Origin of the sequence: Sinorhizobium sp. P24N7, from assembly GCF_042436655.1 — a bacterium.
Classification (GTDB): domain Bacteria; phylum Pseudomonadota; class Alphaproteobacteria; order Rhizobiales; family Rhizobiaceae; genus Sinorhizobium; species Sinorhizobium meliloti_A.
This window is the reverse complement of record NZ_JBHMIW010000007.1, coordinates 56,874-169,955: the sequence shown is the minus strand read 5'-3', so window position 1 is coordinate 169,955 and position 113,082 is coordinate 56,874. Positions and strand designations below refer to the sequence as shown.

Annotated in this window: 107 protein-coding genes, 1 tRNA gene and 4 pseudogenes (2 of these 112 running past the window's edge); 43 read left to right on the top strand and 69 right to left on the bottom strand. The window is 62.6% G+C overall.

Annotated elements, in window-relative coordinates:
- Positions 1-333 carry the final stretch of a hypothetical protein gene (locus ACFHWW_RS14210; protein WP_379938810.1) on the top strand. 747 nt of this gene lie to the left of the window's left edge, so 333 of the gene's 1,080 nt are visible here — the last part of the coding sequence; its start codon lies beyond the left edge, outside the window; the stop codon is at positions 331-333.
- 67 nt (positions 334-400) lie between these two features.
- Here the strand turns inward: ACFHWW_RS14210 and ACFHWW_RS14205 are convergent, their stop codons facing one another.
- A complete protein-coding gene (locus tag ACFHWW_RS14205; protein WP_100669247.1) occupies positions 401-958 on the bottom strand; it encodes a glycosyl transferase in 558 nt (185 codons plus the stop codon).
- A gap of 177 nt (positions 959-1,135) precedes the next feature.
- Between ACFHWW_RS14205 and ACFHWW_RS14200 the strand changes: the two genes are divergently transcribed.
- Both ACFHWW_RS14200 and ACFHWW_RS14195 read left to right on the top strand, forming a co-directional pair.
- Positions 1,136-2,293 carry a PA0069 family radical SAM protein gene (locus ACFHWW_RS14200; RefSeq protein ID WP_100669249.1) on the top strand — a complete coding sequence of 386 codons (1,158 nt, stop codon included), beginning with the start codon at positions 1,136-1,138 and terminating at the stop codon, positions 2,291-2,293.
- A gap of 187 nt (positions 2,294-2,480) precedes the next feature.
- Positions 2,481-3,131 (top strand): ribonuclease HII, encoded by a 651-nt coding sequence (locus ACFHWW_RS14195; protein WP_100669251.1) that lies wholly within the window; start codon positions 2,481-2,483, stop codon positions 3,129-3,131.
- 238 nt (positions 3,132-3,369) lie between these two features.
- Here the strand turns inward: ACFHWW_RS14195 and ACFHWW_RS14190 are convergent, their stop codons facing one another.
- The 12 genes from ACFHWW_RS14190 to ACFHWW_RS14135 all read right to left on the bottom strand — a co-directional run bounded on the left by ACFHWW_RS14190 (position 3,370) and on the right by ACFHWW_RS14135 (position 15,544).
- The gene (locus ACFHWW_RS14190; protein ID WP_018094384.1) at positions 3,370-3,855 is read right to left on the bottom strand and encodes a F0F1 ATP synthase subunit B; all 486 of its coding nucleotides are present in this window, start codon (positions 3,853-3,855) and stop codon (positions 3,370-3,372) included.
- A 13-nt stretch (positions 3,856-3,868) separates the two neighbouring features.
- On the bottom strand, positions 3,869-4,483 hold the full coding sequence (locus ACFHWW_RS14185; protein ID WP_100669253.1) for a F0F1 ATP synthase subunit B: 615 nt from the start codon (positions 4,481-4,483) through the stop codon (positions 3,869-3,871).
- A 73-nt stretch (positions 4,484-4,556) separates the two neighbouring features.
- Positions 4,557-4,784, bottom strand: coding sequence for a F0F1 ATP synthase subunit C (locus ACFHWW_RS14180; protein ID WP_003533642.1), 228 nt, complete (start codon positions 4,782-4,784; stop codon positions 4,557-4,559).
- 84 nt (positions 4,785-4,868) lie between these two features.
- Complete coding sequence (locus ACFHWW_RS14175) at positions 4,869-5,621, bottom strand: F0F1 ATP synthase subunit A (protein ID WP_018094382.1); 753 nt, start codon at positions 5,619-5,621, stop codon at positions 4,869-4,871.
- A gap of 60 nt (positions 5,622-5,681) precedes the next feature.
- On the bottom strand, positions 5,682-6,044 hold the full coding sequence (locus ACFHWW_RS14170) for an AtpZ/AtpI family protein (protein ID WP_379938805.1): 363 nt from the start codon (positions 6,042-6,044) through the stop codon (positions 5,682-5,684).
- A gap of 289 nt (positions 6,045-6,333) precedes the next feature.
- The gene (locus ACFHWW_RS14165; protein ID WP_379938803.1) at positions 6,334-7,491 is read right to left on the bottom strand and encodes a cell wall hydrolase; all 1,158 of its coding nucleotides are present in this window, start codon (positions 7,489-7,491) and stop codon (positions 6,334-6,336) included.
- Positions 7,492-7,696: 205 nt separating this feature from the next.
- Positions 7,697-9,598: a potassium transporter Kup gene (locus tag ACFHWW_RS14160; RefSeq protein ID WP_033047212.1), complete on the bottom strand. Its 1,902-nt coding sequence runs from the start codon at positions 9,596-9,598 to the stop codon at positions 7,697-7,699.
- Between the two features lie 16 nt (positions 9,599-9,614).
- Entirely contained in the window at positions 9,615-10,595 is a 981-nt protein-coding gene (locus ACFHWW_RS14155) for a magnesium transporter CorA family protein (protein ID WP_275596671.1), read from the bottom strand.
- A gap of 320 nt (positions 10,596-10,915) precedes the next feature.
- Positions 10,916-12,067 carry an Mrp/NBP35 family ATP-binding protein gene (locus ACFHWW_RS14150; protein WP_379938801.1) on the bottom strand — a complete coding sequence of 384 codons (1,152 nt, stop codon included), beginning with the start codon at positions 12,065-12,067 and terminating at the stop codon, positions 10,916-10,918.
- Between the two features lie 644 nt (positions 12,068-12,711).
- The gene (nurR, locus tag ACFHWW_RS14145) at positions 12,712-13,545 is read right to left on the bottom strand and encodes a LuxR family transcriptional regulator NurR (protein ID WP_379938799.1); all 834 of its coding nucleotides are present in this window, start codon (positions 13,543-13,545) and stop codon (positions 12,712-12,714) included.
- Positions 13,546-13,718: 173 nt separating this feature from the next.
- Positions 13,719-14,459: a LuxR family transcriptional regulator gene (locus ACFHWW_RS14140; RefSeq protein WP_100669263.1), complete on the bottom strand. Its 741-nt coding sequence runs from the start codon at positions 14,457-14,459 to the stop codon at positions 13,719-13,721.
- Between the two features lie 218 nt (positions 14,460-14,677).
- Complete coding sequence (locus tag ACFHWW_RS14135; RefSeq protein ID WP_379939036.1) at positions 14,678-15,544, bottom strand: IclR family transcriptional regulator; 867 nt, start codon at positions 15,542-15,544, stop codon at positions 14,678-14,680.
- A gap of 120 nt (positions 15,545-15,664) precedes the next feature.
- On the opposite strand from ACFHWW_RS14135, the gene ACFHWW_RS14130 reads away from it, so the two are divergent.
- The 6 genes from ACFHWW_RS14130 to ACFHWW_RS14105 all read left to right on the top strand — a co-directional run bounded on the left by ACFHWW_RS14130 (position 15,665) and on the right by ACFHWW_RS14105 (position 21,682).
- Entirely contained in the window at positions 15,665-16,435 is a 771-nt protein-coding gene (locus tag ACFHWW_RS14130; protein ID WP_275596674.1) for an SDR family NAD(P)-dependent oxidoreductase, read from the top strand.
- Complete coding sequence (locus tag ACFHWW_RS14125) at positions 16,432-17,352, top strand: 2-dehydro-3-deoxygalactonokinase (protein ID WP_379938796.1); 921 nt, start codon at positions 16,432-16,434, stop codon at positions 17,350-17,352. Before ACFHWW_RS14130 ends, ACFHWW_RS14125 begins: the two co-directional genes overlap by 4 nt.
- 14 nt (positions 17,353-17,366) lie before the next feature.
- Complete coding sequence (locus tag ACFHWW_RS14120) at positions 17,367-18,005, top strand: 2-dehydro-3-deoxy-6-phosphogalactonate aldolase (protein WP_379938794.1); 639 nt, start codon at positions 17,367-17,369, stop codon at positions 18,003-18,005.
- A complete protein-coding gene (locus tag ACFHWW_RS14115; RefSeq protein ID WP_379938792.1) occupies positions 18,002-18,886 on the top strand; it encodes an SMP-30/gluconolactonase/LRE family protein in 885 nt (294 codons plus the stop codon). Before ACFHWW_RS14120 ends, ACFHWW_RS14115 begins: the two co-directional genes overlap by 4 nt.
- Positions 18,887-18,975: 89 nt before the next feature.
- A complete protein-coding gene (locus ACFHWW_RS14110) occupies positions 18,976-20,700 on the top strand; it encodes an IlvD/Edd family dehydratase (RefSeq protein ID WP_379938790.1) in 1,725 nt (574 codons plus the stop codon).
- A 349-nt stretch (positions 20,701-21,049) separates the two neighbouring features.
- A complete protein-coding gene (locus ACFHWW_RS14105; protein WP_100669277.1) occupies positions 21,050-21,682 on the top strand; it encodes a PRC-barrel domain-containing protein in 633 nt (210 codons plus the stop codon).
- Between the two features lie 81 nt (positions 21,683-21,763).
- Here ACFHWW_RS14105 and ACFHWW_RS14100 read toward each other — a convergent pair whose 3' ends face one another.
- Positions 21,764-23,308, bottom strand: a complete 1,545-nt coding sequence (locus ACFHWW_RS14100) for a trimethylamine methyltransferase family protein (RefSeq protein ID WP_275596678.1) — start codon at positions 23,306-23,308, stop codon at positions 21,764-21,766.
- Positions 23,309-23,398: 90 nt separating this feature from the next.
- Between ACFHWW_RS14100 and ACFHWW_RS14095 the strand changes: the two genes are divergently transcribed.
- Positions 23,399-24,373 (top strand): LysR substrate-binding domain-containing protein, encoded by a 975-nt coding sequence (locus ACFHWW_RS14095; protein ID WP_275602607.1) that lies wholly within the window; start codon positions 23,399-23,401, stop codon positions 24,371-24,373.
- Here ACFHWW_RS14095 and ACFHWW_RS14090 read toward each other — a convergent pair.
- Both ACFHWW_RS14090 and ACFHWW_RS14085 read right to left on the bottom strand, forming a co-directional pair.
- Positions 24,346-25,695, bottom strand: coding sequence for a bifunctional diguanylate cyclase/phosphodiesterase (locus tag ACFHWW_RS14090; RefSeq protein WP_275596679.1), 1,350 nt, complete (start codon positions 25,693-25,695; stop codon positions 24,346-24,348). The genes ACFHWW_RS14095 and ACFHWW_RS14090 overlap by 28 nt on opposite strands.
- A complete protein-coding gene (locus ACFHWW_RS14085) occupies positions 25,692-27,557 on the bottom strand; it encodes a response regulator (RefSeq protein WP_379938787.1) in 1,866 nt (621 codons plus the stop codon). The genes ACFHWW_RS14090 and ACFHWW_RS14085 overlap by 4 nt, the downstream gene beginning before the upstream one ends.
- A gap of 239 nt (positions 27,558-27,796) precedes the next feature.
- Here ACFHWW_RS14085 and mutL point away from each other — a divergent pair, with 239 nt between their 5' ends.
- Entirely contained in the window at positions 27,797-29,605 is a 1,809-nt protein-coding gene (mutL, locus tag ACFHWW_RS14080) for a DNA mismatch repair endonuclease MutL (RefSeq protein WP_379938785.1), read from the top strand.
- 93 nt (positions 29,606-29,698) lie between these two features.
- On the top strand, positions 29,699-29,932 hold the full coding sequence (locus tag ACFHWW_RS14075) for a DUF2093 domain-containing protein (RefSeq protein ID WP_379938783.1): 234 nt from the start codon (positions 29,699-29,701) through the stop codon (positions 29,930-29,932).
- A gap of 302 nt (positions 29,933-30,234) precedes the next feature.
- On the opposite strand, the pseudogene ACFHWW_RS14070 reads toward ACFHWW_RS14075, so the two are convergent.
- From ACFHWW_RS14070 to ACFHWW_RS14025, 10 genes and pseudogenes are all read right to left on the bottom strand, one after another.
- A pseudogene (locus tag ACFHWW_RS14070) lies at positions 30,235-30,543 on the bottom strand (winged helix-turn-helix domain-containing protein); the annotation flags it as partial.
- Between the two features lie 143 nt (positions 30,544-30,686).
- A complete protein-coding gene (locus ACFHWW_RS14065) occupies positions 30,687-31,157 on the bottom strand; it encodes a hypothetical protein (protein WP_379938781.1) in 471 nt (156 codons plus the stop codon).
- A gap of 2 nt (positions 31,158-31,159) precedes the next feature.
- Positions 31,160-31,600 (bottom strand): GIY-YIG nuclease family protein, encoded by a 441-nt coding sequence (locus ACFHWW_RS14060; RefSeq protein ID WP_379938779.1) that lies wholly within the window; start codon positions 31,598-31,600, stop codon positions 31,160-31,162.
- Positions 31,601-31,672: 72 nt separating this feature from the next.
- Positions 31,673-32,257, bottom strand: coding sequence for an invasion associated locus B family protein (locus tag ACFHWW_RS14055; RefSeq protein ID WP_379938777.1), 585 nt, complete (start codon positions 32,255-32,257; stop codon positions 31,673-31,675).
- Positions 32,258-32,602: 345 nt separating this feature from the next.
- On the bottom strand, positions 32,603-33,643 hold the full coding sequence (lpxK, locus tag ACFHWW_RS14050) for a tetraacyldisaccharide 4'-kinase (protein WP_100669289.1): 1,041 nt from the start codon (positions 33,641-33,643) through the stop codon (positions 32,603-32,605).
- A 141-nt stretch (positions 33,644-33,784) separates the two neighbouring features.
- A complete protein-coding gene (locus ACFHWW_RS14045; protein ID WP_379938775.1) occupies positions 33,785-34,495 on the bottom strand; it encodes an HAD family hydrolase in 711 nt (236 codons plus the stop codon).
- A 27-nt stretch (positions 34,496-34,522) separates the two neighbouring features.
- Positions 34,523-35,836, bottom strand: coding sequence for a lipid IV(A) 3-deoxy-D-manno-octulosonic acid transferase (gene waaA / locus ACFHWW_RS14040; protein WP_379938773.1), 1,314 nt, complete (start codon positions 35,834-35,836; stop codon positions 34,523-34,525).
- A gap of 37 nt (positions 35,837-35,873) precedes the next feature.
- A complete protein-coding gene (locus tag ACFHWW_RS14035) occupies positions 35,874-36,110 on the bottom strand; it encodes a DUF4170 domain-containing protein (RefSeq protein WP_275596682.1) in 237 nt (78 codons plus the stop codon).
- A gap of 60 nt (positions 36,111-36,170) precedes the next feature.
- Positions 36,171-36,989 (bottom strand): 3'(2'),5'-bisphosphate nucleotidase CysQ, encoded by an 819-nt coding sequence (locus ACFHWW_RS14030; protein WP_379938771.1) that lies wholly within the window; start codon positions 36,987-36,989, stop codon positions 36,171-36,173.
- Positions 36,990-37,034: 45 nt separating this feature from the next.
- On the bottom strand, positions 37,035-38,381 hold the full coding sequence (locus tag ACFHWW_RS14025) for a TldD/PmbA family protein (protein ID WP_379938769.1): 1,347 nt from the start codon (positions 38,379-38,381) through the stop codon (positions 37,035-37,037).
- Between the two features lie 150 nt (positions 38,382-38,531).
- Between ACFHWW_RS14025 and ACFHWW_RS14020 the strand changes: the two genes are divergently transcribed.
- Positions 38,532-40,358 carry a monovalent cation:proton antiporter-2 (CPA2) family protein gene (locus tag ACFHWW_RS14020; RefSeq protein WP_379938767.1) on the top strand — a complete coding sequence of 609 codons (1,827 nt, stop codon included), beginning with the start codon at positions 38,532-38,534 and terminating at the stop codon, positions 40,356-40,358.
- Between the two features lie 648 nt (positions 40,359-41,006).
- Entirely contained in the window at positions 41,007-41,264 is a 258-nt protein-coding gene (locus ACFHWW_RS14015; protein ID WP_379938765.1) for a type II toxin-antitoxin system VapB family antitoxin, read from the top strand.
- A 223-nt stretch (positions 41,265-41,487) separates the two neighbouring features.
- Here ACFHWW_RS14015 and ACFHWW_RS14010 read toward each other — a convergent pair whose 3' ends face one another.
- The 4 genes from ACFHWW_RS14010 to ACFHWW_RS13995 all read right to left on the bottom strand — a co-directional run bounded on the left by ACFHWW_RS14010 (position 41,488) and on the right by ACFHWW_RS13995 (position 45,068).
- The gene (locus ACFHWW_RS14010) at positions 41,488-41,769 is read right to left on the bottom strand and encodes a hypothetical protein (RefSeq protein ID WP_379938763.1); all 282 of its coding nucleotides are present in this window, start codon (positions 41,767-41,769) and stop codon (positions 41,488-41,490) included.
- A gap of 62 nt (positions 41,770-41,831) precedes the next feature.
- Entirely contained in the window at positions 41,832-42,731 is a 900-nt protein-coding gene (locus ACFHWW_RS14005) for a patatin-like phospholipase family protein (protein ID WP_100669305.1), read from the bottom strand.
- 72 nt (positions 42,732-42,803) lie between these two features.
- The gene (rsmD, locus tag ACFHWW_RS14000; RefSeq protein ID WP_100669307.1) at positions 42,804-43,364 is read right to left on the bottom strand and encodes a 16S rRNA (guanine(966)-N(2))-methyltransferase RsmD; all 561 of its coding nucleotides are present in this window, start codon (positions 43,362-43,364) and stop codon (positions 42,804-42,806) included.
- Between the two features lie 6 nt (positions 43,365-43,370).
- Positions 43,371-45,068 (bottom strand): pseudouridine synthase, encoded by a 1,698-nt coding sequence (locus ACFHWW_RS13995; RefSeq protein ID WP_379938761.1) that lies wholly within the window; start codon positions 45,066-45,068, stop codon positions 43,371-43,373.
- Positions 45,069-45,142: 74 nt separating this feature from the next.
- Between ACFHWW_RS13995 and ACFHWW_RS13990 the strand changes: the two genes are divergently transcribed.
- Positions 45,143-45,592, top strand: a complete 450-nt coding sequence (locus tag ACFHWW_RS13990; RefSeq protein WP_102761386.1) for a nucleoside deaminase — start codon at positions 45,143-45,145, stop codon at positions 45,590-45,592.
- A 51-nt stretch (positions 45,593-45,643) separates the two neighbouring features.
- Here ACFHWW_RS13990 and ACFHWW_RS13985 read toward each other — a convergent pair whose 3' ends face one another.
- From ACFHWW_RS13985 to ACFHWW_RS13960, 6 genes are all read right to left on the bottom strand, one after another.
- The gene (locus tag ACFHWW_RS13985) at positions 45,644-46,123 is read right to left on the bottom strand and encodes a GNAT family N-acetyltransferase (RefSeq protein WP_018094345.1); all 480 of its coding nucleotides are present in this window, start codon (positions 46,121-46,123) and stop codon (positions 45,644-45,646) included.
- A gap of 62 nt (positions 46,124-46,185) precedes the next feature.
- Positions 46,186-46,806: a hypothetical protein gene (locus ACFHWW_RS13980; protein ID WP_018094344.1), complete on the bottom strand. Its 621-nt coding sequence runs from the start codon at positions 46,804-46,806 to the stop codon at positions 46,186-46,188.
- A gap of 132 nt (positions 46,807-46,938) precedes the next feature.
- Positions 46,939-49,848 (bottom strand): isoleucine--tRNA ligase, encoded by a 2,910-nt coding sequence (gene ileS / locus ACFHWW_RS13975; RefSeq protein WP_379938758.1) that lies wholly within the window; start codon positions 49,846-49,848, stop codon positions 46,939-46,941.
- A 283-nt stretch (positions 49,849-50,131) separates the two neighbouring features.
- On the bottom strand, positions 50,132-51,115 hold the full coding sequence (locus ACFHWW_RS13970; RefSeq protein ID WP_100669315.1) for a bifunctional riboflavin kinase/FAD synthetase: 984 nt from the start codon (positions 51,113-51,115) through the stop codon (positions 50,132-50,134).
- 13 nt (positions 51,116-51,128) lie between these two features.
- Complete coding sequence (locus ACFHWW_RS13965; protein ID WP_100669317.1) at positions 51,129-51,977, bottom strand: TIGR01459 family HAD-type hydrolase; 849 nt, start codon at positions 51,975-51,977, stop codon at positions 51,129-51,131.
- A gap of 63 nt (positions 51,978-52,040) precedes the next feature.
- Complete coding sequence (locus tag ACFHWW_RS13960; protein ID WP_157813643.1) at positions 52,041-52,181, bottom strand: hypothetical protein; 141 nt, start codon at positions 52,179-52,181, stop codon at positions 52,041-52,043.
- A 247-nt stretch (positions 52,182-52,428) separates the two neighbouring features.
- Here ACFHWW_RS13960 and groES point away from each other — a divergent pair, with 247 nt between their 5' ends.
- Complete coding sequence (gene groES / locus ACFHWW_RS13955; RefSeq protein WP_011970827.1) at positions 52,429-52,725, top strand: co-chaperone GroES; 297 nt, start codon at positions 52,429-52,431, stop codon at positions 52,723-52,725.
- Positions 52,726-52,800: 75 nt separating this feature from the next.
- The gene (groL, locus tag ACFHWW_RS13950) at positions 52,801-54,438 is read left to right on the top strand and encodes a chaperonin GroEL (protein WP_010968823.1); all 1,638 of its coding nucleotides are present in this window, start codon (positions 52,801-52,803) and stop codon (positions 54,436-54,438) included.
- Between the two features lie 197 nt (positions 54,439-54,635).
- Here groL and ACFHWW_RS13945 read toward each other — a convergent pair whose 3' ends face one another.
- From ACFHWW_RS13945 to hisS, 5 genes are all read right to left on the bottom strand, one after another.
- A complete protein-coding gene (locus ACFHWW_RS13945; protein ID WP_379938753.1) occupies positions 54,636-55,862 on the bottom strand; it encodes an NAD(P)/FAD-dependent oxidoreductase in 1,227 nt (408 codons plus the stop codon).
- A 74-nt stretch (positions 55,863-55,936) separates the two neighbouring features.
- Positions 55,937-56,644: a glutathione binding-like protein gene (locus ACFHWW_RS13940; protein WP_324763000.1), complete on the bottom strand. Its 708-nt coding sequence runs from the start codon at positions 56,642-56,644 to the stop codon at positions 55,937-55,939.
- Positions 56,645-56,765: 121 nt separating this feature from the next.
- Entirely contained in the window at positions 56,766-57,461 is a 696-nt protein-coding gene (gene hisG, locus ACFHWW_RS13935) for an ATP phosphoribosyltransferase (protein ID WP_379938751.1), read from the bottom strand.
- Positions 57,458-58,597: an ATP phosphoribosyltransferase regulatory subunit gene (locus ACFHWW_RS13930; protein WP_379939034.1), complete on the bottom strand. Its 1,140-nt coding sequence runs from the start codon at positions 58,595-58,597 to the stop codon at positions 57,458-57,460. Before ACFHWW_RS13930 ends, hisG begins: the two co-directional genes overlap by 4 nt.
- Before the next feature lie 5 nt (positions 58,598-58,602).
- Positions 58,603-60,117: a histidine--tRNA ligase gene (hisS, locus tag ACFHWW_RS13925; RefSeq protein ID WP_379938749.1), complete on the bottom strand. Its 1,515-nt coding sequence runs from the start codon at positions 60,115-60,117 to the stop codon at positions 58,603-58,605.
- Positions 60,118-60,349: 232 nt separating this feature from the next.
- Between hisS and ACFHWW_RS13920 the strand changes: the two genes are divergently transcribed.
- The 3 genes from ACFHWW_RS13920 (at position 60,350) to ACFHWW_RS13910 (ending at position 63,116) form a co-directional block, all read left to right on the top strand.
- Positions 60,350-60,775 carry a hypothetical protein gene (locus tag ACFHWW_RS13920; protein ID WP_100669329.1) on the top strand — a complete coding sequence of 142 codons (426 nt, stop codon included), beginning with the start codon at positions 60,350-60,352 and terminating at the stop codon, positions 60,773-60,775.
- A 75-nt stretch (positions 60,776-60,850) separates the two neighbouring features.
- Complete coding sequence (locus ACFHWW_RS13915; protein ID WP_379939032.1) at positions 60,851-61,237, top strand: DUF305 domain-containing protein; 387 nt, start codon at positions 60,851-60,853, stop codon at positions 61,235-61,237.
- A 421-nt stretch (positions 61,238-61,658) separates the two neighbouring features.
- Entirely contained in the window at positions 61,659-63,116 is a 1,458-nt protein-coding gene (locus ACFHWW_RS13910; protein WP_018094332.1) for an NCS1 family nucleobase:cation symporter-1, read from the top strand.
- Between the two features lie 72 nt (positions 63,117-63,188).
- On the opposite strand, the gene ACFHWW_RS13905 is transcribed toward ACFHWW_RS13910, so the two are convergent.
- Complete coding sequence (locus ACFHWW_RS13905; protein ID WP_379938747.1) at positions 63,189-63,824, bottom strand: DNA-3-methyladenine glycosylase I; 636 nt, start codon at positions 63,822-63,824, stop codon at positions 63,189-63,191.
- Between the two features lie 288 nt (positions 63,825-64,112).
- Here ACFHWW_RS13905 and ACFHWW_RS13900 point away from each other — a divergent pair, with 288 nt between their 5' ends.
- Positions 64,113-64,853, top strand: coding sequence for a L,D-transpeptidase (locus tag ACFHWW_RS13900; protein ID WP_379938745.1), 741 nt, complete (start codon positions 64,113-64,115; stop codon positions 64,851-64,853).
- Positions 64,854-65,036: 183 nt separating this feature from the next.
- Positions 65,037-65,732, top strand: a complete 696-nt coding sequence (locus ACFHWW_RS13895; protein WP_100669341.1) for a L,D-transpeptidase — start codon at positions 65,037-65,039, stop codon at positions 65,730-65,732.
- Positions 65,733-65,884: 152 nt separating this feature from the next.
- Here ACFHWW_RS13895 and glcF read toward each other — a convergent pair whose 3' ends face one another.
- The 3 genes from glcF to ACFHWW_RS13880 all read right to left on the bottom strand — a co-directional run bounded on the left by glcF (position 65,885) and on the right by ACFHWW_RS13880 (position 69,964).
- Entirely contained in the window at positions 65,885-67,177 is a 1,293-nt protein-coding gene (glcF, locus tag ACFHWW_RS13890) for a glycolate oxidase subunit GlcF (RefSeq protein WP_100669343.1), read from the bottom strand.
- 133 nt (positions 67,178-67,310) lie between these two features.
- A complete protein-coding gene (gene glcE, locus ACFHWW_RS13885; RefSeq protein WP_379938743.1) occupies positions 67,311-68,528 on the bottom strand; it encodes a glycolate oxidase subunit GlcE in 1,218 nt (405 codons plus the stop codon).
- A complete protein-coding gene (locus tag ACFHWW_RS13880) occupies positions 68,525-69,964 on the bottom strand; it encodes an FAD-binding oxidoreductase (RefSeq protein ID WP_275596699.1) in 1,440 nt (479 codons plus the stop codon). Before ACFHWW_RS13880 ends, glcE begins: the two co-directional genes overlap by 4 nt.
- A gap of 199 nt (positions 69,965-70,163) precedes the next feature.
- Between ACFHWW_RS13880 and ACFHWW_RS13875 the strand changes: the two genes are divergently transcribed.
- Complete coding sequence (locus ACFHWW_RS13875) at positions 70,164-71,060, top strand: LysR family transcriptional regulator (protein WP_379938740.1); 897 nt, start codon at positions 70,164-70,166, stop codon at positions 71,058-71,060.
- A gap of 1 nt (position 71,061) precedes the next feature.
- Here ACFHWW_RS13875 and ACFHWW_RS13870 read toward each other — a convergent pair whose 3' ends face one another.
- The gene (locus tag ACFHWW_RS13870) at positions 71,062-72,330 is read right to left on the bottom strand and encodes a DUF3422 family protein (protein WP_379938738.1); all 1,269 of its coding nucleotides are present in this window, start codon (positions 72,328-72,330) and stop codon (positions 71,062-71,064) included.
- A gap of 214 nt (positions 72,331-72,544) precedes the next feature.
- Between ACFHWW_RS13870 and ACFHWW_RS13865 the strand changes: the two genes are divergently transcribed.
- The 6 genes from ACFHWW_RS13865 to ACFHWW_RS13840 all read left to right on the top strand — a co-directional run bounded on the left by ACFHWW_RS13865 (position 72,545) and on the right by ACFHWW_RS13840 (position 79,040).
- Positions 72,545-73,336 carry a FadR/GntR family transcriptional regulator gene (locus tag ACFHWW_RS13865; protein WP_324762993.1) on the top strand — a complete coding sequence of 264 codons (792 nt, stop codon included), beginning with the start codon at positions 72,545-72,547 and terminating at the stop codon, positions 73,334-73,336.
- Positions 73,337-73,609: 273 nt separating this feature from the next.
- Positions 73,610-74,116 (top strand): NUDIX hydrolase, encoded by a 507-nt coding sequence (locus ACFHWW_RS13860; RefSeq protein WP_275596701.1) that lies wholly within the window; start codon positions 73,610-73,612, stop codon positions 74,114-74,116.
- A 182-nt stretch (positions 74,117-74,298) separates the two neighbouring features.
- A complete protein-coding gene (locus tag ACFHWW_RS13855) occupies positions 74,299-75,804 on the top strand; it encodes an inorganic phosphate transporter (RefSeq protein ID WP_275596702.1) in 1,506 nt (501 codons plus the stop codon).
- A gap of 16 nt (positions 75,805-75,820) precedes the next feature.
- Positions 75,821-76,558 (top strand): 16S rRNA (uracil(1498)-N(3))-methyltransferase, encoded by a 738-nt coding sequence (locus ACFHWW_RS13850; RefSeq protein WP_324762990.1) that lies wholly within the window; start codon positions 75,821-75,823, stop codon positions 76,556-76,558.
- Between the two features lie 135 nt (positions 76,559-76,693).
- Entirely contained in the window at positions 76,694-78,067 is a 1,374-nt protein-coding gene (locus ACFHWW_RS13845; protein WP_379938735.1) for a glutamate--cysteine ligase, read from the top strand.
- Between the two features lie 139 nt (positions 78,068-78,206).
- A complete protein-coding gene (locus tag ACFHWW_RS13840; RefSeq protein WP_100669363.1) occupies positions 78,207-79,040 on the top strand; it encodes a DUF937 domain-containing protein in 834 nt (277 codons plus the stop codon).
- Positions 79,041-79,370: 330 nt separating this feature from the next.
- Here the strand turns inward: ACFHWW_RS13840 and ACFHWW_RS13835 are convergent, their stop codons facing one another.
- Positions 79,371-79,667, bottom strand: coding sequence for a DUF1127 domain-containing protein (locus tag ACFHWW_RS13835; protein ID WP_018094318.1), 297 nt, complete (start codon positions 79,665-79,667; stop codon positions 79,371-79,373).
- A gap of 210 nt (positions 79,668-79,877) precedes the next feature.
- Here ACFHWW_RS13835 and ACFHWW_RS13830 point away from each other — a divergent pair, with 210 nt between their 5' ends.
- Entirely contained in the window at positions 79,878-80,828 is a 951-nt protein-coding gene (locus ACFHWW_RS13830; RefSeq protein WP_018094317.1) for a LysR substrate-binding domain-containing protein, read from the top strand.
- Between the two features lie 81 nt (positions 80,829-80,909).
- On the opposite strand, the gene katA is transcribed toward ACFHWW_RS13830, so the two are convergent.
- Positions 80,910-82,394, bottom strand: coding sequence for a catalase KatA (gene katA, locus ACFHWW_RS13825; RefSeq protein WP_379938732.1), 1,485 nt, complete (start codon positions 82,392-82,394; stop codon positions 80,910-80,912).
- A 174-nt stretch (positions 82,395-82,568) separates the two neighbouring features.
- Between katA and oxyR the strand changes: the two genes are divergently transcribed.
- Complete coding sequence (oxyR, locus tag ACFHWW_RS13820) at positions 82,569-83,522, top strand: hydrogen peroxide-inducible genes activator OxyR (protein WP_198516571.1); 954 nt, start codon at positions 82,569-82,571, stop codon at positions 83,520-83,522.
- Here oxyR and ACFHWW_RS13815 read toward each other — a convergent pair whose 3' ends face one another.
- The 4 genes from ACFHWW_RS13815 to ACFHWW_RS13800 all read right to left on the bottom strand — a co-directional run bounded on the left by ACFHWW_RS13815 (position 83,523) and on the right by ACFHWW_RS13800 (position 87,662).
- Positions 83,523-84,398: a dienelactone hydrolase family protein gene (locus ACFHWW_RS13815; protein ID WP_100669367.1), complete on the bottom strand. Its 876-nt coding sequence runs from the start codon at positions 84,396-84,398 to the stop codon at positions 83,523-83,525. It lies immediately after the preceding gene.
- Positions 84,399-84,512: 114 nt separating this feature from the next.
- Entirely contained in the window at positions 84,513-84,929 is a 417-nt protein-coding gene (locus ACFHWW_RS13810; protein WP_379938729.1) for an MAPEG family protein, read from the bottom strand.
- A gap of 59 nt (positions 84,930-84,988) precedes the next feature.
- Complete coding sequence (gene guaB, locus ACFHWW_RS13805) at positions 84,989-86,491, bottom strand: IMP dehydrogenase (RefSeq protein ID WP_018094312.1); 1,503 nt, start codon at positions 86,489-86,491, stop codon at positions 84,989-84,991.
- Between the two features lie 190 nt (positions 86,492-86,681).
- Positions 86,682-87,662, bottom strand: a complete 981-nt coding sequence (locus ACFHWW_RS13800) for an MBL fold metallo-hydrolase (protein WP_379938727.1) — start codon at positions 87,660-87,662, stop codon at positions 86,682-86,684.
- Between the two features lie 253 nt (positions 87,663-87,915).
- Between ACFHWW_RS13800 and ACFHWW_RS13795 the strand changes: the two genes are divergently transcribed.
- Positions 87,916-89,328: a DHA2 family efflux MFS transporter permease subunit gene (locus ACFHWW_RS13795; RefSeq protein ID WP_379938725.1), complete on the top strand. Its 1,413-nt coding sequence runs from the start codon at positions 87,916-87,918 to the stop codon at positions 89,326-89,328.
- A gap of 80 nt (positions 89,329-89,408) precedes the next feature.
- Here the strand turns inward: ACFHWW_RS13795 and ACFHWW_RS13790 are convergent, their stop codons facing one another.
- The 3 genes from ACFHWW_RS13790 to ACFHWW_RS13780 are packed head-to-tail and all read right to left on the bottom strand — an operon-like array spanning position 89,409 to position 92,135.
- Positions 89,409-89,792, bottom strand: a complete 384-nt coding sequence (locus ACFHWW_RS13790) for a VOC family protein (RefSeq protein WP_018094309.1) — start codon at positions 89,790-89,792, stop codon at positions 89,409-89,411.
- Positions 89,793-89,796: 4 nt separating this feature from the next.
- On the bottom strand, positions 89,797-90,534 hold the full coding sequence (locus ACFHWW_RS13785; protein ID WP_324762982.1) for an RlmE family RNA methyltransferase: 738 nt from the start codon (positions 90,532-90,534) through the stop codon (positions 89,797-89,799).
- Positions 90,531-92,135 (bottom strand): Ppx/GppA phosphatase family protein, encoded by a 1,605-nt coding sequence (locus tag ACFHWW_RS13780; RefSeq protein ID WP_026168537.1) that lies wholly within the window; start codon positions 92,133-92,135, stop codon positions 90,531-90,533. The genes ACFHWW_RS13785 and ACFHWW_RS13780 overlap by 4 nt, the downstream gene beginning before the upstream one ends.
- A 317-nt stretch (positions 92,136-92,452) precedes the next feature.
- Between ACFHWW_RS13780 and ACFHWW_RS13775 the strand changes: the two genes are divergently transcribed.
- Both ACFHWW_RS13775 and ACFHWW_RS13770 read left to right on the top strand, forming a co-directional pair.
- Positions 92,453-92,526, top strand: a tRNA-Gln gene (locus ACFHWW_RS13775).
- Between the two features lie 286 nt (positions 92,527-92,812).
- On the top strand, positions 92,813-93,748 hold the full coding sequence (locus ACFHWW_RS13770) for an HNH endonuclease (protein WP_379938722.1): 936 nt from the start codon (positions 92,813-92,815) through the stop codon (positions 93,746-93,748).
- 30 nt (positions 93,749-93,778) lie between these two features.
- On the opposite strand, the pseudogene ACFHWW_RS13765 reads toward ACFHWW_RS13770, so the two are convergent.
- Together ACFHWW_RS13765 and ACFHWW_RS13760 are read right to left on the bottom strand one after the other, a co-directional pair.
- Positions 93,779-94,113, bottom strand: a pseudogene (locus ACFHWW_RS13765) (restriction endonuclease).
- A 78-nt stretch (positions 94,114-94,191) separates the two neighbouring features.
- Positions 94,192-94,629 carry a hypothetical protein gene (locus ACFHWW_RS13760; RefSeq protein ID WP_379938720.1) on the bottom strand — a complete coding sequence of 146 codons (438 nt, stop codon included), beginning with the start codon at positions 94,627-94,629 and terminating at the stop codon, positions 94,192-94,194.
- 1,202 nt (positions 94,630-95,831) lie between these two features.
- Between ACFHWW_RS13760 and ACFHWW_RS13755 the strand changes: the two genes are divergently transcribed.
- Both ACFHWW_RS13755 and ACFHWW_RS13750 read left to right on the top strand, forming a co-directional pair.
- The gene (locus tag ACFHWW_RS13755) at positions 95,832-97,484 is read left to right on the top strand and encodes an AAA family ATPase (protein ID WP_379938718.1); all 1,653 of its coding nucleotides are present in this window, start codon (positions 95,832-95,834) and stop codon (positions 97,482-97,484) included.
- Positions 97,485-97,548: 64 nt separating this feature from the next.
- Positions 97,549-98,910, top strand: coding sequence for a hypothetical protein (locus tag ACFHWW_RS13750; protein WP_379938716.1), 1,362 nt, complete (start codon positions 97,549-97,551; stop codon positions 98,908-98,910).
- A 273-nt stretch (positions 98,911-99,183) separates the two neighbouring features.
- Here the strand turns inward: ACFHWW_RS13750 and ACFHWW_RS13745 are convergent, their stop codons facing one another.
- Genes ACFHWW_RS13745 through ACFHWW_RS13730 form a run of 4 tightly spaced genes read right to left on the bottom strand, consistent with a single transcriptional unit; the run spans position 99,184 to position 100,976 of the window.
- Positions 99,184-99,693, bottom strand: a complete 510-nt coding sequence (locus tag ACFHWW_RS13745) for a hypothetical protein (protein ID WP_324762975.1) — start codon at positions 99,691-99,693, stop codon at positions 99,184-99,186.
- The gene (locus ACFHWW_RS13740) at positions 99,690-100,178 is read right to left on the bottom strand and encodes a TspO/MBR family protein (RefSeq protein ID WP_379938714.1); all 489 of its coding nucleotides are present in this window, start codon (positions 100,176-100,178) and stop codon (positions 99,690-99,692) included. The genes ACFHWW_RS13745 and ACFHWW_RS13740 overlap by 4 nt, the downstream gene beginning before the upstream one ends.
- 58 nt (positions 100,179-100,236) lie before the next feature.
- On the bottom strand, positions 100,237-100,461 hold the full coding sequence (locus ACFHWW_RS13735) for a DUF378 domain-containing protein (protein ID WP_379938712.1): 225 nt from the start codon (positions 100,459-100,461) through the stop codon (positions 100,237-100,239).
- A 29-nt stretch (positions 100,462-100,490) separates the two neighbouring features.
- Positions 100,491-100,976, bottom strand: a complete 486-nt coding sequence (locus ACFHWW_RS13730; protein WP_379938710.1) for a fasciclin domain-containing protein — start codon at positions 100,974-100,976, stop codon at positions 100,491-100,493.
- 159 nt (positions 100,977-101,135) lie between these two features.
- Between ACFHWW_RS13730 and ACFHWW_RS13725 the strand changes: the two genes are divergently transcribed.
- Positions 101,136-101,720 carry a helix-turn-helix domain-containing protein gene (locus ACFHWW_RS13725; RefSeq protein WP_379938708.1) on the top strand — a complete coding sequence of 195 codons (585 nt, stop codon included), beginning with the start codon at positions 101,136-101,138 and terminating at the stop codon, positions 101,718-101,720.
- Positions 101,721-101,910: 190 nt separating this feature from the next.
- Here the strand turns inward: ACFHWW_RS13725 and ACFHWW_RS13720 are convergent, their stop codons facing one another.
- The 3 genes and pseudogenes from ACFHWW_RS13720 to ACFHWW_RS13710 all read right to left on the bottom strand — a co-directional run.
- Positions 101,911-103,956: an ATP-binding protein gene (locus ACFHWW_RS13720; protein WP_379938706.1), complete on the bottom strand. Its 2,046-nt coding sequence runs from the start codon at positions 103,954-103,956 to the stop codon at positions 101,911-101,913.
- Positions 103,940-105,448 carry an ATPase domain-containing protein gene (locus ACFHWW_RS13715; protein ID WP_379938704.1) on the bottom strand — a complete coding sequence of 503 codons (1,509 nt, stop codon included), beginning with the start codon at positions 105,446-105,448 and terminating at the stop codon, positions 103,940-103,942. The genes ACFHWW_RS13720 and ACFHWW_RS13715 overlap by 17 nt, the downstream gene beginning before the upstream one ends.
- Before the next feature lie 204 nt (positions 105,449-105,652).
- Positions 105,653-105,754 (bottom strand): annotated as a pseudogene (locus tag ACFHWW_RS13710) (LysR family transcriptional regulator); the annotation flags it as partial.
- 4 nt (positions 105,755-105,758) lie between these two features.
- Here ACFHWW_RS13710 and ACFHWW_RS13705 point away from each other — a divergent pair.
- The 3 genes and pseudogenes from ACFHWW_RS13705 to ACFHWW_RS13695 all read left to right on the top strand — a co-directional run.
- Positions 105,759-105,950 (top strand): annotated as a pseudogene (locus tag ACFHWW_RS13705) (chromate resistance protein ChrB domain-containing protein); the annotation flags it as partial.
- A 1-nt stretch (position 105,951) separates the two neighbouring features.
- A complete protein-coding gene (chrA, locus tag ACFHWW_RS13700; protein ID WP_379938702.1) occupies positions 105,952-107,373 on the top strand; it encodes a chromate efflux transporter in 1,422 nt (473 codons plus the stop codon).
- 216 nt (positions 107,374-107,589) lie between these two features.
- A complete protein-coding gene (locus tag ACFHWW_RS13695; RefSeq protein ID WP_379938700.1) occupies positions 107,590-107,772 on the top strand; it encodes a hypothetical protein in 183 nt (60 codons plus the stop codon).
- Between the two features lie 12 nt (positions 107,773-107,784).
- Here ACFHWW_RS13695 and ACFHWW_RS13690 read toward each other — a convergent pair whose 3' ends face one another.
- The 3 genes from ACFHWW_RS13690 to ACFHWW_RS13680 form a co-directional block, all read right to left on the bottom strand.
- Positions 107,785-108,153 (bottom strand): DUF1236 domain-containing protein, encoded by a 369-nt coding sequence (locus ACFHWW_RS13690; RefSeq protein ID WP_379938698.1) that lies wholly within the window; start codon positions 108,151-108,153, stop codon positions 107,785-107,787.
- 270 nt (positions 108,154-108,423) lie between these two features.
- Positions 108,424-109,068 (bottom strand): glutamine cyclotransferase, encoded by a 645-nt coding sequence (locus ACFHWW_RS13685; protein WP_379938696.1) that lies wholly within the window; start codon positions 109,066-109,068, stop codon positions 108,424-108,426.
- A 34-nt stretch (positions 109,069-109,102) separates the two neighbouring features.
- Positions 109,103-110,326: a helix-turn-helix domain-containing protein gene (locus ACFHWW_RS13680; protein WP_379938694.1), complete on the bottom strand. Its 1,224-nt coding sequence runs from the start codon at positions 110,324-110,326 to the stop codon at positions 109,103-109,105.
- 121 nt (positions 110,327-110,447) lie between these two features.
- Between ACFHWW_RS13680 and ACFHWW_RS13675 the strand changes: the two genes are divergently transcribed.
- Both ACFHWW_RS13675 and ACFHWW_RS13670 read left to right on the top strand, forming a co-directional pair.
- Positions 110,448-111,260, top strand: a complete 813-nt coding sequence (locus ACFHWW_RS13675; RefSeq protein ID WP_275596720.1) for a thioredoxin family protein — start codon at positions 110,448-110,450, stop codon at positions 111,258-111,260.
- Between the two features lie 7 nt (positions 111,261-111,267).
- Positions 111,268-111,552 carry a hypothetical protein gene (locus ACFHWW_RS13670; RefSeq protein WP_379938692.1) on the top strand — a complete coding sequence of 95 codons (285 nt, stop codon included), beginning with the start codon at positions 111,268-111,270 and terminating at the stop codon, positions 111,550-111,552.
- Here ACFHWW_RS13670 and ACFHWW_RS13665 read toward each other — a convergent pair.
- On the bottom strand, positions 111,536-111,901 hold the full coding sequence (locus tag ACFHWW_RS13665) for a hypothetical protein (RefSeq protein WP_018094296.1): 366 nt from the start codon (positions 111,899-111,901) through the stop codon (positions 111,536-111,538). The two genes, ACFHWW_RS13670 and ACFHWW_RS13665, sit on opposite strands and share 17 nt — an antisense overlap.
- 199 nt (positions 111,902-112,100) lie before the next feature.
- Entirely contained in the window at positions 112,101-112,757 is a 657-nt protein-coding gene (locus tag ACFHWW_RS13660; RefSeq protein WP_379938690.1) for a hypothetical protein, read from the bottom strand.
- Between the two features lie 307 nt (positions 112,758-113,064).
- On the opposite strand from ACFHWW_RS13660, the gene ACFHWW_RS13655 reads away from it, so the two are divergent.
- Positions 113,065-113,082 carry the 5' end (the start) of a hypothetical protein gene (locus ACFHWW_RS13655; protein ID WP_379938688.1) on the top strand. It continues 414 nt past the right edge of the window, so only the first 18 of its 432 coding nucleotides appear in the window; its start codon is at positions 113,065-113,067; the stop codon falls past the right edge of the window.

The window sequence follows — 113,082 nt, the reverse complement described above, 5'->3', positions numbered from 1 at the left end:
TTTCACGCGACGACGCGCGGCCGCCTCGTGTTGGCTGTGTTCTGGAACTGGGAGGATGTCGAACCGGCGAACGAGGTGAGCGACCAGTGGTTCGCCTCGGGCCTCTACTGCAGCGGCGATGGCGAGAGCTTCCCCGGCACCTCAATCCAGGCCGTTCCTGGGGAACGAAGAATCATCAACCTCTTCACCGAGATGGCCTTCCCCGCTGGCCGCGAGCTCTGGATCTATGTCGGCGTGGCCGATCGCATCTGGGCACTCCTCAATGACGTCAGCATCGACATTTCGATCGACTCGGCCTGGCAATTGAACTCGCTTGCAGTCCGCTCGCTCTGACAACAACGATGCCATTCGGGTCCCCCGACACCTCGGTCGCGGGGCGAATGGACAACCTATCGCAAGCTCACATCTTGGAATCAGGCGTCCGATGCCGTTCACCGGTCGACCGGTTCTCCATTGCGACCCAGGCTGGGACGAGCTCGGTCGCAAGTTTGCGGGCAGCTCGTCCGCTCGTAAGGCCGCTGAGCGGCATGTTGCCGCGCGCAGCCGCGACTGCATCACCCTTCGGCATCAGAAATCCGGATTCCAGCGGCGGCGACCTGTGCGCCAGGCGCTTGAGAAGCGGGCGCTTATGCATTCGCGAGGGAGAAAACTGCGCCGGGCTCCTGTTCAGAGAGACGTATTCGGCCAATTCATCCACCCAGCGACCGATGGGGCGGGCACCAGGCTCCAGCAGCATCAGCCACTCGCCGCGGGCCGAACGAAGGACATCGCCGAGATCCCAGTCGAGGCAGAAGCGGCAGCCGGCCGCATCCGCGATCCTGGGAGAGCCGTCGGTCGATCCGTGGTCCAGGATTATGACATCGCTGACGAGCCCTTCCACCGCACCGGCAACGAGCGCCGAGAGCGTCTGTGCGAGCTCCGCTTCGTTGTCCTTCGTTTCCATGATGACCGTCAGCATAGCCGTTCCTACCGCATCGCAGCGCAGATTGCTACAAGCGCCGTTCCGCACAGGGTGCGGGATGATCACGGACCTTCCCCGGATCTGTGCTGAATATTTGTTCTTGATTTGTTCCCTCTTCTACGCTAGGAAAATAATCAACACCAAGCGAACCGAATATGGTTCCGGGAGATTTCGGTGAACGATCTGTCTCAACTCAAGCAGGGCGTCTATGCGCCAGGCAACAGCGCGGATGTGGCGGAAGCCCTCGTCGCCGGAACCGGCATCAGAATCGACGTCGATCGTCGGCGCGGCCGCGGTGCCGCCCTCAACATCTCCGGACGCTTCGAGCCGATGACGCGCGAAGTCTTCGATGACGGTTGGCAAACGCTCGAGGAGCTGCCGCCGTTCAAGACCGAGGTCCAGATAGAAAAGCCGAAGACCGCGATCACGCGCAACGATTCTCCCGATATATCTTTCGACCGATCGATCAATCCCTATCGTGGCTGCGAGCACGGCTGCATCTACTGCTTCGCGCGGCCTACGCACGCCTATATGGGGCTCTCGGCAGGGCTCGATTTCGAAGCCAAGCTCTTCGCCAAGCCGGACGCGCCACGTCTTCTCGAGCGCGAGCTGGCGAAGCCGGACTATAAGCTCCGTCCGATCGCGATCGGCACAAATACCGATCCCTATCAGCCGATAGAAAAGGAATGGCGGATCATGCGCCAGATCCTGGAGGTGCTCAAGGACGCCAATCATCCGGTCATGATCGTTACCAAATCGGCCATGGTGACGCGCGACATCGACCTGCTGGCGCCGATGGCGGAAAAGGGGCTTGCCCGGGTCGGGATTTCGGTGACCACGCTCGACCGGAAACTGGCGCGCAGCATGGAGCCGCGGGCGTCGACGCCCACCAAGCGGCTGGAGGCGCTACGCGCAATTTCCGAGGCCGGCATTCCCGCTGGCGTTCTGGTCGCGCCGATCATTCCGGCGCTGAACGACCACGAGATCGAGCGCGTGCTCGATTCGGCGAAGACGGCCGGCGCGTCGGATGCGAGCTACGTCCTCCTCCGGCTTCCGCTGGAGGTGAGCCCCCTGTTCCGTGATTGGCTTCTCAGAAACTATCCGGACCGCTACCGGCATGTCATGTCGCTCATCCGTTCCATGCGCGGCGGCAAGGATTACGATGCCGAGTTCGGTAAACGAATGAAGGGCAGCGGACCTTATGCCTGGCAGATCGGCCGTCGGTTCGAGCTTGCCGCCAAGCGGCTCGGCCTCAATCTGACGCGCCGGCAATTGCGCAGCGATCTCTTCGTGCCGCCGCTCGGGATGGGGGTTCAACTGTCGCTGCTTTGATGCAGACCTTTTCGACAGGCCATCGCACCGGAGATTGAAAAAACGTCACGATCTCGACCGCCGATGTGCCTTAAAACTTCCAGTGTCCGCCCTTTGCCTCGGGGGCGGTGCTGGTCTTCCCCGGCAACCGCCGCAAACCGAGCCGGGGGCTTGAAGGGAATCGGGCGAGTATGCCAATGTCGCCCGCATGACACGCAGCAAACAGCCCGATTCCCCTCTTTTCCCTCTTCCGCCGGCCGTTCCGGATTTCGCGTTCGAACGCGCGGCGCAGCGCGACGGTCTCTGGCCGGTGGCGGGCGCCGACGAGGCCGGGCGTGGTCCGCTCGCGGGCCCTGTCGTCGCTGCGGCTGTCATCCTCAATCCGGAGGCGATCCCGGCGGGCCTCAACGATAGCAAGCTCTTGAGCGCGGAGCAGCGCGAGGCATTGTTCGAGGAGATTCTGGCGACGGCGACGGTCTCGATCGCCTCGTCCTCGTCGGCCCGCATCGATACGACCGACATACTGAAAGCCAGCCTCGATGCGATGCGCCGCGCCGTTCATGGCCTGGAGGTGGCGGCTCGCATCGTTCTCGTCGACGGCCGCGACGTCCCTCCCGGGCTTACCTGTCACGCCAAGGCCATCGTCAAAGGCGACAGCCGCTCGGTGTCGATCGCCGCCGCATCGATCGTCGCCAAAGTCACCCGCGACCGGATGATGGCCCGGGCCGATGCAACCTTTCCCCTCTACGGCTTTGCCCATCACGCGGGCTATGCGACGGTGAAGCATCGCACCGCGATCGAAAGCCATGGCCCCTGCTCCCTGCACCGCATGAGCTTCCGCCCGTTCCGACAATTGTAGTCGACGTCGGCCCTGGCCCTTGATCGGGGGCGTAAACCGGAAGCTTTCTTCCGCGCCGCGCAAAGCGGCTCCGCCGCCCTGATCCAGGCTGTAGGCATGAGCGTCCCTCCCGGCAAGGGCTTGGTCGACACGATCACAACCGCTGAACCCGACCGGGGGATGTCGGAGACAACCTCCCATGCGCGCAACGAAAAAACCCCGCCGAAGCGGGGCCCTTGAATCTCGGTCGAACCGACGCTCAGTTCAGGCGTGACTTGACCTCGCCGAGCGCCTTCTTGAAGAGCGACTCCTGAGCGCCTGCGTCGGCCTTGCTCGCGATCACTTTCTCGGCTGCGCTGATTGCCAGGTCTACGGCAGCAGCACGAACCGCATTGATCGCATCGCTTTCGGCCTGCTTGATCTTCTGTTCGGAAAGTGCGGTGCGGCGCGCGACATATTCTTCGGTCTTCTGCCTTGCTTCCGCCGTCAGCATCTCTGCTTCGCGCTGGGCAGCGGCGACGATGCTCGCGGCTTCCGCCTCGGCATCCTTGCGCTTGCGCTGATATTCGGCAACGAGGCTCTGCGCTTCCTCGCGCAGACGCTTCGCTTCCGCCAGTTCGTTGCTGATCTTGTCGGCGCGGGCGTCGAGTGCCTTGCCGACCATGCCCGGAACCTTGAGATAGGCGATGAGGGCAAAGAAGAGAATAAGGCCTACGAGGGCATAGAAAGTCGCATCAAGAGCCATTGTTCTCTTATCCTCAGTTGCCGGCCGAAGCCTTGAACGCCGCAGCGATCTCGGACTTGGTGACGGTTCCGCCGATCAATTGCTTGACCACGGCCGTTGCAGTTTCCTCGGCGATGGCGCCGACATCGGCAAGCGCTTTTGACTTGATGTCGCCGATGCGCGCCTCTGCGGCGGCAATCTTCTTCGCGAGCTCGGCTTCGACACCGTCGCGATCGGCCTTGGCCTTCGTCTTGGCAGCTTCGCGTGCGGTGTCCGCAATCGAATGGCCTTTTGCCCTTGCGCCTGCCAGTTCCTGCTCGTAGGCGGCGATGGCCGCATCGGCCTCGCCCTTCAGACGAGATGCCTCGTCGAGGTCCTGAGCGATCCGGTCATGGCGCGTCTCGAGGATACCGCCGATCCGGGGGATGATGACTTTCGACATCAGGAGATAGAAAAGCCCGAACGTAATCGCGAGCCAAAGAAGCTGCGAAGCGAAATGGGTCGAATCGAAGGGCGGGAACACGCCGGAGCCATGCTCGCCTTCGTGGGCCACACCCGTTTCGGTGTGCACCTCACCGGCCGCAGCGGCATCGTGTGCTTCGGCGCCTTCGGTGGTGGATGACTGGGCGTATGCCTCGGTCACAAACATGCTCACCTCCAGGTGCACTCAAGAATATGCGCGGCCGCGGCCCGACGGGCCGCGGCCAAAACTTCTGCCGATATCAGACGGCGAAGAGGAGGAGGAGTGCAATGAGCAGCGAGAAGATGCCCAGAGCTTCCGTAACGGCGAAGCCGAATACGAGGCGGCCGAACTGGCCGTCAGCTGCCGACGGATTGCGCAGAGCGCCGGACAGGTAGCTGCCGAAGATGTTGCCGAGGCCGAGAGCCGTGCCGGCCATACCAAGGCATGCAAGACCTGCACCGATGTACTTTGCTGCTTCCGCTTCCATGATTGACTCCTTCGAAATGGTGTTGCGGCTTAGGATTTGCGCTTCCGGCGGCAAGCCGACCGGAAACCAGCGACTGTTTATTCCTTAGTGGCCTCCGGGGTGGACCGCATCGTTGAGGTACATGCAGGTCAGCACCGCAAAGACATAGGCCTGGAGGAAGGCCACAAGGAATTCAAGACCGGTGAGGGCGACGGTCATGATGAGCGGCAGGATCGCGCCGCCGATGCCGAGCGCTCCAAAAGCGCTGAGCGATGCGACGAAGCCTGCGAAGACCTTCAGCGTGATGTGGCCCGCCAGCATGTTGGCGAAAAGACGGACTGAGAGGCTGATCGGACGGGAAAGGAACGAGATGATTTCGATCGAGACGACAAGCGGCAGAAGCGCGCCCGGCACGCCTTGCGGCACGAACAGCTTGAGGAAGCCGAAGCCGTGCTTGTAGAAGCCGTAGAGAAGGACGGTGCCGATCACGAAGACCGCAAGCGCGAAGGTGACGATGATCTGGCTGGTGACGGTGAAGAAATAGGGGACCATGCCGAGCAGGTTCGCCGTCAGGATGAACATGAACAGCGAGAAGACCATCGGGAAGAATTTCATGCCGTGACTGCCGGCGCCCTCGCGAAGCATCGAGGCGATGAATTCGTAGGACATTTCCGAAACCGACTGCATGCGCGTCGGGATCAGCCCACGCTGCGACGTCGTCAGATAGAGGAAGCCCGCGGCCGCACCCACGGTCGCGACCATGAACAGCGACGCATTGGTGAAGGAAAAGTCAATTCCGCCAATCTCGATCGGGACAATCTTGTTGACCAGGAACTGGTGGGTCGGATCGTTTGACACCGCGCTTCTCTTTCGTTTTGCCCGCCCGCGAGCGGAAATCCTGTTCTTCCCGGCGACGTATCAGACGCCGCCGCCATCCTCTTTGTCCATGCCCGGCTCGCCCTTCCGCTCGTCGGGCTTCGCCACCAGACCGGCGGAACGCAGCACGTTCAACACGCCGGCACAGAAGCCGAGTAGCAGGAGGACGATCATGCCCCACGGCCCTGTACCCGCAAAGTGGTCCAAAAGATAGCCCAGAAACGCCCCGACCAGGATGCCGGCGATGAATTCGCTCGAAAGCTTCATCGCCGCCGCGTACCCCTTGCGGCTTTCATCGGCGCGCCCATCCGCCCCTTCCGAGACATCCGCCCGCTTCTTGGACTTGATGTCGTCGCCGAGACGCTTGAGCCGCGCTTCCAGACTTTCTTCCGGCTTCTCCGTCACATGGCTCCCCTTTGCACCCCCACGCGGTCGAACGCGATCTCGGTCATACAAACGGCCGCTGTTCAAGCCACGCTTCGGCCCCATTTGAAGTCGCGCGCAACATAGTTTTAGGCACCCGCATAGTCAAGGCATGGAGGCACCTTCGACGTGGACAATATTATTGTGTTAATTCAACGACTTAATGATAAATCCGGCAAGCTGCGACAAAGGTGCAGAGGGAATCGCCGCCAACGGCGGGGTCACGCCCGCGGCTCCGGCGGCTGGCAGGGGCGCGGAGGCGGCCACGCCGTCAGCTCCAGCCGCCGCCATAGGTTCTGTAGAAGATGTGCAGTCCGATCTTGCCGACCCGCTTCATCGTCTTCGCCCAGGCGGGATTCACATAGGTGGCGTGATAATGGGTCGCCGAGCCGACTTCCGACAGCCATATCCTTCCGGAGGTAACCGCCAGCGCGACTTCCTTGGCCGTCTTCCAGTGCGATCGCGAATAGATCAGGTCGCGGATCATGTCGCAGGCGAAAGAGAACTGGCAGCGGTTGCGCCAGGCCTTGTTCTGGTAGACGACGCCGCAGATCGTCTTCGGGTAGGTCGGATTGCGGACGCGATTGAGAATGACCTGCGCCACCGCGGCCTGACCCTTGACGGATTCGCTGCGTGCCTCGAAATAGATTCCCTCGGCCAGACAGGTCTGCTCTTCCTTGCTGAAGACGGTTGGCGGCAGCGGCGTTGCCGCCCAGGCATGATCGTCGGGCGCGATATCCGGAATGAAGCGCCCTGCATTTTCGTCGTTCCGCAGGATCGAATCGAAGGGTGATTCACGCGCATAGTCCGGCTCGGGCCGGACATAGGCAGTCGCAAGAATGTCGGGCTTGTCGTTGGTGACGAGCTTGGCCAGCATCGGCGAGAGGCCCGGTTCGGGCTTCGGCGGCGTCTTGCGGTAAAAGACCGTGGCGATCTCGATCTCCTTGCCTTTGATCTTCGGCTTGGCAAAGACCATCTTCTCGGGGCCGTCGACGGCCGGACCGATAAGCGAGCTCGTGCGCTGAAGGATGGATCCGGCGCTGAAGTCCTTGGGCGGGGTCACCGGCGTTACCGCGACGATTCGCCCCTTCTTCAGCTTCCGCGTCACGCGATCCTCGTCCGGCGTCCCCTGGTGTTTCGATTCGGCGGTCAGCGCCACGCGGCCGCCTTCCGGCAGGGTCATGCCGGCGCCGCCGTCGAGCGCACCGGTGGTGATCGGGTCCGTGAAGACCATCTCGACTTCGTGGAGAGAGCCGGCCGGCGAAGGAGTGAGATAGGTGCGCCAACGCTCGCCGCCGCGGTTGATACCGGACAAAAACGTCGCAATGTCCGAATAGGCGACCGCCGAGGGAAAGCCCAGGAATACGGCAAGGCCTAGGATCGCCGGAGCGCGCCAGGCCGAGAACGAAAACCGAAACTTGTCACGCAACTTCCAACTCTTACGCACCGGTCGGCTCCAGGAACTCTTTCTCAAGCACGCGCTCTCGCAAGCCGGCGATGAGCCAGCGACAAGATTCCATGCAGGACGCTAGGGTTTGGAAGCGGCCGGCCGGCTCGCCGGGACCGCTTCGCTTGAGCCTTGAAAATGCGGCATTAACCTTGATGTTTGGTTAATGCGGACGCAGTGAAACGGATCAGATGATCACGTGAGAGCCGAGTTCGACCACCCGGTTCGTCGGCAGGCGGAAATAATCGGAGGGATCGATCGCAGCATTGGCGAGTGCGATGAACAGACGGTCCTGCCAATGCGGCATGCCGGACTGGGCGTCGGGCACGAGTTTGCGGCGGCCGAGATAGAAAGAGGTGGACATGATGTCGAATTTCAGGCCCGATTTTCTGAAGAGGCCCAGCGCCTGGGAGACATTCTGCGTCTCCATGAAGCCGAACTTCATTTCCAGCAGAGTGAAACGCTCCGACAACCGCCGCGCGCTGACCCGCTCTTCCCTCGGCACCTTCGGCGTGTTTGCCGTCCGGATCGTCAGAATGAAGTTCTGCTGATGCAGAACGTGGTTGTGTTTGATGTTGTGCAACAGGGCGGCAGGAGTCGATTCCGGATCGCTGGTCAGGAATATCGCCGTGCCGGTCACCGACACCGGCGCGTGCTCGCTCTGGCGCTCGACCGATTTGATGAAGCTTGCCAGCGGAATGTCGATATGGCGGGTCTTGGCGTGCAGGATTGCTGTGCCGCGCTTCCAGGTCCACATGATGACGATGAAGGTCGCCGCAATGAGGATCGGCACGTAGCCCCCGTCGTGGATCTTCAGCATGTTGGCGCCCAGGAAGACGAATTCCAGCGCGAACAGGGGCAGCAGCGCACCCGCCGCCCACCAGCTCGGCCAGTTCCACCGCATACGCAGGAATTCGAAGGAAAGTACCGTGGTGACCACCATCGCGCCGGTGACGGAAATGCCATAGGCGGTCGCGAGCGCCTCGGAGGAGCCGAAGAGGAAGACGAGCGCCATGACGCCGAACATCAAAAGCGTGTTGACGTTCGGCAGGTAAATCTGGCCCGTATGGGTCTCGGACGTATGGAAAATCGCCATGCGCGGCAGGAAACCAAGGTGGATGGCCTGGCGCGTCAGCGAAAAGGCGCCGGTTATGACCGCCTGACTGGCGATGATGGTGGCCGCTGTCGCGAGAATGACGGCGGGCAGCAGCGCCCATTTCGGAAACATCAGGAAGAAGGGATCGGACATCGCCTCCGGGTTCTTCAGCACGAAGGCGCCCTGCCCCAGATAGTTCAGCGTGAGCGCCGGGAAGACCACGGTGAACCAGGCCCACTGGATCGGCCGCCTGCCGAAATGGCCGAGATCGGCGTAAAGCGCCTCGGCACCCGTGACCGTCAGGAAGACGGCGCCGAGTACGACGATACCGACATAGCCTTCGTTGAACAGGAAGGTGACGGAATAATACGGGTTGAAGGCTCTGAAAATCGACAGGTCGTCGGAAATATGCACGAAACCGATCGCGCCCATGACGACGAACCAAATGAGCGTTATCGGGCCGAAGAAATTGGAAACCGCGGCAGTACCCTTGGACTGAACGGCGAAGAGGAGCAGGAGGATGACCACGGCGATCGGAACGACGTAGTCCGAAAGGGCCGGGGTCACCAACTTCAAACCCTCGACGGCCGAGAGCACCGACAGTGCCGGTGTTATCATCGCGTCGCCGATGAAGAGTGCGGCGCCGGCAATGCCCATGAAGAACAGTATCGCCGTGTGACCATTGGCGGTCTTCATGAGCAGCGCAAGCAGGGAGAGCGTGCCGCCCTCGCCCTGGTTGTCCGCCCGCAGCAGGAAAAGCACGTATTTTATCGTGACAATGATCGTCAGCGCCCAGATCATCAGCGAGATCAGACCGATGATCTCGACGTCCGTCACACCGTCGTGCGCAACGGGGCGCAACGCCTCGCGGAAGGCATAGAGAGGGCTGGTGCCGATATCGCCATACACGACGCCGACGGAGCCAAGCGCCAGAACCAGCAGGCGGCGGATATTCTCCACCCCAGGTGTAGCGGGAGCAGACAATTGAGACATGTTGCTCAACAGGCCCTTAGAGCCAGCCTTTCCAGCGGAAGAAGAAAAAGGGGATCACGGCCGAAAGTACCATGGCCGCAAGCGCCCACGGATAGCCGAACTGCCATTCAAGCTCAGGCATGATGCGAAAGTTCATGCCGTAGACAGAAGCGACCAGCGTCGGCGGCAACAGAACGACCGAAGCGATCGAGAAGATCTTGATGATCGCATTCTGCTCGACATTGATCAGGCCGAGCGAGGCATCGAGCAGGAAGGTGATATTTCCAGAGATGAAAGCCGTGTGTTCCGAGAGCGACTGGATGTCCCGCGATACCGTACGGCAAAGTTCCCGGCTTTCCTTGTCTGCTTGAACGTCGGGAACCGTATAGACGAAGGTCAGCAGCCTGGAGAGCGAAGCGAGGCTGTCGCGCGTTTTCGCAACAAGCCGGTGATGGCCCGCGACGTCGCGCAGGCGTGCTTCGAGAAAATGCGGTGGCCGGTGCCGCCGGCCAGACGCCTTGTCGCCGAAGACCTGGAGCGCCAGGTCGTCGATCCTGTCGACGGCCTGCTCGAGAATTTCCGCCGTCCTGTCCACAATCGTCTCGAGCAGGCGCGTCAGAATCACCGCGCCGTTGCGGCAGCCGCCGGGGATACGATGCATGCCGGCCTTGAACAGGCCGAAGGCCCTCGGCTCGGCATAGCGGACGGTGACAAGGCGCTTGCCTGCCAGAATGAACCCGACATCCGTCAACCCCGGCATTTCCGTGTCGCTTCGATAGACGAGCGAAGCGGTCATGAAGACGGCACCGTCGTCCGTATAAAGCCTGCTCGAAGGTTCGATGTCCCTCAGATCGTCCCGCGTCGGAATGGGAATTCCGAGCAGTCCCTCGATCATCAGGTCTTCCGCCTTGGTTGGCTCGACAAGGTCTATCCAGACGAGATCGGGACGCAGGGCCGACGGCGGTTCGGCCGTGGAGAGAGCGACCGCTTCACCGTTGACACAATAGCCTGTGATCATGCGGCCGCCTTTTTCATGCAGCCGACGACGATGAACCTTGATGATTTCGCAGGATCAGCCGCCACACGATTTTCCACAAAGCAGATTCATCCGATGAAGGCTTTCAGCCGTTTCGACGCCGCATGACGGCAGTCGGGTGACCAAAGTCTCCGGCGATGGCAGTGGCTCGCTTTGACTTGCCTATGCGAGCCAAGGGGATATGACTCAACCCCGGCGCAAAATCAATGGCCTTCGGGGATCCGGTGCTTCCCTGCCGGATGTCTCGGTCGCGCCGCACTGAATTCCCCGGCATGTCGCTTGGGCATGACCGCGGCGAAGCGCTATTCGAAGACGATGTTCGGCATCGCACGGCTTTTGTCCTGACGGGCAGCAGTGACCTCTCCCCAGACCCGCGCCGCGATGTCGCGATAGACGCGCGCGACCTCGCCATCGGGCTCGGACGCCACGAGAGGGGTTCCCGCATCGGAGGTCTCCCGGATACCCATGGTCAGGGGCACCTCTCCAAGGAATGGTACGCCGATGCGCTCGGCTTCCTTGCGCGCGCCGCCATGACCGAAGATGTCATAGCGCCTGCCCGTATCGGGCGCCACGAAATAGCTCATGTTTTCGACGATCCCGAGAACCGGAACCTCGACCTTGCGGAACATGGCGAGACCCTTGCGGGCATCCACGAGCGCCAGGTCCTGCGGCGTCGACACGATGACGGCGCCTGCGAGCGGCACCTGCTGAGCCATCGTCAGCTGTGCGTCACCGGTGCCCGGCGGCATGTCCACGACCAGGACGTCGAGGTCCCCCCACGCCACCTCGCGCAACATCTGCAGGAGCGCCGACTGGATCATCGGGCCGCGCCAGATCATCGCGACCTCCTCGTCCACGAGGAAGCCCATCGACATGACTTTCAGGCCGTAGTTTTCCATCGGGCGGATAAGCCGCCCCTCGATCTGTTGCGGGCGGCCGGAAATCTTCAAAAGCCGCGGCATCGAAGGGCCGTAGATATCCGCATCGAGGAGCCCGACCTTCAGCCCGTTTGCCTGAAGCGCCAACGCCAGATTGACGGAGGTGGTGGACTTGCCGACTCCGCCTTTGCCGGAGGCGACGGCGATAATGGCGCCGACGCCGGGGATGCCCGCCTTTGGTGCCGCACCGCCCCCCCGCTGCGCCGGCGCATGGCCCGTCGGGGCCGGCCGGGGCCGCTCCACCGGGCCCTTCTGCGGCGCGGCCTTGCGGTCGGCAGTCAATGCCACCATGGCGGCCTTCACGCCGGGAATCTCGCGCACGACCCGTTCGGCGGCCGCCCGCATCGGTTCGAGCTCCTTCGCCCGATCCGCCGGCACGGTGATCGAGAAGTAGGCCTTGCCGTCGGAAATGAACACATCGGACACAAGGCCGAGGTCGACGATGTTTCCTTCCATATCCGGACCGCGGACGGTCCGTAGCTTCTCCAAAACCATTTCCCGGGTGACATCCGGCATGTCGGCCTCTTGCTCTTTCGTTGGCGCGCAACGCTTTCGACTGCTCTATCGCTAGCCCAAATCGCACCCGATTTAAGGAACTGGGTATTAGATAGTCGAGCCGGGGCACTTCGCCAATGCGACAGGCGGGAAAATGAGAGGGCCGCCAACCGATCATCGTGTCCGTACATCCGGGATCACGGGCGATCGGCGGCGGCCCTTGTCGCGACCTTCCTGGGCGCTGTCTTATTATGTCCCCTCTGGACACGGAATTGAATATGCACAATGCGTGCCAGTTGGAGCTTTCCGGAAAAAACCAGAGTTTCCAATGAGTTGCTCTTCATCTATGGCGGATGCGCAAGAGACTTCGCTGCTCATTTCCTGAGCAGGCGCGCCATTTGGACACGAAATGCTCGCAGGTGCGCCGGCTCCCAATCGCGGAAACTCTCCAACTCCTTATTTTGCCGCAAACTCCGGACGGAGAACCGCTAGGCACTTTTCTTGGACGTGCTTTGTTTGATTTCCTCATTCCTGTGCTTGTCACAGGAATCCAGCCAGACCAAGTCCTTGGGCTGAAAGAACGCTTCCCGCGCCGCAGACGCGGCGCTACCCTCATTCCTGTGACAAGCACAGAGATGATGGCAGAGGATGACTCTCAACAGGCCCTAGCTGATATAGCCCTTTTTCATCGCCTTCACGACCGCCTGCGTGCGGTTCACCGCGTCGAGCTTCTTCGTGACGTGGTTGAGGTAATGATTCACCGTGTGCTCCGACAGACCGAGGATACCGGCGATTTCCGAGCTGGTCTTGCCGGCAGCCGTCCAGCTCAGGCACTGGATCTCCCGTTCGGAAAGAACCGTGTTGGTGTTCTTCCAGACAGAGCCGATCTCGGAAAGCCGGTTATAGACGTGAATTGCGATCATCTGCAGTTCCATCGCCGCCGTCATCGGTAATTCCGCTTCCGGGCCCATGAGGATGACCGCGCCGCGGCCACCTTCGGCATCGTGGACCGGGAAGTAATTGGCTTGGAATATGCCGTTGTCGCGCAACATGGCGATGTAATCCGCGGCAGAGTCGGGCTTGCCTCCCTCCCTCTCCCAGTCTTCAAGCTTGATCTGAAACGGCGTCGTCGTCTCTCTCAACCGTCGCACCCCGGTGCTGAAGCGCAGCATCGAAAGGCTGTCATATTTGTTGAGGAGCTCGGCCGGCATGTTCGAGATCACCGTGGTGGCGGAGAGCCGCTCTACCTCGACTGCAGGGATCGAACAGATGAGAAACGTCTTGAAGCCGAAAATCGGCGTAATCCGCCGCATGTAGCGGATAATGTCGAACTGGGTCTCGAGCCTTGCTATCTCAGGCGCGAAATCGCCGCCCCGGGGCAGATCGATATCAGTCGTCCCCCTCGTGATCATCTCTTGCATCGGTGCGGTTCCATCGCAGTCATCGACTATCAAATAGCCCGAGCGGCCGAGCAATGCCAACAGGTGATTGACGATCATCACCTCTGACGCGCAAAACCCTGTGCATTTCGACCGTGCCGATGAACGCCGACGCCGCCTTCAGCCGCTCGCGCCGTAAGACGGCCGCGTACGGGTTCGCGTGCCTCCATTTCCCGTGCTTGTCACAGGAATGAGAGAGAAAAGGGCTCTGTTCATGTCCCGCCCGGCGTCGATCAATTGATCAAGCCCGCGCGTATCGCCTTGGCGACAGTTTGGACGCGATTGACCGAATCGAGCTTGCGCGTCGCACGGTTGAGATAGTGGTTCACCGTATATTCCGACAGTGCCATGATACGGGCCATCTCCACCGTCGTCTTGCCAGCCGCGGCCCAGCGCAAACACTCGATCTCGCGGCGGGAAAGGCTGCCCGGGCCGCGTCGGTCGCGCGTTCTGACTTCGCTCAGCCGGCTGTATAGAAGGCCGGCCCAGAGGTTCAGAGCCTGCATCTCGTCGTCGGACACGGCGGACCTGTCACCGCCGAAGGCGATGGCGGCGCGGTGACCCGCGGCATCATGGACCGGCAGATACACCCCACGCGGCATGTTCGCCTGTTCGAAAACGCATATGGCAGCTTCGCCCTTTCCGTCCACACGCCCGCGCGCCAGCAGATGAGCATCATAGGTGAAGGGAATTGTGCTGCGCCGCAACCGCTGGATCACGGGACTGCCGTCGATCAGGCGGGCACTGTCGTAGCGCCTGAGGAAATCCATCGGCCAGGTCGTCATGAGCGCCTGCGCAGTGAGGCTGTGGGACCCCGACTCGGGAATGGCGAGGACCATGAAGCCTCGAAAACCGAAACCTTCCGACACCCGGCCGAGCGCGCTCCGCACATCATCCTCGCTGTCGATCGACCCGCTGACAGCGTGACCGTCAGGGAGGACCAATGAGGATATATCCACGCTGAAATCGATCATCTTCCGCCCGCCTCTCACATCCGCGTTCCAGCTGGAGCATGACGCTCGCGCTGTCATACCCACGCCTTCGCTTCCACCAGAATTCCGCCCGATGCAACCAGCCGTGGCAGCAGACCGGCATTGAAGCTACTTATCTTGAACCTTTTCGTCCAGTCGAAACTTCTAATTTACCGTAAAGCGGTCCCGCGCACTTTTTCGTGGAAATCATGCTGTAATCCTTAACCGTCACGGCGACCTTGCTCGTCCGGCAGGTCACGCGGCGCCGCAGCCCCCTTTTCCCGCCCGGGGCCAAGCCGGATCCGGACCTCTTCCTCGATCTCTGCCGCCACCTCGCGCACGTCCTGCGCCCAAGCGGTCAGCTGCTGCAGGCTGACCCGATAGGAGGGACCGGTCACGGAGATCCCTCCGACCAGGTCGTGTTCCGGAACGCTGATCGGGGCGGCCACGCAGCAGATCTCCGCCTCGTGCTCCTCCCGGTCGAAGGCATGGCCGTCGTGCCGGATTTCCTCGATCTCGGCAAGGAGCGATTCTATCGAACGATGCGTTTGCGCCGTGAACGGGTGAAACGCCATTCCGGTCGATATCCGCTGCAACTCGCCTGCGGGAAGAACCGACAGAGCCGCCTTGCCGATCCCCGTACAATAGGCCGGCGACGCCTTGCCGATCTGCGAACTCATACGGACGGTCTGCCGGCTTTCCACCTTGTCGACATAGATGATCTCGGTCTCCCGCAGTACGCCCAGATGCACCGTCTCGCCGGTCAATTGGTGCAGGTGCAGGAGATAGGGGGCGGCAATCTCGCGAAACCGGTTCCCCGACCAGGAGCGATAAGCGAATTTCAACAGGCGAAGCCCGGGCTCGTAGGACAAGTCCCGGCGCTGCACCAGCAAGCCCTCTTCGACGAGATGGCCAAGCAGCCGGTGCAGGGTTCCGCGGGGCTGACGAACGGTCTGCAATATATCCGTGAAGCGCTGAGGGCGGTCGGCCATGGCTACTGCCTCCAGCACGGCCATTGCCTTGCCAAGCGTGCCGGTGCCGACGAGGTCACCTTCCATGTCGTCTTCTTTCTTCCGCTTCATTCTTATCCGCTTTCCGCTGCGCTATCTTGACAGGCTAAAAGCATTGGCGCGATAATTCCATATAATAAAACACAGTTCCGGATATTGGAACAACCAATCCCGCAGCCGCGGTATCAGGGAGAAGCCATGACCTTGCCGAGCAGCCAGTTTCCTGATCTGCGCGATCGCGGAGTTCTGGTCACCGGCGGCGGCTCCGGCATAGGAGCCGCACTGGTGGAGGCGTTCGCCCGGCAAGGCGCCCACGTCGCCTTCGTGGACATCGCAGCGGAAGCGAGCCTGGCGCTCTGCGAGAAGGTCGCGGCGCAGACCGGACAGGCGCCGCATTTCATCCAGGCAGACCTTCGCGATGTCGAGGCCGTACGGGCCGCAGCCGAGGAGGCGGCCGCCAAACTCGGCTCCGTCCGTGTGCTCGTCAACAACGCCGCGCGCGACGACCGGCAGGCGCTCGAAGCGGTGACCGAGCAGAGCTGGGACGAAAGCCTTTCCGTCAACCTCAGGCATATCTTCTTCATGTGCCAGGCGGTCGCGCCCCACATGCAGCGGCAAGGCGGCGGATCGATCATCAATTTCTCCTCGATCGCCTTCATGCTCAATATGCCGGAAATCCCCGCCTACTCTGCAGCCAAAGCCGGGATCATCGGCCTCACCAAGTCGCTCGCCGGCAAGCTCGGGCCGGACAATATCCGCGTCAACGCGATCCTGCCCGGCATGATCGTTACGGAACGGCAGCGGCGCTTGTGGCTCACGGAAGAATCGATCGCACGGATGCAGGAAAGGCAGTGCCTCAAGCGCATGCTGGTCGCCGACGATCTCGTCGGCCCATGCCTCTTTCTGGCGTCGGACAGTTCGGCGGCGATGACCGCACAGACCATGATCATCGATGGAGGCGTGTTTTGACGACGGCAGGCTATTATGCCGCAGTGGATTGGGGAACATCCAGCTTCCGCCTGTGGATCATCGGCGAGGACGGTGCGGTGCTGGCCGAACGCCGCAGCGCCGAGGGCATGACGACGGCCGCAAAGACCGGCTTTCACACGATTCTCGACGGCCATCTCGCCGCGGTCTCCGCGCCTGCGCATCTGCCGATCATCATCTGCGGCATGGCAGGCGCCCGTCAGGGCTGGAAGGAGGCCGGGTATATCGAAACGCCCGCAGCACTCGCCGAGATTGCCGGCCGTGCCACGGCCATTCCCGATGTCGACCGCGACATCCGCATTCTCCCCGGTCTCGCCCAGCGCGACCAACGGCATCCGGACGTCATGCGCGGCGAGGAGACGCAGCTCCTCGGCGCAGCCGGGCATCTCGGCGCCGGCAGCCATCTCGTCTGCATGCCCGGGACGCACAGCAAATGGGTTCGTCTTGCCGACGACAGGGTCGAGGGCTTTTCCACCTTCATGACCGGCGAGCTCTTCGACACCATCGCGCGCCACACCATCCTCAGCCACGCGGTGGCAGAAGCGGAAACCTTCGCGACCGGGAGCGCAGCCTTTACGGATGCAGTAAGCCGCACGAGGGAGAACCCGGCGCTCGCAACCAATCTGCTCTTCTCCGTTCGCGCCGGGCAGCTTCTGCACGGCACCGGCGCCGCCGACGCGAGAGCGCAATTGTCCGGGACCCTGATAGGCCTGGAGATCGCCGGAGCGCTCGCGGCCTCGGGCACGGTGGACGGCGTATGCCTCGTCGGCTCCGGTGGGCTCGGCACGCTTTATCGTACTGCCCTCGAAAGCCAGGGCCTCAACGTCCGGGCCGTCGACGCCGATGAGGCGGTGCGGGCCGGTCTTTCCGCAGCCGCCCGTGCGATTTGGCCTTTGTGATAGAAAGAAAGAACATGGACAGAATCCCCCTGCCCCCGATGAAACGCCCGCTGATCGCGATCCTGCGCGGCCTGAAGCCTGAGGAGGCGGAAGGCGTGGTCGGTGCCCTCATCGAAACAGGCTTCACGGCGATCGAAATCCCACTGAATTCGCCGGACCCGTTTCGCTCCATCGAGACGGCCGTCAAAATGGCTTCGGCCGGGTGCCTTATCGGCGCCGGTACGGTGCTGACGACGGCCCAGGTGGAACGCCTCGCCGATGTCGGCGGGCGGCTGATGGTGAGCCCCAATGTAGAGCCGGCAGTCATCCGGCTTGCTGCGACGAAAGACATGGTGACGATGCCAGGCGTTTTCACGCCGACGGAGGCATTGGCCGCCGCCGCCGCCGGAGCCAGCGGCCTCAAGTTCTTTCCGGCAAGCGTGCTCGGCCCCTCCGGCATCGCGGCGATCCGCGCGGTGCTGCCGGGCGATCTCGAGATCGCGGCGGTCGGCGGCGTGTCGGAGGTCAATTTCTCCGACTATGCAGCGATCGGGATCCGCAGCTTCGGGCTCGGTTCGAGCCTGTACAAGGCCGGGATGAGCGCCGGGGAAGTGCGGCAGCGGGCCATTGCCACGCTCGCAGCCTATGATGCCGTCTATGGAGGCCAGCAGTGACCGATCTCGTTCCCTTTTCCGGCCGAACCCTTTCGGAAGCCGCGTGCGAACTCGGCGAAGGCCCCACCTTCGACCCCGACACCGGAACGGCCTGGTGGTTCAATATAACGGGCCGCGAGTTGCATGAGCTTCATCTCGAAAGCGGACGGAAGGCGATCCATCCCCTGCCCTTCCTCGGCAGCGTGCTTGCGGCGATCGATCCGCTACGGCAGTTGATCGCCTCGGATCAGGGCCTTTTCGTGCGCGACACCGAAAGCTCGAAGCTCGGCCATTTCGCGACGCTCGAGGAAAAGCCGGGCAACCGCTCCAACGACGGACGCGTCCATCCCTGCGGCGCGCTTTGGGTCGGCACCATGGGGCACAGCGCCGAGAAACATGCGGGTGCGATCTACCATGTGGCCGGCAGCCGCGTCACGAAGCTCTATGGCAACATCACCATTCCCAACGCGATCTGCTTTTCCCCGGACGGGGCTACCGCCTATTTCACCGACACCGACGTCAACCAGCTGATGCGCGTCGACATAGATCCGGCGACGGCGCTCCCGACCGGCGATCCGGTGCTGCTTTCGGACGAAAGCACGAGCCCGGGCGGCGTCGACGGCGCCGTCTGCGATGCCGACGGGCTGATCTGGAACGCCCGCTGGGGCGCAAGCGCCGTGGAGGTCTATAAACCCGACGGCCGGAAGGTCGCCCGTTACGCCGTGCCGGCGACGCAGCCGAGCTGCCCGGCTTTCGTCGGCGCCAGGGCCGAACGGCTGCTGGTGACCTCGGCCTGGCAGGGCATGGACGACGCCGCGCGGGCAGCCGACCCGCAGGGCGGGAAAACCTTCGAGCTCGGGATCGAGGTCAAAGGGCGCTTCGAGCCCGCATTCCGACTTTAAATCCGCCGAACAACAAAGACTGGCGTCGCGCCGGCGAAAAATCATACAATTGCTCCATTGCGCTGAATCGCGGTGGAGGGAGTGCTCGGATGAGCGACAAGAAAAAAGAACTGAGAAGCCGTCACTGGTACGGCGGCACGCACAAGGACGGCTTCATTCATCGGTCCTGGATGAAGAATCAGGGGTTTCCCGACCATGTTTTCGACGGCCGGCCGATCATCGGCATATGCAACACCTGGTCGGAGCTCACGCCCTGCAACAGCCATCTGCGTATCCTCGCCGAAGGGGTGAAGCGCGGCGTCTGGGAAGCGGGGGGCTTTCCGGTCGAATTTCCGGTGTCGTCGCTCGGGGAGACGCAGATGCGTCCGACCGCCATGCTCTTCCGCAACCTGCTCGCAATGGATGTCGAAGAGGCTATCCGCGCCTATGGCATCGACGGGGTCGTGCTTCTCGGCGGCTGCGACAAGACCACCCCGGGCCAGCTGATGGGAGCGGCCTCGGTCGACCTCCCGACGATCGTCGTTTCCTCCGGCCCCATGCTGAACGGCAAGTGGAAGGGCAAGGATATCGGGTCGGGCACCGATGTCTGGAAGTTTTCGGAGGCGGTGCGCGCCGGCGAAATGAGCCTGCAGGAGTTCATGGCCGCCGAAAGCGGCATGTCGCGCTCGCCGGGCGTCTGCATGACCATGGGCACGGCGACGACGATGGCGTCGATCGTGGAAGCCATGGGCCTGTCGCTTCCGACGAACGCCGCCCTGCCCGCGGTCGACGCCCGCCGCATGGCGCTCTCGCACATGACCGGCAAGCGCATCGTCGAGATGGTTCACGAAGACCTCAGGCTGTCGAAAATCCTGACAAAGGAGAACTTCGAGAACGGCATCATCGCCAACGCCGCCGTCGGCGGATCGACCAATGCCGTGGTCCACATGCTGGCGATCGCCGGGCGCGCGGGTATCGACCTCTGTCTCGAGGATTTCGATCGGGTGGGCGGTCAGGTGCCCTGCATCGTCAACTGCATGCCGTCGGGCAAGTATCTGATCGAGGATCTCGCCTATGCGGGCGGCCTGCCGGCCGTGATGAATCGGATCCAGCACCTGCTGCATGCCGACGCACCGACGGTCTTCGGCGTTCCGATCAGCAAGTATTGGAAGGGCGCGGAGGTCTATAACGACGATGTCATCCGCCCGCTGGACAACCCGTTGCGTGCGGCGGCGGGCATTCGCGTGCTGAAGGGTAATCTTGCGCCCAACGGTGCGGTGATCAAGCCGTCTGCGGCAAGCGAACATCTGCTCGCCCACGAGGGACCGGCCTATGTCTTCGACACGATCGAAGACCTCAGGGCCAAGATCGACGATCCCGACCTGCCGGTCACCGAAGACACGATCCTCGTGCTCAAGGGTTGCGGACCGAAGGGATATCCCGGCATGGCGGAGGTCGGCAACATGCCGATTCCGCGCCGGCTCGTCGAAAAGGGCGTGCGCGATATGGTGCGCATCTCCGATGCGCGCATGTCCGGCACCGCCTTCGGCACCGTCGTTCTTCATGTGAGCCCAGAAGCCAATGCCGGCGGGCCCCTGGCGATCGTCAGGACCGGCGACCGGATCCGCCTCGACGCCCTGAAAGGCGAGCTGAACCTGCTCGTCAGCGAGGAAGAACTGGCGGCCCGCATGGCGGCCTGGCAGCCACCCGAACAGAAATGGCATCGCGGCTACTACAAACTCTATCACGACACGGTGCTGCAGGCCGACAGGGGCGCGGACCTCGACTTCCTCGTCGGCAAGAGCGGCAGCGAGGTTCTGCGCGAAAGTCACTGATCGAGCCTTCGCCCCCGGACCCCTGGAGCCATGAAGGCGTCCCCTGCGAAAGGCAACCGGAATGCGAGCTTCTGCGCCGCGTGTTCACCCGAGCATGCGGCGCAACCGCATCGAGCGCACACCAATGGAAGCCTCGTGCCAGCCAGCTCGGCGTTCACTTTTTCCGGAACAGTTTGCGTTGCCGGGCGTTGCTTGAGTGTCATCGGCGCAGCATCCCTGGCCCAACTTGAGGCTGCGCCTGGATCACGGTGATGACATCGTGATCGATGCCAAAGGGCTGGAAGGGAATGCGGGCGAAAAGCGCACGTAATGCCCTCTAGCCGACAACGTCAACGAAAGGCAGTCTGACATGAAAGAGAGACTTATATCTTCCGTTGCCGCTGGCGCGCTTCTCGTGGGCGTTGCCGTTGCCCCGATGAGCTTCGCACAGCAAACCACGACGCCTCCGGCTACGGCACCTGAAACCCAGACCATGGAACCCGCCCCGGCTCCGGCTACCCCGCCGGCCGCCGACGAGCAGGCGCAGACACCGGATACGGCAGACAAGACGACCGATATGGCGGCTGGTGACGCCAGCTACCTGACGGAGCAAGCGGAAGACCAAGTGTCCGCGAATACTTATATCGGCCAGTCCGTCTACAATGCCAGCGATGAAAGCATCGGCGAGATCAACGACCTGATCATCGAGAAGGAAGGCGGTATCGCTGCTGCCATCGTCGGAGTTGGTGGCTTCCTCGGCATCGGGGAAAAGAACGTCGCAGTTCCGTTCGACAAGATCGCGATTGCCGACCAGCCCGATTCGGATGAAATCAAGCTGACGACCACCGAAACGGCCGACTCCCTGAAGGCCGCGCCGGAGTTCAAGACGAAATCGCAGGTAATGGCCGAGCGTAACGCCGACCAGCCGGTCGATACGTCGACAACTTCGGCAACGGGTACGACGCCGGCACCGGCGCCTGCGGAACCTGCCCCCCAGCAGTAAGCCGTAGGCTCTAAAACGAACAACAGGAGCGGCGCCCATGGCGCCGCTTTTCGTCGTCAGGTGGCAACGCGTTGGAAAGGCTCAGTACCACGCGTCGGCCATGCCGTTCTTGCGCGTTGCGACATAGTCGTTCAGCGCTTCGTCGATGGCCGCATCCAAGGGCGGCGCCTCGTATTCGGCGAGAGCCTTTTTCCAGCTCCTGTTCGCGCGCAGCGCCATGTCGGTTTCGCCCTGTTCCACCCATTTCTCGAAGGGTTCGTTATCGGAAAGGGCGCTGTCCCAGAAGGCGGTCTGATAATTGCGCATCGTATGGCCGGAGCCAAGGAAGTGGCTGCCCGGGCCCACTTCTAGGAAGGCGTCCATGGCGAGCGTATTGTCGTCGACAACAACGCCGGCAAGATAGGAATGCAGCGCCCCGCAGAAATCCATGTCCATCATGAATTTTTCGTAGGACATGGCCAGCAGGCCGTCGGCGAAGCCTGCCGAGTGCAGGACGAAATTGGCGCCGCAATGTACGGCCGACAGCATCGACATGACGCCTTCCTGCATTGCCTGTGCATCCGGGCGCTTCGAGTTGGAGAAGTTTCCGGCGCAGCGCAACGGCAGGCCGAGCCGGCGCGCGAGCTGGCCGATGACCATGCTGCCGATCGCCGGTTCCGGCGTGCCGAAGGTCGGCGAGCCCGAGCGGAGCGACATCGAGGAAAGAAAGTTTCCGAAGATGACGGGCGCGCCCTTCCGTTCGAGCTGCGTCAGCGCACAGCCGGCAAGCGTTTCGGCATAGGATTGCGCAATCGCCCCGGCATTAGTGACCGGCCCCATCGCGCCGCCGAGGATGAACGGCACGATCACCGCGGCCTGGTTGGCGCGCGCATAAGCCCGCAGCGACTTCGTCATCGTGCCGTCCCAGACGAGCGGCGAGTTGACGTTGACATTGCCGAGAATGACGCAGTTGCCGTCGACGAATTCGGCACCGAAAAGAATGCGGGCCATTTCGATCGAATCCTCGGCACGTTCTTCCGAGGTAATCGACCCCATGAAGGCGCGATCGGAGTATTTTATGTGGCTGTAGACCATGTCGAGATGACGTTTGTTCACCGGCACGTCGCACGGTTCGCAGATGGTGCCGCCGGAGTGGTGCAGCCAGGGGCTCGACTGGGCGAGCTTCACCAGATTGCGGAAGTCCTCGATGGTGCCGTAGCGCCTGCCCTTGTCCAGATCCATGACGAAGGGGGAACCGTAAGCCGGAGAGAACACCACGTTGCGGCCGCCGATCTCGACGCTGCGGGCAGGGTTGCGGGCGTGCTGCGTGAATTGCGCCGGCGCCGAACGGACGATCTCTTTCAGCATCCCGGGCTCGAAGGTGACGCGAAGACCCTCGATTTTGGCCCCGGCGCGCCGCCAGTGGTCGAGCGCCACCGGGTCGTCGCGAAACTCGATGCCGACTTCGGCGAGAATGCGGTCGGCCACCCCTTCGATCCGCTCCAGGTTCTCCTCGCCGAGGATGTCATAGGTCGGTATATTGCGGGCGATGTAGGGGACGCCGAGATTCTTGCTGCCCTCGCGTCGCTGCGGTCGCCCGCTCCGGGTCCGTTTCGGCGCCTCGCCGGTTGCTTCCAACACTTCCATGGTCGATCTCCCATCATTTGCAATGATGGTATTGACGAGAGAGGCTATTGTAACGCAGGAAAAATTCGACGCTTGATATAAGTGGTACTTATGGAAAATCTGCGCCGTCTCCTACCGTCTGCCGCGAGCCTCATCGTCTTCGAGGCAGCCGGCCGGCATCAGAACTTCACACGCGCTGCCGGTGAGCTCGGAATGACTCAGGCAGCGGTGTCCTACGCCATTCGAGGACTCGAGAACCAGCTGGGCGTGCCCCTGTTCCACCGTGTGCACCGGGCCGTCGAACTGACGGAGGCCGGAGAAAAGTTTCACGCGGATGTCTCGGTCGGCCTCGCACGGATCCAGAAGTCGGCCGAAGACATCCGCGCCAAAGGGCGCGAGACCAATGTGACGCTGGCGGCCTCGACGGCCTTCACCTCCATGTGGATGCTGCCGCGGCTAGCCCGGCTGCGCGAAGACCTGCCGGAGATCGACCTTCGCATCCAGACAAGCGTGCGCGACCTCGATCTGGATGAGGAGCCGATCCCGCTCGGAATTCGTGGCGGGGACCCCAGCCATTGGCCGCGCTATCATGCGGCGGTGCTGGCCGATGAAGTCGTCCAGGCCGTGGCGACACCCGCCTATATCGAAACGCATGGGCTGCCGGCAACGCCCGCGGACCTCATCAGGCACAATCTTATCCACCTCGAAGAGCCCGTAAGGCGGGCCTGCGACTGGACCGAATGGTTCGCGAGCGCGGGCCTTGCTTATCCGGCGCAAGGCAAAAGGCTCGCGATCAACGATTACGTGCTCGTGATCCAGGCCGTGCTGGCGGGAGAGGGCATTGCGCTCGGCTGGGAGCATCTGACCGCCCGACAGGTGCGCTCCGGCGCGCTGGTGCCGGTCGGGGGGCATGTGCTGAGGACGGGCCAGGCCTTCTACGTCGTCTGGCCGCGGTCACGCGAACTCAACAGTCAGGCGCGCCGCATCCGCGACTGGCTTTTGGAGGAGGGCCGCAGCGATCGTTCGGGAGCCGAAACCGTAAGCGGGCATGAGGCGCTTCAGCGCGCCGCCGCCACATCCGGGTAATGCTCGGAAAGGTAACGCAAGGTGGCATCGGCATCGGCGGGCTTGCCGTAGAAATAGCCCTGTCCCAGGCCGCAGCCGAGCGCCTTGAGCTTCAGCGCCTCGGATGAATGCTCGATGCCTTCGGCGACCACGGCGAGTTCCAGCCCCTCGCACATCGAAACGATCGCCTTGACGATATGTTCTGAAGTCCGGTCGGTGGAAATCCCCGAAACGAAGGTCCGGTCTATCTTCACCTTGTCGAGGGAAAAATCCCTGAGCCGCCCGAGGCTCGACTGGCCCGTTCCGAAATCGTCCAGCGACACGCGTACGCCGGCCGCTCTCAATTCGGTGACGATCCTCTGGGCAGTGCCGGCGTCGGCCATCGCAGCGGTCTCGGTGATCTCGAGTTCGAGGCGCCGGGGGTCGAGGCCCACCTGAGCTGTGATTGCCAGGAGCCGAGCGCTCGTCGCCGGATCCATCAGCTGGACCGAGGACAGGTTGAAGGACAGGAAGAGGTCCTCCGGCCAGGAGAGGGCAGCCCGCGCCGCCTTGCGCAGAAGCATTTCGGAAAGCGCGTCGATGAATCCGCGCTCTTCCGCGAAAGGCACGAAGACGGCCGGCGAGACATAGCCGAGGTCGGCGTCGCACCACCGCGCCAGCGCCTCGAAACCCACCGGACGGTCGCTGCGCAGATCGACGATCGGTTGAAAGTGGACATCGATCCCACCGGCGATGATCGCATTGCGCAGTGCCTGCTCAAGCTGCGTCGCGTGCTTCATCTCCTGTGCGATCTCTTGCGAGTACACGGTGATCTGGCCGCGGCCACGCCGTTTGGAGCGGTAGAGCGCGGTATCGGCGCTCTTCAGCAGGTCGTCGAACGTGTCTCCGGCAAAGGGAAAGACAGCAAAGCCGAACGAGGCCGAAAGCCGAACGTTCCGGTCGCCGAGTGCGAAGGGCGAAGAGAGCACTTCCTTTAGCATCTGGCCGCGCTTCTCCGCACTCCTTCGTTCAAAGACCAGCGGCAGGACGATGGCGAATTCGTCATCTGCGGTACGCGTCACCGTCGCGCCCTCGGGAACGCAGGCCTTCAGCCGGTGCGCCACCTGGCGCAGGATCTGATCGCCGGCCTCAGGGCCGAAGAGGTCGTTGATCGGCTTGAACCCGTCCAGATTTGCGAGGGCGATGGTAAAGGGTGCGGGATCGCTTGCCCGTTCGGCCGCGAGGGCGCAGACGGTTTGCTTGAGGTGGCGTGCATTGCCGAGCTCGGTCAATGGATCGACGAAGGAGGCACTATACGGCCTGTCCCGCTTCGCCCGATCGATACCGAGCTCCTGCAATGTCATTGTGATCCGCTCCGACCAGAACCCGAAACGCGCCTTTCGGCCGCCGGCAGGTGTTTCCGCAGCAGCATCTCGATCATATCCGGGCTGACCGGCTTCATGATGTGGTCATCCATTCCCGATGTCCTGCAGCGCTCGAGGTCGATATCGATCGCCTGGGCGGTCACGGCCACGATCGGCGTGCGACGGCCCGTGCCCTTCTCGGCCTGTCGAATGGCAATGGCGGCTTCAAAGCCGTTCATCACCGGCATGGAGACGTCCATCAGAACCAGGGCGGGCTGGAGTTCGTGCCAGAGGTCCACCGCTTCTCTTCCATCCGCGGCGATCCGGTGGGAAATCCCGAGCCCCTCCAGGATCTGCGCGAAGACGAACTGGTTGACGTGGTTGTCCTCCGCGACGAGGACTTCCACCGTCGGCGCATGCGTCGCGGGCGCGAGATCGCGGTCGAGCGCAATCCCCCGTTCGGGCTGCAGCAACGGCGAACGCGCGCCGCGGGCGCGGACAGCGAAGATCTCCCCAAGCAGGATCGTCGCATCCATATCGCTCGATACCTCGACCCATGTACAGGCGCGCCAGGAGGCGAGAACGCGATGCTTCTCCGGAAAAGCGGTGTCGAGCAGAAGAAGGTCGATCTCCAATCCGCGGGCCTCGGCAGCCAGCGCGAAGGCGTCGAGTTCCTCGCCATTGCGGACCGCACAGGCGTCGAGCCCGAAGCCGCGCAGCCGCGCCACGAATCGCTCTTCCGTGTCCCGGTCGGCGGTCGCCAGAAGTACGCGCAATTCCCGAGCCGGCAGCATGTCGATCTTCGATCCGGCGTGGGCGAGTTGCTGCAAGTCGAGCGACCGGAAGGGATCGTAGAAATTCTGCGCAGGCGTGAAGATGCTATAGTCCCGGATCTGCAGACCGGTGTCGCCGCCTTTTTCCGAGCCGTCATACCAGACGGCGATATCGGTGACGTCGGTCATGCAGGTGACGACGAAATGGCGGCCGGGCAGGCCGATACGATATTTGCGCGTCACGACCCAAAGGTCGCTGCCGTCGGCGCGAACGATATGCTCCGCCTCCGAATGCGGCATGCCTGTCTCCAGGACGTGGCGGTCCGACCGTTCGAAGTGCTCCGCAAGCTCCGTTTCGACGAGGTCCGAGGCGGAACGTCCGAGCATGGCGTCCGGCGCGAGATCGTGGATGACGCAGAAGGCCTTGTTTACGGCGATGTAGTGGAGGTTGCTGTCCTTGACGCAGATGGGATTGGGCTGAGCGTTGAGGATCTCTTCCGTCAGGGCGATCCGCTGGAGATCGGTCCGGGCCTGCTCGTCGCGCTTCTTCTGTTCGGAGACGTCGCTGACGGCGAGAAGGCCGATACCGCTCGACAGCCGCCGCTGACGCAGAGAGAGCCAGCGCGTGCGGCCAGCCCTCTCGACATTCTCGTAGCGTTCCCGCCAGTGGAGCGCCATCTGCTCGGCGATCCAGTCTTCGCGGTTCGGCCTATGCCGGCTGGACTCCGGCAAGGTTCCGGGGCGCACGCCGGTATCGTATACCGCCCCCAGAAAATCGCGCAGCCGCGTCCCGGGAACCAGCATGGCGGCTGGCACCGGGAAAAATTGCAGTATCGAGGCGCTTGCGAAGGTGATGGTGTCGTCCCGGCCGAAAACGAGCAAGGCGGCGCCAAGCGTTTCACCGCTTGCCTCCAGAATGATCCTGCTGATGTCTGCGCCGCCCGACGCCACATCATTCATCGCGCTGCCCTCGTTCCCGCTACAGCGCCAGTCGTCCTTGGACGCATAACGGGTGCTGTAGCACTCTTTCCGCTGAACGGCCTTCCCGGCCCGGCTACGGTCCGGCCAACCGATCAGCAGCGGTTTCATTTCGGGACATGCTGGCCGCCTTTGAGGCATCCTTTTGAAGGGATGCGGGCGGCGTCCAGCAACGCCGCGGTGCTCCAGAGGCAAAAACCCGACGATCATTCAGGTTGCTGTGGAAAATTGCAGCAGAACGTTAAAGCCCGATTAAGTCGCAATACCGCTTTTTGCAGGTCCGGCCGGAAGCCTTGGAGAAGTGTGAGCGCGGGGCTTTCCCTCCCTCTCCGAATCCTGGAAAATAGGGCATGGCCATCAAGCAACTTTCCGAAACGCTCATCAACCAGATCGCCGCCGGTGAAGTCATCGAACGACCGGCGAGCGCCGCGAAGGAACTGATCGAGAACGCGCTCGATGCGGGCGCGACGAGGATCGAGATCGCGACCGCCGGTGGCGGCAAGACGCTCCTCAGGGTCACCGACAACGGCATCGGCATGTCGCCGGCCGATCTCGAACTGGCGATCCGCCGCCATTGCACCTCCAAGCTCGACGACAGCCTCGCCGATATCCGGACGCTCGGTTTCCGCGGCGAAGCCCTGCCCTCGATCGGATCGGTGGCGCGCCTGTCGATCACCACGAGGACGGCGGAGGCCCGGGAAGGCGCGGCGATCACGGTCACCGGCGGCAGGAGCGAGCCCGCCCGGCCGTCGGCCGCTATCGTAGGCACCGTGGTCGAGGTGCGCGACCTCTTCTTCGCGACCCCGGCGCGGCTGAAATTCATGAAGTCGGAAAAGGCCGAGGCGGCGGCGATCTCGGAAGTCGTCCGGCGTATGGCGATCGCCTTTCCGAGAGTGCGTTTCGTGCTTTCCGGCTCCGATCGCACGACGCTCGAATTCCCCGCAACAGGCGACGACCGGCTGGCGCGAATGGCGCAAGTGCTCGGCCGCGACTTCCGCGACAATGCCATCGAGATCGACGCCGAGCGCGAGGATGCGCGGCTGACTGGCTTTGCCGGCGTGCCGACCTTCAACCGCGGCAATTCGCTTCAGCAATATGCCTTCGTCAACGGCCGGCCGGTCCAGGACAAGCTGATCATGTCCGCGATCCGCGCCGCCTATGCCGAGACCATTCCGCAGGGGCGCTACCCGATCGCGGTGCTGTCGATCACGCTCGATCCGGCTCTCGTCGACGTCAATGTCCATCCGGCAAAATCGGACGTGCGCTTCCGCGATCCCGGACTGATCCGCGGCTTGATCATCGGCGCCATCCGCGAGGCGCTGGCGCGTGAGGGAGACCGGGCGGCGACGACCGGGGCGCATGGGCTGATGCGCGCCTTCCGTCCCGAGTTCCATCGGGCAGACAGGCCGCAGGAGCCCTGGACGGCCGCCGTCTCGCCCTATCGGCCGCTGCGCTTCGACGAGACCGCGCGGGGTTTCGCAGAAGCACCCCAGGCGGCCTTCTCCGATTTCGCCCAGCCATCGGCGCGCAGCGCTGCCGCCGTCGAGGCAACGCGCGCCGACGATGGACGGGCGGTTTCCTTCCCGCTTGGTGCCGCCCGCGCCCAGCTTCATGAAAACTATATCGTCGCCCAGACCGACGACGGGCTCGTGATCGTCGACCAGCACGCCGCCCATGAGCGTCTCGTCTTCGAGACGATGCGAACGGCGCTCCACGCCCGCCCGGTACCGGCGCAGGCGCTGCTGATCCCCGAGATCGTCGACCTGCCGGAAGACGATTGCGACCGGCTGATTGCGCATGCGCAGGAGTTCACGCGCCTGGGACTGGCCATCGAGCGTTTCGGCCCCGCGGCGATCGCCGTCCGCGAAACGCCGGCGATGCTCGGAGAAATGGACGCCGCCGGACTGGTTCGCCAGCTTGCCGACGAGCTTGCGGAATGGGATACGGCCGGTGGGCTCGCCGGCCGGCTCGAATATCTCGCCGCCACCATGGCCTGCCACGGCTCGGTTCGCTCGGGCCGCCGGTTGCGCACCGAAGAGATGAACGCTCTGCTTCGCCAGATGGAGGCCACGCCCGGCTCCGGGCAGTGCAATCACGGCCGGCCGACCTATATCGAGCTCAAGCTGACCGACATCGAGCGGCTTTTCGGGCGGAGCTGAGACCCTGCTGGAACCATCTTCCAAAACCGCTGGTTTTTTGCAGAGCGCCGCGATAGATCAGGACGTCCAGGATAAGACGAGGCCCGTTCAGGCATGATGAACCGTTTTGAAGGAAGCTCCTCCCGGGAGGCGAAGATCCGCTATCTCGACGGAGACTTCCAAGTCGTACTTGCCGGCTCGCACGTGATCTGTGCCGTTACGGGCAAGCCCGTTCCGGTCGATGAACTCAGGTACTGGAGCGTCGCGCGCCAGGAGGCTTACGCCGACGCGGATGCCTCGCTCGAAGCGGAACGACGCGCCGGCGGCCTGGCGGACCGGCGGACTTAAAGCACTTCCAGGAATAGATCGTAACGGTTTCCGTGGTAAGTGCGCGAATTCAAAAGAATTAGACTAGTGCCTCTGCACAGGGAATTTGGTTGTATGGTTGCGCTGAGAAAGAGCTGGCCTGGCTCAGGGCCCGACCGATGCCATGTCGATGGCGGCCATGATTTCGGCATCCTGCGCCGCAAGGCTGGTGATCAAACTGCGAGCAGCGCACGGGGAATAGCCGCCATGAACTGCGTAACCATGACATGCGGGCCGTCTCCGGTTTCGAACGCCGGATGAGGCGTGCAGTTGGAACCGGAGCCTTGGTCGGCTGGCTGGCGAGGCCGGGTTCCACGACGCGCCCATTGCCGCACGATGCCGTTCTTCTGGCCTATACGAGCTTCATCCTGAAACCACGGTTCCACCTTGGTGCGCGGCGGCAGGTCGCAAAGATGCGCCTTCAGCGTGCGTGGCCAGTTTTTTCGAATTCGTCGATAATATGTGCGTCCTGCGCCGGATGATGAGGGCGTGCGCTGATGTGCGAAAAGCCCATAGCGCGTCTCGTAGTCGACGCCAAATCGCTCCTTGATGACACGCTTCAGGTCTATGCGCCGCCACCGCACGAAGGCATCCGATGAAATCAAGCGATGATCCGCAAATCAGCTTGCCTGTAGTCGCACGCTGATATCCCCTCCGGGCCAGCGCCGGAAAGCACGGCCTCTTGCCGGAAGCTACACCACGACTCGGAATACCCGTTTGGATAGCCAAAAGAGCTTCAGATATAATCCCTTTCAACTCGATAGTCTTTTTCGATCATCTCTATCAAAAGTGGCGCACTTGGCAGTGATGGCCCTTTAGGAAATTTTTTTTCCTCTTTGGTGAGGGGACGATGTACTTTCCATTGCCCTTCTCCAGCCCAGAAAAACCACATGGTGTCGTCTCCTTTAAGATTGTTCGTTGAGCGGAAGGTCGGAAACTGACGAAGATGTTCAGGAACAGACACGTTTGCCACCAAAGGAAAAAAGCCTTTCTTCACGCCATCCTGTATCAAAAAGGCCGTGATTAACTGCGGCTCCTTCGCTACGACCTCTGTAAAGTCTTTCGGTTCTTTTGCATAAAATTCCCGAAAAATCGCCACTATCCAACCCCATTTGGGATGTGTATGCGTTATCAACCCATAGCACACACCCTCAGATGTAAGAATTTGAAATACATCACCTATTTTTACAGTTTTACGATTTAGCATGTCTAATTTGTCCACTGGTAGTCAACGCTGTCGAGCAACTGCTTGCCTCGGATCAGGGATTGTTCATAGGCCGTTGGATTTGCGGTTGGGGAAATGGAGTTGATCCTGTTCAGCAGCATTCCACCGTCTTTACCGAGGCCGTAATAATGGATTAGCGTTTGCTCAACAGCACGAGCGTCAGCACGAGACAAGTTATCGAGACCTGCGATTTCTTCTATCTCTATTCCTTTCGCATTAAAATGTTCTCGCCCCCGCCGTAACACATCGTCGGTAATTCCGACATACCGGGTGGAACCATCGACCACGCAGCTATAGACGCAAGTCTTGCCGCCGATCGTTGCCTTATTTGCGGCTCTTGCACCTGAAGCCACTTCTTCGAGCGTGTTTACGATCTGCTTCGTCGCAACCGCGCCTCCAGCGGCCAGGCGATTGTGCAAATGCACCCGCTGCTCCGGTCGAAAACACCGGAACGATCACAATTGCAAAGAGCGCCAGCTGCCGCATACGCTGTCCGATCAGTTTTGGGATTCCGGCTCATTCAGCTTGCCCAGGGCTGCCGTCAGGCCTTTGAGTGAAAAGCGGATCGTAACGTTCTGGCCATTCATCAGGCGCAGCCGGGCGGCGCCCATCTGCCCTTTCCGGAGGGCCGAGAGCATCGCTTTTTCGAGCCGCCGCTGAACCCAGCAGCCGGCCTGGTTGCAATTGCGATAGGCTGTGTCGGCGACCGCTTTGCCGTCGACATCGAGCCCGAATCCGGCTGGGAGGAAGATGTTGAGCGGTACCAGGGCCGTCAGCAAAAGCGACTCGTCGCTTTCGTTTTCTGCGGGTTCACCGGTGCCGGGCGCAGTTTTGGCGATGGCGAGGGTCAAAAGACTGATTTCCTCTTCCCCCTGCTTCACCCTCGCAACCTGAACGACCTCGCATTGCGATACTGTCTTGCCCTCGACGGCTACCTCGCCGCAACGGTAGGTCCAGTCCTCGAAACGTTGCGTGATGACCGAGGGAGAGATTTCGCCCGAGGGTTTCGGCAATTCCTGTGAATTTGCAGGATTTGCCAGAATGAGAGCAAGCGAGACGCCAGTTGCCGGTATAAATTTCATGCACATCCCCGCCCTAGCCGCAATAACGGCCCCTTCGCGATGCCCGTGGCAGGCCCCTCTCAGGGTTGCATATGCCGACTCGACCCTCGCCTTGGTAGTGATTGACGCATGAAATGCTGCCTATGAGCAAATAAGTATAATCTTGCAAGGTGATGCAGCCGTCGGTGCCCTTTCGGTGGCCTCATGTCCCAACTCAATCGGCTGAGCGGCCGTCGATGGCCGGCACTCGCTTGGTCACGATGATTTTGGGTCGGATCGAGCTGAAATCGTAAGCGCGATCGATTGCAACAGATCGGGGGTGCGGTCGGAAAACCGTAGACATTTTTTCTGCTGGAAGTGTCCCAGCTAACCCGTCTTGCGCTCGCGCAATCGGCGGGCGCGGGCGGAGGCAAGTGTCGCGTCGATGATTGCACCCGGCGCTGCCGGATCGTCGAAGCGCACCTCGATCTCGATCACGCGGCTTTTCGCCGCCAGTTCCCCTGCCCGCCCGTGGCCGGGCTCCAGGCGAACCATGTCCTTGGCGGTGGTCACCAGCGTATAGCCCCGGCTTGCGGCACGGTCGACCAGATCGGCAATCTCGTCCTCGGAGAAATGGTGGTGATCCGGGAAGGTCCGGGTCTCTTCGATCACCGCGCCGGTCTCGCGAACGGTCTTGAAGAACTTTTCCGGATCGGCGATCCCGGCCCAGGCAAGGACCTTGACGCCGTCGAGCGGCCCTGTATCCGTGCGCACCGTTTCGGCCACATAGACGGGCTTGCCGGCCCGTGCCGCCTGGCGGACGAGAGTATCGGCGGCGGAGCCGTGGCCGAGTTTCAGGAGAGCGTTGGCATGGCGCAGCTGATTGCCGATCGGCGCCCGAACCGGGCCGGAAGGCACGAGATGGCCATTGCCGATACCGCGGCCGGAATCGACCACCAGAAGGGCGAAATCGAAGACGAGCCGGGCACTCTGGAAGCCATCATCCATGATGATGATATCGGCGCCTTCCGCAGCAAGCTTGCGTGCGCCATCCACCCTGCGTCGGCAGATCACGGTGAGGGCCTCGCGGGCAAGCAGCAGCGGCTCGTCGCCGACGTCGCGCGCGCGATGGTGCTCGGGGTCGACCACCGTCGTGACGTCCAGCGACCCGCCATAGCCGCGGCTCAGGAAAGCGGGCTTCAGGCCCCGTGCCCTGGCGGCACGTGCAATCGCGATCGCCGTCGGGGTCTTTCCGGCTCCGCCGACGGTGAAGTTGCCTATGCAGATCAGCGGCACGGCGGAGGTCGCCCGGCGCGCCCGGTCCATGCGCATCCCGGCGATCCGGCCGTAAACCCAGGAAAAGGGCCAAAGAGCATAGGCGCGCCAGTCGGCCTTGGTCCACCAGAACGGGGGCGCTTCTGAAACCATCTTTACCCGTAAATATCCGTGCGGCCGCTCCTGCACCTGGAGGGCAGGAAGGGCAAATCCAGAACTTTCCGCCGCGGGCATCGGCCGTGAGCGGTGTGACCGGCGACAAAGAACGTCAGAACGGAGAAAAAGGCAAGCCGATCAGTTCGTGAGCACCGCTTCCAGCTCGGTAATATCGGCGAGGCAGTGGTCGCAAGACGCGGCAAGCGACTGGCGCGATCCGGTGCCGGTCAAAACGGCAACCGTCATAGCGACGCCGGCACTGCGGCCCATATGCATGTCGTGATTGTTGTCGCCGACTACGGCCACCTCGTCGGGTGCAAGCCCCGTTGCGGCGCAAAACCCGAGCACCATGCCGGGCTCCGGCTTTGTGCCATAGCCGCTATCGTAGCCGGCGACGTAATGGAGGTAGTCCTCGAAACCGAAGCGTTTGGCGGTTTCCCGGATCGAGCGCTCGTTATCGCTGGAGGCGACGCCGAGCCGGTAGCCTTTCGCGTGCAGCCCGGCAAAAAAGGAAGCGAGATCGGTCACCGGCACGGCATAATGCGCGGATTGTGCAAAGAGCCCGTCGAACAGCGCCGTCAATTCTTCTACGGTAAACGGCGCGCCGGCGCCGACCATGCCGGTGGCAATCTCCACCGTATTCCCGGCCGCAAGCAGGCTGTCGGGAACGACATATCCGGTCTCCGGGTCCATCCCGCCCGCCTGAAGGAGGACACGCGCAAGGCTCTCATTGCCCTTGGCGGCGATCCGCGCCAGCTCGTAATTCACCGGCACCCAGCTCTTCACGTAGTCGAGAAGGGTGCCGTCCTTGTCGAACAATATGCCGGCGATCGGTTTCGTTGCGGGCATGGTCCCTTCCAATCGAGGCTTCACGTTTCAGGCTTCGGGGCGCGGCTCCAGCCGCGCCTTCACCACAAGCGGGTTGATGTAGGGGTCGAGGCCCTTCATCGTCGCCGTCAGCGCGCCCCGCATCTGTTGCACGGTTTCGAGTCCGGCATCGATCATCGAGCGACGCATGTCGTCGTTGGCGAGCAGGTAGTTGACCCCCTTGGCGAGCATCTCCGTATCGCGCACGATCTTGGCGCTGCCGTTCTTCGCGAGCATCTGGTAGGTCTCGCGGAAATTCTGCACATTCCCGCCGGAGAGCACAGCGCAGCCGAGCATGGCCGGCTCGAGCGGGTTCTGACCGCCCGCGGCGAAAAGCGAACGTCCGACGAAAGCGACTTCCGTCAGCCTCAGATAGAGCCCCATTTCGCCGATCGTATCGCCGAGTAGAATGTCGACTTCCGGTGTGACCGGATCGCCGCGCGTGCGGCGCGCGACGGTCAACCCCTTCGCGACCAGGGCAGCCTCGATCGCGTCGCAACGCTCCGGATGGCGAGGAACGATGATCGTCAGTAGGCCGGTTCTCTCCTTCAGCGCCTGGTGAACGGTCCCGGCCGCATTCTCCTCCCCCTCGAAGGTCGAGATCGCAGCCCAGGTCTTTCGTGCACCGATCTGCTGGCGGTATTCGCGCAGGTCCCGGGGATCGTGCGGCGGCGCGTCGTTGTCCACCTTGAGGTTGCCGGAGACCGTAACCGGGAGCGCACCCAGCGTGCGGAAACGCTCCGCATCGACATCGGACTGAGCGATGACGAGCGCGAGATTTTCAAAGAGAGCATCGGCAAGCGACGGCCGGCGCCTCCATCGGGCGAAGGTGCGGTCGGAAAGACGGCCATTGACCAGAACCTGCGGAATATGGCGCCTGCCGAGCTCGATGATCGTCATCGGCCAGATCTCCGATTCGGCGATGATCGCCAGATCCGGCTGCCAATATTCCAGAAAACGGCTCACCGCCGGCTTGAAATCGAGCGGCACGTACTGGTGCACGACGGCCGAGCCCAATCGCTCCGCGGCGACGCGCGCCGAGGTCGTCGTACCGGTGGTCAGCACCACGGCGATGCCGCGGCGGCGGATTTCCTTGATCAGCGGAGTGACTGCATTCGTCTCTCCGACACTGGCGGCGTGGAACCAGACGAGAGGGCCCTGGGGCCGCGGCGCACTAGCATAGCCATAGCGTTCGCGCCGGCGTGCCGGGTCCTCCTTGCCCTTCGCCGCGCGGAGCGCAAGATAGGACCAGAAGAAGGGATAGACGGCCGTTCCGAGCCAGCGATAGCCGGAAAGTGCCAGCCTTGCGCGCAGGCTGCTCATGAACGCTTGCCCTCCGCCGCGTCCGACGCCGACGGCATTACTTCGCTTCCGGATCGAGCAGGCGATGCATGTGGACGATGAAATAGCGCATATGCGCATTGTCGACGGTCATCTGAGCCTTGGCTTTCCAGGCGACATGCGCGCTCTCGTAGTCCGGGAAGATGCCGACGATATCCAGATTTTCCAGATCGCGAAACTGCACGTCGGTGAGCGTTGCCAATTCGCCGCCGAAGACGAGGTGCAGCCGTTGTTTTTTCTCGGAGTCGTGAGCCATCGAAATTCCATCTGTGTTCTTATTGGTGTTGGGGTGGTTTGCGGCATTCGCCCCTAAAGGTCAATGGGGCTCAAGCGGCCTGGAGGCGGCGAGCAACGCCGGCAGCGCGGTTCCCGAGGCCGCTCCCAGAACGCCGTGGGTGACAGTCGGGCGGTTGTAGGACAAAGGCTCGCCATCGAGACTGCAAAGCGCGCCCCCGGCGCGCGAAAGGATGAGGTCGGCGGCCGCCAAATCCCAATCGTGCGAATTCCGCTTGACGATCGTTCCATCGATGCGGCCATCCGCGATCATCGCAAGGCGATAGGCGAGCGACGGCACGTGCGACACACGCATCATCCTGTTGCGATAGGGCAATGCCAGCCTGCCCATGACATCCTCGGCCGCCGCCACCTTCAGCACCCCGCCGGATGCCGCCTCCCGCACGGCAATCGCCTTGCCGTTCTTCTGCGCTTCGCCATCGCGGGTCGCCTGGAATATCTCGTCGAGGGCGGGCGCATAGAGAACGCCGGCCACAGGCTGGCCACGGTGGACGACGGCGACGCTGACGCACCAGAGATCCTTGCCGGCGATGAAGGCCCGGGTGCCGTCGATGGGATCGACGACAAAGACGGTCTCGCGGACGAGGCGGCTTTCGTCGTCGTCGGTCTCCTCCGAAAGCCAGCCATAGTCCGGTCGGGCGGCGAGCAGCCGCCCCTTGAGGATGTCGTTGGCGGCAAGATCGGCCTCGCTTACGGGGGAACGGCCCTCATTTTTCCAGCGGACGTCCAGGGTCTTGCGGAAATAGCCGAGCGCAGTGTCGCCCGCCGCGACTGCAGCGGTAAGAATGAGTTCGAGGTCCTCGTCCCAGACCGGGCGGATCGAAAGGGCTGTTTCTGACATGCAAATCCTTACACGCGGCGCTGTAGTGCAACGCACCGCCCACATTCAAGTTCCGGCGATCGTCATGCCTTCGATCGCAAGCGTCGGCGCGGCGATGCCGAACTTCCTGTCGATGTCGTCGGCCGGCGTCAGCGCCATGAACATCTGCTTGAGATTGGAGGCGATCGTCACCTCGGAAACGGGATAGAGGATTTCGCCGTTTTCAATCCAGAAGCCGGAGGCGCCGCGACTATATTCGCCCGTCACCATGTTGACACCCTGGCCGATGAGCTCGGTGACATAGAAGCCGGTGCCGACGCCGCGGATCAGATCGTCGCGCGAGACGGAGCCGGGCTCGAGGGCGAGATTGGTGGAGGCCGGGCTGACCGCCGGACCGCCGCGAACGCCGCGCCCGTTGGTCTCGAGGCCGAGTTCCCTGGCCGCAGACGTGGACAGGAACCAATGGCGCAGCACGCCATCCTCGACCATCGACAATTTCGAGCCGCTGACCCCCTCGCCGTCGAAAGGACGCGAGGAGGCGCCGCGGACGATCAACGGATCGTCGGTAACGGCAATGCCCGATTTCATGATCTGCTTGCCCATCATGCCGCGCAGGAAGCTGGTCTTGCGGGCGACCGACGCTCCGTTGATGGCTCCCGCAAGATGTCCGACGAAGCCGCGTGCGACGCGCGGGTCGAAAACGACCGTCACGTTCTTCTGCGTCGCGACGCGGCGGGGATTGACGCGCGCCGCCGCCCGCTCGCCGGCGACCCGGCCGATATCCTCGGCAGTGCGGAGCTCATCGAAATAGAGGCGGCTGTCGAAGTCGTAATCGCGTTCCATCTTGGTGCCTTCGCCGGCGATGGCGCTGACGGAGCAGCCGAAACGGGTGGCCATATAGGAGCCGGAGAAACCATGAGACGTGACGAGCACGAGCCCGCCCATGCCGGCCGATGCGCCCGCCCCGCTGGAATTGGTGACGCCTGTGACCGAAAGCGCGGCTCCTTCGGCAGCGAGCGCCGCCTCCGTGAGTGCTTCGGTCGATACGTCCCGGTTGTCGAAAAGTTCGAGATCCGGATAGGACTTCGCCAGGCGATCGGGGTCGGCAAGCGATGCGTAAGGATCCTCCGGCGACGCCTTCGCCATCGCCACCGCACGCTCTGCCAGGACCTTCAAATCGAAGCCCGGATTGGCGGAAACACTGGCGACGCGCCGCCCGACAAAAACCCTGAGCGAGAAATCGTCGCTCTCGGAAGCTTCCGTCGCCTCCACCTTGCCGAGCCGCACCGAAACCGAACGGGAGCGGCCACGCACCACCACGGCATCCGCGGCATCCGCGCCGGCGCGGCGAGCCTGATCGACAAGCTCGGCGGCACGTTGCTCGAGGACGGCGGAAACGATCGTCTCAGACATGATTTTGGCCTTTCATTCCTGTCCCATTTATTGTGCACTGAAGCATGCATCAAGGGCATCATCGTGATTCCCGCCCCAGCAGCAAAATGATATGCGGCCGAATACGCCCTCTCCACGGGTCCCCCGGCCGTTATAGCGGAAGCACCGAGCATGGAAACGACAACGATAATCTATTCGCAGGCGCTCATGCTGCTTGCCGGCGCCGTGATCGCAGCGCCGCTGTTCAAGCGTCTCGGGCTCGGCACCATCCTTGGTTACCTCGCCGCCGGCATCCTGATCGGTCCCGTCGCCCTGCAAATCACGGAGGGCGAAGAGATTCTGCATGTCTCGGAACTCGGCGTCGTCTTCCTGCTGTTCATCATCGGCCTCGAGCTGAAACCGTCGCGGCTGTGGCAGATGCGGCGCGACATCTTCGGTCTCGGTACGGCACAGGTCGTGATCACCGGCGCCGTTCTTTCGTTCCTGATCGCGTTCAGCGGTCTTCTCGGAGGCGCCGGCAGCGTCATCGCCGGCTTCGGCCTGGCGCTATCCTCCACGGCCTTCGCCATGCAGATCCTGGAGGAGAACAACGATACCAACACGCGCTATGGCCAGCGCGCCTTCTCCATTCTCCTGCTCCAGGACCTGTCGATCGTGCCTCTGCTTGCGATCATTCCGCTGATGGCGGCGCAAGCACCGGAGGATACGACCACGCCGATCGAAGACTTCGCGATCGCCATCGCCGCCGTGGCCGCGCTTTTCGCCGCCGGTCGCTATCTTCTCAATCCGCTGTTTCAGGTGATCGCGCGCACCGGCGCGCGCGACGTCATGATCGCAGCCGCGCTTCTCGTCGTCATGGGCGCGGCGACGATGATGCAGCTCGCCGGCCTTTCCATGGCGATGGGCGCCTTCCTTGCCGGGGTGTTGCTGGCGGAATCGTCCTATCGTCACGAGCTGGAGGCCGACATCGAGCCATTCCGCGGTATCCTCCAGGCGCTTTTCTTCATGGCGGTCGGCCTGTCGCTCGAGCTCCATGTGGTGGCAGAGAACCTGCTGAGCATCATCATCGCCGTTCCCGTGCTGATGCTGGTAAAGAGCCTGGTCCTTTACGGACTGTGCCGGGCCGCCGGCTCACGCCACAACGACGCCGTGCGCATCGGCCTGCTTCTGCCGCAGGGCGGCGAATTCGGCTTCGTGCTCTTCACCGCAGCCGCCGCGGCCGGCGCCTTCTCGCAAGCCACGTCCTCCCTGCTCGTCGCCATCGTCACGCTCTCCATGGCGTTGACACCCGTGGCAGCGATGCTCTCCAGGCGGCTGATGCACAAGCAGGACGAACTGGCCGAGGAAATGGAAGAGGATTTCGAGGGCGCCGGCGCCGACGTGCTGATGATCGGTTTTTCCCGCTTCGCCCAGATCGCTTCGCAGATCCTTCTCGCCGGCGGCCGCGATGTGACGATCATCGACCATTCCGCGGCGCGCGTGCGTCAGGCGGCCACATTCGGCTTCCGCATCTATTTCGGCGACGGCACACGCCTCGACGTCTTGCGAGCGGCCGGAATAGAGAAGGCGAAGATTGTCGCCGTGTGCACGCAGAAGAAGGAGGTCACGGACAAGATCATCGATCTCGTCCATGCCGAATACCCGAATGCCCGCATCTTCGCGCGCTCCTACGACCGCCTGCACACGCTGGAACTGCGCGCACGGGGTGTCGACTACGAATTGCGCGAGACGTTCGAGTCTGGTCTGCTTTTCGGCCGAAAGACGCTCGAGGCGCTCGGCGTGAACGGCGACGAAGCCATTGGCATCATGGACGATATACGCCGCCGCGACGAGGCAAGGCTGGTGCTCCAGGAAGCGGAGGGCATCACCGCCGGCCGCGACATGCTGCATTCAAGGCCCGTCCGGCCGGAACCGCTGGTAAAGCCGAAGCGTGAAGTCACTCAGCCTGACGATGCTCTGCCGGATCTTGCCGACGAGACGCTGGAAAAGGCGGAGTGATATCAGGGCCTGTTAACACTTGTGCTAAGGCCTGTTGAGATTCATTTTGAGTTTATGACGGCTGCGACATGGATAATGGCGTTGAAGCTTGTTTCCTTTGATCGTAGCCGATCAAAAGACAAAAACATGCAGCAGCTCAAAGTGCTGCAGCGACCTTCGCGCGTCTCATAAGACGCGCAGCGCTGTAGGAAAACGTATCGGAGGACTGCATCTCTCCTCCGTCCTCATCCCTGTGCTCGTCACAGGGATCCAGCAGCGCCGCGTCTGCGGCGCGGAAGAGCCTTTCCAGCCCAAGGACTTGGTCTGGCTGGATTCCTGTGACAAGCACAGGAATGAGGAAATCAAACAAGCCGCCGCGGGTGGCCAGAATCTCAACAGGCCTTAGAGCGGGAGAAGAGTGTGTGCGGTTTTCCGCCCGCATCCCGCGTCTCAACTTCTTGGAATCGATACGCTCATGTTTTAGGTCGATCCGACTTAAATCATCTTGATCTAAGAGAAAGGGCCCTCTCTGTCAGGGCCGAAATGATCTCCAGGAACTCCGCGTCACGACCCGTCGACCGTCCCTGCTGCCGCAATATGGACGTGCGTTCTGGATATCAATGTTTCATTCCGGTAGAATATAGACTGGTGGGAACCAGGAAGCCTCTAATGGCGTTGAGCATCAAGGATATAGAAACCGAGCAGCTTGCCCGCACACTTGAGCGGCGGACAGGGGAATCCATCACGCTGGCCACCAAGCGTGCCCTCGAAGAACGATTGCGCCGAACCGACACCGCTGCCCGGCGCGCGGCTCTTCTGAAGGATCTGGAGGCCATTCAACGCCGCTGGAATGCCATGCCCGTCCTCGACGGTCGCAGCTCCGATGACATCATCGGTTATGACGAGGATGGACTCCCCCTCAAGTGATTTCTCGCAAACCGATATCCCGGCGGCGTAAGGCTCGCGCAGTTGGTCCTGCAAGAAGCAGAGGGTCACCGCCGGCCGCGACATGCTACATTCAAGGCCAGTCCGGCCGGAGCCGCTGGTAAAGCCGAAGCGTGAAGTCACTCAGCCTGACGATGCTCTGCCGGATCTTGCCGACGACACGCTGGAAAAGGCGGAGTGATATCAGGGCCTGTTACCACTTGTGCTAAGGCCTGTTGAGATTCATTTTGAGTTTATGACCGCTGCTGCGACATGGATAATGGCGTTGAAGCTTGTTTCCTTTGATCGTAGCCGATCTGTGCTCGTCACAGGGATCCAGCAGCGCCGCGTCTGCGGCGCGGAAGAGCCTTTCCAGCCCAAGGACTTGGTCTGGCTGGATTCCTGTGACAAGCACAGGAATGAGGAAATCAAACAAGCCGCCGCGGGTGGCCAGAATCTCGACAGGCCTTAGAGCGGGAGAAAAGTGCGTGCGGTTGTCCGCCCGCATCCCGCGTCTCCGACCGGGGATTTTGTTCAAGCCGGTTGAACAGATCATTTGCCCCTGGTCGCCTATATCCCCTTCTTCCACCGATCGATGCGCTCTGCCAGCGCGCGCTTCACCTCGTCCTTGGTCCCGCTGGTGGCGGTCAGCAATTCCTGGGCGCGCAAAAAATCCAGGACGCGGAACCGCCCGACATCGGGACGCAGGAGAATATCCGGTGCGCCGGCCTGCATCTTCATCGTGATGATCGACTGCATCATCAACTGGGTCGCGCCGAACAGGCTGTCGATACGGCTCGGGATCGTCTCCCCGTCGCCATCCGGCCCGCCGACGACATCGACGGCGACGACGATATCCGCCAGTCCGCGCAGGTGATCGAAGGGGATCGGATTATAGATGCCGCCGTCGATCATCACGCGGCCGTCGATCTTCACCGGCATGAATACCGCCGGCAGGGCACAGGAGGCAGCGAGCGCCTTGTAGAGGTCCCCGCTTTCGCAGACCCGCTCCGTCTGCCCGTAATAGTCGGTGACGATGATTTTCAGGGGGATGGCCAGATCGGAGAAGCGGACAGGCACCGCCTCGGGCAGGAAGGCCTTCAGCACACGCTCTATATTGAACTGGCCGACGCGGAAGCCGCTCGCCACAGCCTCGGCAAGACTGGTCGGCCTCAATCGCCATAGGCGGTTGAGAACCTCCCCACGCCGGCCGACGGTCGAAAGCACGTGTTCACGGATTTCCTTCCCGCTCATGCCGGCGGCCACACCCGCGCCCATGAGAGCGCCGATCGACGAACCGGCGACGACCGCCGGCCGAAGCCCCATCTCATCGAGCGCCTCGATGACATGGATGTGGGCAAGTCCGCGCGCGCCGCCGCCGCCGAGGGCAAGCGCGATGGTCGGCTCCCCCTCGCTACCCGCGGCTTTGCGTATCGTGGACAGGTTCTGCTCCATCGCCACCTCCGTCATCGGCCATCCTGCACGAGGGGCAGGCCGAGATCACGCGGAATCTGAACAGCTCCAACCGCCTTTGCGCCGGTCTCAGGCGCCTCGGAAACGCAGAAAATGCATGAGCGTATCGCCGAAGGCGCGTTCGTCGACCGATTCGAAACTTTCGGAGAACTGCGGCCGGACGTCCGCGCGCTCCTCCAGGATTGCAAGGGCATCCGGAACGAGCCAACCGCCGCGGGCAGCCGCGGCCAGAGCGCGTTCGCCGAGACCCCTGCCATAGGGCGGATCTGCGAACACCAGATGAAACGGCTCCATCGTCCCGACCGGTCCGAGATCCGTCGCGTCGCGGCGAAAGATCTTGGCCCGCCCCTGAAGGCCGAGCGCCTCGATATTGATCCGCAGCAGCCCGCGTCCCTCGACCCCCTGCTCCACGAAGAGAGCCTGCCGGCAGCCGCGCGACAGCGCCTCGAGCCCGACGGCCCCCGTGCCCGCGAAAAGATCGAGAACGCGCGTTCCGTCAAGCGCCTCCGGATAGGCGTGGCTCAGGATGTTAAACAGGCTCTCGCGCGTGCGGTCCGTGGTCGGACGGATATCGTCCGATTTCGGCGCGGCCAGCGTGCGGCCGCGAAACTCTCCACCGACGATGCGCACGGCCGCCTACTTCCCCCTGCCCTGCGGCCCCTTGCCCGGCGGCTTACCGCCGCTCGGACGACCGCCGGGCTTGCCTCCGGCGGGTCTGCTGCCGGCGGGTTTTCCGGCACGCGGGCCGGACGAGCGAGGGGCGGCCGGCTTTCCCGAAGCCGGCTTTCCAGCAACCGGTTTGCCGCCGGCGTTCGCACGTGGCCGGTCGCCGGCGAAGCTCTTCCTGCCGTCGCCACGCGGCGGCCGAGCGTTCTCCTTGCGTCCTTCGGACGAGATGCGGTCGTCGGCCGGGCGGGCCGCTCGCTCGCCGCTGGGCCGGCGCGGCGGACGGTCGCCATGGTCGCGGGATTTCCGCTCCGCGCTTTCGAGCGGTCGACGCCTCTCGAAGCCGCCGGCGCCTGCGGCATCCTTGCGGCCGGCGGATTTACCGCCCTTGCCCTGGCGTTCCGCATCGAAGCCGCCCGCTGCTTTCGCCGCAGCGTCCTTCGGCCGGTCGCGCCGTTTGCCTTCCGCAGGCGCGCGCCGCGCCGCCTTCGGCGACAGCTCGTCCTCCGCTGCCTTTGGCTTTTTCTCTACGGTCGGACGCGCACCCGGCGCCATCCAGACGTTGGAAGAGCGGTTGCGCCGGACCGGCGGGCGCACCGGACGCTCCTCCAGCTTACCGCGGCTGCGGCCGCGTTCATTCGGGCGACCATCGTCGCGTCGGGTATCGAGACGGGCAAGAGCACGCTCCCGCTTGTCCTCGGCCTTTTCGCGCTTGTTGCCCCATTCCGCCTTTGCGTGGTTGGCGGGCTCCGCTTCAGGCTCGGCAGCAGCCGGCTGATCGTTATAGATCGGCGCGTCGAAATTCGCCTTGGCATCGGCGATCAGCCGGGGCCCCAGCTGCTCGCGCAGCGTGCGGCCGCGTATTTCCTGAACCTGACCGATCGGCAGCTCGCCGAGCTGGAACGGACCGTAGGAGATGCGGATCAGCCGGTTGACGTCGAGGCCGAGCGCGCCGAGAACATTCTTGATCTCGCGGTTCTTGCCTTCCCGCAGGCCCATGGTGATCCAGACGTTCGAGCCCTGCACCCGATCCAGTGTCGCCTCGATCGCTCCGTAGAGAACGCCTTCGACCGCGATGCCCTCCTTCAGACGGTCGAGCGCCTCCTGATCGATTTCCCCGTGCGCCCGCACGCGGTAGCGGCGCAGCCAGCCGGTCGACGGCAACTCGAGCACGCGGGCAAGCCCGCCGTCGTTCGTCAGGAGCAGCAGGCCCTCGGTATTGATGTCGAGGCGGCCCACCGACAGAACGCGCGGCAGATCCTCGGGCAGGTTCTCGAAAACCGTCGGACGGCCTTCCGGATCGGCATTGGTCGTCACGAGGCCGCCCGGCTTGTGATAAAGCCAGAGCCGTGTCCGTTCGATGCCGCGGATCGGATGGCCGTCGACCTCGATCCTGTCGGCAAGGGTCGCATTGACGACCGGCGTGTCGAGCACGACGCCATTGAGGCTGACCCGCCCTTCCATGATCATCCGCTCGACGTCGCGACGCGAGGCGACGCCTGCGCGCGACAGGATCTTCGAGATGCGTTGCGGCTCGTCCGCACCGGTGGGCGCTGCCGGACTGTTGCCGGCTGCCCGTGCCGCAGGCTTCTCGCTGCCGGAATGAGGTTTCTTGTCGCGACCCTTGGCCTTGCCGCCGGGCCTCGTGGGCTTGTCTTTGGATGTCATTTGTGTTGCCTGCCTTTTGCGGCTGTCCTATCAGGTCGTAGGCCGTGGGTTAAGAGGAAATTATCGAACGAACGATGGCAGAAACGGCACGCTTCATGCAGGCGGCCCTTCAGGAGGCCCGAAAGGCGGCGGCACGCGGCGAAGTGCCGATCGGCGCCGTCATCGTGCTCGACGGCAAGATGATCGCCGCGGCCGGAAACCGCACCCGCGAACTCAGCGACATCACCGCCCATGCGGAGATCGAGGCGATCCGCCAGGCGGCGGCCGCCGTCGGCGACGAGCGTCTTTCGGGAGCCGATCTCTATGTCACGCTCGAGCCCTGCACCATGTGTGCGGCTGCGATCTCCTTCGCTCGCATCCGCCGCCTCTATTATGGCGCGGAGGATCCCAAAGGCGGCGCGGTCGACAACGGCGTCAGGTTTTATGCTTCCCCCACCTGCCATCATGTGCCGGATGTCTATTCCGGTCTTGCCGAGCGGGAGGCAGCCGACATTCTTCGTGAATTCTTCGCCAGCCGGCGTTAAAAATCACTTCGGGAAAACTGTGTTGCGATTTCCCCGGGACCGCGTGAAGTGTCAGTCCGCTGCGAACGCTTCCAATCCCTTGCCGGCGAGCCGGTAACGAGTCCATTCCGACATGGGCTCCGCCCCGACGGCCTCATAGACGCGGATGGCGGGCTCGTTCCAGTCGAGAACGCTCCATTCGAAGCGGCCGCAGCCTTCCGCGACTGCCGTCCGCGCCAGGTGCTTCAGGAGCGCCTTGCCGGCGCCAGAGCCCCGAAACTCCGGCGAGACGTAAAGATCCTCCAGATATAGTCCCTTGCGCGCCTGCCAGGTGGAATAGCTGTAGAACCAGACGGCAAAGCCTGCGGGCTTGCCGTCGGCCTCGCAGATCACGGCGCGCGCGACGGCATCGGCTCCGAAGAGCGACTCGTGCACGCGCTCGACGGTCGCCTCGACCTCGTGCGGCGCCTTTTCATAAGTCGCGAGTTCCGTGATGAAACGGAGGATCGTCGCAGCGTCACCGGGAAGGGCATCGCGAATGCTGATAGCCATGGCTTTGGACCAATTCTAAAACTTGGATGCGAACGGAGCCGCACGCAGTTTCTCATCCCGCTCTAAAACGGCCAGTACCACTTGCTTCCGGAGTTCTTGATCTGCGCCTCCTTCTTGCGGCGGCGCGCCTTGTCCTTTTCGGGCTCTCCGAGATCGGCTTCAGCCCCTTCCGGCAGTCGACGGTATTCGAGCGGCGGGTCGCTCAGAAAGCGGCGCTTGTCCGCATAGGCGCCCTGCTCGATCTTGCGCGCCTCGCGATAGGCCTCCTGCTGCTCCTTGGCGGAAAGACGGCGGCCGTTGGCATTCGCTTTTGCCAGCGGCGAGACGTAGTTGGGATCGTTCTTGTTGGCGTCCGCCTCTTCGCGCAGACGCGCGCGCGTCTCTTCGGGAGACTCGACCCAGGCCGGGTTGGCCTCGCGGCTTGCAAGCGACTGCTGCGGCTCGACCAGAGCGGTCTGCTGCTGTTGCGGCGGCAGCACCAAACCGGGGCGCGGCTGATACTTGACCGGATCCTTCTTCGCGGGAGCGAGGCTGACCGCGCTGCCTAGATCGTCGAGCAAATGCTCGCCGGCCGTCTTGTCCGTTCCGTAGGTCGGGCCGCCGATGCAGCCGGAAAGCACCAGACCTCCCGCCAGGATGGCGGCAATGCCGGCGGCCGCTCGCAACTCTCGCGTCATTCCCATGAGATTCCTTCCAGCCGGCCGCGCGTCGCTAAAACGGCCATTCAGCGCCCCATGGCGGAAAAATCCGCCAAATTTCGGGCAGGTTTTACCGGATGAAGAGCCTGAACGCAATTCACCCGGTAAACCGATCGATTACGGCTTGAAGCCGAGCTCCCGCAGGGCGGCCGCGTCGCGCGCGGAGACGTCCGGATAGAGCGGATCGGAGCCGACATCGGTGGTGATTCGCCAGGAACGGGCGCATTTGCGGCCCTCGGCGAGTTTCGGTACGACGCTGACTTTCGCGACGTCCGGCAGCCTGAACGCATCCTCCGGGCCCTCGCCCCCGTCGACTTCGATCCCCGAGGTGATGCATATCTCGGCGAAGTCCTGGCCGTTGAGCGCCTGGAGCAGATCCGGATCGGCGACATGGACGGCCGGAGCCGCCTCCAGCGAAGAGCCGATGCGCTTTTCCTTGCGCTCGATCTCGAGCGCGCCGGTCACCACCTTGCGCACCTCGCGGATCTTCCGCCACTTCTCGGCGAGCGCGTCGTTACGCCATTCCGCCGGGACCGTGGGGAACTGTTCGAGATGCACGGAAACGGCTTGTGGGTTGCGCGAAAGCCAGGCCTCCTCGGCAGTGAAGGGCAGCATGGGTGCAAGCCAGGTCACCAGGCAATCGAAAAGGGTGCGGATGACCTGCAGGGCCGCGCGGCGGCGCAGCGACGACAGCGCGTCACAATAGAGCGCATCCTTGCGGATATCGAAATAGAAAGCCGAGAGTTCGACATTCGAGAAATCGATGAGCGCGCGGGCGATCCTCTTGAAGTCGAAGGCGTCGTAGCCTTCGCGCACCAGCCGGTCGAGTTCGGCAAGACGATGCAGCATCAGCCTTTCGAGTTCCGGCATGTCGGCAAGCGCTACGGCCTCGCCTTTGTCGTGGGCGAGCGTGCCGAGCATCCAGCGGATCGTGTTGCGCAGCTTGCGGTATGCATCGATATTCGTCTGGATGATGGTCTTGCCGAGGCGCTGGTCTTCCCAATAGTCCGTCGTCATGACCCAGAGGCGCAGGATGTCGGCGCCGGCATCCTTCATCACCTCCTGGGGCGTGACGGTATTGCCCTTCGACTTCGACATCTTCTCGCCCTTCTCATCCATGGTGAAGCCATGGGTGATGACGGCGTTGTAGGGCGCGCGGCCGCGCGTCGCGCAGCTTTCGAGCAGCGAGGAATGGAACCACCCGCGGTGCTGGTCGGAGCCTTCGAGATAGACGTCGGCCGGCCATTTCAGGTCCGGACGGTCCTCCAGCGTGAAGGTGTGGGTCGACCCGGAATCGAACCATACGTCCAGGATGTCCGTGACCTGGTGCCAGCGGGCATGGTCGTGGTCGTTGCCGAGGAAGCGCTCTTTCGCGCCTTCGGCGAACCACGCGTCCGCTCCTTCCTTCTCGAAAGCGTCGAGGATGCGGGCATTGACCTCGTCGTCAACGAGGATTTCGCCCTCGTCGTCGGCGAAGATCGCGATCGGCACACCCCAGGCGCGCTGGCGCGAAAGCACCCAGTCGGGGCGCTGTTCGATCATCGCCCGGAGACGGTTCTGGCCGGCGCCGGGCACGAAACGGGTTTCGTCGATCGCGTTCAACGCGCGCGAGCGCAGCGTCGTGCCGTCGCCGAAATCCTTGTCCATGGTGACGAACCATTGCGGCGTGTTGCGGAAGATGACCGGCTTCTTCGACCGCCAGGAATGCGGATAGGAATGCTTCAAACGGCCGCGCGCGAAGAGCGCGTGACGGCCGATCAGAGCCTTGATGACGCGGTCGTTGGCGTCGCCCTTCTTGCCCTTGTCGTCTATGACGCGGCCGGCGCCGCCTTCCGCATCCGGACCGAAGCCGGGGGCGTCGGCGGTGAAATAGCCGGCATCGTCGACCGGAAACGGGATCGTGGACGAGATGCCGCGTTCCTCGAGGACGCGCACATTGTCCATCCAGGCCTCGAAGTCTTCGCGGCCATGGCTGGGTGCAGTATGGACAAAGCCGGTGCCGGCATCGTCGGTGACGTGCTCGCCGTCGAGAAGCGGGACATTGAACGCATAACCGCCACCCAGGCCGTGCAGCGGATGGGCGCAGGTAATCGCGGCCAGATCGGCCGCCTCCACATCGCGCACGAAGTTGAAGGTGACCTTCGCCTTTGCGGCCGACTCTTCCGCCAGGCGCTTGGCGAAGATCAGCTTCTCGCCCGGCTGCGGGCCGTAGTCGTTCTCGGCGGTCGCGACTTCATAGAGCCCATAGGCATAGCGCGACGAGTAGGCGATCGCACGGTTGCCCGGGATCGTCCAGGGGGTCGTCGTCCAGATGACGACGAAGGCGCCGGCAAGCGCATCGGGGCCTTCGGTCACCGGGAACTTCACCCAGATCATATCGCTTTCGACGTCGGCATACTCCACCTCGGCCTCGGCCAGTGCGGTACGCTCGACGACCGACCACATGACCGGCTTGGAGCCGCGATAGAGCTGACCGGACTTGGCGATCTTCATCAGTTCGCCGGCGATGCGTGCTTCCGCGTGGAAGTTCATCGTGGTGTAGGGGTTTTCGAAGTCGCCCTCGATGCCGAGGCGCTTGAACTCCTCGGTCTGAATCCCGATCCAGCCGCTTGCGAATTCACGGCATTCCTTACGGAACTCGTTGACCGGCACCTCGTCCTTGTTCTTGCCTTTCTCGCGGTACTTCTCTTCGATCTTCCATTCGATCGGCAAACCGTGGCAGTCCCAGCCCGGCACGTAATTGGCATCGAAGCCGCGCATCTGGAAAGAGCGGTTGATCACATCCTTGAGGATCTTGTTCAGGGCGTGGCCGATATGGATGTTGCCGTTGGCGTAGGGAGGGCCGTCGTGCAGGACGAACTTCTCGCGGCCGGCAGCGGACGCGCGGAGCTTTTTGTAAAGCTCCATCTTCTGCCAGCGGGCGACGGTCTCCGGCTCCTTCTGCGGCAGGCCGGCCCGCATCGGAAAATCCGTCTGCGGCAGGTAAAGGGTGGAAGAATAGTCGGTCTTTTCAGCGGTCTCGGTCATGGTTTTCGCATTCGTCTTTTCCGCGCGGGGCAGTCACGCAGGCGGAAGGGTTCGGTAATCTCGAAGATGATGGGGGCGTTGAAACGCCGAAATCCCGGACCTTCCGGCGCAGCCTAGAGCGCGCGGAAAGCCGGGCCAATAATTCGCTGATCGACGATCACTCGATGGAACCGGGTCATTATGGCCGGTTCTTTAAGGCGTTTTCCGCCTTTTGAAAAGGGTCCGCCGGCCGCACATGTCCGAAATCTTTGACGCATCGGGTGGCGTAAGGCCCTGCCGCCGCTCAGGCGAAATTGAGCCTGCGGTCGATCTCGCTCAGGGGCTGAACGCCCGCAAGCAGCGCGCGCGCCTCGCTCTCGTCCTTGCGCATCTGGACCATCAATGGCTCCAGACCGTCGAACTTGAGTTCGTCTCGCAACCGGCCGAAGAAGGATACGGCGCAGATCTCGCCGTAGAGATCCGCGGAGAAATCGAAAACGAAGGTCTCCAGCAAGGCTTCGCCGTCGCTGTCGACGGTCGGGCGACGGCCGAAGCTTGCGACACCGTCATGGAGCGACCCGTCCGCCCTCCGGAAACGCACCGCATAGATGCCGCTTTTCAGCTCCGCCTCGGGCGGCAGGCGCATGTTCGCGGTCGGATAGCCGAGCGTGCGGCCGAGCTTCTTGCCGTCGATGACTTCGGCTTCGACCGTATAGCGATAGCCAAGCAGCCCGGCCGCGTGCGAAACGTCGCCCTCGGCCAGCAGGGAGCGGATGAAACTCGAGGATATCACGGCGGCGTTTTCGTCGCGGAATGCATCCACAAGCGTCACGCCGAATCCCTCGCGCTCCCCGGCCGCCATCAGGAAGGCCGGCCCGCCTTCCCGCCCCTTGCCGAAATGGAAATCGAAACCGGTGACGACATGGGAGGCGTGCAGCCATTCGCGCAGGATGCTATGAATGAAGTCGGAGGCCGAAAGCTCCGAAAAGCTCCGGTCGAAAGGATATTCGATGACGGCACCGAATCCCATTCCCTCGAGTATGCGGGCTTTCAGCGGTGCCGGGGTGAGGCGGAACACCGGCGCGTCGGGCCGGAACACGGTACGCGGATGCGGCTCGAAGGTGAGCACGAGCGCCGGAACGGCCCGCTTCACCGCCTCCTCCAGCGCGCGGTTCAGCACCGACTGATGGCCGCGATGCACGCCGTCGAAATTGCCGATCGCGACCACACCGCCGCGTAGATGTTCGGGCAGCGGATCGCGGGTCTCGTTGCGGTGAAAAACGGTCATGCCGATCGTCCCGTCATGCCAGCCGCGGCATCCACCATTTCGGCTGCGCCCCATTCTGCCTCAGGAAGGCCATGAGCCTCGCTTCGTCGGTGCGGCTTTCGTGCATGTATTCCTGCGCATGGATGCCCGCGCTGATGTAGAGCAGGTCGAAGCCGGCATCCTGCGCGCCCTTGACGTCGGTCGGCATCCCGTCACCGATGGCTATGACGCGCGAAAGATCGAAATTGCCCCTGGCGGCCTTGGCCTGCGCGAGAGCGGCCTGATAGATCGCGATATAGGGCTTGCCGGCAATGCGTGCCTCGCCGCCGAGCTCTTCATAGAGTTTGGCGATGGCACCGGCACAGGGGATGAGCCTATGCCCGCGCTCCACGACAAGATCGGGGTTGGCGCAGATGAACGGTATTTTCCGCTTGGCGAGCCCCGTCAGCGTCGCGCGGTAGTGCTCGGGCGTCTCGGTCTCATCGTCGTAGAAGCCGGCGCAGACGATCGTCTCGGCCTCGTCGGCGGACACGATCTCGGTGCCGAGCCCTTCGAGCAGCGGCAGATCCCGGTCGGCTCCGATGAAGAAGATGCGTTTGTCGGCCGCCGCAATCAGCGCCTGCGTCACGTCGCCGGAGGTCACGATACGGTCGTAGGCTTCGTCGGGGACGCCGAGGCCGCGGATTTGCACCGTGACGCCCGGATGCGGCCGGGGTGAATTGGTGATGAGAACGACGGTCAGCCCCTGGGCGCGCGCCTCGGCCAGCGCTTCGCAGGCGGATGCAAAGGCTTGAATGCCGTTGTGAAGCACGCCCCAGACGTCGCAAAGGACCACGTCGTAACGACCGGCGATTTCCCGAAAACTATTGATCCTGACGGCCATGCTGGCTTCCTGCAAACTCGGCTTTCCGGCTGACATCGCAAGGAAGGGGCAAGAATACAAGCCTCACGCCGAGAAAAACGCGGCACTTCCCAAGGATTTTAAAGCAATTCCAGGAAGCGGCGCGTCGAAGCTCAGGTCGGTTTTGCCCGCGCGCATGGCGATGCGCTTGAATTCCTCGCGTGGCGACTGCGCGGTCTCCGGCATGTTCCTTTGGCAGGAAACGGATCCTGCAGTCTCGCCTCTTCCAGGGATGAGATAATCAAACAAGCCGCGGCGGGGGCTCGGCGCTGTCAACGATCACGGCCGGCAAAAAATCTCGGAACCGATCCTTGACTCATTTCACGGCCACCCTTATCTCGGCTGGCGCTAGCACTCACTTGATAAGAGTGCTAACACCCATCCGGCGGGTCCATTCGCGACCCGCAGTGTCATTTGATCGAGGGATTAGACAATGGCAAGCACCAATTTCCGTCCGCTGCACGACCGCGTTGTCGTCCGCCGCGTCGAGTCTGAAGAAAAGACCAAGGGCGGCATCATCATTCCGGACACCGCTAAGGAAAAGCCGCAGGAAGGCGAGATCGTGGCTGTCGGTTCGGGTGCCCGCGACGAAAGCGGCAAGGTTGTTCCGCTCGACGTCAAGGCCGGCGACCGCATTCTGTTCGGCAAGTGGTCCGGCACCGAAGTCAAGATCGACGGCGAAGACCTTCTGATCATGAAGGAAGCCGACATCATGGGCGTCATCGGCTGATCGGCCGGCACCCCTTCAAATTCCGTAATTTGAAACCGGACCAGTTCCGGAGTTTCGAAACCAGGAGCTTTCAAAATGGCAGCTAAAGAAGTCAAGTTCGGCCGCAGCGCGCGCGAAAAGATGCTGCGCGGCGTCGACATCCTCGCCGACGCAGTCAAGGTGACGCTCGGCCCGAAGGGCCGCAATGTCGTTATCGACAAGTCGTTCGGCGCGCCGCGCATCACCAAGGACGGCGTTTCGGTCGCCAAGGAGATCGAACTCGAAGACAAGTTCGAGAACATGGGCGCCCAGATGGTCCGCGAAGTCGCTTCGAAGACCAACGACATCGCCGGTGACGGCACGACGACTGCAACCGTTCTCGCCCAGGCGATCGTTCGCGAAGGCGCGAAGGCCGTTGCCGCCGGCATGAACCCGATGGACTTGAAGCGCGGTATCGACCTGGCTGTCGCCGAAGTCGTCAAGGACCTGCTCGCCAAGGCCAAGAAGATCAACACCTCGGACGAAGTCGCCCAGGTCGGAACGATCTCGGCAAACGGCGAAAAGCAGATCGGTCTCGACATCGCCGAAGCGATGCAGAAGGTCGGCAACGAAGGCGTCATCACGGTTGAAGAAGCCAAGACCGCCGAAACCGAGCTCGAAGTCGTCGAAGGCATGCAGTTCGACCGCGGCTACCTGTCGCCCTACTTCGTCACCAACCCGGAAAAGATGGTCGCCGACCTGGAAGACGCTTTCATTCTCCTGCACGAGAAGAAGCTCTCCAACCTGCAGGCGATGCTCCCGGTTCTCGAAGCCGTCGTTCAGACCGGCAAGCCGCTCCTCATCATCGCTGAAGACGTCGAAGGCGAAGCACTCGCAACGCTCGTCGTCAACAAGCTGCGTGGCGGCCTGAAGATCGCTGCCGTCAAGGCCCCGGGCTTCGGCGACCGCCGCAAGGCCATGCTCGAAGACATCGCCATCCTGACGGGCGGCACGGTGATCTCGGAAGACCTCGGCATCAAGCTCGAAAGCGTCACGCTCGACATGCTCGGCCGCGCGAAGAAGGTTTCGATCACCAAGGAAAACACGACGATCGTCGACGGTGCCGGCCAGAAGTCCGACATCGAAGGCCGCGTCGCTCAGATCAAGGCCCAGATCGAAGAAACCACCTCCGACTACGACCGTGAGAAGCTGCAGGAGCGCCTTGCCAAGCTCGCCGGCGGCGTCGCCGTCATCCGCGTCGGCGGTGCGACGGAAGTCGAAGTGAAGGAAAAGAAGGACCGCATCGACGACGCCCTCAACGCGACGCGCGCTGCAGTTCAGGAAGGCATCGTACCGGGCGGCGGTGTTGCCCTGCTGCGTTCTTCCGTCAAGATCACCGTCAAGGGTGAAAACGACGATCAGGACGCCGGCGTCAACATCGTTCGCCGCGCTCTGCAGTCTCCGGCCCGTCAGATCGTCGAAAACGCTGGCGACGAAGCATCCATCGTTGTCGGCAAGATCCTCGAGAAGAACACCGACGACTTCGGCTACAACGCCCAGACCGGCGAATATGGCGACATGATCGCCATGGGCATCATCGACCCGGTCAAGGTCGTTCGCACAGCGCTTCAGGACGCAGCCTCGGTTGCTTCGCTGCTCATCACCACCGAAGCCATGATCGCCGAACTGCCCAAGAAGGACGCTCCGGCAATGCCGGGCGGCATGGGCGGAATGGGCGGAATGGACATGATGTGATAAGGCGACAGCCTTAGCACGATCCATCCGGATCCGAAGGGCGGCTCTCGAGCCGCCCTTTTTTGTTTTATAATGCCGGAGCGCATGCGGCCGCGCTGGAGCATTTCAATGTTTCATGGAAACACTGAAATGCTCTGACCCTTTGGTCCAACGCATTTCCGGACGGAAAATCGTTACACACTTCTCCTGGAAGTGCTCTACGTCAGCAATGCCTTCAGATCGACCTGCGGATTGGCGAGCAGCACACGGTCCGGCGTGGCGCCCGCCTCGAGAAGCTTCTTTCCCGTCACATAGGCCTTGGCGTCGTTGATAGCATCGACGGCGACCAGCTTGCCCTGGCGGAAATACCAGACCGAGACGCTGCCCTCGCGCTGGCCCTGGCGGACGAGCGTTTCGTCGTGGCCGAGGCCGAAGCCGGCAATCTGCAGTTTGACGTCGTACTGGTCGGACCAGAACCAGGGCTTCGGGTCGTAGGGTTCGGTGCTGCCCGCGAGAACCGCGGCAACCGCTTCCGCCTGGTCGACGGCATTCTGCACGGATTCGAGGCGGATGCGCATGCCGTCCCACGGCAGGACGGCGCAGTCGCCCATGGCGAAGATCGTTGGATCTGAGGTCCGGCCATGGCTGTCGACGACAATGCCGTTTGCGGTTTCGATGCCGGCTTCGTGCGCCAGCGCATCATTCGCCGCCACGCCAATGCCGACGATCACGATATCGACGGGAATGACGGAGCCGTCGGAGAGTTCCGCCGCCGTAACGCGGCCGTTGTCGCCGATCAGACGATGGAGCCCTGTGCGTTCACGTATATCGACGCCGTGCGAGCGGTGAATTTCGCGGACGATCGCCGAGGTGGCGCCGGAGGCGACACGCTGAAGGATCCGGTCGGCCATTTCGATGACTGTGACCTCGAGCCCCGTGGTCCGGGCAACCGCCGCAGCCTCGAGGCCGATGTAGCCGCCACCGACGACCAGCACCCGCCGGCCGGGCTGCATCTCCTCTGCCAGCCGGTCGGCATCCCGGAAATCGCGCACGACGAAAACGCCCGCGAGATCGCCGCCCGCCGCAGCCGGCAGCCGACGCGGCGTGGCGCCGGTCGCGAGGGCAAGCGTCTCATAGGCAAGCTTGGAGCCATCGCTGAGCGTCACGCGTTTGGCGGCGCGATCGATCGCCGTCGCGGCGGTCGAAAGACGTATGTCGATCTCGTGCTCCGCATACCAGGGCTCCGGCCGGTAAAGCAGGCGATCGAGGGTCATTTCGCGCAGCAGATATTTCTTGGAGAGCGGCGGCCGCTGGTAGGGCAGGCTCGCTTCGGCGGCAACCACGGTGATCGGACGCATGTCCTTGAGGGCGCGAAGCTTGGCGACCAAAGCGAATGCGGCTTGACCGCCACCGACAACAACAAGTCTTCCCGACACCTGCTCCATCCGTCTCAATCTCTGCCCATCGCTATCCTCCCGGCCGGCACCCGGTCAATCTCCGGCGGAGGCCCCGCCCGAAACTACTCCTTGCGCGGGATCTCCATGCCCTTTTGGGCGGCGGGGCGTGCCAGGCCGCGATCCACCCAGTCCATGACGTTCGGGAAGCTCTTATAGTCGAGCACCTCGGCGCCGCCATAGAACTTGCGAGCCCCTTCCACCCAAGGATAGGTCGCGATGTCGGCGATGGTGTATTCGTCCCCCATCAGCCATTGACGGCCCTCGAGCCGCGCTTCAAGGACGCCGAGAAGACGCTTCGCTTCGTCGCGATAGCGCTGAACCGGATAGGGGTTGTTGGCGACCTTGTCGGCGGCAAATTTGAAGAAATGGCCGAACTGCCCGAACATCGGTCCGATGCCGCCCATCTGGAACATCACCCAGCACAGCGTCTCGTAACGGCGGGCCGCATCCGCCGGGAGGAGCTTGCCGGTCTTTTCTGCAAGATAGATCAGAATCGCGCCGGATTCGAAGAGGCCGATCGGCTTTCCGTCCGGTCCGTTCGGATCGATGATCGCCGGAATGCGGCCGTTCGGATTGAGCGACAGGAATTCGGGCGACTTCTGCTCGTTGGTATCGAAGGAAATGCGGTGAGCCTCATAGGCAAGGCCCAGTTCTTCGAGGGCGATCGAGACCTTAACGCCGTTCGGCGTCGGGAGCGAATAGAGCTGGATGATATCGGGACTTTTCGCCGGCCAGCGAGCCGTGATCGGAAACGAAGAAAGATCAGCCATGACGGATGCCTCTAGGTGGGAAATCGAAAGGGTGTTCTGCCGCCCCAACATAGGGAGCGCCGGTTGCATTTGTCAGGGTCGAAGGCAAATTTGCCGGCCTTCACCTTCGCCGTCCTCGCGCTCAGAGCACGGCCCGCACGGCAGCAACGATGCGGTCGATCACCGGATTGCCCTCGTGGGTGGCCTTGCGCGCCCGCACGAGGCAGGCCTCGGAGCGCAGGATCACGCCGTCAGAAAGGATCTTCAGATGGTTGGCCTTGAGCGTCGAGCCCGTCGAGGTGATGTCGACGATGATGTCGGAGGAGCCGGACGCGGGCGCGCCTTCGGTCGCTCCCAGGCTCTCGACGATGCGGTAGAGCTGGATGCCGTGGCTGCCCGAGAAGAAATGCTGCGTCAGACGCCAGTATTTGGTGGCGATCGCAAGCCGGCGGCCATGGCGGGCGCGGAAGTCCGCGGCGACATCGCCGAGATCGGCCATCGTGTCGACGTCGTACCAGATCTCGGGTACTGCGACGACCACATCGGCGTGACCGAAGCCGAGCCGGGCGGCGAAGTCGACCCGGGTGTCGGCGTCCGCCAGGCCTTCGCGCACGAGATCCTCGCCCGTGACGCCGAAATCGACCGCGCCGCTGCCGATCTCACGGGCGATTTCCGAGGCGGACAAATAGGCGATCTCGACGTCGTCCCACCCTTCAACGCGGCCGCGATAGGACCGGTCGCTGCCGACTGCCGCAATCTTCATTCCGGCGCGTTCGAAGATCGCCGAGGCCTCATCCTTCATTCGCCCCTTGGAGGGCAGCGCAATGGTGACGGTCATTCCGCCCTCCCCGCAGCGATCGCCTGTTCTATCCGGTCGAGCCAGAGGGAAAAGCCGACGGCCGGAATATGCTCGCGGGCACCGAGCAAAGTCAAAAGGCGGTCGAACCGGCCGCCGCCGGCGAGCACCGCCGGCGTGCCTTCGACCCCGATTTCGAAGACGAGCCCGGTGTAGTAATCAAGCGGCCGGCCGAAGGCGGCGCGGTAGCGCATCAGACCGGGATCGGCGCCGGTCCTTGCAAGCGCGGCCACGCGCGCGTCGAAAAGCGCCAGCGCATCATCGATCTTCAGGCGCGCCTTGCCGGCGAAGCGGTGGAGCGCCGCCGGAGCATCGGCAAGCGGCAGATCGAAAGCCAGGAACGCGCGCATGACGCCGAGCGCCTCCTTGTCCAGCCGGGTGGCGGCGAGTTCGACTTTTTCCTTCAGGCGCCGCGCTATATCGCGGGGCGAGCGGCTCGCATTGGTCGAATAGCCGGTCGCCTTCATCGTCTCGCCGATATGGGCGACGAGCCGCTCCTCGTCCTCGAGCATGCCGAGCGCCGCGACGCGCTCGACGTCGTGACCGAAGACGCCGGGCGACTTCGGATCGGCGAGCGCCGCCAGAAGCCGTTCCAACTGCTTTTGATCGCCGAAGGCATGGATGAGGCGCTTCTGCCAGCCCCCGGGCAGGCCGCATGCGGCAATCACCGCTTCGAACACCGACTGGTCGCCGAGCGTCACGTTCAGCCGCTCGCCCGGCAACCGGTTGGCGAGGACGAACATAGCGTCGCCGACCACGCGGGCGTCGGCAGCGGCCGTATCCGGATCGCCAAGGTCTTCGATGCCCGCCTGGTAGAATTCACTCGATCCTTCGCGGCGCTGCCGGAACACCTCGCCCAGGTAGGCGTAACGCTGCGGCGTACCGGTTGCGGTCTCGATATGGCGGAGGCAGACGGGAATGGTGAACTCGGGGCGCAGGCAAAGGCTCTCGCCGGTCTCGCTCTCGGTCATGAAAATGCGCCGGCGCAGATCTTCGCCGGCCATGTCGAGGAAAGGCTCCGCCGGCTGGATGACCGGCGTATCGACGCGCAGCGTGTTCCGCCGCTCGAAATCTGCGAGAAGGTCACCGGCAAAGGCGGGAAGATTGATCAGAGGCATTGCGGTCAACCCGCCCTTTTCCGGTCCTCGGCCTGTTCCGCCAGAATTTCGCGCACCTTCGCGACGAGTTCGCCTTCCGGGACGGAAACCTGCGCGACACGCGCCTCGCGCCAGGCGACATTATCCTCGATTTCGCCCGAAAGGCGCTTGCCTTCGATCAGGTCCTTGATCTGCACAACGCCGGAGGCGCGCTCGTCGCCCCCCTGAATCACGGCGATCGGCGATCCGCGACGGTCGGCATATTTGAGCTGGTCGCCGAAGTTCTTCTTGTTGCCCTGGTACATTTCGGCGCGGATGCCGGCATGCCGCAGATCCTGCACGAAGCGCTGGTAACGCCCCATGCTTTCGATATCGCGATCCATGACGCAAACGACAACCGGAGCGGTGACCTGTTCGGCGCCCAGCTTGCCCAGATTCTTGAGTGCCGTCATCAGCCGCGACACGCCGATGGAGAAGCCGGTCGCCGGCACCGGCTGACCCATGAAGCGCGACACGAGGCCGTCGTAGCGGCCGCCCCCGCCGACGGAGCCGAAGACGACCTTCTCGCCCTTTTCATTGGTGACGGCGAACTGCAACTCCGCTTCGAAGACCGGGCCGGTATAATATTCGAGGCCGCGCACGACGGAGGGGTCGATCTTGATGCGGTCCGCCTCGTAACCGGCACTGAGTACAAGGCTGCGGATTGTGTTCAACTCGGTGACGCCCTCGGCGCCGCGAGCCGTTCCGGCGACGAGCGCCGCCAGATCGTCCGCGCTGCTCGCATAGTCCGTGATCCCAACGAAGAAAAGGATCTTGCCGATCTGCTCCTCGTTCAGCCCGGCGCCCTTGGTGAAGTCGCCGCTCTCGTCCTTGCGCCCTTCACCCAGCAACAGCCGCACCCCTTGCGGACCGAACTTGTCGAGCTTGTCGATGGCGCGCAGCACCGTCAGCCGCGTATTCGTCTGCTCGACTCCGCCGAGCCCGATCGCCTCCAGAACGCCGTCGAGTACCTTGCGGTTGTTGACGCGGATCACGTAATCGCCGCGGGCAATGCCGAGCGCCTCCATCGTGTCGGCCATCATCATGCACATTTCGGCATCGGCCTGTACACCGGCGGCACCGACCGTATCGGCATCGAACTGCATGAACTGGCGGAAGCGGCCCGGGCCCGGCTTCTCGTTGCGGAAAACGTAACCGGCGCGATAGGTACGATAGGGAAGCTGGATTTCGTTGAAATTCTCGGCCACGTGACGTGCGAGAGGCGCGGTCAGATCGTAGCGCAGGCTCAGCCACTGGTCGTCGTCGTCGGTCAGCGAAAAGACACCTTCATTCGGCCGGTCGCTGTCGGGCAGGAACTTGCCGAGCGCGTCGGTATATTCGAAAAGCGGCGTCTCGACCGGATCGAAGCCGTAACGTTCGTAGACTTCGCGGATTTTCGCGATCATCTCGTCGACGGCGCGAATGTCCGCGGCCGACCGGTCGACGAAGCCGCGCGGCAGGCGTGCCCTGAGCTTCTGCGTTTTCTTCTGTTTTTCATTCATTGAAAGCATTCCGGACTTCAAGCTTGGTCGGTGCCTTCCCTACCGGATCATGGCAGGGGCGGCAAGGGCGGCGACAAGCCGCAAGACCGCGCGCGTCCAGGCTTGCGGAACATTGCGGCGTTGCATGCGTTCCTGCGCGAAAGGCCCGATCACAATGCCGTGATTGTAAATCTCGCCATTTACGCGTATAGGTTACGCAGCAGATCGAGGCCGACTTTGGGGACTGAGCGATATGCTGAACTTCATGACACCGGGATCCGGATCCATAAAACCTTTGAGTCCGGAGACGCACAGAGCCTGGACCCGCCGCGTCTCGCAGGCGGGCTGCCTGGTGGAGCCATGGCGCTGCGACCTTTCCAGCGGCGCCTTCATGATAGGTTCCAAAACCGCTGCCCTCCTCGGTCTGCGGCGCAATCCCTGCGGCATCGTCGACCTTGTCAGGGCCTATGACAGAGGCGACCGGTCCACGATCCTGAACATTCTGGAACAGGCGACGGAAAGCTCCTCGTCCTTCTGCTTCTCGACCACCGTCCGCGGCATAACGGGACATCCTTCCCCGCTCTATTGCATCGGCAATTCGACACTTACGGACGAGGGCGCAGAGGGTTCGCTCGAAGGCGTGTTCGCCCTTCCGGATAGCGACAATCCGGACGCCTGACGGCGCGTGCCAATTTCCATCATCTTCGCATTCTGTCCGCCCCTGTGAGCGGCGGACTCGATGAAAGGAAACGAAATGGTCCTCAAACGATCCCTGTCTGCCCTGTTTCTCGCCGCCACGCTCGCTGCTGTTCCCGTGCTGGCGCAGGAAACCGACCACGGCAGCATGCATCACGGTTCGGCAGAGAGCGGCGCGGCGGGGGACGCGTCCCCGTCGAGCAAGGCCTTCGCCGAGGCGAACGCCAAGATGCACAAGGACATGGATATCACCTTCAGCGGCAATGCCGATCTCGATTTCGTACGCGCCATGATCGCTCACCACCAGGGAGCGATCGACATGGCGAAGGTCGAACTCGAACACGGCAAGGACGAAGCGATCCGCAAACTCGCTGATGACATCATCAAGGCCCAGGAAGCAGAGATCAGGATGATGAAGGAATGGCTGGCCGGCAATGGCGGCTAGATCACGATGCTCTTAGGTCGGGTCGACCTAAAAGCATGAACGTGATCGATTCCAAGAAGAGCGGCATGCGGGCGGCGCACACTTTTCCTCATTCCGCTCTAAGGCCTGTTGAGTTTCGGGCCACCGGCCGCGCTTGTTTGATTTCCTCATTCCTGTGCTTGTCACAGGAATCCAGCCAGACCAAGTCCTTGGGCTGAAAGAATGCTTCCCGCGCCGCAGACGCGGCGCTGCTGGATCCCTGTGACAAGCACAGGGATGAGGGTGGAGAGGATGCAGTCCTCCGATACGTTTCCTACAGCGCCGCGCGTCTTATGAGCCGCGCAAAGGTCGCTGTAGCACTTTGAGCCCGCAGCGATATTGACAGTGGGCGGCAAGCTCCTCTTCCATAGGCACAGGTGCCATGACGTCAAGAGGGGAAACGATGACGATACCACCCGGTGCATCTCCACAATTGTACAACGAAGACCTCGCGCCCGCCAAAGAACGCAACTGGGGCGCATTCTCCATTTTCAACGTCTGGACATCGGACGTGCACAGCCTGTGGGGCTACTATCTTGCCGCCAGCCTGTTTCTCTTCTGCGGCAGCTTTATGAACTTCCTCCTGGCCATCGGCATCGGCTCGCTCATCATCTTCTTCCTGATGCAGCTTGTCGGCGTTGCCGGCGTGCGCACCGGCGTGCCCTTCCCGGTCCTGGCCCGGGCGTCCTTCGGTATCTGGGGCGCGAACTTCCCGGCAATCGTCCGCGCCATCGTCGCGTGCTTTTGGTACGGCGCCCAGACGGCGGCAGCCTCGGGCGCCATCGTCGCGCTGCTTGTCCGCAATGAAAGCCTGCTTCAGTTCCACCAGTCGAGCCACATGCTCGGTCATTCCACCCTCGAACTCGTCTGCTACGTCGTCGTTTGGGGTCTTCAACTGCTGATCATCCAGAACGGCATGGAGACGGTTCGAAAGTTCCAGGACTGGGCCGGTCCAGCAGTCTGGGTGATGATGCTGCTGCTTGCGATCTATCTCGTCGTCAAGGCGGGCGGCTTCTCGTTCAGCCACACGATCCCGATGGACGTGTTGCTTGAAAAGACCAAGAATGCCGGCGTGCCGGGCCTACCGGGGTCGTTCGCCGCGCTTGGCGCAGTGGCCGCGATCTGGGTGACCTATTTCTCCGCGCTCTATCTCAATTTCTGCGACTTCTCGCGCTACTGCCCGAGCGAACGGTCGCTGAAGGTCGGCAACCTCTGGGGCCTGCCCGTCAACCTCATCCTGTTCTCGCTGGTCGCCGGCGTTACAACCATCGCCGCCTTCAATGTCTATGGCGAGGTGCTGCTGCACCCCGACCAGATCTCGGCCAAGTTCGACAGCTGGTTCCTGGCGCTGCTCGCCGCACTGACCTTCGCGGTGGCGACTCTCGGCATCAACGTCGTCGCCAACTTCGTCTCGCCCGCCTTCGACTTCGCCAACGTCTTTCCCAAGCACATCGACTTCAAGAAGGGTGGCTATATCGCGGCGCTGATCGCCCTCGCGCTCTATCCATTCGCGCCTTGGGAAGGCGGGGCCGCGCACTTCGTCAACATGATCGGTAATACGATGGGCCCGATCTTCGGCGTCATGATGGTCGACTACTACCTCATCCGGAAGGGCCGCGTGGATGTGGAGGCGCTCTACCGCGAACACGGCGAGTTCCGCTTCGAGAACGGCTGGCACGTCAACGCGCTGATCGCCGCCGGCATCGGGATCGTCTTCTCCTCGATCCTGCCGGGGCTTACATCCGTCATGCCGGCATGGTGGGGCGTCTACGGCTGGTTCTTCGGCGTCGCCATAGCGGGTGCGATATACTACGCGCTCCGCTCCTTCAAATCGGCCAGGCCATACCCGGCCCAACCTTGATAGTCTACTGCTATCAGAGAACATCGCCCTCCCGTCGAATGGGGAGGGCGATGTTCTTGCCGGATGCGGCAATCAGGCCGCCGGACGTGCGAAGCGCCGGCGCAGGTCCTCTATCGGCGCGCGGCAGAAGCAGCCCTCGATATGGTCGTTGACGAGGCCCATCGCCTGCATGAAGGCATAGACGGTGGTCGGGCCGACAAAGGTCCAGCCACGCTTCTTCAGATCCTTCGAAATCCGCACTGAGGCCGGCGTCGTCGGATTGGCGATGAGGGTCTCGAAATCGACGGTCTTCGGACGCTCGCTTCCATCGGGCTCATGCGACCAGAAATAGGCCGCCAGTGAACCGAATTCCGCGCGCAGCTCCTTCGCCCGGCGGGCATTGTTGATGGTCGAGACGATCTTGCCGCGATGGCGAACGATGCCGGTATCGGCGAGGCAACGCTCGACGTCCTCCTCGCCGAACTCGGCGACCTTGTCGAAATCGAAGCCCGCAAATGCGGCGCGAAACGCATCGCGCTTTCTCAGGATCGTCAGCCAGGAGAGGCCCGACTGAAAGCCTTCGAGGCATATCTTTTCGAACAACCTGTGATCATCGGCGACCGGCCGGCCCCATTCTTCGTCATGATAGCGGCGGTAATCCTGCAGATTGCCGTGCCAGGCACAGCGATCAAGGCCGTCTTCCCCCGTAATCAAGCCCCTGGCTGCCATTTCGCCTCTCTCCATCGTTTCTCTTTTGTTCCATTTACCATTTGCAAACCACATCGATAAAGAGGCGAATAACCCTACCCAAAGCTTTATTGCCGAGGCCGCCCTTGAGCGCCGCACCGTTTACGGTTCGGTTGCGGACAGATGAGAGCATCCCGCCATTGCCGGAGCACTGGAACGCGCATGCGATTTCCCCAGAGCTCCGCCCCATTGAATTGAACGCAAGGGCCTTGGCGGGGCAACTCACCCGGGCTCCTCCAGATTGTTCCCGCCAAGTAGCGAGTCCGTCCGATGCTGAAGAAATCCCTTTGTTTTGCCGCATGCTTCTTTTCGATCCTTTCCGGGGTTGCAGGCGCACAGGACCGGTATCAAAACCGTCCGCCTGTCATCGTCAGCCCGGATCTGACCGCCCCCTGGGTGATGCAGCTGACGGGCAAGCGCGTGGTCTATCGCCAGCAGGTTCCCACGACCACCCGAAAGCGGGTCGAGCGGCGCGAGCTCAGCCGTCACCTCGCCAACGCGGCCGTTCAGCCAGCCTCGATCGCGCGCAGACAGAAGCCGGCAAAGTCGAGAATCGATCCGCAGTTCCTCCCGCAGATGGTCGCTTACGAGACGAAGGAGAAGCCCGGGACCATCGTCATCGACACCAACAACCGCTTTCTCTATCTCGTCACCGGCAACGGCGATGCGCGGCGCTACGGCGTCGGAGTCGGCAAGCCTGGCTTCGAATGGGCGGGAGAGCACAGGATCACGCGCAAGGCCGAGTGGCCCAACTGGACGCCGCCGCAGGAAATGATCGCGCGTGAGGCAGCGCGGGGCCACTATCTGCCGGCGCGGATGGACGGCGGACCGGAGAATCCGCTCGGCGCTCGCGCCATGTATCTGGGCTCGACGCTCTACCGCATCCACGGCACCAATGCACCCTGGACGATCGGCTACGGCGTTTCCTCCGGCTGTATCCGCATGCGTAACGAGGACGTGGTCGATCTCTATGAGAGAGTTAAGGTCGGCACAAAAGTCGTCGTGATATAGCGACCATGGATGCACAATACTTCTTTTCCCTCTTCATCGCCGCAAACCGTGGTTTTGAAGCAACAGATGTTCCCTCAGATACAAGTCTCGTCGAAATCGTTGCACTATAGAATGTATCGCGGGCGCCCACTTGCGGTTAAATCGCGTGGCTTGCTTGCAACGAGGGTTCAGAGGGAAATCGTAATGAGACGTCATGTCACGGGGATGGCCGCGCTTGCAGTTGCGGCCGCTGCTCTTCTTGTCTCCGGAAACGCTTCGGCATTTACTCCGGCCGATACTGTCGGCGCGGGCGTAAAAAGTTCCGACATCATTCAAGTCGCCAAGCAGAAGAAGCCGCCTCAGAGATACTGGCGCACCAAGGTGCGCTTCCGCACGGACGAGGCTCCCGGCACCATCATCGTCGATACCAACAGCAAGTATCTTTATTACATCGACGGCCCGAACCGGGCGACGCGCTATGGCATCGGCGTCGGCCGCGACGGCTTCGGCTGGTCCGGTGTCGTCAAGGTTGGCCGAAAGGCCGAATGGCCGAGCTGGACGCCGCCGGCCGAGATGCGCGTGCGCGAGAGAGCGAATGGCCGCATCCTGCCGATCACGCAGCCCGGCGGCATCGACAATCCGCTCGGCGCCCGCGCGCTCTATCTCTACAAGGGTGGCCGCGACACGATCTTCCGTATCCACGGGACCAACCAGCCCTGGACCATCGGCCAGAACATGTCCTCGGGCTGCATCCGGATGATGAACGAGGATGTCGAACACCTCTATGAGCGCGCCGGGATCGGCACGAAAGTCGTCGTCATCGGCCCCGGCAGCAAGCCCGGCGACACCTATTTCGACGATCGCGGCGTCGACATTTTCCGCACCATTTTCGGCGGCTGACGGCGGCACTGGACCTCTCCTCACCCGAGGACCAGCCCTCTTCCCGCACGCGGGGAGAGGGGACAGGGACCTTTCCGCGAGTCCCTTCTCGCACTCAAAATAGGAGAAGGTGCCGGCAGGCGGATGAGGGTCCCCTGCTCACCCCCTGACTGTCACAACCCCGCCGGCTTTGGACCGCCATAGGCCCAGTCGAGCAGCTCCACCGTGTGCAGGATCGGTATCTCCGTGCCGCTGGCGATCTGCGTGATGCAGCCGATATTCCCGGTGGCGATCACTTCAGGCTTGGTCGCCTCTATATTTCTCACCTTCCGCGCCTTCAGCTTCGCCGAGATCTCCGGCTGCAGAATGTTGTAGGTGCCGGCCGAACCGCAACAGAGATGCCCCTCCGCCGGCTCGCGAACCGAAAAGCCCGCCCGTTTAAGGAGCTGCTTCGGTGCCGCGGTGATTTTCTGCCCATGCTGCATCGAGCATGCGGAGTGGTAGGCAACGGTGAGATTCCGTGCCCCCTGCTCCGGCAGGTCGAGGGTCGCGAGATATTCGGTGACGTCCTTGGCCAGCGCGGAAACCCTCGCCGCCTTCTCCGCATAGGCCGGGTCGAGCCGCAGCATATGGCCGTAATCCTTGATCGTCGTCCCGCAGCCGGATGCGGTAATGATGATGGCGTCGAGCCCATCCTCCTCCGCCGCCTTCAGCCAGACATCGATGTTGTGCCGAGCAGCCTTCAGCCCCGCCTCATCCCGTCCCATGTGATGGACGAGTGCCCCGCAACAGCCCTCTCCCGCCGAAACGACGACCTCGACTCCTTGGCCCGTGAGCAGACGGATGGTCGCATCGTTGATTTCCGGCCGCAGCACCGGCTGCGCGCAGCCGGTCAGAAGCGCGACGCGGGCGCGCGGCGTGCCTTTTGCCGCGTAGACCGCCGGCTTTGCCCCCCGCGATACCGGCAGCGCGCTCGGCGCCAGATCGAGCATGACGCCGAAGGTCCTGAGGAAGGGAACCCTCTTCAGCAATCCGGCGAGCGGGCGCGCAAGACCGGCAGCCCCGAGCGCCAGCCGGAACCGCGACGGATAAGGAAGAGTGGCGGCAATGACGGCGCGGGCGAGCCGGTCCTTGAACGGCCGCTTGTAGGTCTTCTCGATATGGGCGCGGGCGTGGTCGACAAGATGCATGTAGTCTACACCCGAAGGACAGGTGGTCAGGCAGGAAAGACACGAGAGACAGCGGTCGATATGGGTGACCGTCTCGCTGTCTGCCGCACGGCCGTTTTCGAGCATGTCCTTGATCAGATAGATCCGCCCGCGCGGACTGTCGAGTTCGTCGCCGAGAACCACGTAGGTCGGACAAGTGGCCGTGCAGAAACCGCAATGCACGCATTTGCGCAGGATCGTTTCGGATTCGGCGACATGCGGGTCGGCGAGCTGCTCAGGGGAGAAGTTGGTCTGCAACCGAGTACTCCATGTGGCGCCTTGCGCCTTGGATCACTTTGATCTCCGTCGGGCGGGCCGGAAATCGTCATGATCGATTCTCTTCGTCTTAGGCCGATCTTTTAGACCGCACGATGGCGAAAGGTCCCTTCGCCTAGTTCTGGACCAACGCGGCCGCGCGCCCTGGATTGAATATGCCCGAGGGGTCGAATTGGGCGCGGATGCGTTCCGATAATTGTGCCACGGCCGGGGATTGCGGTTCGAAGGCCGGAATGCGGCCGCGCGCCTCCTCGTCGGCACGCAGAAGCGCCGCATGTCCGCCGCCGACCGCGCCAATATAACGGCGGAGCAGTTCCGCCTCCGGGTCTGCCTCCATGCGCAGCCAGACCAGACCGCCCTGCCAGTCGTAGAACGCATCGACACCGGTCTGCAGGCGCAATGCGGCGACGAGCTGATGGCCCGCCGAAGGGGCGACCGATACGCGCCACAAAGGCCGTCTGGTGCCATCGGCATAAGGCTTCACATCGCGGATTTCCGTCCAGAGGGTTCCTGTCTGCGCCTCGTCGAGTTGCGAAATCCGCCCGAAGCGCGACAGTTTTTCGCCGAGCTTCTGCGCCCGAATGGCAACGGATGCCGCGAGGCCTTCGAGCCGGAGCACCGTTGCGGCGCCATCCGGCAATACGCCGTCGAGAAAGCGGCTGCGCACGCTTTCCGGCAGATGCGACGCACCCGAAACCTCCACCGGCTGCGCCATGGCCTCCGCCATCACCGCAGCGGCTTCCGCATCGTTCAGCCCGGAGACGACGACGGTCGCCGCCGCCGGCGGGAGTGGCTGCACCTTGAAGGTGACTTCGGTCAGAATGCCGAGCGTGCCGTAGGATCCCGCCATGAGCTTGACGAGATCGAGCCCGGTCACGTTCTTCATCACCCGACCGCCGGCCTTGATGAGTTCTCCCCGGCCATTGACGAAACGCACCCCGAGCAGGCTGTCGCGAGCGGCACCGGCGACGTAGCGGCGAGGCCCGGAGACATTGGCGGCGAAGACCCCGCCTATCGTCGGTTCGCCCGTCGTTGCGAAAATCGACCGGTGGTCCATCGGTTCGAAGGAGAGCATCTGGCCCTTGGCGTGCAGTGCCGCCTCGACTTCGGCGAGCGGCGTTCCGGCAAGCGCACTCATGGTCATCTCGGCCGGGTCATAGGTGACGATGCCGGAAAGGCGCCTGGTCGAGAGCGTTCTGTCCGCACGCGTGGGGTTGCCGAGGCCTGCGCGCGTGCCGCCGCCGACCACGGCGAGCGTGACGCGCTCGGCCGCCGCGGACCGCACGACGGACGCGATCCCCTCCTCGCTTGCCGGCTCGAAATGGACGATCATGCCGCGGGCCGCCCTTCGAGCGGAAACACCTTCGACGGGTTCATAAGCCATTGCGGATCGAAGGCGGCGCGCGCCGCCATCTGCTGGCCGAGATCGGCCCTGCTGTACTGGTGCAGCATCAGATCGCGTTTCTCGATGCCGACGCCGTGTTCCCCGGTCAGGCAGCCGCCCGCCTCGACACAGAGCTTCAGTATGTCGTTGCCGGCAGCTTCCGCGCGGGCAGCTTCCTCCGGATCATTGATGTTGTAGAGGATCAGCGGATGCATGTTGCCGTCGCCGGCATGGAAGACATTCGCAACGCGCAGGCCGTAGCCGGCGACGATCTCGCCGGTCCGCCTCAACACATGGGAGAGCTGGCTCAGCGGCACCGTTCCGTCCATGCAGATATAATCGGCAATCCGGCCGGTTGCGCCGAAGGCCGACTTACGCCCCTTCCAGATCAGTGCCGCTTCCAGAGCCGATTGCGATTCCTTGATCGTCATCACGCCGTGGCGGCGGGCGATCTCGATGATGCCGGCGAGCATGGCATCCATTTCGGCCTCGGAACCTTCCACTTCGACGATCAGCAATGCTTCGACGTCGAGGGGATAGCCGGCCTGGGCGAAAGCCTCGCAGATCTCGATCGCCGGCTTGTCCATGAATTCGATTGCGACGGGGATGATGCCCGATCCGATGATATCGGCGACGCAGCTGCCGGCGGACTCGGAGGAGGCAAACCCGAAGAGGACGGGCCGCGCTCCCTCGGGCTTCGCAATCAGCCGCACCGTCGCTTCCGTGATGATGCCGAGCTGCCCCTCCGAACCGCAGACGAGCCCAAGCAGGTCGTATCCCGGCGCGTCGAGCGCCTTGCCGCCGAGTTCGATCACGGTGCCGTCGAAAAGCACCATCTTGACACCCAGAAGGTTGTTGGTCGTAACCCCGTACTTCAGACAGTGCGCGCCGCCGGAATTCATCCCGATGTTCCCGCCTATGGTGCAGGCGAGCTGCGAACTCGGATCCGGCGCATAGAAGAAGCCGTCGGCCGAAACTGCATCGGAAATATTGAGATTGGTCACGCCCGCCTGAACCGTCGCCGTGCGGTTGAACAGATCGATATCCAGGATGCGCGACATCTTCGACAGACCGACGACGATCGCGTCCTCCTGAGGAATGGCGCCGCCGGAGAGCGAGGTGCCGGCGCCCCGCGGCACGATCGGAATGCCGTAGCGGCTGCAATATTTGAGCACCGCGGCCACCTGCTCCGTCGTCTGAGGAAGGACGACCGCGAGCGGCATCCGCCGATAGGCGATAAACGCATCCGTCTCGAAGGGCTTGAGGCCGCGCTCGTCGCTGATGAGGCCGCCTTCCGGCAACAGATCGGCAAGATCGGCGACGATTTCCCGCCGACGGTCGAGGACGGCCTGCCTTGGCTTAAGAAAGCCGATCGTCTCCGGCATGAGCGCCTCCCATTCACAGCAAAGTGGTATTTTTTGCTTACCACTAATGCATGTCGCCCAAAAGTGTGCGGCGGACTTGAGACGAGGACATACACAAGCAATGACCTCATCGCATCCCGCTCTAACCTTTTACAGGGCTGGACGGACACCCGGCAAATGTTAATGATCTTTTCGCCTTTGGAAACAATGATCAGGATTGATGACGAATCTAGGCGATCTCGAAATTTTTGCGCGGGTGGTGTCGACCGGCAGCATGTCGGCGGCGGGACGCGCGCTCGGTTTTTCCGCAGCCGTGATTTCCAAACGTATCAAGCGGCTCGAAGACAGGCTGGGCACGCGGCTCCTGCAGCGCACGACGCGGCAGATTTCGCTGACGGAGGCCGGCCAGGGTTTCTATGACCGCGTTCTCGGCATTCTCGCCGGGCTGGAGGAAGCGGAGGCCTATGCCTCGGGCCGTTCGTCCCAGGTCCAGGGGACGCTGCGCATTTCCGCGCCGACTTCCTTCGGGCGCATGCACATCGCACCGCATCTGACCGGTTTCATGAAGGACCATCCCGACCTGAAGCTGCACATCGTGCTGACCGACGATTTCACCGACATCGTCGCAGAAGGTTTCGACCTCGCCATCCGAATAGGCGAACTCAGCGATTCGAGCCTCGTCGCCCGCAAGCTCGCGCCGGTGCGCCGGCTTCTCTGCGCGGCGCCGAGCTATGTCGCCCGTCATGGAACGCCGACGGAGATCGGCGAACTCGCGCATCACATCTGTCTGCCTGCGCACAACAACGACAACTGGAAGCTGGAGGGGCCTGACGGCAGCCTCTCCTATCGGCCGGAGGGACCGCTCGTCACCAACTCGTCGGAAATCATCCGCGAAGCGGTGATTGCCGGTGCCGGCATCGCCCTGCGGTCCACCTGGGACATCGGCAGGGAACTTCGGGAGGGGCGCCTGGTTCAGGTGCTGCCGCAATGGGAAGGATCGCACAAGCTGACGCTTTCGGCGGTCTATCCGAGCCGGCAATTCCTGCCGGCCAAGGTCAGGCAGTTCATCGACTATCTCGCCGCACTCTACGGCCCGGTGCCCTACTGGGAGCAATAGACTATCCGTGCTCGTCGTGATGGCGGCGAATGCGCCGCACCACCAGCCAGACCCCGGCGACCGCGAAGGGAACGGCGAGGCCCGTCAGGAGACCGGGGTCAACGGGTATTTCATGACTGACGGCCTTGGCGAGGTAGCCGAAGAGCCCGACGACATAATAGGAAATCGCCGCCACCGACAATCCTTCGACGGTCTGCTGCAGGCGCAATTGCAGCTTGGCGCGGCGATCCATCGAATTCAACAGGGCGCTGTTCTGCCGTTCCAGTTCGACGTCGATCCAGCTTCTCAGGAGAGCCGTAGCGCGGGCGAGCTTGCGCGAGAGATTCGCCTGCCGCTCCTCGACCGACTGACAGGTGCGCATTGCCGGCGCCAGCCTGCGCTCGAGGAAGGTGCCGATGGTCTCGTAACCGGGCACCGGCGTCTCGGAAAGCGTGCGGATGCGTTCCTGGACAATGCCGTAATAGGCGCGGCTGGCGCCGAAGCGATAGAGGCTGAGGGCGGCACCCGCTTCGAGATCGGCGGCAAGGCGGGTGATCTCCGCCAGCATCTCGTCAGCCTCCTCGCGGACGTTTTCCTTCATGCGCTGAGTCACCGCCGTCAGGCCGTCCTCGGTGTGGCGGATCTCCGGCGACAGCGACTGAGCAAGCGGCAGGCCGAGAATGGCGAGCGTGCGGTAGGTCTCGATGTCGAGCAGGCGCTGCACCAGGGCGCCGGTTCCCGCCTCCGTCATGCCGCGATCGATGACCAGCACCTGGGTCAGCCCGTCGCCGTTCTGGCGAAAGTCGGTCAGGAGCACCGCCTGGCCATTCTTGGTTTCGCTGTAACAGAGGCTCGTGGGATCGAAGGCCGCGATCGCCTCGCGGGTCTCCGGCGTATCGGGACGGATTTCCAGACGAACTCCGGAAATCAGCGAGCCCGGAGGCGAAAAGCCGTCGCCGAAAGGATGGATCGGCACCTCGCCGCCGAAGCTTTCCGGCGCGGGCGCGTCCCAGAAATAGGTGGAGAATTCCGTGTGCCGCTCCCAGCGCAGCGTTCCCTGTCCCCAGGGGATCGCGTGGTGATTGGCGTCGCGACCGGGCGGGGCGATGCCGCGCGAGCGCGACAACTCGGACATCACGGCGTGATCGACGATCGACCCGCCCTCCGTCATGAAGGCGAGTTGAAAGATGACGCGCGGAGTCGTCACCAGTGCATAGGGCCGTGAATGGACCTCGCCGAGCGCCTGGGCGCGCATGGGCGCCACCGGAAATGCAAAACTGCCCTTTGGCATGAAGCGCTTCTTCCCCCTCACGCGTTCATCATCACCTTCTTATCAACGGATAAGGTAAAAAGAACAGGGCGCTTTGACGCAGTTCGATCTTTGTCAACACCGGCAGAGTGGACAATCAATTTGACCACTTGATCGGTCCTGTTAGATTGCCGAATGGAAGCGGAGGCCGGCGACACCTGTGCACAAAGCCCTTGGCGCTCCGGGAGACGTGGCCGTGACCGAAGACCAGGACGACCTTTATGCCCGCATCAGCCATGGCCGGACGGCCGACGAGGTGGTGCAGCAGATCGAGCTTCTGATCCTCGAGGGCGTATTACGCGACGGCGATCGCTTGCCGGGCGAGCGAGAACTCTCCAGGCGCTTCGACGTGTCGCGGCCGATCCTGCGTGAGGCGCTCAAGGAGTTGGAGGCGCGCGGTCTCGTCGAAAGCCGGCATGGCGGCGGCACGTTCGTCGCCGACGTGGTCGGCCAGATCTTTTCCAAACCCCTGATCGAGCTCATCGGACGCCACCACAAGGCGACCCAGGACTATCTCGAATACAGGCGCGAACTCGAAGGCTTGACGGCGGAACTGGCGGCGACCCGCGCAACCGACTTCGACCGCGACATTCTTACCCGCGTCATCAAGCGCATGCGCGCCGCACACGAGAGCGGCAACTTCGCCGAAGAACTCGAAGCCGATATCGAACTGCACAATGCCATTGGCGAAAGCGCTCATAATATCATCCTGCTTCACACCCTCAGAGCCTGTTACAGGCTGCTGACCCAAGGCATCTTCTTCCACCGCAATTCCGTCTTCGACGCGCCCGGCGCGCGCGACCAGCTTCTCGCGCAGCACGAGGCGATCTATGCGGCGATCATGGTCGGCGATCCGCAAACCGCCAAGGCGGCCGCGCAGAGCCACATCGATTTCGTCGCCACGGCAGCGCGCGAGGCCGAGCGCAGCGGAGAGTGGGTGCGCATTGCCCGCCTGCGCCTGCAGCAGCGCGATCGCGCGGGTTCCTGACCCGTCGCGCGCCCGACAAGCGCAAAAGTACGGATGGCGAGTGCCCCGTGGTAAAATTCCAGCCGATTTCCTAAATATGGTCATGGGACAGTGGTTCGGTCGGAACCGCGACTCCGCGCTTTGCGTTAGCTGGGTGATGCATAGTCCCGAAAAGGAAGAGCGTGAATCCGAATGAATGCGGCGCGTTTGACGAACGCATTTACAGCGGCATGCGACGGTTCATACTCGGGTCGCGCGCACTAACCACTGATTCGTTGAGGAGTATCGGGAATCTTGAACTTTCTGCACCGGCTCGCTTCTGATGTGCAACTCATGCTGCGTCGCCCGGCGCGAATGCAGTATGCGGCGCTGTGCTATCGGCTTGCCAGGAAGACGAATGCGCTGGAAATCCTGGTGATCACCAGCCGCGACACCGGCCGGTGGGTCATCCCCAAGGGGTGGCCGATGCAGGGCAAGCAGGCACACGAGGTCGCCGAGCGCGAGGCCTATGAGGAAGCCGGGGTGAAGGGCAAGGTGCAGAGGGCCGCCATCGGCGCCTACGTCTATCAGAAGCGGATGGACCACGGCCTGGAGATCTCCTGCAAGGTGCAGGTGCATGCGCTCGAAGTCGAGGATTTCTGCAAGAACTTCCCGGAGAAAGGCAGCAGGCGGCTGGAATGGGTCGACTATCGTGAGGCGGCAAAGCGCGTTGCAGAGCCTTCGCTGAAAGAGCTTATCCTCGATTTCGGCAAACGCCTCGGCCCCGACCCGGAGCAGCGGCCGAAAGCCTCCAGCAACTGACGGCGAGGCGGAAGCCCACGGCATCCGCCCCGACGACTGGTCGAACGCGCAAGCTCGCCGCAGGCTGCGACATGCCGGATCGGGTAACGCCCCGGCCGCACCCCCTCGCCTCCCTCGTCAATTCCTCTTGAATACGCCCGTTTGTGCCGCTACTGGCGAATATTACAGTTGGAGAACAGCCATTGGCCAAGCCGCGACCGCGCCTCGAAAAGCTGACGCTCGACAAGGATCTCGACAAGTTCAGCCTTGCCGAGGAAGCGTCGCATCACGTCATGCGCAGATTGGCTGCTCCCGGACTTGCCGCTCTCTTCCTGATCCTCAGCATGGGTTTCGCGGCGAGCTATTTCACCGGCGCCTCCGGTGCGGCCGTGGTGGTTGCAGCAGCGGCGGTCGCGGGCTACATGGCGATGAACATCGGCGCCAACGACGTCACCAACAACGTCGGAGCGGCGGTCGGCGCAAAGGCGATATCGATGCCCGTGGCGCTGGGGATTGCGGCGGTGTTCGAGATAGCCGGAGCGCTGATCGCCGGCCGTAAGGTCACGCTGACCGTAGAGGCCGGGATCATCGACGGCACGCAGGTAGTCGGCGCCGAAGGGCTGGTCTGGGTGATGCTCTCGGCGCTTATCTCATCGGCGATCTGGATCAATATCGCGACCTACTCGCGTGCGCCCGTTTCGACGACGCATTCGCTCATCGGCGGCATTATCGGCGCAGGGGTCGCCGCCGCCGGGCTTTCCAGCGTCAAGTGGTGGGCGATCGCCGGCATCACAGCGAGCTGGACGATTTCGCCCGTGCTCGGCGGGATCATTGCCGCACTCTTCCTCGCCTTCCTGAAGGAGTTCGTCATCTACCGCGATGACAAGATCTCGGCCGCCCGGCGTTGGATGCCTGTCGTCCTCGGCGTCACTGCCGGTTCGTTCACGGCCTATGTCGCGGTCTTTGCAATCGACCATCTGGCTTCCGTTCCGCTTCCGACCGGCCTGGCGATCGGCGGACTGGCCGGGATCGCTTGCTATATCGTGTCGAGGCCGTGGATCCACCGCCAGTCGGAAGGTCTCGAAAACCGCAACCAGTCGCTTCGCAAGCTGTTCCGCCTGCCGCTCATCTTCTCGGCCGCCCTGCTCTCCTTCGCCCATGGCGCAAACGACGTATCGAACGCCATCGGCCCGCTGTCGGCGATCGTCTCGGCTGTCGACGGCGTGATCTCGACCGCGGATTCGGAGGCCCCCTTCTGGGTACTCCTCATCGGCGCACTCGGCATTTCGGTGGGTCTTCTGCTCTACGGTCCGCTGCTGATCCGCGTCGTCGGCGAGGAAATCACGCGTCTCAACCCTATGCGCGCCTTCTGCGTGGCGCTTGCAACCGCCGTGACGGTTCTGCTTGCCTCGGCTCTCGGCCTGCCGATCAGTTCCACCCACACGGCGGTCGGCGCCGTGTTCGGCGTCGGCTTCTTTCGCGAGTGGTACACGCGTCATTCGCAACGGCGGCTCGAATATGTCCGGCGCAAGACGGGCCAGACCGAATTCATGGAAAAGGGCGAGACGAACTTTGCGGAAGTGCGCCGCCGGCGCCTGGTGCGGCGCTCCCACTTCCTGACCATCGTCGCCGCCTGGGTCATCACGGTTCCCGTGTCGGCGCTGCTCTCGGCCTTTCTCTATCTCGTCCTCTCCGGTCTGTTTCTCTAGAAGGTACCCGATACCGATGCGCGCCAATTTCCGCATGCAGCGACTGTTCATCGAGAACCCGCTCCACGCCGGAGCGAAACATGAAGCCACCAGGGAGCAGTTCAACTATCTCATCAACGTCCTGCGCCTGGGTGAAGGCGCATCGCTTCTGGTCTTCAACGGCCGGGACGGCGAATGGCGGGCGGAGATAGCCATGCCTTCGCGCAAGCAGGCGGTTCTCGTCGCGGTCGAGCAGACGCGCCCTCAGCCCGCCCCTTGCGATCTCGTTTACCTGTTTGCGCCTCTTAAGGTAGGGCGGCTCGATTATCTCGTGCAGAAGGCGGTGGAAATGGGCGCCGGCGTGCTGCAGCCAGTCATGACCCAGCATGTCCAGGGAAAGATCGGCAGCCTCGAACGCGTTCGCGCCAACGTCATCGAAGCGGCGGAGCAATGCGGCGTGCTCGGCATCCCGGCAGTCGAAGAACCCCGCAAGCTCGAGGACCTTCTCATGGACTGGCCGCGCGACCGGCGCATCGTCTTCTGCGACGAGGGAAACGACAGCCAGAATCCACTGCCCATCCTCGAGGGAATTGCCGAACGCCGGCTGGCGCTCCTGATCGGGCCGGAGGGCGGCTTTTCGGAGGCGGAGCGGGATCTGCTGCGGAGCCGTGACTTCGTGACGGCGATCCCTCTCGGGCCGCGCATCCTGCGCGCCGATACCGCGGCAGTGGCTGCGATGGCCGTCATTCAGGCGACGCTTGGCGACTGGCGATGATGCGTCATCCGCTTGCTCCTAGTTTTTTTGAGGGCATCTTGAAAGAAATTGACTTGCGCCGCACTTGATTACGGTTCAAGCACTCCATCCGATCCTGCTGACCCCGCAGGAGCCGCCCAGGCAAAGAAGACGAATATGGCCCGAGACACTACCGACCAGACGCCGGTTACCTCTGTCGCTGAACTGACCGCCTATCTGGCATCCGGATCGAAGCCGAAGGAAAAGTTCCGGATCGGCACCGAGCATGAGAAGTTCGCCTTCTTCAAGGCGGACAACAGCCCGGTGCCCTATTTCGGCGAGGCCAGCATCCAGGCGCTCCTGAACGGTATGGCCGAAAGGAACGGCTGGGAGCCGATCGTGGACGAGGGGAATGTCATCGGCCTTGCCGAGCCCTCGGGCAATGGAGCGATTTCGCTCGAGCCGGGCGGGCAATTCGAGCTTTCCGGCGCACCGCTCGAGAACCTCCATCAGACCTGCAAGGAATCCAACCAGCACCTTGCCGTGCTTCGGGAAATCGCCGAACCGCTCGGCATCCGTTTCCTCGGCATCGGCGGCAGTCCGAAATGGAGCTTCGCCGAGACGCCGCGCATGCCGAAATCGCGCTACGCCATCATGACGCGCTACATGCCCAAGGTGGGCAGCAAGGGCCTCGACATGATGTATCGCACCTGCACGATCCAGGTTAACCTCGACTTCTCCTCGGAAGAGGACATGCGGCGGAAGATGCAGGTCTCCCTGAAGCTGCAGCCGCTCGCCACCGCCCTCTTTGCGAGCTCCCCCTTCACCGAAGGCAAGCCGAACGGGCTGCTTTCCTGGCGGGGAGACATCTGGCGCGATACCGACAACCGGCGCTCGGGCCTGTTGCCGACGGCCTTCAAGCCGGACTTCGGCTTCAGCGACTATGTGGAATGGGCGCTCGACGTCCCCATGTATTTCGTCGTCCGCGACGGGCATTACCATGACTGCACCCATGTCACCTTCCGTCAGTTCATGAACGGGGCGCTGAAGGGCGAAATCGCCGAGTGGCAGCCGACGATGGGCGACTGGACCAATCATCTGTCGACTCTCTTTCCCGACGTCCGTCTGAAGCGTTTTCTGGAAATGCGCGGGGCAGACGGCGGCCCCTGGCGGCGGATCTGCGCCCTGCCGGCGTTCTGGGTCGGCCTGCTCTACGATGACGAGGCCCTGTCGGCAGCCGAGGAATTGACCCGCGATTGGGGTTACGAAGAGGTCCTGGCACTCAGAGATGCCGTGCCCGCAAAGGCGCTCGCGGCCGAATTCCGGTCGAGGTCGCTTTTCGATGTCGCGCGCGAGGTTCTCGCCATTTCGCGCAACGGCCTCAAGCGCCGCAACCGGCTGAACGGCGACGGCATCGACGAAAGCCAGTTCCTGGCACCGCTTGACGAAGTGCTGGCGAAGAAGGCGACGCTCGCGGAAGACATGCTCTCGCTCTATCACGGCCGCTGGAACGAATCGGTCGAACCGGTTTTCGCCGACTACCAATACTGAGCGGACCCTCTACCCGGACGGAGCGCAGCCGACATGCTCCTTCCGCCCCTGTCTGGCGCTTCAGAAAAAGCGGTTTCCAGCCCTCCAATTCCCGTTATAGTGCAAGGACATGCGTCGCTCGTCCCGGGAAGGAACGCCAATGGCACCGCTTTTTGACATGTTCGCGCAGGCGCAGAACGGCCACGCCATCGAACTGATGGCGAAACAATTCGGGCTCGCGCAGGAGCAGATGGCGAAAGCCACGGCAGCGCTGATGCCCGCATTTTCCACCGGCTTTAAGTACAATACGACGAACCCCTACGACTTCGGCGCGCTGCTGACGGCGCTCTCGACCGGCAATTACGCCCGATATTTCGAAGACATGAGCCAGGCGTTCACACCCCAGGGTGTCGCAGATGGCAACGGCATTCTCGGCCAGCTTTTCGGCTCGAAGGAAATGTCGCGCGCGATTGCGGCGCAGGCGGCCCAGATGACGGGAATCGGTCAGGAGATCTACAAGCAGATGCTGCCGGTGATGGCGAGTACGCTGATGGGCGGGCTCTTCAAACAGACCACGGGGCAGATGAGCGGTGGGCTCGCCGACAATCCGATGATGACGCTGATGCAGCAATGGATGGAGGCGACAGGCCTCGCCAAGAAGCCCGAACCGCAGTCCAACCCCTTCGACAATCCTTTCACCCAGGCGATGCAGGGCTTCTTCGGCATGGGCAAGCCGGGAGAAACGGGCAAGGCCGGCGATAAGCCGAAAGCAGCCGATCTTTTCGCCGACAATCCGTTCTTCAAGGCCTATGCGGAGATGATGCGGGGCGCCGACACGGCGCAGAAAGCGCCGGCCGACAACCCGGCCTTCGCCCAGTTTTCGCAGGCGATGAACAGTCTCTTCGACAGCGGGCTGGAAATGCAAAAGGAATATCAGAAGAGCATCGACGCGCTGTTCGAGAGCTACAAGGGCGGCTCGGGCGGCAAGGCGTAGCCGCCGGGATTGCCCCTCTCCGCAGGACGGGCACGCGCTCGACTGGCCTCCGCCATGATTTATTCCCAAACTGGAAACATGCCGATAAATCGGTGAGGAAAGCTGCGTCCGAGCACCGCGCCGCGCCTTATCGGACGCGCAAAAAAGCCCGGTACACGTCTTGGCATGTACCGGGCAAGCAGCAGGGTCTATTGGCTCATACCCTGCGGGGAACTGTTACGACGTGCCATCGGCACGATCTAAAATTCGCGGCATGATCCGCGCGAGGCGAAGATTTCGCAGATCATGCCGCACTGGCGCATCCGAGGCGGCGGGACGCGCCATGAGGGGTCAATCGTGGCGCACTCCCCTGTAGAAGAGGTTCGCCCGATTGCGTGAGGCGCGCGTCAGGTAGCTGCCCGGGTTTTCGAAGAAGGCCGAGGTCAGCGCCTCGTGCAGGTCTTCGCGTTTCAAACCCATGTCCAGCAACTGGCGATCGTCGAGATCCTGCAGGCGGGCAATCTGGCAGCGGTTTCGATAAAGGCGCCAGACGGCCGTCAGCACGCCGATGATGCCTGTTGTGCGGGCTGCAGGCGACTGCCTGCTCGCAACGAGGCCGAAACCGGAGGCGTGGTGGGTCGTGCGCATGACGGAACTCCTTTTCGCGGGCACGAAGAAACCCGTCCCCTGCGGGGAGGTCTTTCGCAGGGGCAGGCGGAAATACTTTTGGCGAACCGGCGACTATTTTGGCCGGAAAGATTGACGTGGTTTGCGGATTATCATTCGCAAATCCTTATTGATCAGTCCAACGAATGTTTTTAATGATATTCATCAAACAATCTTATAGGTATTCCGGCCATGTCCGCACCGCTCGATATCGACCAGCTGCAAACCTTCGTAGCAATCGCAGACACGGGCAGCTTCACCAAGGCGGCCGACCGTGTCTTCAAGACTCAATCCGCCGTGTCGATGCAGATGCGACGCCTGGAAGAGCGGATCGGCAAGCCGCTTTTCATGAAGGATGGCCGGGGCAACCGGCTGACCGTCGAGGGCGACAGGCTCCTGAATTTTGCCCGCCGGATGATCCGCCTCAACAATGAGGCAATAGCCTCCTTCGACGACAACCGCCTCGAGGGCACGCTGCGGATCGGCACACCGGACGACTACGCGGACCGCTACATGCCCGAAATCATCGTCCGCTTCGCCAAGACGCATCCGAACGTCGAGCTCTACATCGTTTGCGAGCCTTCGGTGGACCTCGCGGAAAAAATGGCGAAGGGCGATCTCGACATCGCGCTCGTCACCCACAATCCGCGTGCGCGGGCTTCCGACGTCGTACGAACCGAACCGCTCTGCTGGGTCAGCTCCATCAATCATCCGCTGCCCGAGAATGCGCCAATCCCGCTTGCGGTCGGCCGGCGCGACTGTCAGTGGCGGCAGGCTGCCTGCGCGGCGCTCGATGCGACCGGCAAGGAATATCAGATCCTGTTCACGAGCTGGTCCTCGACCGTCGTTGCCGCGGCGGTGCTCGCCGGCATGGCGGTCTCCGTCCTTCCGGAGTCGGCACTGCGACCGGGCATGAAGGTGCTGACGCTGGCCGACGGCTTCCCGTCGCTGGCGCCGGTGCAGATCGGCATCATGAAGCGCCCCGGCCTTTCGCCGTCGCTGTCGAACGCGATCACCAATCACATTACCGCCTGCCTGGACAACATCACGCCGATCACCGTCAACGACGATCTCGAAGGCGATCTCAAGGGCTATCCCCGTTATCCGCGCCTCAGACAGAGCCATATGCTGCCGGGCTGGTGAGCCGCTTACATATCTCCTCCAATGACGAAGGCCACGCCTTGCTGAGGCGTGGCCTTCGCGCTTGCCGGTACGGGCGCCGGACTACTCGGCGGCCGTGCTGATCGTGTCCGCCTCGTAGCCGTGGGCGGTCTTCAGCGCCTGGCGGACGCCCGCCTCGTATTCCGGGTGGACGCGGGCGAAATGAATGAGCTGCCGCTCGATGATCTCGCCCGGGACGCCGCCCATGGCGGCCGCGATGTTGGAGAAGAGGCGCGACTTCTGCCCCTCGTCGAAAAGGTCGAACAGCGCCCGCACCTGAATGTAGTCGTCATTGCCGACGCGGTGGTCGTAGCGGGACATGTCGCCGTCTATTCTGAGCGGCGGTTCCTTGGCCAGCGGCTGTTCGGCCGGTCCATTGAAGGAGTTCGGCTCGTAATAGGCGTCCGGATTGCCGGTGCGGATGCCGCCATAGGTGTTCATCTGACCGTCGCGATGGTAGTGGTGAACCGGGCAGCGCGGCTGGTTGACCGGGATGTGTTCGTAATGCGTGCCGAGGCGGTAGCGGTGGGCATCCGCGTAGGAGAATATGCGGGCCTGCAGCACCTTGTCCGGCGAGAAGCCGATGCCGGGAACGATATTGGAGGGCGAGAAGGCTGCGTTCTCGATCTCGGCAAAGTAGTTTTCCGGGTTGCGGTTGAGCTCCAGCACGCCGATCTCGATCGGCGGGTAGTCGGCATGCGGCCAGACCTTGGTCAGGTCGAACGGGTTGTAGGGCGTCTTCTCCACGTCGAGCTCCGGCATGATCTGCACCTGAACCGTCCAGCGCGGGAAAGCCCCGTTCTCGATCGCGTAGAACAGTGCCTCCTGATAGCCCTCGCGGGTCTTGCCGATGACCGTTTCGCCTTCCTCGTTCGTGAAGAACTTGTGGCCCTGCTGCGTCTTGAAGTGGAACTTCACCCAGTAGCGTTCGCCCGCGTCGTTCCAGAAGGAATAGGTGTGCGAGCCGTAGCCGTTCATATGCATCGGCGTCTGCGGGAGGCCGCGGTCGGACATCAGGATCGTCACCTGATGCAGGCTTTCCGGCGACAGGGACCAGTAGTCCCACATGGCAGTGGCGGAACGCAGATTGGTCTTCGGATGCCGCTTCTGCGTGTGGATGAAGTCGGGGAACTTGTAGGGATCGCGAATGAAGAAGACCGGCGTATTGTTGCCGACGAGGTCCCAGTTGCCTTCCCCGGTGTAGAATTTAAGCGCGAAACCGCGGACGTCGCGCTCGTGGTCGGCGGCGCCCTGTTCGCCGGCGACGGTCGAGAAGCGGGCCAGCATCGGCGTTTCGGCGCCGGGCTGGAGACATTTCGCTCTGGTGTATTGCGAGATGTCACCGGTGATTTTCAGCGTGCCGAAAGCACCCCAGCCCTTGGCATGGACGACGCGTTCCGGAATGCGCTCGCGGTTCTGATGCGCCAGCTTCTCGATGAGCTGATAGTCCTGCAGCATGATGCCGCCGCGCGGCCCTGCCGTCAGCGAATTCTGGTTGTCCGGCACCGGCGCCCCGGCGGTGGTGGTGATCGTCGGACGATCTGTCATCGCATCCCTCCTGTTTCGACGTTTCGGCTTCCGATGCTCGCTGGAGAGCGTGACGGCTGACGACAGCAGCCACGATCGGCATAGCGCATGGAATGCCTTGGCACTGGTTTCTCCCATCCCGGGACGATAATCTCCAATTGTATTTCCTGCTGATTACGATAAGATTTTCCTATCATGTTGACACTCAGGCAGATGCGTTACTTCGATGCCCTCGCGGCCACTCGCCACTTCGGCAAGGCGGCCGAACTCACCCATGTCAGCCAGCCGGCGCTCTCTGCGCAGATCATGGAGATGGAAGAACATCTGGGCGTGAAGCTGGTGGAACGGAGCCGCGCCGGCGTTTTCCTGACCGTCAAGGGCGAGGAAGTGCTGGCGCAGGTGCGTTCCATCCTCGCGGATGTCGGCAGATTGGAGGAGAGCGCCCGGACAAACACGGGCACTCTCGAGGGGCGGGTCCGCCTCGGGGTTATCCCGACGCTCGCGCCCTATCTCGTACCGAGGCTCATTCCCTACCTGCGCGAACGGTATCCGGCGATCGAGATAGAGCTGAAGGAGTCGCTTACCGACCGGCTCATCGCCGATCTCGGCGACGGCCGGCTGGATGCGGTCGTGGCGGCGCTGCCGGTCGATGCGGACGGCATCGTAACCCGGCCGCTGTTTTCCGACCGCTTCTATATGGCCGTGGCGGAGAACGACCGACATGTGCTCATGTCGCCGATGACGGAAGAGCAGGTGGATATATCGCAGCTGCTGTTGCTCGAAGAAGGCCATTGCCTGCGTGATCAGGCGCTGGCCGTCTGCAATACGGCCGGCAAACGGCAGCTCCTGAGTTTCGGCGCCACGTCGATGGCAACGCTTTTGCAGATGGTGGCAAACGGCATGGGAATGACACTCATCCCCGAGATCGCGATACCGAGCGAAGCCGCACGCAACGCGATCCGGATCCTGCCCTTCGCCGCCCCGGAGCCCTCTCGCGAAATCGGGCTCATCTGGCGGCGCAGCAACCCGCGGCCGCGCGACATGGACGCGCTTGCAGACGCCATATCGGCCTGCGCCCGGGAGATCTCACGGGACGCTGCCTCGGCCGGACGGGGCGCGGCGAAAGCTGCGCCTCGTCCAGCCGCATGATCAAGCCAGCTTCGTCTTCAGGAATTCGACGGTCCGCTGCCAGGCGAGGTCGGCCGCCTCCTTGTTGTACCGCGCCGCCGAGGTGTCGTTGTTGAAAGCGTGGTTCACACCTTCATAGACGTGGATCGTCACGTCCTTGCCATTTTCCGTCAGCGCTTTGCGGTAGGCCTCTATGCCGGCATTGATGCGCTCGTCGAGCCCGGCATAATGCAGCAGCAGCGCCGCCTTGATCTTCGGCACGTCCTCGGCCTTCGCCTGGGCGCCGTAATAGGCCACGCCGGCCTTGAGATCGGGTGCGTTCACGGCAAGCCTGTTGACGAGACCGCCGCCCCAGCAAAAGCCGATCGCGCCGACATTGCCGGTGCTTTCCGCATGGCCTTTCAGAAAGCTCACGGTGGCGACGGCATTCTCATTCGTCTCGGTTGCGTCGAGTGCGCTGATCATCTCCCGCGCCTTGTCCTCGTCGGCCGGTGTGCCACCGTCCGGCGACAGGAAATCGGGCGCAAGCGCCACGAAACCTTCGAGCGCCATGCGGCGCGCAACGTCTCTTATGTGTGGGTTCAGGCCACGATTCTCGTGAATGACGATAACGGCGGGAAGCTTGCCGGACGCATCGGCGGGTCTGACGAGATATCCCTTCATTTCGCCGTCGGCGCCGGGATAGGTGATGTCCTCTCCCTTGATGCGCTCGTCCGTCTCGGCAATCACTTCGGCTTTGGCACTATCGGCAGCCAGCATCGGCGCGATTGCGGCGGCAGCCGCAGCCGTACCCGCCAGCGCCGTCAATCTCTCCATGAAACGGCGGCGATCCAAAGTGAGATGCGTATATTCGTCATAGGCATCGATCATCGCCTGGGTGATGACAGGCTTGTTCATGACGCTCTCCCTGGGGCTATGGCAGATCAAATGTCGCTGTAGCAGGCGGCAGCAGACCACCCGGCGACAGGATAGGTCAGCGGCACGGTCACGGACTTACAAAACTGCGTTACCTCAGCTCATCGCCATCCAGACGGAAAGCCATGTCCACATCGCGAAGAGCACGATGAAACCTGCCATGAACAGCGGCTGGCGAAAGCGAAGCCGATTGCTCGTGACGTGGATGAAGGCGTGAGCATAACGGAGCGCCACGAAAAGCCAGGCGAGACCAAGCGAGAGGAGATTGTCCGCCTCGGTGATGTAGAGCAGCACGCAGCAGAGATGGAAGAGAACCGGCAGCTCGAACTGGTTCGCTATGCTGTTTCGCACGATAAGGCTATCGCCCGGCTCGCCGCGGTTTTCCCGGAACAGGGAAGCGTCGATCTCGCCCGACCTGATGAGCGATGCCCGACGCGTGGAGAGGAGCGCATAAAGCGCAAAGACAAGCGCGACATGGGCCACCATCGGCCAGAATATTTCGAAGCCTGTCATCGATGCTCTCAGCGTCAGCAATGGACATGGCGGACGCCGGACGGCGCCCGCCGATGATATCAGGCGCCGCCCGGATAGTTCGGGCTCTCGCGGGTGATCGTCACATCATGGGCATGGCTCTCGCGGAGGCCGGCGCCGGAGATGCGAACGAAGGTGGCGCGCTCCTGGTAATCCTTGATCGTGGCCCCGCCGACATAGCCCATGGAGGCGCGGAGGCCGCCGGCGAGCTGGTGCAGGACGCCGGAGACCGGCCCCTTGTAAGGCACCTGCCCCTCGATGCCTTCCGGCACGAGCTTCAGCGTGTCGCGGACTTCCGCCTGGAAATAGCGGTCGGCCGAGCCGCGCGCCATGGCGCCGACGGACCCCATGCCGCGATAGGCCTTGAAGGACCGGCCCTGGTACAGGAAGACCTCGCCAGGGCTCTCCTCGGTTCCGGCGAGCAGCGAGCCGATCATCACGGCCGAAGCGCCGGCGGCGATCGCCTTGGCGACATCGCCCGAATATTTGATGCCGCCGTCGGCGATAATCGGGATGTCCGCGGCCTGTGCGGCCTCGACGGCCGCCATGATCGCGGCGAGCTGGGGCACGCCGACCCCGGCGACGATGCGCGTCGTGCAGATCGAGCCGGGGCCGATGCCGACCTTGACCGCATCCGCGCCGGCGTCGATCAGCGCCTTGGTACCGTCCCCGGTCGCGACGTTGCCCGCCATGATGCGCACCGAGTTGGAAAGCTTCTTCACCCGTGCCACCGCATCGAGCACGCGCTGCGAATGGCCGTGGGCGGTGTCGACGACGATCAGGTCGACGCCGGCATCGATCAGCCGCTCGGCGCGCTCGAAACCGTCGTCGCCGACGCTGACGGCGGCGGCGGCGCGAAGCCGGCCCTGCGCATCCTTGGCGGCGTTCGGGTTGAGCTGGGACTTTTCGATGTCCTTGACCGTGATCAGGCCGACGCAGCGTCCTTCGGGATCGACCACGAGGAGCTTCTCGATCCGGTGCTTGTGCAGAAGGCGCTTTGCCTCCTGCTGATCGACGCTTTCCTTCACCGTGATAAGGTTTTCCCGCGTCATCAATTCGTAGATCTTCTGGGAAGGATCGGACGCGAAGCGGACGTCGCGGTTGGTGAGGATGCCGACGAGGCGCCCCTGCTTCTGCCCGCCGAGACCGCCGTTTTCCACGACGGGAATGCCGGAAATGCCGTGCGCCTTCATCAGGCCCAGAGCATCCGCAAGCGTCGCATCCGGGCCGATCGTCACCGGATTGACGACCATGCCGCTTTCGAACTTCTTGACCTGCCGGACTTCTTCCGCCTGTTCGGCGGGCGTCAGGTTGCGGTGGATGACGCCGATGCCGCCGGCTTGTGCCATGGCGATCGCGAGCCGCGCCTCGGTGACGGTATCCATGGCCGCCGAGAGTATCGGAAGATTGAGTTCGATGTCCTGTGCGATGCGGGTGGCGATATTCGTCTGACCCGGCATCACCTCGGAATGTCCTGGCTGGAGCAGAACGTCGTCGAAGGTCAAAGCCTCCAGACCGGTTGCCGTTTCGATGATGCGCGCCATGGCCAGTTCCTCTTCAAATAAACGAAAAATCCCCGGGGACGCTCAGCGACTTGTCCACCGGGTGACTTCAAGGCTTTTCTTGGAAGTTGGCGAGGGCTGGTAACACGGATATGCCGGAATGAAAATAGCCAAGGGGCCCAAATCTTATGGGCCCCGGCGAATTGTTGTCGCATTGCAGCAAGCCGTCTCTTCATATGTCGAACTGATAGCTCGCCGGTACGAAGCGATAGCCCTGATCCTGGCTCTCGACGAAGCCGACGGACGGAAACGGCATATGATAGCCGATGAAGGGCAGCCGGTCGGTCGCGATCATGTCGAAGACCTTTTTTCTGCTCGCGCTGGCAGCCGCCTTGTCCATGTCGAAGCGAACCTCCCAATCCGGCCGCTGCAGCGACAGGACATAGTGGTTGGCCGTGTCTGCGGTCAGGATCATGGCCTTGCCGTCGGACTCGAGCCGATAGATCATATGCCCCGGAGAATGACCGAACGCAGCCATCGCAGAGATGCCGGGGACGACCTCCCCGCCATCCGCGACAAAGGTGATCTTTTCCGCCAGCGGCACGACCTTCGCCAGCACCGCCTTGTGCCCGTTTTCGGCGGGCGTGCCGACGCGGGCGCCGTCCTTCCAGAAATCGTACTCGACCTGCCCGGTCACATAGCGCGCATTGGCAAAAGCGGGCTTTCCACCCTCCGTCAGGCCGCCGATGTGGTCGCCGTGCATGTGGGTGATGACGACGACCGTCACCTGTTCCGGAGCATAACCGGCAGCTTTCAGCCCTTCCGCAAGCTTGCCCGTGCCCGCCTCGCGACCTCCCTCGCCAAGCCCGGTGTCGAAGAGAACGACCTCGGATCCGGTATCGACCAGAACCGGGGAAAAGCCGTTGACGAAGCCGCTGGTCGGCAGGAAATTCTGTTCCAGAAGTTTGGAGACCGACTCCGCAGGCTGATTGGTACCGAAGATCTCGTGCGGCTTGTCCGCGGCGCGCGTCCCGTCGCTGATCACCGTCACCTTGAAACTTCCGAGTTTCAAAGTCCTGAAGTCCGCACTCATCGCCGCGCCGCCCTTTTCCGTCGTTTCCTGAGCACCGGCAATGCCTGCCAGCAGACTTGGTGCAGCCAATGCGCCCGCGCCTGCTGCGAACAGCGTCCGCCGCTTCAATTGAAAAGCCATCGTCATTCCCTCCTGTTGACCGGCGCTGCCCGCGCGCCGGTGATCACAGGCGAAAAGTAGTGCCTTGACAGAAATGGACAGGACGGATCACACGCATGTGATCTTCAATCTCCGGTTTCGCCCCGACAAAGCCATCGGAACCGCTTACCGGCGACCAGCGCGCTCGAGTTTCTGATGATTTTGTCCTCAAATCGATTTCGAATTAAGAACCAATGGGGCTAACGCCCGCAGTGACAGCCCCAAGGCGCCTTTCATGAACCGCATCGTCCCGTTGATCCTCGCCGTCGCTCTCTTCATGGAGCAGATGGATTCAACCGTCATTTCGACATCGCTGCCGGCAATCGCGCGCGATATGGGCGTCGGGCCGATCACGCTGAAGCTCGCACTGACCTCCTATATGGTGGCGCTGGCGATCTTCATTCCCCTGAGCGGCTGGATGGCGGACCGGTTCGGCGCCAAGCGAATCTTCCGCGCAGCGATCCTCGTCTTCATCGCGGGCTCCCTCTTCTGTGCGGTGGCGGATAGCCTCTTCGCCTTCGTCCTTGCGCGCTTCCTGCAGGGCATGGGCGGCGCCATGATGACGCCGGTCGCGCGGCTCGTCCTCGTGCGCAGTGCGCCGCGCAGCGAGCTTGTCTCGGCAATGGCTTTGCTGACGATACCCGCACTGGTGGGACCGCTTGCGGGCCCGCCGCTGGGCGGCTTCATCACGACCTATTTCTCCTGGCACTGGATCTTCCTGATCAACGTGCCGGTTGGAATTGTCGGCTATTTTCTTTCGGGCATCTACCTGCCCGAGATGGAGCGGCGAAATCCGCCCCCGGTGGATATCATCGGTTTCCTGCTCGGAGGCATTGCCGCCGCGGGCGTGGTCTTCGGGCTTTCGGTCATCAGCCTGCCGGCCCTGCCGCCGGCGATCGGTATCGCTTCCGTGTCGGCCGGCGTCGCCGCCTCGCTCCTCTACATCTTCCATGCGCGCCGGCATCCGGCGCCCGTGCTCGATCTCAAGCTCTTCCGCGACGGTGCCTTCCGCGCCGCGTCGATCGGCGGCACGATCTTCCGCATCTCCGTCGGCGCAGTGCCTTTCCTGATGCCGCTGATGCTCCAGGTCGGCTTTGGTCTCAGCCCGTTCCAATCGGGCCTCATCACCTTCGTCGGCGCCGTCGGCGCCATCACCACGAAGTTCCTCGCGCGCCGCGTGTTCGCTTTCGCCGGCTTCCGCACGACGCTGCTCATCGCCGCCGTGATTGCGGCCGTCACGACTTTCGCGAACGGCTTCTTCACGCCGGCGACGCCCTATCTCCTGTTGATCTCCGTCCTGCTGATCGCCGGCTTCGCCCGCTCCTTCTTCTTCACCGGCGTCAACGCACTCTCTTTCGCCGACATCGACGATGCCGACGCCAGCAAGGCGACATCGATGAGCGCCGTGCTACAGCAGATCAGTCTCGCATTGGGGGTCGCAGTCGCAGGCGCCATTCTCGAATTCCAGACGGCGCTCAGCGGCAGGCCGCTTGAGCTCGAAGACTTCCACGTCGCCTTCATGATCATTGCCATCGCCAATCTTCTGGCGGCAATTCCCTTCGTCGCCATGGCGAAGAATGCCGGCGCCGCCGTTTCGGGCCATCGGCTGGCCGTGCGGGAAGTGGAAACGACGGCTGCCGGCAAATGATCTGCTGCAGCCTCCGATCGGGCAGCGCTGTCAGCGAGGAAAGCTCCGCCCTTTGCCCTCTCAAGCAAGCCTCGTAACGCCTATTCCGGCCGCTCGCAGACCGCCGAAAGCTTGTTGCCGTCCGGGTCACGGACGTAAGCCGCGTAAAAATTTGCATGGAAGGGGCGCAGCCCCGGCGCGCCTTCATCGGTGCCGCCACCGGCGAGCGCCGCGGCATGGAAGGCGTCCACCGCCGCGCGGCTTTGCGCCTCGAGCGCCACCATCGAGCCGTTGCCGATGGTCGCGGCCTCGCGATTGAACGGGGTCACCACCCAAAGCCGGCAGCGGAAGTCACCCTCCGCGCCGTAACCAATCTCCACCTCATCCTCCTTGCGGCGCTTGAGGCCGAGGGGCGCAAGCGCCGTGTCGTAGAAAGCGCCCGCCCTTTCGAGGTCGTTGGAGCCGAGGGTCACATATAGCAGCATGGCACTATTCCTCCGCAGCACCCTCTGCCGGCTCGTCGGTCTTAAGCCCATGGCGGCCCTTGAAACCCTTGGCGAGCAGAAACATCTCGACCGATTCGGCACGGGAGGACGCCGGCTTCACATGGACGACCTGGCGGAAGTTCTGCTTCAGCATGTTCAGGAGGTCGCGCTCGGTGCCGCCCTGGAATGTCTTCGCCAGAAAATGTCCGCCCTCCGCGAGTACCTCGACGGCGAAATGCGCCGCCACCTCGCAGAGATGCATGGTTCTGATATGGTCGGTCTGGCGATGGCCCGTGGTCGGCGCCGCCATATCGGACAGGACGAGGTCCGGAGCTCCGCCGATCGCCTGCTTCAGCTTTTCCGGCGCCTCGGGATCCAGGAAATCCATCTGCAGGAAGCGGACGCCCGGGATCGGATCCATTTCGAGGAAGTCGATCGCCGCAACCCGCGGATCGGCATCGGTCGAGTTCGTCACCTTGGCGGCGATCTGAGACCAGCTTCCGGGTGCCGCGCCCAGATCTATGATGCGCTTGGCGCCAGCAAGAATCTTGTGCTTCTCGTCGATCTCCAGGAGCTTGAACGCCGCTCTTGCGCGGTATCCTTCGAGCTGCGCCCGCTGAACATAGGGGTCGTTGATGTGGCGCTCGATCCAGCGGCGCGAAGACGCCTTCAGCTTGCCCTTCTTGACCTTCTGTCCGAGCTTGCGGCCGCTGCGATTGCCGCCGATCGGGGATTTCGTCATGCCTCGGTTCCTTCGTGGCGCTTTACCCGTTCCTCGCCCGCCTGCGGAGAACCGAAGCTGCGCTGATGACGGCGCGGACGCCCCCGGCGCCAGGCCCCGTCATCAGCCATCATATCGGTCAGCAGCCCTTCGCGAAGCCCGCGATCGGCGACGCGCATGCGGCTCGACGGCCAGCGGCGGCGGATCGCCTCGAGGATCGCGCAGCCGGCAAGCACCAGATCGGCCCGATCCGGACCGATGCAGGGGTTGGCGGCACGTGCGGCGAAATCCCAGGAGAGGAGGCGCGCCTGCATGGCCGAGACCTCGTCATCGGAAAGCCAGAGGCCGTCCACGCGGCGGCGGTCGTAGCGCGGCAGATCGAGATGCACGCCGGCAAGCGTCGTCACGGTTCCCGACGTTCCGATCAGGTGGAAGCCGCCGCCATAGGAGCCGCTTGCCAGCGCGTCGACGGAGGGGCTCTCGAAGCCGGCAAGCATGGCCTCGACCTCGCGCACCATCACCTCGAAACTCTGGGGCGTCACATGCTCGCCGCCGTGGCGCTCGGAAAGGGTGACGACGCCCACGGGCAGCGAAGTCCAGTGGGTAATGTGATTGGCAAGCCGGCTCGAGCGATTTTCGCCGATCCGGATGACCGCAATTTCCGACGAGCCGCCGCCGATGTCGAAGAGCACGACGGACCGGGTTTCGCGGTCGACGAGCGACGAGCAGCCGGACACGGCAAGCCGTGCCTCCGTCTCGCGATCGATGATCTCGAGTTCGAGACCGGTTTCCTCGGCGACGCGGTTCATGAAGGCTTCGCCGTTGGCAGCCGCACGCGCAGCCTCGGTCGCGATCAGCCGGCGCCGGCGGATCGATCGGGCACCGAGCTTGGCGGCACAGACCTTGAGCGCTTCGACCGAGCGCTCCATCGCGTCCTCCGAAAGCCGCCCGCTGGCGCCGAGCCCCTCGCCCAACCGGACGATTCGAGAAAACGCATCGACCACACGGAACTGGCCCGGCCGGGTCGGCTGCGCGATGAGCAGCCGGCAATTGTTGGTGCCGAGATCAAGGGCCGCATAAAGCGGTGCCGGCGGCTCGCCCGGCGCGACGAATGGTGCACCGAGCCTCTCCGGTCGCGCCTGCTGCTGCGCGGCGGCTTCGCCGCTCCGCGGCCGCGGAGCATCGCCGGACCGCTCGCCCGGCCGGCCTCCCGGCCGCAGGTTTGTCGTCGGGTTGCTCGCGGAAGCAAGCGGCCGCCCCTGAAGGCCGCGCCGATGGCGCGCCTTCCTGTTGCGCTTTTGGGCGCCCCTCTTGTCGCTGAGGGCCGCATCCGACGCCGGCGCGCTTGCACCGGAGGCAGCGGACTGATCTTGCGGTCTTGCTGATTTCGAACGCCGGCGCCGTTTGCGCTTGCGCGACGGCTCCGCCTCGTTCAGTGCTGCGGGACGCCCTGCTTCTCCGGACGGACCGGATCCGCTGGCAATTGCAGACGGGGAACCGGACGGCTTGCGCCGCCGCCGCTTGCCCTTGCCGCCCCGCGACGCGCCCATGCGCCCCTCGCTGCGGCCTGCTGCCGACGCCCCGGATTCAGACGGCTTATCGCCGTGATCGGGGTCTTTCACTTGTCTCAACCATGGCGCCGCGCGAAGCCTGACGGCCGCTCAAGGCGCTCTCTCGATTTTGCGTTGGCGCGACTGTACCAGCGCCGCCTCCTTTCGCCAAACTTTTTTTGGAACCATAGCGGAGCCGGCGAACCCCACCGCCTTTCCCCCACCGGTTGCCGAAGACCGACCAAGGACGAGACCCTTATCGAGGCTCAACCCAGAAGCAGAAGGACACAGCCCGGCCGCATTTTTTTGGCAAAAGGTATTTGCATCGGGCGTTCTTTTGTTTATAAGCCCGCCACACCGACGCGGCGCATACACACCGCCAGCGGCCTTGGGGAATAGGTTAACGGTAGACCAGCGGACTCTGACTCCGTTAGTCCTGGTTCGAATCCAGGTTCCCCAGCCAGTTTTGTTACTCCCCTAGTTCCTTGATTTTTCCGTCGTGCCGGATTCCGTTTTGGCATCATTGGCGACCTGATGTCCGGAACTGGTGCCCAACGGTGATGCCCAGGCGCCGGCGCGCGGCAGCCGACCCTTCGCGCGAAGCGCAAGCAACAACCACGATCAATACGTGCACGCTTTCCGCTATAATAGGGGCCTGAAACGGCGAGTATCCGAGCCCTTTCAAGTCAGCCTGCCGCCTGGTACCAAGGTCCCGGCAACCTGATTTCCAGTGAGAGCAAGTCCATCCCATGGCGAAGGCCATACTTACCACCAAGGTAGATCCGACCTATGACGATCTCCCAGAACAGCGGTACCATTTTCCGCGGACCTATTTGCGTCAGGTCGAGGCGGCCCGCGGGGACTGGATAGTCTACTATGAACCCCGACGCCCGAGTGGTGATCTGATGAAATCTGGTGGCAAGCAGGCGTATTTTGCGACGGCCCGAATTGCCGACATCATCGAAGACCCATCGAAACCCGGCCACTTCTACGCCCTGATCGAGGACTTCCTGCCTTTCGATCATGCCGTCCCATTCAAGGAGGCGGATCATTACTATGAGAGCGCCCTGCGCAAGGAGGACGGCTCGACGAACAAAGGCGCGTTCGGCCGCGCTGTCCGGAACATCCCCGACGCCGAATATGACCTGATCCTTGGCGCCGGCTTCGCGCATGTCCTCGGGAAGCGTGACCGCGAACGGCAGGCGCCGTATCCGGCCGAGGAAGCGCGCATCGGATTTGGCGACAACCCGCAGATGCCGTACGAGACAGACAGCATCGATCGCAGGATCGTCGCCCAAGTCGTACAACGCCCCTTCCGGGATCGAGCGTTCTCCGCAGCCATCAAGACTGCCTACCAAGACACCTGCGCCGTCACCGGCCTGAAGCTGATCAACGGGGGCGGACGATCGGAAGTTCAGGCAGCGCACATTCGCCCCGTAGCGCAAGGCGGGCCGGACAGCGTGCGAAACGGCCTCGCACTCTCCGGCACCCTGCACTGGATGTTCGACCGCGGGCTGATCTCGGTCGACGACGACTACAGTCTGCTGATCGCAAGCGGCGGCGTACCAGACACCATCACGCGGCTGATCAATTTGGAACGGCGCCTGCTCGTGCCGGCACGACCAGACGAGCGGCCCCATTCACAGTTTCTGCGCTATCATCGCGAGCGGGTCTTCAAGGGGTGAGCAGATGATTTCCGCCCTCCACGCAGCAGCTCAGTCCTCGCCGAAGAAGTCCTCGTCCAGCCGCTTAAATTCGACAGTGCGATAGCTGCGAACGCCCACGCCGTGCTCGATCATCAGTTCGGCCAGTTCCTGGCTGAATGCGGAGATGGCGACGAAGACGCCCTTGGTGGCGCCGAGGCCGACGAGACTTCCAACGAGGCCGTTCACGTCCGGGCGGCCGACCGGGTTGCCGTGTGCGTAGCGCTTGGCCTGGACATAGATTCGTCTAGGCCGAGGCGATCTTCGTCGACGATGCCATCGACACTGCCGTCACCGGAGCGGCCAAGCTGGGCGGCGGCGTCCTTGTGGCTGCCGCCATAGCCCATGGCAACGAGGAGATCGACGATCAGTTGTTCGAAGAACGTCGGACTGTTGGCAAGGAGGCGCTGAAGCAACCTTTGTATCTATACACTTATCTGCACCGTCTTACGCTTGCGTTTTTCGATAGGCATAACCACGCTCCACCGCGCCGTGGCCGTCTGGACGGAGACGGCGGCCGCCCTAGCCAGCGATGCCCGTGTAATGGACTCGCCTGAGGCGACCAGCCGTTGATGGGCTTCTCGCAGCCGCTGGAAAACGTTCGCGGCCTTTGCCTTGCCCGAATACCGTCCGCCTACCTGCTGGCGCTCCTTGAACGACTTCAGGCCGTCCACGACGTCGAGCAGTCGACCACGGATGCGGCGCGGCCCTTCCAGCTTCGCCGCGTCGAAGTGTCCGGCGAGGTGATCAGCTACCTTGCCCGTCACATATCTTACGCCTTCTTCGCCCAACCCAGCCCTCTCCGCGAAAGCGACGAGCGCATCGTGGAGTTCGTCAGCCAACGCGGCACGGCTACCACGCATCCGGGGGGGCTCCGAAATACCATTCGGCCGGGAGCCGATGCCCTTCCTCGCGCAGTGCGTCGAACAGCCGGTTCGACGCTATGGGGCTAAGGCCAGACTGCACCGCCGCCGCCCTGCAAGCGAGAACAGCGCGGCTCGCGCCGGTGTCTACATAGTCCGCGTACTCGGACAACGTGGGCCACATTGTCCATGTTCGCGTGATGGTGTGCCAGCACGGCGAGGTCGGGCATTCATGCGTTCCGTCATCGTCCGTCGGAGCAGCGGTGTCTGCGCCAATGTCAACAACGCCGTAGCCAGCCCGCGCACGACCACATTGAAGAACTTAAACGGCGCCCTCCGGCACCGCTCGTCGTCGCTCCGCCACACCGCAGCCCCCTGCGGCAGCAGCCATACGAAATGCAGCCGGGAATAGCGCCCGTCCTCCAGCCTGTCGCCGACAATGATATGAGGCAGGCACGGAATCGCGCCTTCCCGAACACGTTCGCGAAGTGCGGCTACACAAGCTTCCGATGACAGGAAGACGCCGTCGCAGTTAACCGCACCGCAGCCATGAACTCCCGGTTCAGTTCGACTAAGGGAAATCCAGCGTCAGGATCTTTTGCGAGCACTGTACTTCCAGCCGTGCCTTGTCCCATGATGCCCGCAATCGGCCCCTTTGGGCACAAGGGTCACGAAGTACTTGAGCACCGTGTTGTCTTCGGATCGCAGCCCCCTCTCGTGACGCCTCTTCGCCACCGGCCGCCGCCCTGGCGATCGCCGCGCTGGACATTGCCCTCGGCCAGCCGCTCGCGAACAAGTCTCGCTGCTTGATGTGCTGTTGCGCAAACCGTGCTGCATCGATGTCGAATTCCTGCTCAGCCCGACATCGGTCGCGCTGCTCCGCTTTCCTGATTCGCTCGCGGCTCGCAAGCCGCTGTGCCTCGGCATAGCGCCTCGAAGCCATCGAGCCAAATTTGTTGACGCTGTAGGTTATGAAATCCGTTGGCTTGGCTGAGGTATGTCCCAGCCGAGGGCTCACCCGTTCGTCAACAACGGCAGCTTTACAATGTCAGCGATGTCGTCCAACATTCTGGAACACCTTGATGAAAAACCGCCGGAGGGTTGCGAGCCCATTGATGGCGGTTTTTTTCATGCTCCATCGAGGGCTAGCGAAGGTCATGGCTATCCAGTTCACGAGGGTTTCAGTTACTTAAGGATGCAACTTGAAACTGAAACCGTTGATTCGCCAGGAAACCTCGTCAATGCCTTTCGACCTGAGTGTACAGCTTGCATCGGGCGTTCAGTTGAACTTTACCCTCGCAACGGGGGAAGTGCTCTTCGTCCTGGGTGCGAATGGAACTGGTAAGTCAAGTCTGCTTCAGCGCTTCTACACCTCCCATCATGGACGAGCCCGGAGAATTTCGGCTCATCGGCAGACGTGGTTTCCCTCAAATGCAATGACTTTGTCGGCCCAGAAAAAGAAGAGCACAGAGACCAGCATATTCAGTGAAGATACGAGTCCTCACTCCCGGTGGATGGACAACTACTCGGCTCAACGCGCAAGTGTCGCGATATACGATCTCATTGATGCTGAGAATGTTCGCGCACGAGGAATTGCGGAAGCTGTAGATGCAGACGACATCGCGCTGGCTCGCCAACTGTCGAAACGCGACGCCCCAATAAAAGTTATCAACGAGCTACTTAAACTATCGAATATTCCGATAGAGATCAGCGTAAAAGAGTCTGAAGAGGTTATGGCCAACAGGAACGGCGGACCGCAGTATAGTATCGCTGAGCTGTCGGATGGAGAGCGAAATGCTCTGCTTATCGCTGCCAATGTCCTAACCGCGAGGCCGGAGACGATCCTGTTCATCGATGAGCCGGAGAGACATCTCCATCGGTCCATCATCTCGCCCCTTCTTACACTGTTGTTTTCACAAAGAGACGACTGCGCGTTCGTGATATCTACGCACGACGTCATGCTCCCGTTGGACAATCCGGATGCCCGAACTCTTCTTGTGAGGGGCTGTGCGTACCAAAACTCTCAGGTCATGAACTGGGATGCGGACCTCGTGGCAACTGACACTGAGATTGATGAACAGTTGAAACAAGATGTCCTAGGAAGTCGCCGCAAGTTGCTCTTCGTCGAGGGGACCGAAAGCAGCCTGGACAAGCCCCTCTATAGTCTGCTGTTCCCTCAGGTATCTGTGATCCCGAAGTCGAGCTGTCGTGATGTCGAACACGCTGTATCGAGCATCCGTGACGCGCACGATTTGCACTGGTTGCGAGCGTTTGGCATTGTGGACAATGATCGTCGGCCGGAAGGCGTGATTGCTGAACTGAAGGAGAAGGGCGTCTACGCTGTACCGGTCTATGCAGTCGAATCCATCTACTATCACGCCGAAGTGCTTCAGCGCCTGGCAACTCGCCAACACGAAATGACTGGTGCAGACGCTGATCAGTTGCTTGAACAGGCCAAGGCTGCAGCCATCGACTCGGTTCGACCGCACATCCAACGCCTTTCCGAGCGGGTAGTCGAAGCCTCGATCCGGCAGTCACTAATGAGCAGGCTCCCGAGTCGATCCAACATCGCTCAAGCGCAGCCGATCGACGTCACGATCGACGTACCAGCGATTGTTGCGGACGAGGTCGCGAGGTTGATGCAAGCATGCGATGACGGGGACCTCGGTGTGATCGTCGCGAGATATCCGGCTCGCGAGACCCCAGCGCTGGATCGGATTGCAACCGGCCTCGGCTTCCAAGGAAAAGCGCAGTATGAGAGCGCGGTTCGGAAGTTGCTAATGGACGATGCCGAGGCTCTGTCAACACTTCGGAATTTGTTCAGTACACTCAAGGCCGACATCGACGCCGCGTGATCGAATCGCTGGGTGATGGCAAGGCCGACTATCGGACAGGTGCGACGGCGAAGGGCTTGCCGCAATGAACTCAATACACGCGCGTATCCAGGTGATTATCGAGGACCTCACTGAACTTCAGGAACATCCTCAGCGCTTGCGGAATGGTGATGATGACTTCCCATTCCCTCGTGTGATCGATGCCGGGAACGGTGGCAGTCTTTACGTTTCAGGCAAGATCGATGACTACATCGCGAAGGTCGCGGATGAACTTCTCTCCTTGGATACTTCGCTTAAGCCGAGGTTCACCACGGCCGAATGGCGAGCCATGGTGCGTAAGAGCTTCGGACCGGCTCTCGCTCAGATAGACCTTGATGATGATATCTCTGAGAACACTACTCAGGTGTTTGCAAAAGTACAGGAAAGGCTCAAGCGGGACGTCAATCACCATGGCATCCGGGAATACGCCTTCGGCTGTACGTTGTTCGGCAACTCTGACGTGAAGCCATTCTCGATCGGACCTGTGAAGTTCGAAGACAGAGAAACATGGCTCCACCGAAAAACCCAAGAGCGCGACATCTCCGCTGTGACGCGGCGTCGCGTGATCCAATCCTGGAATGGAAAGCACCTCAAGAAAAGGCGACCTTCTAGGAGCAGCATAGACGAAACTGATGTTCTTCAAGCTTTCTCAGAGTCCTCGTTCGTCTCAAGCATCCTAACCGAAGGATTGGGGTCAGAGGCCGGACGCGACAAGGCGCTAACCGCAGCTCGCCTGGCGATCACGGGGATCGCCCTCCTGTGGCAGACCCCTTCGAAAGCTCTGCACGGAATGAACCTGCTTTACGACAGAGGCCCTCGCAGGCAGAAGACCATGTCCTTTATTCCGGGAAAGGCCGTCCTCTCCGGCTCCAGTTGGAGTCATATGCCTCATGGGCCGCGATTGAAGTCTGGCGAATGGGAACAGAAGCTTCAGGAACGCCAAGATCATTTCCAGATAATCGGGGAAGTGCTTGAGTATGTCGTCAGTCCTTCTGGAGACGTGGCTCGACCGCGAGTCATGAACACGTTGGTGCAGGCCTTGCTGTGGTTTCACGAAGGTTGTCGTGAGACCGTTGCCTTGATGGCGATCGTAAAGTTCTCATCTGTGCTGGATGCATTGGCATCCGGAGGAAAGGCCCGAGGCATAAGAGAGGTCATCACAGCGAGGGTTGGCATCAAAGATGATCAGGCACTCTGGGCCGATGGCCCCACCATGAAGCACGCGGTTGATGAGATTTACAGCGAAGGACGAAGCAGGACCGTCCACGGCACCAACATGAAGATTGGTCACGATTGGACCTCGACTCGATCAATAGCTGAGCAACTCGCGCGCCTGTGTCTGATTATGTGCATCGATTGGGCGGCAGAGGCTACGTCTTCTGATGATCCGTTACGGTTGCGTTCATAGTATTGTTGACCACCCCACAATCTACCTCCACATTGTTGAGGCGACATTGCGCAACCGGTCGAAAGAAAACAGGTATTGGGATAGCCGTCCGGCTCCAGGTTCCCCAGCCAATTCTCCCTACATGTCCTTGCGCGCATCGGATTTGGCGACACCCCGCAGATGCCATGCGAGACAGACAGCATCGATCGCATGATCGTCGCCCAGTCGTGTGGCGGGTGACCACCTTGTGAAAAATGCAGAGGCTCCGGGCGTTTTTGAGCACCGGCACAAAAGTCAAATCGAACGGCTGTCATAGGCCCAATGCAGCAGAGCCTGGCGCTGACGCGGCCGGCACCAGCAATCCCCGGGCTCGCAGGCTCGGCGAAGCTGAGCGACATGGCGGCGAATAGCTTTCCAACGGGCGATCTGTCTCTCGTCCTCGCCGGGCATGCGACGTCCTTGGTGATACCGGCAGTACCACTGGAACCAGCCACGCGGATCGTCGGAATGTATCCATCCCTTGGCTCGCCAGACGCTCAGCGGTTGGCTGGCGTCGACACCGAACCAGTTGAGTGATGGGTCTTTGCGAAGCGGCGACAGCCGGGCCTCTGCAAACCAGCTGTTGGGGAATTCGTTACGGCAGTCGGTCATGTATTTGCCACCGAACACGCCGAGCGCAAGCATCTCGGCGGGTGTCAAGTCTGGCTGGAAATCGGGATGAAAGTCACGGCCAACGGGTGCAACGAGAGCGTACCGGTAGCCTTGCTGCATCCGATCATTCACGAGGATCCATCGGGTTCTCATCGGGCGCCCTGCAACATTGGTTTCGAGCGGTTGCGCCGCCAGATCGACATGTTAAGTGCCGCCGCAAAACTCACCCAGGCGAGGTAAGGAGCAAGCAGCAAGGCAGCCACCGCATTCACGGGGTAAAACACTATAATTGTCGCGAGGATCGCGGCCCAAAGCAAGACGATCTCCACCACGGCCAGCCCGGGTCGGTGAAGTCCAAAAAAGATCGGCGTCCACGCAGCATTGAGCAGAAGTTGCACTGCATAGACACCTAGTGGCAGTGCTGCGCCGGCAATGCCTGCCTCAATCAGTACGAGCCAGCCCGACAGTCCGATTAATGCATAGAGAACGGTCCAGACCGGAGCGAACAGCCAATCGGGCGGGCGCCATCTTGGCTTGTCGAGCTGCTGGTACCAGGCACCCGGCCTGAAGATCACGCCGGGAGCCGCCGCAGCAAAGCTCGCAAGCTCGAAGACGGCCAGGAGAAGGAGGGAAGACATGTCCATCGGCAAAAGATGGAGGGAGCCGCCGACGAGGAAAGCGGATCCCTCCCAAGTCCTATCGGTTCTGCCCGGCAGCGAAATTGCCGGAGCCCATCGTAGAAAAGAGGGGGATGATCTGCCAGGCGGCCGACAGCCCCACCAGGATGTAAACGATCCGGGCGAGCCCCGAGCCAGCCCCAAAGATCGCGGCCACGAGGTCGAAGCTGAATAATCCGACCAGCCCCCAGTTCAGGCCACCTACGATCAGGAGGATGAGAGTGAAAACGTTGATAAACTTCATGGTTCTTCTCCAGGTCGAGGGATGAAAGGTCAGCCCTCCCGCGGCATGATCACCTCGTCGATGACGTGGATGACCCCGTTCGAGGCAGCAATGTCGGCAGCAGTGACGGCGGCGTCGTTGACCTTTACGGTGGAGCCCTCGACTTCGATGTCGATCATTTTGCCATTTACCGACTTCGCTTGGTCGAGACCGGCCACGTCCGCGGCCATCACCTTCCCCGCGACCACATGGTAGGTGAGGATGGCAGTAAGCTTTTGCTTGTTCTCCGGCTTCAGCAGGTTTTCGACGGTACCGGCCGGCAATTTGGCGAAAGCTTCATCGGTGGGAGCAAAGACCGTGAACGGACCAGTCCCTTTGAGAGTGGCGACCAGACCTGCCGCCTCGAGCGCTGCAGCCAGCGTCTCGAATTGACCCGCCGCAATGGCGGTGTCGACGACGTCCTTCTCCGCGGCGAACGCGCTGACGCTGCCTCCGAGCGTGATCGCTGCCGCGAACAAAAGGCTTCTCAACTTCATGGCAATCTCCTCTCGATCAGGGGTGCGAAATGCACCGCACCTTTCATGTGGAGCAAACCGGTTTTCTTTCTACTCAAATTTTCGTGAGAAGAACGCTAATTCTCTTGTGAAGATAATTCTCGTTGTGATAGTTTCACGACATGAAAAGGAGTTTGAGACGTGCTCTCTGACACGCTGTCCAATGAGCTCCAGCGCTACGCAATCGGTCCTCGCATCAAGGCACTGCGTCTGAGAAAGAAGCTGGGGTTGGTGCAGTTGGCCGGGCACACGGGGCTCTCGCCTGCGATGCTCTCAAAGATCGAGCGCGGGCAGATGTTTCCAACGCTGCCCACGCTGCTTCGGATCGCCATGGTTTTCGGCGTCGGCCTCGATCACTTCTTCAATGTCGACAAGGAGGAGCCGCTCATTGCGGTCGTCCGAAAGCGGCAGCGTCTCAAACTTCCAAGCCCGCCGGGCGAAAAGACCCCCGCCTTTCTATTCGAAAGCCTGGACTATCCCGCTTCCGACCGCCGCATGGAGTCGTTCTACGCCGAGTTTCCGGTCGATGCGCCGCCGTCAGAGCCGCATCAACATGGCAGCGCCGAATTCATCTACGTGCTCAACGGTCGGCTTATAGTCAATGTGGATGGTAAGGAGGCAGCGCTGGATACGGGGGACGCTATGTATTTTGACTCTAGCGTTCCGCACAGTTACCGCCGTGAAGGCAAGGAAATGTCAACGGCTATCGTTGTGACTTCTTCATAGGCGGCCGTCGACTGAATACTCCAGAAACTCATCCCCATGGATTGCCAACATAAGGATTCACGGAGGCCGGAAGCTGCCGGTCTGCTATGGACAGGCGATCCCAAGGAGCTGCTGCGGTGCGCGACCGCAACCATGGGATCGGGCTCATGCCCTAAAGGTCACGCCTGTGACAGTTCGTACTGTCGAGAAGCTACAATAGCTTTCCAAGCATGTGAGCCAGTTGATCCTGGGAATACGGCTTTGGCAGCCTGGCCACGTCGATTTCCACGCCCGACGGTAAGTCCGCGTAGCCAGAGGCCAGCACGATGGGTAACCCCGGCATACGGTCACGCGCCGCTTTCGCCAGTTCCGCTCCCGTCATGCCCGGCATCGAGTAGTCCGTGATTAACAGGTCGAAGGTGGCGCCGCCATCGATCAAGGCGAGCGCCTCCTTTCCTGAATATGCCTCCACGACCTCGTGGCCGAGGTCAGCCAGCATGTCAGCCGAACTCATGGCAATCAGGACGTCGTCGTCGACGAGAAGGATCCGCTTGGGGCCGGCTTCATTCCGGGGGCCTACTGCCGCGACCTCCTGCTTTTTTTCGTGACTCTCGGATGTCGACACCGGAATCCATAGTTCCGCAGTGGTCCCGTGACCGAGGGCGCTTGTCAGCTTCAACCGGCCGTCCAACTGCAAGGCCAGTCCGTGAACCATGGAAAGACCAAGGCCTGTACCCTTGCCGAGTTCCTTGGTGGAAAAGAACGGCTCGATCGCCTTCTCTAGAGTTGCTGAGTCCATGCCCTGGCCCTGGTCGATAACCGACAGGAGGACATAGCGTCCGGGTGCAAGGGATTCCGATACCGCCGGCTGCTCCGCTTCCTTCAGCTCGATCCGGATCGTTCCGCCATCCGGCATCGCGTCGCGGGCATTGACGGCCAGGTTGAGGAGGGCGAGCTCCACCTGGTTCGCATCGGCCGACACGGGCGGGAGGCGCTCCGGAGCGGCCACCTCGATGGCGATCCGCGATCCGACCGAGCGCTGCAAAAGATCCTCCATCTCTGTCACGAGTCCGGCGAGGTTTACCGGGCCCACCTGAAGGTCCTGCCTGCGGGCGAAGGCAAGCAGCCGCTGGGTAAGCGACGCGCCGCGCTGTGCGCCCTGCAAGGCTCCGTCGATCAGCCGCGTAGCCTTCGCATCGCCGGCTACATGCTTTCGGATGAGTTCAAGGTTGCCGAGCACCGCCATCAGGAGATTGTTGAAGTCGTGCGCCACTCCGCCGGTGAGCTGGCCGATCGCTTCCATCTTCTGCGCGTGGCGAAGCTGCTCCTCTGCCCGTTCCCGCTGACTGACCTCCGCCAGCACGAGCCTGTGCGCCTCTTGCAGCTCGCGCGTCCGCTCCGCCACGCGTTCCTCAAGCATCTCGTTGAGATGCCGCTGCTGTTCTTCGGCCTGCAGGCGCTCGGTTATGTCGGCTGAGACCCCGACCAGCTTGATCGGCCGCCCGGTGCGGTCCCGGTGAAGTTGCGCGCGGATTTCAGCGCCGTGCACAGAGCCGTCAGGCCAGACAGTCCGGTAGGCGATGGCGTAGTCGGCCCCCGTTTCCATCGTGTTGCGCACCGCCTCCGTCATGCGTGCCAGGTCATCCGGGTGGATCGCTTGCAGTAAGTCCTCGTAGGTGAAGCCGTCCTCCGGCGAGCGGCCGAAGATTTCCCTGCAGGTGGGCGAGGTGGTCAAGCCGTTTGTGGCCAGATCGAGTTCCCAAGCCCCGAGGCGGCCGGCCTCCAGCGCCGTTTGAAGGCGGCGTTCCCCTTCGTCCAGTGCCTCCATACGGGCACTCGCCTCGTATTGCCGGCGTCGCGCGCGCATCGCGGAACGCGCGACGCTGATGAATGTCGTCGGGTGGAAGGGCCGCTCGACGAAACTGACATTGCCGAGGACTTCCGATAGTCGGGCGGCGGCTGGGTTTCGCTCAGGACCACCGCCGCGCGCGGTGAGTATAATGAAGGGAAGGTCGGACCAACTCGGCTGCGTCTCGATCCACGAGACAAGCGGACGCAGGTCGACCGACCGCAACGCCTCTTCGGTCATCACGGCGAAGGCGGCGTTCTCGTTCAAGTCCGCCACCAGCACGTCCAGGGTCGAGGCAATTTTTGCAGCCAAGCCCGCTTCCTGCAGCAACGCCGCCGCAATCTGCCCGTCGCGGCCCAGCGGGGCGTGGATCAGGCCAAACACATCTCGCTCAGGAATGGGCGCCATCCTCGTCAAGTGTTTGCAAAAGGGGCTGTCGGTCTCCCACGAAAACAGGAACACCACGCAGGACTCCCTGGAACCCGGAAAGGGGTTCGCCGAGCGTCAACCCCTTTGTTCCGATCTTGTATTCACGGATCGTATCCTCGTGTTGTCCGGTGCGCTTCTTGATCACCGAGATCGCCCGGCGAACCCGACCCTCCGCCTCGAAGTAGCGCAGCAGGATGACTGTATCTGCAAGGTACGTCACGTCCACCGGCGACTTCATGTCGCCAACGAGGCCGTGCTGTGCGACGGTGATAAAGGTGTTGGCACCCTGCCTGTTCAAATATTGCAGCAGCTCATGCATGTGCAGGATAAGTGCGTTCTCCTCAGGCATCGCAGCCTGATAGCCGTTGATGCTGTCGATGACGACTGTCTTGGCGTCGAAGCCGGCTACCCTGTCCCTTACGCGCTGGGCGAACTCGCCGGGTGACAGTTCGGCGGCGTCGAGCTGTTCGATGTGGATCAGGCCCTTGTCGCGCAGGGCCTCCAGGTCGAGCCCCGTCTCCTTCGTGCGGGCAAACAGCAGCCCCAGTTCCTCGTCGAAGACGAAGATCGCCGCCCGCTCGCCACGCCGGATCGCGGCCTCGACGAACTGTAGTGCAAACAGACTCTTGCCGGTGCCGGCAGGGCCGATCAGCAGCGTGCTGGAGCCGCGTGCGATGCCGCCGCCGAGGAGATCGTCGAATTGACTGATGCCGCTCGCCAGTACGGTCCGCTGAAAGCCCGACCTGTGCTCCGAGGCGCGCAGCCGCGGGAAGACCGCCACGCCGCCGGTCTTGATGATGAAGTCATGATAGCCACCGCGGAACGCCTGCCCACGATATTTGAGAACCCGCAACCGGCGACGCTCAGACCCGTAGTCCGGAGCAAGCTGCTCAAGGTGGATGACACCATGCACCACGCTATGGACAGTCTTGTCCATGGCGTCGGAGGTCATGTCGTCGAGAAGCAGAACCGTTGCGTCCGAGCGCGAGAAAAAGTGCTTCAGCGCAAGGATCTGGCGGCGGTAGCGCAGTGAACTCTGGGCCAGCAGCCGGATCTCCGAGAGGCTGTCGATCACCACCCGATGGGGCTTCACCCGCTCGAAGGCTTCGAAGATGAGCTTTGTGGTCTCCCCGAGCTCCAAGTCGGAGGAGTACAGGAGGCTTTGCTGCTGGTCGGCATCAAGAAGACTTTCCGGCGGAACGAGCTCGAAAATCTCGACCTGATCGCCGATGTCCTTCCCATGCGAGAGGGCACTGTCGCGCAGTTCCTCCTCGGTTTCCGAAAGCGTAATGTAGAGACAGCGCTCGCCAATGCTGGCGCCTTCGAGGAGGAACTGCAATGCGACCGTCGTCTTCCCCGACCCAGGAGCCCCTTCGAGCAGGAAGACGCGGCCGCGTGAGAGCCCGCCGGACAGAACGTCGTCGAGTCCCTCAACCCCGGTCTTCGCTTTTGCACTTGAACTGTCTGTCATACATCCTCCATGGCGGCCTATGAAGTAGAGTAAACGCGCTGGTTTCCTAGAGGGGAAGACGTTGAAACCAGGAGATTCGTTCCGCCATCGCAGCCAAACTCAGCCGGAGCGGCGAGCGGTCGTGAGCGTCCGTTGAGCCTGAGGCAGAGCGGTCTGTTCGAGCGTGGCAGCAGGTGAGGTGACGCCGCAGCAGGTCCTTGGCGGGTCTACGCTCTCTCCCAAACGAACGCCGGCATCGAAGCGCTTCTCCACGATGTTGCGCATCCCGTTATCGCTGTAGAGCTCCACCTTGATGTCAGGGTAATCCGGCGCCGACGCGGCTCGCCTCGATCTTTCTCCGCAAGCACCGGGCCTTCTCGCCGCTCGCTGGGGCTGTCGCGCATGAACGCGGGCGACAATGAACAAGTTGAGGCAGGCTTACTTCCGTACGACGCCTTCTATCGTGGTGCCGTGACGCGACTGATGAGATACACAATGGCTGTCGCCGAAGAAGGGAGCGTGAATTGACCGAAACTGCAAAGAACACGACCACATCCGCTCAAGGTCAGTCTTTGAGCCACGGTATTTCCTTTGGCGAGGCGCTCCGGGTCTGGGCACGCGTGGCGGCTTTGAGCTTCGGTGGCCCAGCCGGACAGATTGCGATGATGCATCGCATCATTGTCGAGGAGAAGCGCTGGATCGGCGAGACCCGATTTCTGCATGCGCTGAACTATTGCACTCTACTGCCAGGGCCGGAGGCGCAGCAGCTAGCCATCTATATCGGCTGGCTCATGCACAAGACCAAGGGCGGTCTGGTTGCAGGGGCCCTATTCGTACTCCCCGGCGCCGTCGCCATCATGGTGCTGAGCTGGATCTACGCCCTCCTCGGAAATGTCGGCGCCGTTCAGGCGCTCTTCTTCGGATTGAAAGCCGCGGTTCTGGCGATCGTGCTCGAAGCGGTTCTTCGTATCGGCCGTCGGGCGCTCAGGAACAGCACCATGATAGCCCTTGCTGCCGGGGCATTCATCGCGCTTTTCCTGTTCCGCGCCCCCTTCCCACTGGTCGTCCTCGCTGCGGGTCTCATCGGCTTTGTCGGCGGTCGAGCCGGCTGGGCTGCCTTTCAGGCGGGCAACGGACACGGAAAAGTAGGCAGCAGGCAAGTCGCTGATATCGAGACCGCGCTTGGCGAAGAGATTCCGCCCCATGCACGCCCCCCAATCAGTTGGTCGATCAAGGTTGCCGGTGTCGCTCTCTTTTTGTGGTTCGCTCCGGTGCTTGCACTTGCCGCGTTTTTTGGCCCAGGCAATGTCTTTACCGACATCTCGATCTTCTTTTCGAAGATGGCGATGGTCACCTTTGGCGGCGCCTATGCGGTTCTCTCCTATGTCGCTCAACAAGCCGTCGAGCACTATCATTGGCTGAAGCCCGGCGAGATGTTGGACGGCCTCGGCATGGCTGAGACAACGCCAGGGCCGTTGATCATGGTCACCCAGTTCGTGGGCTTCATGGGCGCCTACCGCGACCCCGGTCTGTTTCATCCGTTGCTCGCTGGCACGCTGGGCGCGCTGCTCACGACCTGGGTGACTTTCGTGCCCTGCTTTCTCTGGATTTTCCTCGGCGCGCCGTTCATGGAAACGATGCGCAGCAACAGGGCTCTGTCCGCCGCGCTGGCGGCAATCACCGCGGCGGTCGTCGGGGTCATCCTGAATCTGGCGGTCTGGTTCGCGCTGCACGTGCTCTTTCGCGAACTCTGTGAAGCGCGCGGATTCGGCATGACGGTCGATGTGCCGGTTCTGAGTTCCGTGAACCTGGCCTCTCTCATTCTGACCGTCGGCGCGATGGTCGCGGTGTTCCGGTTCAAAATCGGCATGCTGACAGTCTTAGCCGGCTGCTCCCTCATCGGCCTTGTCTATGGATTGTTCATGGAGTGGGTCCAGCTTCTTTAACGCGATCCAGCAGCGCTTCCACTCGCAGATGGGTGTTCCGACGCATTCATCCTATGTCATGGCGGTCGTGACCGAGGCGGACGCGCCGCGGCCGCAAGCTCACCTCGGTGCCGCGTAGTTCCTTGAAGACGTCGCTATAATCGCCGTACCCAGGCGCCCCGCATCAGGAACTCCGCCGCGGCTGGCCCGTTTTCATTCTGCCGAAAGGAGAAGACGATGAGTACCAAGGATACCAATGCGACCCCTGAACAGTCTGAACCAGCCGATATTCTTCAGCCGGCAAACCGAAAGAAGCACCGGGACGAGGAGTCGATCGCACCACCAACGGTCCAGCCTCCCGGGGCAAAGGACACGAGTGAGAAACCCGAAGTGAACCCGGTCACCGGCGGGGCGCTATAGCGCTCGCCACGCCTATTTGACCACCTGCACGACGGTGCGGCTCTTCACATCCGCGATGACGCGCTTCTCGTTGACCACCGCAAAGCCATAGCGCCTGTCGGCCGGAACCGTATTGAGAAAGACTGTTTCAGGCACCGGTTTGCCAACGGATATCTGCTCCTGCAGCACAAGCGGCCGTTGCGGAAGCGGCTGCAGTTCGACGTATTGCGTCACGCCTCGCGGCGGTGGGTCGATCGCCGCACCCTCGACGGGTCCTGCGGCAGCGACCACCGTCGTACCGGCAGCGCCGATTTCGTTTGTGCTTTGCGCTTGGACAGGAGCCGCGGCCAAAAAAACCGCAACACCCAATGCAACGGAGCTCTTGACGAGGACAATTGTCATGAGAGCTACTCCAGCTACGAATCCCTTCTCGTGAAGAATCGCCTGCCGCGAGCTTTGTTCCGGCGTGGTCGCGGTATCGGACCTTGGTCCTACACGGGAAGGTTAAAGGTCCTAGAACCATTGCACGCTGCTCCTCGTGACGCATATCGCTCTGAGACGACCACGCGGCATCCTCGTCAGCCGTCCACGTCGTCTGAAGGTCCCAGAGTCAACGCGATTGTCCCTTCTAAACGCTCTGGGACCTTCATTGCCGTCCATCTCCGTGACCCTCTATGCGGAAACCCGGCTTGGCCTGCGCACGGCCCTCACCTTCCCGCTGCTTCCTCCGCCACAGAAAAAGCGATCGCCGCCATCGGATTCAAGGCCGGAAACGCCTGCACCCGGGGGCATTTCGAGCGTTTCGAGGACTTCTCCCGTTTCCGGGTCAAGGCGTCTCAAGTCGCTCTCGTCGCCTTCCCATGTGGCATGCCAGAGCTCGCCATCGACCCAGGTGACGCCGGTGACGACCCGGTTGGATTCGATGGTGCGGAGAATCTTCCCGGTGTCGGGATCCACCTGGTGGATCTTCCGCCCTCGATAATGGCCCACCCAAAGCGTTCCTTCCGCCCAGGCCAGGCCTGAATCGCCGCCCTCGGCAGGCGCCGGAATGGTGGCAAGCACGCGGCCGGTCTCCGGATCGATCTTCTGGATACGATCTTCCGCAATCTGGAACAGATGCCGACCGTCGTAGGCCGTTCCCGCATGTGCGGCGACATCGATCGAGCGCACCGTCTTGCCGCTCACCGGATCCAGGGCGTTCAGCCTGTCGCCGGACGCGAACCAGACGTGCCGGCCGTCGAAGGTGACGCCGGCCACCTGCTCGGTGTTCGGGAAAGGTCCGTACTCCTGGAGAATTTCGGCTTTCGATCGTTTCATTTTTCCATCCTCGTCGCTGTAGGTGTCTCGCATCCTAGTCGCTCGGTAGCGGGCCCGGGAGTAACAAGACTGTCGGGAAGCCCGGGACGGGCGGGGTCATCCAGCGAAGCGCCCGTCCGCGGCCGAAGGACTGTACCTTGCCGGCCGACGCAAGCTGCTCGAGTGCGCGCTGCACGGTGCGCGGGCTCGCCCCGAGCGCAATCGCCAGTGCCGAGCTCGACCACGACTCTCCGTCGGCCAGCAGGGCAAGCACCGCCGCATGCTGCTCTTCTACCGGCGGCGTCAACACGACGACCGCGCCCGCGCGCCGCGGCGAAAGCACAAAGCCCTGTTTCGTCGCCCACACCTGCGCCAGCGCATGAAGTTCCGTGCGGAGCCGTCCGATCTCCACGCGCAACCGGGCGCGGTGCGATTCGTCCGCATGTCTTGCCCGAAAGGCGCGTGCGAGGAGCGTGGCTCTCGGCACGTCTGCCGGCCAGGCTTCGCCGAGCGCGCGGGCAAGCGCGAAGAGCACCGGGCGCGTCGCGAGCGAGACGACCAGCCTTTCGTCCCGCACCACATTGCGGCAGGCATCCACCACGAGCGCTCCCGACGCGAGCAGCGTTTCCACTTCCTCGATGAGGAGAGAGCGCTCGCCACCGCTGCCGATCAGGCGCGCGACGGGCGCATCGAGCACGAGCGATGCGCTTTCGACCTCGGCCGTCAGTGCCGGGATATTGGCTTCGCGCGCGGCGCGTTCGGCTCGGGCGAGCGCTATCCGCGCGGCTTTCGCCTGCAGACGCCGTATGGCGATGCCGGCGACGACGAGTTCGCGGGCCGCCCGCGTCGCCGGGGGGAGCGCCATGCCGGAGTCCAGCTCTGCAAGCGCGCGTTCTGCCTCGTCCAGGCGGCCGATGAGAAGCAGGCGCCGGGCCTCGAGATTGCGCGCATGCGCTGCATTGACGTGATCGCCATGCGCTTCGAGCGTCGACCTCGCCGCTTCGAGCGTTTTCGTGGGCCAGCCGAGATCCCGCGAGACGAGCGCAATCTCGGCCTCGGCGACGATGCAGCGCGCGCGCGCCACCGCCTGTCTCTGGCCGAAGGCATGCGCAGCGCTTCTGAGAAGAGTCTTCGCCCGGCCGAAGTCTCCGAGCTGCGCCATCGCAATGCCCCGAAGCGCGAGCGCATGCGCGTCGTCGCGCAAAGCCACGCGGTTCAGTACGCCGAGCAGATCGCCGGCCGCGAGCGCCCGTGCCGCAGCGGTGATCAGCGAGTCCATCGAAATCCCGTCACACTTGTCACTCTCACCATGCGATCTCCGGCTCTAGTCTGGGTTCCTGTCGGTCGAACAACCCGCCCCCGGGCAATGTACGACGACAAATGGCCAAAGGAGAAGAATGATGACGGCACATGCAATCGGAACACGGGAAGAATGGCTGGCAGCGCGGCTCGACCTGCTCGAGGCCGAAAAGAACCTGACGCGGCGAAGCGACGAGCTGGCGCGGTGGCGCCGGGAATTGCCCTGGGTACGGATCGACAAGGCGTACCGGTTCGAAACCGACGAGGGCGAGGCCTCGCTGCGCGACCTCTTCAAGGGGCGCTCGCAACTCCTCGTCTATCATTTCATGTTCGGCCCCGACTATACGGCCGGCTGCCCGTCCTGCTCTGCGATCGCCGATGGGTTCAACGGGATCGTCGCTCATCTCGAAAACCACGACGTCGCCTTCTCCGCGGTTTCGCGCGCGCCGCTTGCGAAGCTCAAGGCCTATAAGCAGCGGCTGGGATGGAGCTTCCCCTGGGCTTCTTCGGACGATGGCGACTTCAACCGCGATTTCTGCGTCTGGTTCACCGAACAACAACAGCGCGAGGGCGGCATCGAGTATAATTTTCGCCGCGAGCCGCCAATCCCCGAACAACCGGCATCTGAGCCGCTCGCGGGCAGGACAGTCCGGGATTGGGACCCGAGCGGCAGCGAGGGGCCGGTCGCACAGATCGCAGCCATGACGGGAACCGACGTCGCCACCTATACACGCGACAGGCCCGGCGTCAGCGCCTTCGCGCTCGAGGACGGAATCGTCTATCACACCTATTCCAGCTATGCGCGTGGACTGGATGGGCTATGGGGCATGTATCAGTGGCTCGACCGGGCTCCCCTCGGACGCAACGAGAACGGCATCTGGTGGCGCCGCCACGACGAATATGCCCAAAGGTGACCGTCCGATGCGGCTTGAAACGGGTACCGTCGTGCGAGGCCTCGGCGACTGGCTGGGCTTCGCCGCCGCACCGACTTTCGCGGTTATGGCGCTTCTGGCCGCCGGCGGCGATGCGGATATCTGCTCATCGATACAGGGCGCTTCGATACAGGGCGCTTCGCTGCTGAACGGGATGAGTAGCATGTATTTGCTGATGTCGGTCTTTCACCTGGCGCCATGGCTGAAGCTGATTTCCGCAAGACGGGAAGCGCCAGCTGATCCGGCGCTTCCGCGTGTCACTCCGCCGACTTGAACTGCAACGTGAACACGTTGCCTGCGATCTCGTCGGAGAGTGATTTCGAAAATTCCAGCGGCACGCAATTCTGCAGCGCCTCGGTGGCGGCGGTCACGAATGCCTGCCGCTGCTTTTCGTCGCCGTTCACCTTGATCGCAGTCGGCCGGGGCGGGCCCATCAACGTACCGTCGCCGCGGAACCCGAACCTAAGGGTGACGAAGGAATCCGTGAAGCCTTGCGGCGGAGTCCAGCATCTGCCAAGCGCGGCTCCAAGGTCGGCCACCGTATAAAGCGGTTCGGCATGGAGCCTTTCAGCCCCCGACACGGCAAGGATCAGACCAGTGCAAGCCAATCTCGCCATCTGCATCGTCTTCAGCCCCTATCCCAGAGGATGGTGTAGAGCGGGACGAGGAAAAGTGTGTGCGCTTTTCAGCCCGCATCCCGCTTCTCAACCTGTTCGAATCGACCACGCTCGTGATTTTAGGCCGACGCGGCCCAAGGTCGTTATGATCTAGCAGATTTGGAAGCGCCTGCAACAGGCCCGTATTCCCCCTACCGGCTGCGTTTCAGCGGCGCTTCGTTTTCAGTGCCGCATGGCTCGTGAGGCTGAGGAAGACGGCCAGGAACATGATGCCGAGGATCTTGAAGCCCTCCTCGACGAAAACCAGTCCGGCGAAGTGCTCCGAGACCGCGTCCACCAGGAAGGAACAGCCGAGCGAGGCGACGGCGGCGGCAAGAAGGACCCACTGAATATCCCGGCGGATAAACCAGGCGTGATAACAGAGCGTCGCGAGCAACAGCATATGGGGAACAAGGACAAGCGGCTCCGGGACGCCCGCCGTGGCAATCGCCTCGTGAAGCATCAGGAGATCGTCGATGCCCATCAGGCCCGAAAAGAGTCCGCCGGCGAGAAGCGTGCGTCGCAGATGCGGCGCGCCGAAGCCGGCGCCGGACCAATAGGCCTGGAGAGCCGCAATTCCTCCCGTAAACCAGAAAATGACGCCGAGGTTGGAGACCAACCCGAAATACTTCGGCTGCCCGGCAATCGCGTTGGGGTCGCGTACGAGGTCGTAGTAGTCGATGCCGAAAAGCCGATCGGCGATGACGATCGACGTCAACAGCACGATGCAGGAGCAGATGACGAGAAGGGCGTAGTGGAAATCGCCCTGTATTCGCCTGTCGCGTGTCAGGGCTTTGGCCGTGGTGATGCCTTCGACATCCATCTCGATCCTCCGCAACAGATGCCCCAGCCATGCCACCGCGGACGGTCAGCTGCCTTTGTGACTGTTTTATGACAAAACGCGGCCGGCGGTTGCGGATCTCCCGGCAAGGTTGTCGGAGACCGGCGGCACGGTCGCGGACACAACGGAACCTTGCAGCCTGCCGGACGTTAATCGTTGCGTCGCGTGCCCACCGGGGCGCGACGAGGCCGCAATTTACTTGCGGTGGCACGGAACCCCTCCCCTTTGGTCATGCTGATTTGGGGATCTATGCAAAGGCGATTTGCAGGCGGGGTGACGGAGAGAAAGGATGTATGTCATGAACCAG

Coding starts and splice junctions, on each gene's coding strand:
- ACFHWW_RS13960 (WP_157813643.1), bottom strand. CDS start 52,181: ATGCCGGAGACCGCGCAGTCGCCACGCGAGGAATTCAAGCGCATCGCC.
- ACFHWW_RS13770 (WP_379938722.1), top strand. CDS start 92,813: ATGGCGAAGGCCATACTTACCACCAAGGTAGATCCGACCTATGACGAT.
- ACFHWW_RS13875 (WP_379938740.1), top strand. CDS start 70,164: ATGACGAATCTAGGCGATCTCGAAATTTTTGCGCGGGTGGTGTCGACC.
- ACFHWW_RS13920 (WP_100669329.1), top strand. CDS start 60,350: ATGCTGAACTTCATGACACCGGGATCCGGATCCATAAAACCTTTGAGT.
- ACFHWW_RS13945 (WP_379938753.1), bottom strand. CDS start 55,862: ATGGAGCAGGTGTCGGGAAGACTTGTTGTTGTCGGTGGCGGTCAAGCC.
- ACFHWW_RS13675 (WP_275596720.1), top strand. CDS start 110,448: ATGACGGCACATGCAATCGGAACACGGGAAGAATGGCTGGCAGCGCGG.
- nurR (WP_379938799.1), bottom strand. CDS start 13,545: ATGATCGTCAATCACCTGTTGGCATTGCTCGGCCGCTCGGGCTATTTG.
- ACFHWW_RS13995 (WP_379938761.1), bottom strand. CDS start 45,068: ATGACATCCAAAGACAAGCCCACGAGGCCCGGCGGCAAGGCCAAGGGT.
- ACFHWW_RS14075 (WP_379938783.1), top strand. CDS start 29,699: ATGATGAACCGTTTTGAAGGAAGCTCCTCCCGGGAGGCGAAGATCCGC.
- ACFHWW_RS14005 (WP_100669305.1), bottom strand. CDS start 42,731: ATGACGGAGGTGGCGATGGAGCAGAACCTGTCCACGATACGCAAAGCC.
- ACFHWW_RS13835 (WP_018094318.1), bottom strand. CDS start 79,667: ATGCGCACGACCCACCACGCCTCCGGTTTCGGCCTCGTTGCGAGCAGG.
- ACFHWW_RS13850 (WP_324762990.1), top strand. CDS start 75,821: ATGCGCGCCAATTTCCGCATGCAGCGACTGTTCATCGAGAACCCGCTC.
- ACFHWW_RS14045 (WP_379938775.1), bottom strand. CDS start 34,495: ATGCCCGCAACGAAACCGATCGCCGGCATATTGTTCGACAAGGACGGC.
- ACFHWW_RS13985 (WP_018094345.1), bottom strand. CDS start 46,123: ATGGCTATCAGCATTCGCGATGCCCTTCCCGGTGACGCTGCGACGATC.
- ACFHWW_RS13910 (WP_018094332.1), top strand. CDS start 61,659: ATGACGATACCACCCGGTGCATCTCCACAATTGTACAACGAAGACCTC.
- ACFHWW_RS13845 (WP_379938735.1), top strand. CDS start 76,694: ATGGCCCGAGACACTACCGACCAGACGCCGGTTACCTCTGTCGCTGAA.
- ACFHWW_RS13840 (WP_100669363.1), top strand. CDS start 78,207: ATGGCACCGCTTTTTGACATGTTCGCGCAGGCGCAGAACGGCCACGCC.
- ACFHWW_RS13915 (WP_379939032.1), top strand. CDS start 60,851: ATGGTCCTCAAACGATCCCTGTCTGCCCTGTTTCTCGCCGCCACGCTC.
- ACFHWW_RS13815 (WP_100669367.1), bottom strand. CDS start 84,398: ATGAACAAGCCTGTCATCACCCAGGCGATGATCGATGCCTATGACGAA.
- ileS (WP_379938758.1), bottom strand. CDS start 49,848: ATGACCGAGACCGCTGAAAAGACCGACTATTCTTCCACCCTTTACCTG.
- ACFHWW_RS13900 (WP_379938745.1), top strand. CDS start 64,113: ATGCTGAAGAAATCCCTTTGTTTTGCCGCATGCTTCTTTTCGATCCTT.
- guaB (WP_018094312.1), bottom strand. CDS start 86,491: ATGGCGCGCATCATCGAAACGGCAACCGGTCTGGAGGCTTTGACCTTC.
- ACFHWW_RS13740 (WP_379938714.1), bottom strand. CDS start 100,178: ATGTCTTCCCTCCTTCTCCTGGCCGTCTTCGAGCTTGCGAGCTTTGCT.
- ACFHWW_RS13965 (WP_100669317.1), bottom strand. CDS start 51,977: ATGGCCGTCAGGATCAATAGTTTTCGGGAAATCGCCGGTCGTTACGAC.
- ACFHWW_RS13980 (WP_018094344.1), bottom strand. CDS start 46,806: ATGGGAATGACGCGAGAGTTGCGAGCGGCCGCCGGCATTGCCGCCATC.
- ACFHWW_RS13685 (WP_379938696.1), bottom strand. CDS start 109,068: ATGAAACGATCGAAAGCCGAAATTCTCCAGGAGTACGGACCTTTCCCG.
- ACFHWW_RS14100 (WP_275596678.1), bottom strand. CDS start 23,308: ATGGAAGTGTTGGAAGCAACCGGCGAGGCGCCGAAACGGACCCGGAGC.
- ACFHWW_RS14085 (WP_379938787.1), bottom strand. CDS start 27,557: ATGAAACCGCTGCTGATCGGTTGGCCGGACCGTAGCCGGGCCGGGAAG.
- ACFHWW_RS13760 (WP_379938720.1), bottom strand. CDS start 94,629: ATGCGTGGTAGCCGTGCCGCGTTGGCTGACGAACTCCACGATGCGCTC.
- ACFHWW_RS14130 (WP_275596674.1), top strand. CDS start 15,665: ATGACCTTGCCGAGCAGCCAGTTTCCTGATCTGCGCGATCGCGGAGTT.
- ACFHWW_RS13720 (WP_379938706.1), bottom strand. CDS start 103,956: ATGGCGCCCATTCCTGAGCGAGATGTGTTTGGCCTGATCCACGCCCCG.
- ACFHWW_RS13800 (WP_379938727.1), bottom strand. CDS start 87,662: ATGGCTTTTCAATTGAAGCGGCGGACGCTGTTCGCAGCAGGCGCGGGC.
- ACFHWW_RS14105 (WP_100669277.1), top strand. CDS start 21,050: ATGAAAGAGAGACTTATATCTTCCGTTGCCGCTGGCGCGCTTCTCGTG.
- ACFHWW_RS14190 (WP_018094384.1), bottom strand. CDS start 3,855: ATGGCTCTTGATGCGACTTTCTATGCCCTCGTAGGCCTTATTCTCTTC.
- lpxK (WP_100669289.1), bottom strand. CDS start 33,643: ATGGTTTCAGAAGCGCCCCCGTTCTGGTGGACCAAGGCCGACTGGCGC.
- ACFHWW_RS14160 (WP_033047212.1), bottom strand. CDS start 9,598: ATGTCTCAATTGTCTGCTCCCGCTACACCTGGGGTGGAGAATATCCGC.
- ACFHWW_RS13905 (WP_379938747.1), bottom strand. CDS start 63,824: ATGGCAGCCAGGGGCTTGATTACGGGGGAAGACGGCCTTGATCGCTGT.
- ACFHWW_RS14030 (WP_379938771.1), bottom strand. CDS start 36,989: ATGTCAGAAACAGCCCTTTCGATCCGCCCGGTCTGGGACGAGGACCTC.
- mutL (WP_379938785.1), top strand. CDS start 27,797: ATGGCCATCAAGCAACTTTCCGAAACGCTCATCAACCAGATCGCCGCC.
- oxyR (WP_198516571.1), top strand. CDS start 82,569: ATGTTGACACTCAGGCAGATGCGTTACTTCGATGCCCTCGCGGCCACT.
- ACFHWW_RS14180 (WP_003533642.1), bottom strand. CDS start 4,784: ATGGAAGCGGAAGCAGCAAAGTACATCGGTGCAGGTCTTGCATGCCTT.
- ACFHWW_RS13785 (WP_324762982.1), bottom strand. CDS start 90,534: ATGACGAAATCCCCGATCGGCGGCAATCGCAGCGGCCGCAAGCTCGGA.
- ACFHWW_RS14015 (WP_379938765.1), top strand. CDS start 41,007: ATGGCGTTGAGCATCAAGGATATAGAAACCGAGCAGCTTGCCCGCACA.
- ACFHWW_RS14010 (WP_379938763.1), bottom strand. CDS start 41,769: ATGCGGGCGGACAACCGCACGCACTTTTCTCCCGCTCTAAGGCCTGTC.
- ACFHWW_RS14090 (WP_275596679.1), bottom strand. CDS start 25,695: ATGACATTGCAGGAGCTCGGTATCGATCGGGCGAAGCGGGACAGGCCG.
- ACFHWW_RS13745 (WP_324762975.1), bottom strand. CDS start 99,693: ATGAGAACCCGATGGATCCTCGTGAATGATCGGATGCAGCAAGGCTAC.
- ACFHWW_RS13735 (WP_379938712.1), bottom strand. CDS start 100,461: ATGAAGTTTATCAACGTTTTCACTCTCATCCTCCTGATCGTAGGTGGC.
- ACFHWW_RS13750 (WP_379938716.1), top strand. CDS start 97,549: ATGAACTCAATACACGCGCGTATCCAGGTGATTATCGAGGACCTCACT.
- ACFHWW_RS13730 (WP_379938710.1), bottom strand. CDS start 100,976: ATGAAGTTGAGAAGCCTTTTGTTCGCGGCAGCGATCACGCTCGGAGGC.
- ACFHWW_RS13810 (WP_379938729.1), bottom strand. CDS start 84,929: ATGACAGGCTTCGAAATATTCTGGCCGATGGTGGCCCATGTCGCGCTT.
- ACFHWW_RS13940 (WP_324763000.1), bottom strand. CDS start 56,644: ATGGCTGATCTTTCTTCGTTTCCGATCACGGCTCGCTGGCCGGCGAAA.
- katA (WP_379938732.1), bottom strand. CDS start 82,394: ATGACAGATCGTCCGACGATCACCACCACCGCCGGGGCGCCGGTGCCG.
- waaA (WP_379938773.1), bottom strand. CDS start 35,836: ATGAGCAGCCTGCGCGCAAGGCTGGCACTTTCCGGCTATCGCTGGCTC.
- ACFHWW_RS14185 (WP_100669253.1), bottom strand. CDS start 4,483: ATGTTTGTGACCGAGGCATACGCCCAGTCATCCACCACCGAAGGCGCC.
- ACFHWW_RS13665 (WP_018094296.1), bottom strand. CDS start 111,901: ATGCAGATGGCGAGATTGGCTTGCACTGGTCTGATCCTTGCCGTGTCG.
- ACFHWW_RS13930 (WP_379939034.1), bottom strand. CDS start 58,597: ATGCCTCTGATCAATCTTCCCGCCTTTGCCGGTGACCTTCTCGCAGAT.
- ACFHWW_RS14020 (WP_379938767.1), top strand. CDS start 38,532: ATGGAAACGACAACGATAATCTATTCGCAGGCGCTCATGCTGCTTGCC.
- ACFHWW_RS14035 (WP_275596682.1), bottom strand. CDS start 36,110: ATGGCTCACGACTCCGAGAAAAAACAACGGCTGCACCTCGTCTTCGGC.
- ACFHWW_RS13990 (WP_102761386.1), top strand. CDS start 45,143: ATGGCAGAAACGGCACGCTTCATGCAGGCGGCCCTTCAGGAGGCCCGA.
- ACFHWW_RS13680 (WP_379938694.1), bottom strand. CDS start 110,326: ATGGACTCGCTGATCACCGCTGCGGCACGGGCGCTCGCGGCCGGCGAT.
- ACFHWW_RS14055 (WP_379938777.1), bottom strand. CDS start 32,257: ATGAAATTTATACCGGCAACTGGCGTCTCGCTTGCTCTCATTCTGGCA.
- ACFHWW_RS13695 (WP_379938700.1), top strand. CDS start 107,590: ATGAGTACCAAGGATACCAATGCGACCCCTGAACAGTCTGAACCAGCC.
- ACFHWW_RS14195 (WP_100669251.1), top strand. CDS start 2,481: ATGACACGCAGCAAACAGCCCGATTCCCCTCTTTTCCCTCTTCCGCCG.
- groL (WP_010968823.1), top strand. CDS start 52,801: ATGGCAGCTAAAGAAGTCAAGTTCGGCCGCAGCGCGCGCGAAAAGATG.
- ACFHWW_RS13690 (WP_379938698.1), bottom strand. CDS start 108,153: ATGACAATTGTCCTCGTCAAGAGCTCCGTTGCATTGGGTGTTGCGGTT.
- ACFHWW_RS13790 (WP_018094309.1), bottom strand. CDS start 89,792: ATGCTGCTATATGTGACCCTCGGCTCCAACGACCTCGAAAGGGCGGGC.
- glcE (WP_379938743.1), bottom strand. CDS start 68,528: ATGATCGTCCATTTCGAGCCGGCAAGCGAGGAGGGGATCGCGTCCGTC.
- groES (WP_011970827.1), top strand. CDS start 52,429: ATGGCAAGCACCAATTTCCGTCCGCTGCACGACCGCGTTGTCGTCCGC.
- ACFHWW_RS14150 (WP_379938801.1), bottom strand. CDS start 12,067: ATGCCGGATGTCACCCGGGAAATGGTTTTGGAGAAGCTACGGACCGTC.
- ACFHWW_RS13970 (WP_100669315.1), bottom strand. CDS start 51,115: ATGACCGTTTTTCACCGCAACGAGACCCGCGATCCGCTGCCCGAACAT.
- ACFHWW_RS14140 (WP_100669263.1), bottom strand. CDS start 14,459: ATGATCGATTTCAGCGTGGATATATCCTCATTGGTCCTCCCTGACGGT.
- ACFHWW_RS14155 (WP_275596671.1), bottom strand. CDS start 10,595: ATGATCACAGGCTATTGTGTCAACGGTGAAGCGGTCGCTCTCTCCACG.
- ACFHWW_RS14205 (WP_100669247.1), bottom strand. CDS start 958: ATGCTGACGGTCATCATGGAAACGAAGGACAACGAAGCGGAGCTCGCA.
- hisG (WP_379938751.1), bottom strand. CDS start 57,461: ATGACCGTCACCATTGCGCTGCCCTCCAAGGGGCGAATGAAGGATGAG.
- ACFHWW_RS13895 (WP_100669341.1), top strand. CDS start 65,037: ATGAGACGTCATGTCACGGGGATGGCCGCGCTTGCAGTTGCGGCCGCT.
- ACFHWW_RS13830 (WP_018094317.1), top strand. CDS start 79,878: ATGTCCGCACCGCTCGATATCGACCAGCTGCAAACCTTCGTAGCAATC.
- ACFHWW_RS13670 (WP_379938692.1), top strand. CDS start 111,268: ATGCGGCTTGAAACGGGTACCGTCGTGCGAGGCCTCGGCGACTGGCTG.
- ACFHWW_RS14095 (WP_275602607.1), top strand. CDS start 23,399: ATGGAAAATCTGCGCCGTCTCCTACCGTCTGCCGCGAGCCTCATCGTC.
- ACFHWW_RS13795 (WP_379938725.1), top strand. CDS start 87,916: ATGAACCGCATCGTCCCGTTGATCCTCGCCGTCGCTCTCTTCATGGAG.
- ACFHWW_RS13660 (WP_379938690.1), bottom strand. CDS start 112,757: ATGGATGTCGAAGGCATCACCACGGCCAAAGCCCTGACACGCGACAGG.
- ACFHWW_RS14120 (WP_379938794.1), top strand. CDS start 17,367: ATGGACAGAATCCCCCTGCCCCCGATGAAACGCCCGCTGATCGCGATC.
- ACFHWW_RS14065 (WP_379938781.1), bottom strand. CDS start 31,157: ATGCTAAATCGTAAAACTGTAAAAATAGGTGATGTATTTCAAATTCTT.
- ACFHWW_RS13870 (WP_379938738.1), bottom strand. CDS start 72,330: ATGCCAAAGGGCAGTTTTGCATTTCCGGTGGCGCCCATGCGCGCCCAG.
- hisS (WP_379938749.1), bottom strand. CDS start 60,117: ATGAATGAAAAACAGAAGAAAACGCAGAAGCTCAGGGCACGCCTGCCG.
- ACFHWW_RS13880 (WP_275596699.1), bottom strand. CDS start 69,964: ATGCCGGAGACGATCGGCTTTCTTAAGCCAAGGCAGGCCGTCCTCGAC.
- ACFHWW_RS14110 (WP_379938790.1), top strand. CDS start 18,976: ATGAGCGACAAGAAAAAAGAACTGAGAAGCCGTCACTGGTACGGCGGC.
- ACFHWW_RS14025 (WP_379938769.1), bottom strand. CDS start 38,381: ATGTCTGAGACGATCGTTTCCGCCGTCCTCGAGCAACGTGCCGCCGAG.
- ACFHWW_RS13715 (WP_379938704.1), bottom strand. CDS start 105,448: ATGACAGACAGTTCAAGTGCAAAAGCGAAGACCGGGGTTGAGGGACTC.